92 protein-coding genes are annotated in these 115,343 nt (G+C 72.5%); 50 read left to right on the top strand and 42 right to left on the bottom strand.

Annotation, left to right across the window (positions count from 1 at the left end; genetic code table 11):
* Positions 1-101: 101 nt before the first annotated feature.
* Positions 102-587 carry a GNAT family N-acetyltransferase gene (locus ACZ6S4_RS17545; protein ID WP_465475928.1) on the bottom strand — a complete coding sequence of 162 codons (486 nt, stop codon included), beginning with the start codon at positions 585-587 and terminating at the stop codon, positions 102-104.
* Between the two features lie 115 nt (positions 588-702).
* Here ACZ6S4_RS17545 and ACZ6S4_RS17550 point away from each other — a divergent pair, with 115 nt between their 5' ends.
* Complete coding sequence (locus tag ACZ6S4_RS17550; protein WP_465475929.1) at positions 703-1,047, top strand: helix-turn-helix domain-containing protein; 345 nt, start codon at positions 703-705, stop codon at positions 1,045-1,047.
* Positions 1,048-1,056: 9 nt separating this feature from the next.
* On the opposite strand, the gene ACZ6S4_RS17555 is transcribed toward ACZ6S4_RS17550, so the two are convergent.
* A complete protein-coding gene (locus tag ACZ6S4_RS17555) occupies positions 1,057-3,033 on the bottom strand; it encodes a purple acid phosphatase family protein (RefSeq protein ID WP_465475930.1) in 1,977 nt (658 codons plus the stop codon).
* A 235-nt stretch (positions 3,034-3,268) separates the two neighbouring features.
* On the opposite strand from ACZ6S4_RS17555, the gene ACZ6S4_RS17560 reads away from it, so the two are divergent.
* The 10 genes from ACZ6S4_RS17560 (at position 3,269) to ACZ6S4_RS17605 (ending at position 14,003) form a co-directional block, all read left to right on the top strand.
* Entirely contained in the window at positions 3,269-4,600 is a 1,332-nt protein-coding gene (locus tag ACZ6S4_RS17560) for an MSMEG_0569 family flavin-dependent oxidoreductase (RefSeq protein WP_465475931.1), read from the top strand.
* Positions 4,597-5,397 (top strand): amidohydrolase family protein, encoded by an 801-nt coding sequence (locus ACZ6S4_RS17565; protein ID WP_465475932.1) that lies wholly within the window; start codon positions 4,597-4,599, stop codon positions 5,395-5,397. The genes ACZ6S4_RS17560 and ACZ6S4_RS17565 overlap by 4 nt, the downstream gene beginning before the upstream one ends.
* Before the next feature lie 11 nt (positions 5,398-5,408).
* Positions 5,409-5,921 (top strand): MSMEG_0572/Sll0783 family nitrogen starvation response protein, encoded by a 513-nt coding sequence (locus ACZ6S4_RS17570; protein WP_465475933.1) that lies wholly within the window; start codon positions 5,409-5,411, stop codon positions 5,919-5,921.
* Positions 5,921-6,973: an MSMEG_0568 family radical SAM protein gene (locus ACZ6S4_RS17575; RefSeq protein ID WP_465475934.1), complete on the top strand. Its 1,053-nt coding sequence runs from the start codon at positions 5,921-5,923 to the stop codon at positions 6,971-6,973. Before ACZ6S4_RS17570 ends, ACZ6S4_RS17575 begins: the two co-directional genes overlap by 1 nt.
* Positions 6,970-8,322, top strand: a complete 1,353-nt coding sequence (locus ACZ6S4_RS17580) for an MSMEG_0567/sll0787 family protein (RefSeq protein ID WP_465475935.1) — start codon at positions 6,970-6,972, stop codon at positions 8,320-8,322. Before ACZ6S4_RS17575 ends, ACZ6S4_RS17580 begins: the two co-directional genes overlap by 4 nt.
* Positions 8,322-9,161, top strand: coding sequence for a carbon-nitrogen hydrolase family protein (locus tag ACZ6S4_RS17585; protein WP_465475936.1), 840 nt, complete (start codon positions 8,322-8,324; stop codon positions 9,159-9,161). The genes ACZ6S4_RS17580 and ACZ6S4_RS17585 overlap by 1 nt, the downstream gene beginning before the upstream one ends.
* 47 nt (positions 9,162-9,208) lie before the next feature.
* Positions 9,209-10,045, top strand: a complete 837-nt coding sequence (locus ACZ6S4_RS17590; protein WP_465475937.1) for a carbon-nitrogen hydrolase family protein — start codon at positions 9,209-9,211, stop codon at positions 10,043-10,045.
* Complete coding sequence (locus ACZ6S4_RS17595) at positions 10,042-11,088, top strand: MSMEG_0565 family glycosyltransferase (protein WP_465475938.1); 1,047 nt, start codon at positions 10,042-10,044, stop codon at positions 11,086-11,088. The genes ACZ6S4_RS17590 and ACZ6S4_RS17595 overlap by 4 nt, the downstream gene beginning before the upstream one ends.
* A 519-nt stretch (positions 11,089-11,607) precedes the next feature.
* On the top strand, positions 11,608-12,492 hold the full coding sequence (locus ACZ6S4_RS17600; protein ID WP_465475939.1) for a hypothetical protein: 885 nt from the start codon (positions 11,608-11,610) through the stop codon (positions 12,490-12,492).
* 53 nt (positions 12,493-12,545) lie between these two features.
* Positions 12,546-14,003 carry an ATP-binding protein gene (locus tag ACZ6S4_RS17605; protein ID WP_465475940.1) on the top strand — a complete coding sequence of 486 codons (1,458 nt, stop codon included), beginning with the start codon at positions 12,546-12,548 and terminating at the stop codon, positions 14,001-14,003.
* Here the strand turns inward: ACZ6S4_RS17605 and ACZ6S4_RS17610 are convergent.
* The 5 genes from ACZ6S4_RS17610 to ACZ6S4_RS17630 form a co-directional block, all read right to left on the bottom strand.
* Entirely contained in the window at positions 13,978-14,451 is a 474-nt protein-coding gene (locus tag ACZ6S4_RS17610) for a GNAT family N-acetyltransferase (protein ID WP_465475941.1), read from the bottom strand. The two genes, ACZ6S4_RS17605 and ACZ6S4_RS17610, sit on opposite strands and share 26 nt — an antisense overlap.
* A 40-nt stretch (positions 14,452-14,491) precedes the next feature.
* Entirely contained in the window at positions 14,492-16,732 is a 2,241-nt protein-coding gene (locus tag ACZ6S4_RS17615; protein WP_465475942.1) for a putative bifunctional diguanylate cyclase/phosphodiesterase, read from the bottom strand.
* Between the two features lie 47 nt (positions 16,733-16,779).
* Entirely contained in the window at positions 16,780-19,023 is a 2,244-nt protein-coding gene (locus tag ACZ6S4_RS17620) for a putative bifunctional diguanylate cyclase/phosphodiesterase (protein ID WP_465475943.1), read from the bottom strand.
* Positions 19,024-19,093: 70 nt separating this feature from the next.
* Complete coding sequence (locus tag ACZ6S4_RS17625; RefSeq protein ID WP_465475944.1) at positions 19,094-20,722, bottom strand: acyl-CoA dehydrogenase family protein; 1,629 nt, start codon at positions 20,720-20,722, stop codon at positions 19,094-19,096.
* Positions 20,723-20,731: 9 nt separating this feature from the next.
* Positions 20,732-21,460 (bottom strand): alpha/beta hydrolase, encoded by a 729-nt coding sequence (locus tag ACZ6S4_RS17630; protein WP_465475945.1) that lies wholly within the window; start codon positions 21,458-21,460, stop codon positions 20,732-20,734.
* 288 nt (positions 21,461-21,748) lie between these two features.
* On the opposite strand from ACZ6S4_RS17630, the gene ACZ6S4_RS17635 reads away from it, so the two are divergent.
* Complete coding sequence (locus ACZ6S4_RS17635) at positions 21,749-23,674, top strand: S8 family serine peptidase (protein ID WP_465475946.1); 1,926 nt, start codon at positions 21,749-21,751, stop codon at positions 23,672-23,674.
* 87 nt (positions 23,675-23,761) lie between these two features.
* Here ACZ6S4_RS17635 and ACZ6S4_RS17640 read toward each other — a convergent pair whose 3' ends face one another.
* From ACZ6S4_RS17640 to ACZ6S4_RS17650, 3 genes are all read right to left on the bottom strand, one after another.
* Positions 23,762-25,255, bottom strand: a complete 1,494-nt coding sequence (locus ACZ6S4_RS17640) for a helix-hairpin-helix domain-containing protein (protein WP_465475947.1) — start codon at positions 25,253-25,255, stop codon at positions 23,762-23,764.
* 119 nt (positions 25,256-25,374) lie between these two features.
* Entirely contained in the window at positions 25,375-28,326 is a 2,952-nt protein-coding gene (locus ACZ6S4_RS17645; protein ID WP_465475948.1) for an Ig-like domain-containing protein, read from the bottom strand.
* Positions 28,327-28,626: 300 nt separating this feature from the next.
* A complete protein-coding gene (locus tag ACZ6S4_RS17650) occupies positions 28,627-29,529 on the bottom strand; it encodes a LysR family transcriptional regulator (protein ID WP_465475949.1) in 903 nt (300 codons plus the stop codon).
* 11 nt (positions 29,530-29,540) lie between these two features.
* On the opposite strand from ACZ6S4_RS17650, the gene ACZ6S4_RS17655 reads away from it, so the two are divergent.
* Genes ACZ6S4_RS17655 through ACZ6S4_RS17665 form a run of 3 tightly spaced genes read left to right on the top strand, consistent with a single transcriptional unit; the run spans position 29,541 to position 33,880 of the window.
* Positions 29,541-30,668: a TDT family transporter gene (locus ACZ6S4_RS17655; protein WP_465475950.1), complete on the top strand. Its 1,128-nt coding sequence runs from the start codon at positions 29,541-29,543 to the stop codon at positions 30,666-30,668.
* A gap of 27 nt (positions 30,669-30,695) precedes the next feature.
* A complete protein-coding gene (locus ACZ6S4_RS17660; protein ID WP_465475951.1) occupies positions 30,696-32,459 on the top strand; it encodes a dynamin family protein in 1,764 nt (587 codons plus the stop codon).
* Positions 32,456-33,880 (top strand): dynamin family protein, encoded by a 1,425-nt coding sequence (locus ACZ6S4_RS17665; protein WP_465475952.1) that lies wholly within the window; start codon positions 32,456-32,458, stop codon positions 33,878-33,880. The genes ACZ6S4_RS17660 and ACZ6S4_RS17665 overlap by 4 nt, the downstream gene beginning before the upstream one ends.
* A 6-nt stretch (positions 33,881-33,886) precedes the next feature.
* Here ACZ6S4_RS17665 and ACZ6S4_RS17670 read toward each other — a convergent pair whose 3' ends face one another.
* On the bottom strand, positions 33,887-36,646 hold the full coding sequence (locus ACZ6S4_RS17670; RefSeq protein WP_465475953.1) for an AfsR/SARP family transcriptional regulator: 2,760 nt from the start codon (positions 36,644-36,646) through the stop codon (positions 33,887-33,889).
* A gap of 211 nt (positions 36,647-36,857) precedes the next feature.
* On the opposite strand from ACZ6S4_RS17670, the gene ACZ6S4_RS17675 reads away from it, so the two are divergent.
* On the top strand, positions 36,858-37,247 hold the full coding sequence (locus tag ACZ6S4_RS17675) for a YccF domain-containing protein (protein ID WP_465475954.1): 390 nt from the start codon (positions 36,858-36,860) through the stop codon (positions 37,245-37,247).
* 7 nt (positions 37,248-37,254) lie between these two features.
* Here ACZ6S4_RS17675 and ACZ6S4_RS17680 read toward each other — a convergent pair whose 3' ends face one another.
* On the bottom strand, positions 37,255-38,052 hold the full coding sequence (locus ACZ6S4_RS17680; protein WP_465475955.1) for a hypothetical protein: 798 nt from the start codon (positions 38,050-38,052) through the stop codon (positions 37,255-37,257).
* Between the two features lie 132 nt (positions 38,053-38,184).
* Here ACZ6S4_RS17680 and ACZ6S4_RS17685 point away from each other — a divergent pair, with 132 nt between their 5' ends.
* A complete protein-coding gene (locus ACZ6S4_RS17685) occupies positions 38,185-38,760 on the top strand; it encodes a GNAT family N-acetyltransferase (RefSeq protein WP_465475956.1) in 576 nt (191 codons plus the stop codon).
* Here ACZ6S4_RS17685 and ACZ6S4_RS17690 read toward each other — a convergent pair.
* Both ACZ6S4_RS17690 and ACZ6S4_RS17695 read right to left on the bottom strand, forming a co-directional pair.
* The gene (locus tag ACZ6S4_RS17690; protein WP_465475957.1) at positions 38,742-41,534 is read right to left on the bottom strand and encodes an Hsp70 family protein; all 2,793 of its coding nucleotides are present in this window, start codon (positions 41,532-41,534) and stop codon (positions 38,742-38,744) included. The genes ACZ6S4_RS17685 and ACZ6S4_RS17690 overlap by 19 nt on opposite strands.
* A gap of 106 nt (positions 41,535-41,640) precedes the next feature.
* On the bottom strand, positions 41,641-42,093 hold the full coding sequence (locus ACZ6S4_RS17695) for a GNAT family N-acetyltransferase (RefSeq protein ID WP_465475958.1): 453 nt from the start codon (positions 42,091-42,093) through the stop codon (positions 41,641-41,643).
* A 106-nt stretch (positions 42,094-42,199) separates the two neighbouring features.
* Here ACZ6S4_RS17695 and ACZ6S4_RS17700 point away from each other — a divergent pair, with 106 nt between their 5' ends.
* Complete coding sequence (locus tag ACZ6S4_RS17700; protein WP_465475959.1) at positions 42,200-44,446, top strand: glycoside hydrolase family 9 protein; 2,247 nt, start codon at positions 42,200-42,202, stop codon at positions 44,444-44,446.
* Positions 44,447-44,466: 20 nt separating this feature from the next.
* Positions 44,467-45,027 (top strand): HAD domain-containing protein, encoded by a 561-nt coding sequence (locus ACZ6S4_RS17705; protein WP_465475960.1) that lies wholly within the window; start codon positions 44,467-44,469, stop codon positions 45,025-45,027.
* 10 nt (positions 45,028-45,037) lie between these two features.
* Here ACZ6S4_RS17705 and ACZ6S4_RS17710 read toward each other — a convergent pair whose 3' ends face one another.
* Genes ACZ6S4_RS17710 through ACZ6S4_RS17720 form a run of 3 tightly spaced genes read right to left on the bottom strand, consistent with a single transcriptional unit; the run spans position 45,038 to position 47,587 of the window.
* Positions 45,038-46,264 carry an alpha/beta hydrolase gene (locus tag ACZ6S4_RS17710; protein WP_465475961.1) on the bottom strand — a complete coding sequence of 409 codons (1,227 nt, stop codon included), beginning with the start codon at positions 46,262-46,264 and terminating at the stop codon, positions 45,038-45,040.
* Between the two features lies 1 nt (position 46,265).
* Entirely contained in the window at positions 46,266-47,069 is an 804-nt protein-coding gene (locus ACZ6S4_RS17715) for an alpha/beta fold hydrolase (protein ID WP_465475962.1), read from the bottom strand.
* A complete protein-coding gene (locus ACZ6S4_RS17720) occupies positions 47,066-47,587 on the bottom strand; it encodes a hypothetical protein (RefSeq protein WP_465475963.1) in 522 nt (173 codons plus the stop codon). Before ACZ6S4_RS17720 ends, ACZ6S4_RS17715 begins: the two co-directional genes overlap by 4 nt.
* A 185-nt stretch (positions 47,588-47,772) precedes the next feature.
* On the opposite strand from ACZ6S4_RS17720, the gene ACZ6S4_RS17725 reads away from it, so the two are divergent.
* The 3 genes from ACZ6S4_RS17725 to ACZ6S4_RS17735 are packed head-to-tail and all read left to right on the top strand — an operon-like array spanning position 47,773 to position 52,432.
* A complete protein-coding gene (locus ACZ6S4_RS17725) occupies positions 47,773-48,423 on the top strand; it encodes a hypothetical protein (protein WP_465475964.1) in 651 nt (216 codons plus the stop codon).
* Positions 48,420-49,646: an FAD-dependent oxidoreductase gene (locus ACZ6S4_RS17730; RefSeq protein WP_465475965.1), complete on the top strand. Its 1,227-nt coding sequence runs from the start codon at positions 48,420-48,422 to the stop codon at positions 49,644-49,646. The genes ACZ6S4_RS17725 and ACZ6S4_RS17730 overlap by 4 nt, the downstream gene beginning before the upstream one ends.
* 29 nt (positions 49,647-49,675) lie before the next feature.
* Positions 49,676-52,432 carry a helix-turn-helix transcriptional regulator gene (locus tag ACZ6S4_RS17735; RefSeq protein ID WP_465475966.1) on the top strand — a complete coding sequence of 919 codons (2,757 nt, stop codon included), beginning with the start codon at positions 49,676-49,678 and terminating at the stop codon, positions 52,430-52,432.
* A 64-nt stretch (positions 52,433-52,496) separates the two neighbouring features.
* On the opposite strand, the gene ACZ6S4_RS17740 is transcribed toward ACZ6S4_RS17735, so the two are convergent.
* Both ACZ6S4_RS17740 and ACZ6S4_RS17745 read right to left on the bottom strand, forming a co-directional pair.
* The gene (locus ACZ6S4_RS17740) at positions 52,497-54,797 is read right to left on the bottom strand and encodes a non-reducing end alpha-L-arabinofuranosidase family hydrolase (protein WP_465475967.1); all 2,301 of its coding nucleotides are present in this window, start codon (positions 54,795-54,797) and stop codon (positions 52,497-52,499) included.
* A gap of 298 nt (positions 54,798-55,095) precedes the next feature.
* Positions 55,096-55,911 carry a pectate lyase gene (locus tag ACZ6S4_RS17745; protein ID WP_465475968.1) on the bottom strand — a complete coding sequence of 272 codons (816 nt, stop codon included), beginning with the start codon at positions 55,909-55,911 and terminating at the stop codon, positions 55,096-55,098.
* A gap of 82 nt (positions 55,912-55,993) precedes the next feature.
* Here ACZ6S4_RS17745 and ACZ6S4_RS17750 point away from each other — a divergent pair, with 82 nt between their 5' ends.
* Positions 55,994-57,178: an MFS transporter gene (locus tag ACZ6S4_RS17750; RefSeq protein ID WP_465475969.1), complete on the top strand. Its 1,185-nt coding sequence runs from the start codon at positions 55,994-55,996 to the stop codon at positions 57,176-57,178.
* Here the strand turns inward: ACZ6S4_RS17750 and ACZ6S4_RS17755 are convergent.
* The 3 genes from ACZ6S4_RS17755 to aceA all read right to left on the bottom strand — a co-directional run bounded on the left by ACZ6S4_RS17755 (position 57,132) and on the right by aceA (position 61,697).
* Positions 57,132-58,610: a mannitol dehydrogenase family protein gene (locus tag ACZ6S4_RS17755; RefSeq protein ID WP_465475970.1), complete on the bottom strand. Its 1,479-nt coding sequence runs from the start codon at positions 58,608-58,610 to the stop codon at positions 57,132-57,134. The genes ACZ6S4_RS17750 and ACZ6S4_RS17755 overlap by 47 nt on opposite strands.
* 181 nt (positions 58,611-58,791) lie before the next feature.
* Positions 58,792-60,393, bottom strand: a complete 1,602-nt coding sequence (gene aceB / locus ACZ6S4_RS17760; protein ID WP_465475971.1) for a malate synthase A — start codon at positions 60,391-60,393, stop codon at positions 58,792-58,794.
* A complete protein-coding gene (aceA, locus tag ACZ6S4_RS17765) occupies positions 60,393-61,697 on the bottom strand; it encodes an isocitrate lyase (protein WP_465475972.1) in 1,305 nt (434 codons plus the stop codon). The genes aceB and aceA overlap by 1 nt, the downstream gene beginning before the upstream one ends.
* A 110-nt stretch (positions 61,698-61,807) precedes the next feature.
* Between aceA and ACZ6S4_RS17770 the strand changes: the two genes are divergently transcribed.
* Both ACZ6S4_RS17770 and ACZ6S4_RS17775 read left to right on the top strand, forming a co-directional pair.
* Positions 61,808-63,259, top strand: a complete 1,452-nt coding sequence (locus tag ACZ6S4_RS17770; protein ID WP_465475973.1) for a helix-turn-helix domain-containing protein — start codon at positions 61,808-61,810, stop codon at positions 63,257-63,259.
* A gap of 130 nt (positions 63,260-63,389) precedes the next feature.
* Entirely contained in the window at positions 63,390-63,566 is a 177-nt protein-coding gene (locus ACZ6S4_RS17775) for a hypothetical protein (RefSeq protein WP_465475974.1), read from the top strand.
* A gap of 23 nt (positions 63,567-63,589) precedes the next feature.
* Here the strand turns inward: ACZ6S4_RS17775 and ACZ6S4_RS17780 are convergent, their stop codons facing one another.
* Positions 63,590-64,066, bottom strand: coding sequence for an RrF2 family transcriptional regulator (locus ACZ6S4_RS17780; protein WP_465475975.1), 477 nt, complete (start codon positions 64,064-64,066; stop codon positions 63,590-63,592).
* Between the two features lie 72 nt (positions 64,067-64,138).
* On the opposite strand from ACZ6S4_RS17780, the gene ACZ6S4_RS17785 reads away from it, so the two are divergent.
* Both ACZ6S4_RS17785 and ACZ6S4_RS17790 read left to right on the top strand, forming a co-directional pair.
* The gene (locus tag ACZ6S4_RS17785; RefSeq protein ID WP_465475976.1) at positions 64,139-64,618 is read left to right on the top strand and encodes a cupin domain-containing protein; all 480 of its coding nucleotides are present in this window, start codon (positions 64,139-64,141) and stop codon (positions 64,616-64,618) included.
* The gene (locus ACZ6S4_RS17790) at positions 64,615-65,985 is read left to right on the top strand and encodes an MFS transporter (protein WP_465475977.1); all 1,371 of its coding nucleotides are present in this window, start codon (positions 64,615-64,617) and stop codon (positions 65,983-65,985) included. Before ACZ6S4_RS17785 ends, ACZ6S4_RS17790 begins: the two co-directional genes overlap by 4 nt.
* 13 nt (positions 65,986-65,998) lie before the next feature.
* Here the strand turns inward: ACZ6S4_RS17790 and ACZ6S4_RS17795 are convergent, their stop codons facing one another.
* The 4 genes from ACZ6S4_RS17795 to ACZ6S4_RS17810 form a co-directional block, all read right to left on the bottom strand.
* Positions 65,999-66,610, bottom strand: a complete 612-nt coding sequence (locus tag ACZ6S4_RS17795) for a hypothetical protein (RefSeq protein WP_465475978.1) — start codon at positions 66,608-66,610, stop codon at positions 65,999-66,001.
* Positions 66,607-66,792, bottom strand: a complete 186-nt coding sequence (locus ACZ6S4_RS17800; RefSeq protein WP_465475979.1) for a hypothetical protein — start codon at positions 66,790-66,792, stop codon at positions 66,607-66,609. Before ACZ6S4_RS17800 ends, ACZ6S4_RS17795 begins: the two co-directional genes overlap by 4 nt.
* A 76-nt stretch (positions 66,793-66,868) precedes the next feature.
* Positions 66,869-67,687, bottom strand: a complete 819-nt coding sequence (locus tag ACZ6S4_RS17805) for a polysaccharide deacetylase family protein (protein ID WP_465475980.1) — start codon at positions 67,685-67,687, stop codon at positions 66,869-66,871.
* Positions 67,688-67,770: 83 nt separating this feature from the next.
* On the bottom strand, positions 67,771-69,030 hold the full coding sequence (locus tag ACZ6S4_RS17810) for a sensor domain-containing phosphodiesterase (protein ID WP_465475981.1): 1,260 nt from the start codon (positions 69,028-69,030) through the stop codon (positions 67,771-67,773).
* 114 nt (positions 69,031-69,144) lie between these two features.
* Between ACZ6S4_RS17810 and ACZ6S4_RS17815 the strand changes: the two genes are divergently transcribed.
* From ACZ6S4_RS17815 to ACZ6S4_RS17835, 5 genes are all read left to right on the top strand, one after another.
* Complete coding sequence (locus ACZ6S4_RS17815) at positions 69,145-70,098, top strand: hypothetical protein (protein WP_465475982.1); 954 nt, start codon at positions 69,145-69,147, stop codon at positions 70,096-70,098.
* A 220-nt stretch (positions 70,099-70,318) separates the two neighbouring features.
* Entirely contained in the window at positions 70,319-71,065 is a 747-nt protein-coding gene (locus ACZ6S4_RS17820; protein WP_465475983.1) for a lytic polysaccharide monooxygenase, read from the top strand.
* A gap of 71 nt (positions 71,066-71,136) precedes the next feature.
* Positions 71,137-71,679 carry a DUF305 domain-containing protein gene (locus tag ACZ6S4_RS17825; protein WP_465475984.1) on the top strand — a complete coding sequence of 181 codons (543 nt, stop codon included), beginning with the start codon at positions 71,137-71,139 and terminating at the stop codon, positions 71,677-71,679.
* Between the two features lie 47 nt (positions 71,680-71,726).
* Positions 71,727-72,215: a MarR family winged helix-turn-helix transcriptional regulator gene (locus tag ACZ6S4_RS17830; RefSeq protein WP_465475985.1), complete on the top strand. Its 489-nt coding sequence runs from the start codon at positions 71,727-71,729 to the stop codon at positions 72,213-72,215.
* A 26-nt stretch (positions 72,216-72,241) separates the two neighbouring features.
* Positions 72,242-72,775, top strand: a complete 534-nt coding sequence (locus ACZ6S4_RS17835) for a GNAT family N-acetyltransferase (protein WP_465475986.1) — start codon at positions 72,242-72,244, stop codon at positions 72,773-72,775.
* On the opposite strand, the gene ACZ6S4_RS17840 is transcribed toward ACZ6S4_RS17835, so the two are convergent.
* Positions 72,756-73,400, bottom strand: coding sequence for an O-methyltransferase (locus ACZ6S4_RS17840; protein WP_465475987.1), 645 nt, complete (start codon positions 73,398-73,400; stop codon positions 72,756-72,758). The two genes, ACZ6S4_RS17835 and ACZ6S4_RS17840, sit on opposite strands and share 20 nt — an antisense overlap.
* A 61-nt stretch (positions 73,401-73,461) precedes the next feature.
* Between ACZ6S4_RS17840 and ACZ6S4_RS17845 the strand changes: the two genes are divergently transcribed.
* The gene (locus tag ACZ6S4_RS17845) at positions 73,462-74,031 is read left to right on the top strand and encodes a TetR/AcrR family transcriptional regulator (RefSeq protein ID WP_465475988.1); all 570 of its coding nucleotides are present in this window, start codon (positions 73,462-73,464) and stop codon (positions 74,029-74,031) included.
* Positions 74,032-74,037: 6 nt separating this feature from the next.
* On the opposite strand, the gene ACZ6S4_RS17850 is transcribed toward ACZ6S4_RS17845, so the two are convergent.
* Positions 74,038-74,676: a response regulator gene (locus ACZ6S4_RS17850; protein WP_465475989.1), complete on the bottom strand. Its 639-nt coding sequence runs from the start codon at positions 74,674-74,676 to the stop codon at positions 74,038-74,040.
* Positions 74,673-75,848 carry a sensor histidine kinase gene (locus ACZ6S4_RS17855; RefSeq protein WP_465475990.1) on the bottom strand — a complete coding sequence of 392 codons (1,176 nt, stop codon included), beginning with the start codon at positions 75,846-75,848 and terminating at the stop codon, positions 74,673-74,675. The genes ACZ6S4_RS17850 and ACZ6S4_RS17855 overlap by 4 nt, the downstream gene beginning before the upstream one ends.
* Before the next feature lie 149 nt (positions 75,849-75,997).
* Here ACZ6S4_RS17855 and ACZ6S4_RS17860 point away from each other — a divergent pair, with 149 nt between their 5' ends.
* The 3 genes from ACZ6S4_RS17860 to ACZ6S4_RS17870 all read left to right on the top strand — a co-directional run bounded on the left by ACZ6S4_RS17860 (position 75,998) and on the right by ACZ6S4_RS17870 (position 80,614).
* Positions 75,998-76,786, top strand: a complete 789-nt coding sequence (locus ACZ6S4_RS17860; RefSeq protein WP_465475991.1) for an ABC transporter ATP-binding protein — start codon at positions 75,998-76,000, stop codon at positions 76,784-76,786.
* Positions 76,783-79,344 (top strand): ABC transporter permease, encoded by a 2,562-nt coding sequence (locus ACZ6S4_RS17865; protein WP_465475992.1) that lies wholly within the window; start codon positions 76,783-76,785, stop codon positions 79,342-79,344. Before ACZ6S4_RS17860 ends, ACZ6S4_RS17865 begins: the two co-directional genes overlap by 4 nt.
* Before the next feature lie 268 nt (positions 79,345-79,612).
* Positions 79,613-80,614, top strand: coding sequence for an alpha/beta hydrolase (locus ACZ6S4_RS17870; protein WP_465475993.1), 1,002 nt, complete (start codon positions 79,613-79,615; stop codon positions 80,612-80,614).
* On the opposite strand, the gene ACZ6S4_RS17875 is transcribed toward ACZ6S4_RS17870, so the two are convergent.
* Positions 80,599-80,898 (bottom strand): antibiotic biosynthesis monooxygenase family protein, encoded by a 300-nt coding sequence (locus ACZ6S4_RS17875; RefSeq protein WP_465475994.1) that lies wholly within the window; start codon positions 80,896-80,898, stop codon positions 80,599-80,601. The two genes, ACZ6S4_RS17870 and ACZ6S4_RS17875, sit on opposite strands and share 16 nt — an antisense overlap.
* Positions 80,895-81,449 (bottom strand): TetR/AcrR family transcriptional regulator, encoded by a 555-nt coding sequence (locus tag ACZ6S4_RS17880; protein WP_465475995.1) that lies wholly within the window; start codon positions 81,447-81,449, stop codon positions 80,895-80,897. Before ACZ6S4_RS17880 ends, ACZ6S4_RS17875 begins: the two co-directional genes overlap by 4 nt.
* 54 nt (positions 81,450-81,503) lie before the next feature.
* Here ACZ6S4_RS17880 and ACZ6S4_RS17885 point away from each other — a divergent pair, with 54 nt between their 5' ends.
* The gene (locus ACZ6S4_RS17885) at positions 81,504-81,995 is read left to right on the top strand and encodes a P-loop nucleotide/nucleoside kinase family protein (RefSeq protein ID WP_465475996.1); all 492 of its coding nucleotides are present in this window, start codon (positions 81,504-81,506) and stop codon (positions 81,993-81,995) included.
* A 747-nt stretch (positions 81,996-82,742) separates the two neighbouring features.
* Positions 82,743-83,381: a GNAT family N-acetyltransferase gene (locus ACZ6S4_RS17890; RefSeq protein ID WP_465475997.1), complete on the top strand. Its 639-nt coding sequence runs from the start codon at positions 82,743-82,745 to the stop codon at positions 83,379-83,381.
* A gap of 2 nt (positions 83,382-83,383) precedes the next feature.
* Here the strand turns inward: ACZ6S4_RS17890 and ACZ6S4_RS17895 are convergent, their stop codons facing one another.
* The 7 genes from ACZ6S4_RS17895 to ACZ6S4_RS17925 form a co-directional block, all read right to left on the bottom strand.
* Positions 83,384-85,468 (bottom strand): response regulator, encoded by a 2,085-nt coding sequence (locus ACZ6S4_RS17895; protein ID WP_465475998.1) that lies wholly within the window; start codon positions 85,466-85,468, stop codon positions 83,384-83,386.
* Positions 85,465-86,547, bottom strand: a complete 1,083-nt coding sequence (gene cheB / locus ACZ6S4_RS17900; RefSeq protein ID WP_465475999.1) for a chemotaxis-specific protein-glutamate methyltransferase CheB — start codon at positions 86,545-86,547, stop codon at positions 85,465-85,467. Before cheB ends, ACZ6S4_RS17895 begins: the two co-directional genes overlap by 4 nt.
* A gap of 88 nt (positions 86,548-86,635) precedes the next feature.
* Entirely contained in the window at positions 86,636-89,455 is a 2,820-nt protein-coding gene (locus tag ACZ6S4_RS17905) for an ATP-binding response regulator (RefSeq protein WP_465476000.1), read from the bottom strand.
* On the bottom strand, positions 89,455-90,921 hold the full coding sequence (locus tag ACZ6S4_RS17910; protein ID WP_465476001.1) for a methyl-accepting chemotaxis protein: 1,467 nt from the start codon (positions 90,919-90,921) through the stop codon (positions 89,455-89,457). Before ACZ6S4_RS17910 ends, ACZ6S4_RS17905 begins: the two co-directional genes overlap by 1 nt.
* A 5-nt stretch (positions 90,922-90,926) precedes the next feature.
* Positions 90,927-91,466, bottom strand: coding sequence for a chemotaxis protein CheW (locus ACZ6S4_RS17915; RefSeq protein ID WP_465476002.1), 540 nt, complete (start codon positions 91,464-91,466; stop codon positions 90,927-90,929).
* Positions 91,463-92,863, bottom strand: a complete 1,401-nt coding sequence (locus tag ACZ6S4_RS17920; protein ID WP_465476003.1) for a CheR family methyltransferase — start codon at positions 92,861-92,863, stop codon at positions 91,463-91,465. The genes ACZ6S4_RS17915 and ACZ6S4_RS17920 overlap by 4 nt, the downstream gene beginning before the upstream one ends.
* The gene (locus ACZ6S4_RS17925) at positions 92,860-93,351 is read right to left on the bottom strand and encodes a chemotaxis protein CheW (RefSeq protein ID WP_465476004.1); all 492 of its coding nucleotides are present in this window, start codon (positions 93,349-93,351) and stop codon (positions 92,860-92,862) included. The genes ACZ6S4_RS17920 and ACZ6S4_RS17925 overlap by 4 nt, the downstream gene beginning before the upstream one ends.
* A 317-nt stretch (positions 93,352-93,668) precedes the next feature.
* On the opposite strand from ACZ6S4_RS17925, the gene ACZ6S4_RS17930 reads away from it, so the two are divergent.
* The 5 genes from ACZ6S4_RS17930 to ACZ6S4_RS17950 all read left to right on the top strand — a co-directional run bounded on the left by ACZ6S4_RS17930 (position 93,669) and on the right by ACZ6S4_RS17950 (position 99,940).
* Complete coding sequence (locus ACZ6S4_RS17930) at positions 93,669-94,400, top strand: ABC transporter ATP-binding protein (RefSeq protein ID WP_465476005.1); 732 nt, start codon at positions 93,669-93,671, stop codon at positions 94,398-94,400.
* A 1-nt stretch (position 94,401) separates the two neighbouring features.
* Positions 94,402-96,861, top strand: a complete 2,460-nt coding sequence (locus ACZ6S4_RS17935; protein ID WP_465476006.1) for an ABC transporter permease — start codon at positions 94,402-94,404, stop codon at positions 96,859-96,861.
* 11 nt (positions 96,862-96,872) lie between these two features.
* Entirely contained in the window at positions 96,873-98,198 is a 1,326-nt protein-coding gene (locus tag ACZ6S4_RS17940; protein ID WP_465476007.1) for a sensor histidine kinase, read from the top strand.
* Between the two features lie 67 nt (positions 98,199-98,265).
* On the top strand, positions 98,266-98,916 hold the full coding sequence (locus ACZ6S4_RS17945) for a response regulator (RefSeq protein ID WP_465476008.1): 651 nt from the start codon (positions 98,266-98,268) through the stop codon (positions 98,914-98,916).
* A gap of 85 nt (positions 98,917-99,001) precedes the next feature.
* Positions 99,002-99,940, top strand: coding sequence for a M64 family metallopeptidase (locus ACZ6S4_RS17950; protein WP_465476009.1), 939 nt, complete (start codon positions 99,002-99,004; stop codon positions 99,938-99,940).
* A 297-nt stretch (positions 99,941-100,237) separates the two neighbouring features.
* Here ACZ6S4_RS17950 and ACZ6S4_RS17955 read toward each other — a convergent pair whose 3' ends face one another.
* The gene (locus ACZ6S4_RS17955) at positions 100,238-102,301 is read right to left on the bottom strand and encodes an acyltransferase family protein (RefSeq protein WP_465476010.1); all 2,064 of its coding nucleotides are present in this window, start codon (positions 102,299-102,301) and stop codon (positions 100,238-100,240) included.
* A gap of 290 nt (positions 102,302-102,591) precedes the next feature.
* On the opposite strand from ACZ6S4_RS17955, the gene ACZ6S4_RS17960 reads away from it, so the two are divergent.
* Positions 102,592-103,497, top strand: a complete 906-nt coding sequence (locus ACZ6S4_RS17960; protein WP_465476011.1) for a CAP domain-containing protein — start codon at positions 102,592-102,594, stop codon at positions 103,495-103,497.
* Between the two features lie 135 nt (positions 103,498-103,632).
* Positions 103,633-104,388, top strand: coding sequence for a L,D-transpeptidase family protein (locus ACZ6S4_RS17965; protein ID WP_465476012.1), 756 nt, complete (start codon positions 103,633-103,635; stop codon positions 104,386-104,388).
* A 70-nt stretch (positions 104,389-104,458) separates the two neighbouring features.
* On the opposite strand, the gene ACZ6S4_RS17970 is transcribed toward ACZ6S4_RS17965, so the two are convergent.
* The gene (locus ACZ6S4_RS17970) at positions 104,459-104,647 is read right to left on the bottom strand and encodes a hypothetical protein (RefSeq protein WP_465476013.1); all 189 of its coding nucleotides are present in this window, start codon (positions 104,645-104,647) and stop codon (positions 104,459-104,461) included.
* 279 nt (positions 104,648-104,926) lie between these two features.
* On the opposite strand from ACZ6S4_RS17970, the gene ACZ6S4_RS17975 reads away from it, so the two are divergent.
* From ACZ6S4_RS17975 to ACZ6S4_RS17995, 5 genes are read left to right on the top strand one after another with little or no spacing between them, the layout of a single operon-like run.
* Positions 104,927-106,270: an efflux RND transporter periplasmic adaptor subunit gene (locus tag ACZ6S4_RS17975; protein ID WP_465476014.1), complete on the top strand. Its 1,344-nt coding sequence runs from the start codon at positions 104,927-104,929 to the stop codon at positions 106,268-106,270.
* Positions 106,271-106,275: 5 nt separating this feature from the next.
* Complete coding sequence (locus ACZ6S4_RS17980) at positions 106,276-106,983, top strand: ABC transporter ATP-binding protein (protein ID WP_465476095.1); 708 nt, start codon at positions 106,276-106,278, stop codon at positions 106,981-106,983.
* Entirely contained in the window at positions 106,980-108,164 is a 1,185-nt protein-coding gene (locus ACZ6S4_RS17985) for an ABC transporter permease (protein ID WP_465476015.1), read from the top strand. The genes ACZ6S4_RS17980 and ACZ6S4_RS17985 overlap by 4 nt, the downstream gene beginning before the upstream one ends.
* Positions 108,161-109,042, top strand: coding sequence for an EamA family transporter (locus tag ACZ6S4_RS17990; RefSeq protein WP_465476016.1), 882 nt, complete (start codon positions 108,161-108,163; stop codon positions 109,040-109,042). The genes ACZ6S4_RS17985 and ACZ6S4_RS17990 overlap by 4 nt, the downstream gene beginning before the upstream one ends.
* Positions 109,043-109,092: 50 nt before the next feature.
* Entirely contained in the window at positions 109,093-110,166 is a 1,074-nt protein-coding gene (locus ACZ6S4_RS17995; protein ID WP_465476017.1) for a GGDEF domain-containing protein, read from the top strand.
* Here the strand turns inward: ACZ6S4_RS17995 and ACZ6S4_RS18000 are convergent.
* The gene (locus tag ACZ6S4_RS18000) at positions 110,138-114,964 is read right to left on the bottom strand and encodes a hypothetical protein (protein ID WP_465476018.1); all 4,827 of its coding nucleotides are present in this window, start codon (positions 114,962-114,964) and stop codon (positions 110,138-110,140) included. The genes ACZ6S4_RS17995 and ACZ6S4_RS18000 overlap by 29 nt on opposite strands.
* Between the last annotated feature and the right edge of the window lie 379 nt (positions 114,965-115,343).

Consider the following 115,343-nt stretch of genomic DNA (forward strand, 5'->3'; position numbering starts at 1 on the left):
AACCTCTTCTGGCGTAATCCCCCCCCCTCTTTCCCCCCCCCCCCCCCCCCCCTGCCTCCCCCCCCCCCCCCCCCCCCCCCACCCCGGGTGACCGGGACACCTCAGAGCTCGAACCAGTACCGCCGGGCGGGACCGAACGGGGTCTCCCCGATGCCCTCGAAGACGCCGCCGCCCCGCTCGATCGTGCGCATCGAGGCGACATTGCCGGGCGCGCAGACGGCCAGCACCCGTTGCAGGCCCAGCCCGCGCGCCTCGTCGAGCATCCGGCCCAGCGCCCAGGCACCCAGCCCGCGCCCGCGAGCCGACGGCCGGATGCCGTACCCGAGGTGGCCGGCCCACCGTACGTAGTCGTCGTCGCCGTGGCGCAGCGCGATCCCGCCGAGCACACGATCACTCTCGATGATCCAGCGGTACGTGCACCGGTGCTCCGAGAGCCGGGTCAGCCAGGCCGCGAAGCCGGCCGGTGTGCCGACCTCGTCGGCGGGGCCCAGCCCGAACCCGTCCTCGTGCGCTCCCGGGCCCCACTCCGCGTGCGCCTCCAGCCAGGCCTGGTGCAGGTGGACGGCGGGCGTGATCAGCTCGGGCACGCGACGACGATACCGGCCACCACCGGCAACTCGTACGCAACTGCGTTCTTGTTCGGGGCAGGGGCCCCCACCACGATCGGCGGTGTCCGGACGGTCCAGACGAGGGCGAGGATTGATGAACGCCACCACCACGACGGCGGTACCGCCGGATCCCACCGGCGCCGCCACACCGGTCGAGTTCGCAGGACGCCTGCGCGCGTTGATGGCCCTGCGCAGACGCTCGCTGGACAGTGTCGCCAAGCGGAGCCGCGACGCGGGGACCCCTATCTCCCGCGCCACGGTCCACAATCTGATCACTGCCGCGAGCACTCCCCGGCAGGACTCCCTGGTGGGTTTCCTGCGCGGCTGCGGAGTGCCGCCCCGGGAGCAGATCCGCTGGCTCATCACGTTCCACAAGGTCTACCCGGAGGGCCAGCGCACGGTCAGGCCCCGGCCGGCCGCCGATCCCCGCGCGTGCTGAGGTGCGCGGTCACGGCTGCGTGGCCGCGTCGATCAGCACGGCCGCGTGGCCGGCGGTGCGGGCCAGCGTGATGCGGTCGATCTCGGTGTAGGGCTGCTTGCTGCCCGGCAGGGCGTCGGCGAGGCTGCGCACGGTCATCGTGGTGCGCGCGCCGCGAGCAGCCGGCACGACGTCGACCGCGATGAAGGCGTAGTCGTCGTAGCGGACCTGTGACCAGTCGACCACCTCGGGAACCCGGCTGCCGCCCAGGTGCCCGGCCGCCTTGATCTTGCTGTCCTGCTTGGACCACACGTAGCTGTTGACGATGTTCTCGGTGTTGTTCTCCACCTCGTTCGGGCCGCCGGGCGGCTGGTAGCCGCGGTAACGCTGACCGGCCGGCAGCTTCTGCGGCCCGGTCGGGGTGATCCCCGGGGGCGGTGGCGCGGCGGGGCTGGGCGCCTGCCGGAAGGGATAGCGCGGCCGGCCGCCGGAACCGACACATAGGTACGTGACGCCGTCCTTGGCCGGATGGATCGTCGAGCCGTCCGGCGCGGACCGGGTGCGCTTGCCGAACCGGATCGGGTCGGTGCGTTCGAGCAGGTGGTTGTGGCCCTGCACGACCAGGTCGACCTGGTACCGGCTGAACAGCGGGTCGAGCGCGTCGCGGACGCCGCCGTCGGAGGCGTGGTTGTTGGTCGTCGAGTACGCGCAGTGGTGCAGGAACGCGACCACGAAGTCGATGTCCCCGGCCAGCTCGGTCCGCCATTTGCGCAACGTGTGCTTGAGCCAGCTCAGCTGGGCTCCGCCGGAGTAGCCGGTGTTGGTCTGGAGCTCGGCCGAGAGCTCGTTGGCGTCGATGGAGATCACGCCCACGTTGGCGTAGACGTAGCGGTAGACCGACGGGCAGCTCTTCGGGCCGTTGGCCGGGAAGTCCAGCCGCGACACCAGGCCGCCGTAACCGTGGGTGGGGCTGTCGCCGAGGAACCTGGTGTTGCCGTACAGCGGTTCCATGTCGTGGTTGCCGGTGGTGAACATCCACGGCGTGTACGCGGCCAGCGGCTCGATCTGGTTGAGGAAGACGTCCCAGACGTACGGGTTGTAGAGGTTGCGGCCCTTCGGAGCGACGCCGGTCAGCGCCGTCGTGTCGTCGGCGGGCAGGCCGGAGCCGGACGGGTTGGCGTAGCAGATGTCGCCGGCCAGCAGCGTGAAGACCGGCTGCTGGGTGGCCATGAGCATGGTCTGGGTCAGCGCGGGACGTTTGTCGGTGCCGTGCGGCCCGGCCACCGGATCGTCCGGCAGGTACGAGTTGTCGTCGAAGATCCCGGACGGCCACTTCCCGCCGGCCGCGGTGACGGCCGCCGGGTTCTGGCCCCAGGCGTACTTCGGGTCTCTGGGCGCGGTGTTGGTGCCGACGTCGGCGAAGGCGGTGAAGGTGAACGGTGCCGCCACCGCGGACTTCCGGGCCGGAGCCGTGCTGAAGTGTGCGTCGCCGCTGACCGTGCCGTCGGACAGCCGGATCCGGTAGTGGTACACCGTGTCGGCGCGCAGCCCGTCCACGGTGGCCTTGAGATAGAACTGGCTCCCGATCGGACCGCCGGGGATCGCGTACTGGCCGACCAGGTGCTGGATCTCCGCCTCGGTCCGGTGGCCGTACCGGCCGGGCTCGGCGCCGACGTCGACGAACGCCCGCAGCTTGGACGGCAGCTTGCCGGTCTGGCTGACCAGCTGCGCGGTCACGGCCATCGCCGGGCGCAGCAGGCCGTCGGACGCCGGTACGAACGACAGGTGCCGGCCGGAGACCACCACCCCGGCCTTGCCCGCCTTGCCCCCACCGGCCGCGAAGGCCGCGTCGGCCAGCTGGAACTGGGCGTACGCGTACCCGCCGGCGCCCGCCATGACGGCCTTCAGCATCGAGCGGCGGCTGACCCGCTGCCGGGTCAGCTCCTGGGCGTTCCACTCGGTGCACTCGTCCACCGTGACGGGACGGCTACTCTTCGACAACTTCACGCGGCCATCCTGTCCGGCCCGGTCGGTTCGCGGGTCGTACACGCCCGGGCCGGCCGGAAAACCCGACGAAAGAGGTCCTCCGCAGCACGCCCGAAACCGGCCCGACACGGCCTCTGGCAAGTGAGGACTATCTAACGCGCGGTTGTTCCGGATGAAACTCCCGGGAAACCCCGCCTGCCTTGACTGACTCCCGTCACCAGCCGCCCGATCACGGCGAAAGTGCAGGTGGGAGGTCATGTCCATGCTCGCGGAGCAGCACTACCCGGTAGCGGTCATCGGCGCCGGCCAGGCCGGCCTGTCGACGAGCTGGTACCTGCGGCAGCGCGGCGTCGACCACGTCGTCATCGAACGCGACCGGGTCGCTCACGAGTGGCGCGAGCGGCGCTGGGACTCCTTCTGCCTGGTCACCCCGAACTGGCAGTGCCGGCTGCCCGGGATGCCGTACGACGGGGACGACCCGGACGGTTTCATGCCCGGTGCGGAGGTGGTCGGCTATCTCGAGAAGTACGCCGCGTCCTTCGACCCGCCGCTCGTCGAAGGTGTCGCGGTGACGCGGTTGCGCCGTACCCCGGCCGGGGTCTTCGCCCTGGCCACGACGGCCGGGAACTGCACCGCCGACCAGGTCGTCGTGGCGACCGGGCCCTATCACGCGCCTGCCGTGCCGCGGATCGCCGAGCGGCTGCCCGGCGGGGTCGCCCCGCTGCACTCCTCGCAGTACCGCAACCCGGAACGGCTGCCCGAGGGCGCGGTCCTGGTGGTCGGCACCGGCCAGTCCGGCTGCCAGATCGCCGAGGACCTGCACCTGGCCGGGCGGCGCGTGCACCTCGCGGTGGGCAGCGCGCCGCGGGCGGCCCGCCGTTACCGGGGCCGCGACACCCTGGCCTGGCTGGACGAGATGGGCCACTACGCCAGGGGGATCGACGAGTTCGGCGACGCGGACGAGGTGCGGCTGCGGGCCAACCACTACATGACCGGCCGTGACGGGGGCCGCGACATCGATCTGCGGGCCTTCGCCCGCGACGGCATGCGACTGTACGGGCGCCTGCGCACGCTGGACGGCCCGGCGGTGACCTTCGGCGCCGACCTGGCGGCCAACCTGGACCACGCGGACGCGGTCGCCGACGGCATCAAGGACGCCATCGACCGTTACATCGACGCGGCCGGCATCGACGCCCCGGCCGAGCAGCGGTACCGGCCCGTGTGGCGCCCCGACGCCGGCGAGCAGGCGATCGACCTGCACGCCGAGGGCATCAACACGGTCGTCTGGGCCACCGGCTACCACCGTGACCACCGCTGGATCGAGGTGCCGGTCTTCGACGGGCGCGGCTACCCGACCCACGAGCGCGGCGTCACCAGCTGCCCCGGCCTCTACTTCGTCGGCCTGCCCTGGCAGTACACCTGGGGCTCGGGCCGCTTCGCCGGGGTGGCCCGCGATGCCGGGTATCTCGTCGACCGGATCACCGCCGTCCGCCGGCACCGGGTCACCGAGGAGGTGAGCTGGCTCGCCGGCACACCCACCGAGACCTTCCCGGATCTCGAGTGGTTCACCCCGAGGGCCGCCGCATGAGAGACGCCCACCGGCACCTCGGCGTGCTCCCCGCGTACCCCTTCTACGGCGGACCGCCGGTCCGGCCGGACGTCACCGCCCGGGCGACCATCGACCAGCTGCTGGCCGACCTCGACGCCGAGGGCACCGACCGCGCGCTGATCCTGCCCAACTACGGCGTGCCCGACCCGGACGTGGCCTTCGGCTTCAACGAGCTGGTGGTCGAGGCGGCCCAGCGCGACGACCGGATCCGGTGCGGGCTCTGGGTCTCGGCCCGTGAGCAGGACGCCGAGCGCACCGCGAAGGCCCTCAAGCTCGCCGGTGAGAACGGCGTGCGGGCCCTCAAGCTCAGCTTCCTGCTCGGCGGCGGCGTCGACGACCCGGGCCTGGAGCCCATCTTCGCGGCCGCCCGGGAACACGACCTGGTCGTCCACGTGCACACCTCACCCGGCGCCGCCTCCGACATCGACCGCGTCGGACAGCTGGTCGAGCGCTACGGCGACGACGTCAAGGTGCACCTCGTGCACTTCGGCGGCGGGATGAGCGGCCACATCAAGCTGATCGGCGGCCGCTTCTTCGACTGGGTGGCCGCCGGCAAGCAGGTCTACACCGACCTGTCCTGGGCCATCGGCTTCGCACCCCGCTGGCTGGCCACCGAGATCGACCGGCGCGGCCTGGGCCACGACCGGGTGCTGTTCGCCAGCGACGAGCCGTGGGGCGACCACGCCGGCGAGCTGGCCCGGCTGCGCGCCGCCGTCACGGGCCGCGAGCTCGCCGGGGCCGTCTTCGAGACCACCTTCGACACGCTCTACCGATGAAGGAGAAGCCCATGACCGACCTCACCGACCTCGAGCAGAAGAGCCTGGAAGAGATCCCGCACCCGGCGCTGGCCGAGGGATCCAGCATCTACGGCGGCACCAAGGTCTTCCCCGACTACAAGGCCGAGGAGGGCGAGAGCTACTTCACGCTGGTGCACGGCATCGCGCACGAGTCCTCGGTCAGCTTCGTCGCCGTCCTGCAGGCCACCCGGGCGCTGCGCAAGGGCTTCGAGTCGGCCATCTACTTCTACGGGCCCGGCTCGCTGAACTGCCTGGCCACCCGCGGCTTCCCGACCACCGGCGCCTCCGCGTTCCCGGGCGAGCACAACATCAACAACTCGCTGAAGACGTTCATGGCCGAGGGCGGCAAGGTCTACTGCTGCCGCTTCGGGCTCTCACTGCACGGTGCCCGCGAGGAGGACCTCATCGCCGGCGTCATCCCCACCCACCCGCTCGACGTGCAGGACGCACTGATCCACTACGCGCGCAAAGGCGCGATCATCAACTCGACCTACATGTTCTAGTGACCGTCCAGATTCGCGCCGATCTCGCTGTCCGGGGCGTACGGGTGGCGACACCCGTACGCCGCCCGGCCGGGGCCGGCCCCAGCGACGACGGGCACCTGGTGATCGACGGCGGCAACGCGGCCCTGCCGATCAACCCGGACAGCCCGTACGAGGTCCGCGACGACAAGCTGTGGCTGGGCGAGGCTGACACCGGACTGTCGTTGCAGGTCGTGCGCCGCCCCCGGTTCTACGACCTGAGCACCGCCGACGGGGTGCGCTACGAACAGATCGCCCGGCTGCACGGCCGGGACGTGCTGGCCACCACCGTCGTGCAGACCTGCATCCGGTACGCCGAGGAGCAGCGCTGCCGGTTCTGCACCATCGAGGAGTCGCTGCGCTCCGGCGCCACGATCGCCGCCAAGACGCCCGCCCAGCTCGCCGAGGTGGCCGAGGCGGCGGTCCGGCTGGACGGCGTCCGGCAGATGGTGATGACCACCGGCACCACCACGGGAGCCGACCGTGGCGCCCGCAACCTGGTGCGCTCGGTGCGGGCGGTGCTTGAGGCCGTACCGGGCCTGCCGATCCAGGTCCAGATCGAACCACCGGGCGACCTGCGGGTCATCGACGAGCTGCGCGCGGCCGGGGCGGCGTCGATCGGCATCCACGTGGAGGCGCTCGACGACGAGGTGCGCCGCCGCTGGATGCCCGGCAAGGGCGCCGTGCCGATGGCCGAGTACGAGGCCGCCTGGGACCGGGCCGTGCGGGTCTTCGGCCGCAACCAGGTGTCCACCTATCTGCTCGTCGGGCTGGGCGAGGACCCGGACGAGCTGGTCGCCGGGGCGGGGCGGCTGATCGAGCGCGGGGTGTACCCGTTCGTCGTGCCGTTCCGGCCGATGCCCGGCACCCTGGCCCGCCGCGACGGCGTTCCCGGCCCGCCGCCGTCGCTGGTCCGCGAGATCAGCGAACGGGTCGCCGCGCTGCTGCGGGCCGCCGGCATGCTCGGCGCCGACCAGCGGGCCGGCTGCGCGGCGTGCGGCGCGTGCGGGGTGCTGCAGGCGGCCGGCGGATGACCGACCTCGTGCCCGTACTGCTCGGGTCGGCGCCCTGGGCGATCGAGCAGGCCGATGACCGCCGGGACTACCACCGGCTGCGCCACCGGGTGTTTGTCGAGGAACAGGGCCTGTTCGCCGGCTCCGACCGCGACGACCGGGACGACGACCCGCGCACGGTGGTGCTGCTGGCCCGGGCGGCCGACGGCACAGTGCTGGGCGGTGTGCGGGTCGGCCCGGCCACGGCCGGGGAGGACCTCGGCTGGTGGGCGGGCGGCCGGCTGGTCGTCGACGCCGGGGTCCGCGGCGCCCAGGGCATCGGACCGGCACTGGTACGGGCCGCCTGCGCGTACGCGGAGAACGCCGGCGCCCTGCGCTTCGACGCCACCGTGCAACCCCGCTGGGAGCGCATGTTCCGCCGCCACGGCTGGCAGACCGTCCGCCCGGTGACCCTCGCCGGCCACGCCCACCTGCTGATGCGCTGGCCCATCGGCCGGATCGCCGCGCTGGCCGCCGCCACCAAGAATGCGCTCGGCGACCTGGTCCGGGGGCTGGCCCCCGCGGGCTTCGCCGGTGACGACGGCGCACCCGTGCCCGGCTCCGACCTCATCGCCGCCTGCGACGCGATCCTGCCGTCCATGGTGGAGCGCGACCCGGACTGGGCCGGCTGGTGCGCCGTCCTGGTCAACGCGAACGACCTGGCGGCCATGGGCGCCGAACCGGTCGGACTGCTCAACGCGGTGGGCGCCCGCGACGCCGCGTTCGCCGCGCGGATCCTGGGCGGGCTGCGCCGGGCTGCCGACGCGTACGGGATGCCGGTGCTCGGCGGTCACACCCAGCTCGGCGTACCGGCGTCGCTGTCCGCCACCGCGCTCGGCCGCACCCCGCACCCGGTCCCCGGCGGCGGGGGACGGCCCGGGCACCGGGTCCGGCTCACCGCCGACCTCGGCGGGCGCTGGCGTCCCGGCCACCACGGCCGGCAATGGGACTCCACCAGCCACCGCACGCCCGCCGACCTGCGCACGATGCTGTCGTTCGTGGGTGCCGCCCGCCCGGCCGCGGCCAAGGACGTCTCGATGGCCGGCATCGCGGGCACCCTGGGCATGCTGGCCGAGGCGAGCGGCTGCGGCGCGGTCCTCGACGTGGCCGCGGTGCCACGGCCCGTGTCCGCGACGATCGGGGACTGGCTGACCTGCTTCCCCGGCTTCGCCATGCTCACCGCGGGCGAACTGCACACCGCCGACCCGGGACCCGCGGTCACCGCCGCCTGCGGGGACCTCGTGGCCGGCCGGGGCGTCCGGCTGCGCTGGCCGGACGGAGAACTGACCGAGGCGATCACCGCCGGGGTCACGGGATTGGGGACGGCTTGATGACCAGCATCAGGATGGCGGCGGTGGCCGAGGCCTTCGACCGCGACCTCGAGGGCGACTTCGCCCGCGTCGAGAAGCTGATCGCCGCGGCCCGCGCCGACGGGGTACGGCTGCTCGCCCTGCCGGAGGCGGCCCTCGGCGGCTACCTGGCCCACCTCGACGGCGACGCCGACCAGCCACCGGCGTTGCGCCTGGACGGCCCGGAGATCAACCGGCTGGTCACGCTGGCCGGGGACATGGTGGTCTGCGCCGGGTTCTGCGAGGCCGACGGTGACCGCCGCTACAACAGCGTGGTCTGCGTCGGCGACGGCCGGATCCTCGGCCGGCACCGCAAGGTGCACCAGCCCCTGCGGGAGAGCGCCAGCTACGACTCCGGGGACTCCTTCGTCGCCTTCGACACCCCGGTCGGCCGGCTCGGCCTGCTGATCTGCTACGACAAGGCGTTCCCGGAGTCGGCCCGGTCGCTGGCCCTGGACGGCGCCGAGATCATCGTGTGCGTGTCGGCCTGGCCGGGCAGCCGTACGGGGGCGCCCGCGGACCTGGCCGACGACCGGTGGACCCGGCGCTTCGACCTGTTCGACCGGGCCCGCGCGCTGGAGAACCAGGTGGTCTGGCTGTCGGCCAACCAGTCCGGCACCTTCGGCTCGCTGCGTTTCGTGTGCAGCGCCAAGGTCGTCGACCCGGGCGGGGACGTGCTGGCCACCACCGGCACCGCACCCGGCATGGCGGTCGCCGACGTCGCCGTCACCGAGGCGCTGGCCACCGCCCGGCGCTCGATGGCCCACCTGCGGGACCGGCGGCCGGACGCGTACCCGATGCTCGCCCCGTCGATGAGCTGATGCCGTCCGACCGCCCCGCCCACCACCCGAAAGCGGACTGAACACAATTGACTGTCATCCGGATCGCTGCCGCCGCGGCCCACTTCGGCCGCGACCTCGACCACGCCCTCGGCCGCATCGGCAAGCTCATCGCCGACGCCCGCGCGGCCGGGGCCGGGCTGCTCGTGCTGCCCGACGCGGCGATCGGCGGCTACCTGGCCGACCTCCGGCGCCCCGACCCGGACGCGCTGCCACCCGCGCTGCGGCCCGACGACCCCATCCTGGACAAGGTCGCGGGCCTGGCCCGGGAGATGGTCGTCTGCGTCGGCTACTGCGAGGCCGACGGCGAGCAGCGCTACAACGCCGCGATCTGCCTCACCGGCGACGGCATCCTGGGCCGCCACCGCAAGGTCCACCTGCCCGCCGCCGAGATCACCGCGTACGCGGCCGGGGACACGTTCGCCGCGTTCGACACCCCGGTGGGCCGGCTCGGCATGCTGATCGACTACGACAAGACGTTCCCCGAATCGGCCCGCACCCTGGCCCTGGACGGCGCCCAGATCGTCGCCTGCCTGTCGGCCTGGCCGGCCAGCATCACCAACCAGGCCCCGAAACTCTCCCAGGACCGCCAGTCCCGCCTGTTCGATCTCTACGACTGCGCCCGCGCGGCGGAGAACCAGATCGTCGTCGTCTCGTCCAACCAGACCGGCGCGGTCGGCGGCATGCGCTTCCTCGGGCAGGCCAAAGTGGTCGGCCCGGCCGGCAACATCCTGGCCCGCACCTGGGCCAAAGCCGGGCTGGCCGTGGCCGAGCTGGACGTGGCGGCCGAGATCACCGCCGCCCGCCGGGTGCTGCGCCACCTCGACGAACTCCGCCCGGCGACCTACCGCACCGGGCCGTCGTGAGGATCGCGCTGCTCAGCTACTCGACCCGGCCCCGCGGCGGGGTGGTGCACACCCTCGCGCTGGCCGAGGCCCTGGCCACGCTCGGTCACGACGTGACGGTGTGGACGCTGGGCCGCGGCGGCGGCTTCTTCCGGCCGGTCGACCCGGCGGTCCGGCTGCGGATCGTGCCGTTCCCGGACCGGCCCGGCGAAAGCGTGGGGGAGCGGATCCTGCGCTCGATCGCGCTGCTGCGGGAGGCGTTCGACCCCTCCGGGTACGACGTGGTGCACGCCCAGGACTGCATCAGCGCCAACGCGGCCGGCCGGTGTGTGCGCACGATCCACCACCTCGACCAGTTCACCACCCCGGAGCTGGCCGCCTGCCACGAGCGGGCGATCGTTGTGCCGTACGCCCACCTCTGCGTCTCGGCCGCGGTCGCCGCCGAGGTCCGGGCCGGCTGGGGGCCGGCACCGACAGTGATCCCGAACGGGGTGGACGCGGCCCGGTTCGCGGCCGCGGTGCCGGATCGGCGGCACGGGTCGTACGTGCTCGCGGTGGGCGGCATCGAACCACGCAAGGGGTCGATCGACTTGCTGGAGGCGTACGCGCTGCTGCGCCGGGATCTGCCGGAGGTGCGGCTGGTCATCGCGGGCGGAGAGACCTTGTTCGACTACCGCGATTATCGGGCGGCCTGGGAGGCCCGGGCTCGCGACCTCGGCATCAACCCGGTTGTGCTCGGCCCGGTCGCCCACGACGAGCTGCCGGGTCTGGTCGCCGGTGCTGCCGCCTTCGCCTTCCCGTCCACCAAGGAGGGCTTCGGCCTGGCGGCGATGGAGGCACTGGCCGCCGGGGTGCCGGTGGTCGTCCGCGACCTGCCGGTGCTCCGGGAGGTCTTCGGATCGGCGGTCGGTTACGGCACGGACCCGGGGTCGCTGGCTGCGGCACTGCTGGCGGCGGTCAAGGAGCCCGACCCGGAACGCGCGGCGGCCGGCCGGACCCTCGCCTTCGCCCACACCTGGGCGGACGCCGCCCGCCGGCACGTGGACTTCTACCGCTCCCTGTAACCGGCCGCTTCGCGAAGCGTCCATACCCGACGCGAGCCGGCGCACATCAGCCGAGGCGGCACCGAAGCAGGAACGGAGTGGACGGTCCGATGACCGCTTCGTCATGACGGTCGATATTCGGTGCCTGACCCCTGCATGATCGTCGGGCTCGCGATCCGATCGCTCGGTTGCCCCGCTGCACCGGCCACGCGATCGTCAGTGCCGTGACCCACGCAGATCGACGACGGTTCCTCGGCACCCCCGGATGAGTCCCGGCCGCAAGAAGACGACGACCTCGCGCAGCCGCAGCGCGCCCGCGCAATGGGTGCGCACCGGGCGGATCCTGGGCAAGCCCTGGTGGCAGGGAGTGAGCGCCCTGCTGGCGGTCGTCGCGATCGTGATCACCCTGCTCGTGTCGTGCGGTGCTGACGAGCCCGGCCCGGCCACGCCGACGAATCGGATCTCGGGCAATTGCAACGCCCAGGGCTCGGGAAACACCGTTTCGTGTCCAGGCGTCGCTGCTCGGAAGGGACCTCGACCGTGAAACAGGGTGTACGGGACAAGAGCGTCATGGTCTGGGTCGCAGTCGGCGCCGGTATCGCTGTCGGTCTCCTCGCGGTCGCCGCGATCGCCATCGTGGGTTTCTCCTTCCTGCTGGACCGGGGAAAGGCGGACGGCGCTGCTGCGGTGTCGGGCAGCGTCACCGGCAACTGCAACGCCAACGGCGTCAACAACCAGATCAGGTGTGGACCGCTGGGCCCGTCGATGGCCGGCATCGCGGTGCGGGAACGGCTCGACGAGATGGAACTCTGGTTCGACGGGCTGCCGGGAAACCTGCCCGCACCGCCCGCCGAACTTCGCGGAGCCGGCCTGAGTTGCACCGACGAGACGCTCATCGCCTGGTTCCGGACGATCGACGGGCTCTACTTCCACGACACCAGCAAGATCGTCGCTCTGAACGCCGGCGAACCCGATCTGGTCACGGTGACCGCGGCGAGCGTGGGCATCACCGCCCGCAAAGAGGTCCGGCCCGGCGAGGGCACCTGGATCGTGTGTCAGTGGGGCGGCGGCGGATGGGTCGAGAACCACATCATCGACATCGACACGCAGACTTTGCGGGCGGCACTCTCGGACGTGCCGGAGGGCGGGCCACCCGGTGACGCACGGGCCATGCCGCCCGCGTCGCTGTCGCTCGGCGACAAGTCCCAGGCGTTGGTGTCCCTGCAGCTGACCTCCAAGCCCGGCCACGTCTACAGCGGGGTCGTCTCGGTGACGACCTCCACGAACGGCAAGGCGTCCCGGCTGGACATCGGTGACGCGCAGACCCCGCTGCGGTGGATGGAGCTGCCCGGGCTCGAAGAAGGTGGTGACTACTACGCCCTGGACGACACGGGTACCTGGGTGAAGAACTGGCGACCGTACTGAGCGGGCGGAATGTCGGGGGGTCGTGTCACTCTTGGTCGGGAGAGGGGGCCGTCATGTCCTTCGAGTATGCGGGCGCCACGGTTGAGATTGTTGATGCCGCCACCATTCTGGCTGCTGCCCGGGTCAACCCGGTCGAGCTGCTGCGCCGAGCCACTTTCCCCGCCCCGGTGCGCCGGGCCACCCTGACCGTGACCAGCGCGGACACCGCCTCCGGGCCGGTGCACGTGTTCGTCGCGGAGATCCGCACCAACGATGACGACGTGCCCCAGCGGGAGCGCATCCGGGCGGTCGTGCTGGGCAACGACCCCGTCGGGACGCTGCTCGCGAAGCGGATCGCCGCCGGGGACCCGGTGACCACCAAGATCGTGGACGGGGTGGGGGCGGCGGCCGTCGCGGCGTACAAGAAGCTCGGTCTGGATCGGCCCTCCGGGCCGGCGGCGGAGCGGGAGCCGGGCGCCGCGGTCCTGGCCGACGCGGCCGCCGGGCTGCAGGCCGCGGTGACCTACGACCAGGAAGGCAGTGTCGTGCGGCTGCGGGCCGAGGTCGCCCGCGACGAGGTCCAGCCCGCCCACCTGGAGGCCATGGTCAAGCTGACCCTGCAGGCCGTGGTCGAGCTGATCGGTCCGGAGGCGGGGGAGCAGCCGCTGGCCGGCCGGCGGTTCGTGGTCAGCCGCGAGACCATCCCGCGGGTCGCCCCCACCACCCGGACGGTCACCCTCGACCAGGTCGGCGGCCTGGCCGACGTGGTCGCCGAGCTGCGCCAGATCGCGGTGTCGTTCCGGCATCCGGAGGCGATGGCCCGGTGGGGCGCGCGCCGGCCGCAGGGCATCCTGATGTACGGCCCGCCGGGCACCGGCAAGACCATGCTGTCGCGGGCGCTGGCCAACGAGATCGGCGCCGATTTCCGCGAGATCCGCACGCCGGAGATCCTGGACAAGTGGCTGGGCGGCTCGGAGCGCAACATCAAGCAGATCTTCCGCGACGCCCGCCGCTACCGGGTGCCGACCCTGATCCTGTTCGACGAGTTCGACTCGATCATCAGCTACGCGGGCTCCGGCGGCGACGCGGCCAGCCAGGCGATCAACGCGGTGGCCGGCATCTTCAAGCAGGAGATGAACGACCTGATCGAGGCCAACCCGAACGTCATCGTGGTGGCGACGACCAACTTCCCGCACCGGGTCGACGACTCGCTGATCCGTTCCGGACGGTTCGACGTCAAGATCTCCGTGCCCAAGCCGGACGAGGTCAGCCGGGCGGAGATCTTCCGCAAGATGATCGCCCAGCTGGCGGCCGTGCACGAGGAGCCCGGTTTCACGATGTTCGCCGACGGGATCGACCTGGCCGAGCTGGGCCGGCTCAGCCACGGCATGACCGGCGCCGACATCAAGGAGATCCTGCGCCGGGTCCAGCTGGCCAAGGCGATGCAGGACGCCCGCACCGGCGGCCTGGTCGACCCGATCAGCCAGCAGGACCTGATCACCAGCATCAACGACCTGCTCGGCCCCCGCTGACCGTGGCTGAGCGCAGGACGTACTCCACGCTCGTCTCCTGGATCCGTACCCGTTCGAAGCCGCAGCGTTCCATCAGGCGCTGGGACGCGGTGTTGACGATGTCGGTGTCGGCGTAGAGGGGGCGGATCGGCTCCCGGGCCAGGAACAACCGCAGGGCCCGGCCACCGGCCCCGCGCCCCCAGAAGTCCTGGCTGAACCAGCCGCCGAGATAGCGACGGTCGTCCCGCCACCACGCCAGCAGGTTGCCCGCGACCTCGCCGTCCACGAGCACCGTCTGCACGAGGACGGTGTCGTCACCGAGCACATGCTCGGCCCAGTAGCCCAGGTAGACGTCGCGGTCCGGAGCGGCGATGTTCGCCCGTCGCGCCGCCTCCGGCTGCTGCCGGTGGGTGTAGAAGATCTCCACGTCCGCCGGCGTGGTGTCGCGCAGCCGCACGTCGCCGGTCATGCCCGCGAGTCTGGCAGATGCGGGCGCCGGTGTGGCCTCCCTACGGCCGGGAGGCCGGTTCGCGCACGGCGTACGCCGCGAAGTCGGGCTCGGCCTCGGGCTTGCCGAAGTGGTAGCCCTGAGCCAGCTGGTAGCCCAGGCGGTACAGCTCCTCGGCCTGTTCCGCCGTCTCCACACCTTCCGCGACCGCGGTCAGGCCGAGGCCCTCGCTGACCCGGATCAGCGCCGTGGCGATGACGGCGTGCCGGCCGGCCATCGTGATGTTGTCGACGAAGGACTTGTCGACCTTGAGCACGTCCACCGGCACGGTCTGCAGCAGGCCGAGCGACGAGTGCCCGGTGCCGAAGTCGTCCAGGGCGATCCGTACGCCCAGCTCGTGCAGCTCGTTGAGGGCCTGCACGGCCTGGCCGCCGCCGAACACCGCGGTCTCGGTGACCTCGACGGTGAGCTTGCCGACCGGCAGCCCGGTGTCCGCGAGGGCGCGGGCCACCACGGCGGTGAACCCGGGCTGGGCCAGCTGCCTGGCCGAGACGTTGACGCTGATCCGCTGCGGCGCGCGGGGACCCCAGTCGGCCTGCCACTCGACGGCCTGGGCACACGCGGTCCGCAGGATCCATTCGCCCAGCTCGACGATGAGCCCGTTGTGCTCGGCGGCCGGGATGAACCGGTCGGGGGAGATCATGCCGCGTTCCGGGTGGTCCCAGCGGACCAGCGCCTCGACCGCCCGCAGCCGCCCGTACGGCAGCTCGACGATGGGCTGGTAGACCATCCGGAACTGGCCGGTGTCCAGCGCGGTGCGCAGCTCGGCACCCAGCCGGGCCTGCTCGTCCGCGGTGTCGTCGAGGTCGGCGGTGTGGCGGCGGTGGGTGTCGCCGACGGACTTGGCCGCGTACATGGCGACGTCGGCGCGGCGCAGCACCTCGACGGGGTCGGTGGTGCCCGTACCGTCGGCGACGCCGATGCTGACGCCGATCAGCAGCTCGTGGCCGCCGGCGTGCACGGGCGAGCGCAGCGAGCCGGCGAGCCGGGTGACGGCGGCGTCGGCCGTCGCGGCGTCCGCACCGGTGAGCAGGACCGCGAACTCGTCGCCGCCCATCCGGGCCACCAGGGCGCCGGGTCCGGCGGCCCGGGACAGGCGCTCGGCCACACCGACCAGCAGCCGGTCCCCGACGGCATGCCCGAGCGCGTCGTTGACCTCCTTGAAGTCGTCCAGGTCGAGCAGGGCCACCTGCAGCGGCCCGGCGGCCAGCCCCTCGGTCAGGCCCTGCTCCAGCCGGCGGCGGTTGGCCAGCCCGGTCAGGTCGTCGGCCATCGCCAGGTCCTCCAGCTGATCGGCCTGCTGCTGGACCTGCGCGACGAAGCCGGACATGCGCAGGACCACGAGGACGAACAGCAGCACGGCACCGACGGCGATCGCCAGCCGGTCCACCGGGTCGCCGCCGATGCCGGGCACGAACAGCAGCGCGGGGGCCAGCAGCGAGCAGACCGCCAGCAGCACCAGCCGGGACCGGCCCACCCGCGCGTCGCTGGGCCGGTTCGCCGTCGTGCCGGTCCAGCGCATCGAGGGGTGCAGCGCGGCCGCCGCCCAGGCGACGTAGGAGAGCAGCCAGCCGGCGTCGAGCAGGCTGCCGCCCTCGGAGTCCGAGTACAGCGAGACCAGCGAGTAGGCGACGTCCGCGAAGAGCAGCAGCAGTGCGGCCACGCTCAGCAGCCGGGCGCTGGCCGAGCGCCGCCCCGAGCTGGTGAAGAACCGGGCCAGGATGGCCAGCAGCAGAGCATCGGCGGCGGGATAGGCCACCCCGATGACCCGCTCCAGCGTCGAGGCGGTCGAGCCGGCCGCGATCGGGTGCATCACGAAAACCCAGAAGACCAGGCCGATGCCGATCGCCACGATCGCCGGGTCGACCAGACCGGCGAGATCACTGCCGCGGCGGCGGCCGCGGCTCAGCAGCACCAGACCGACAACCAGCATCGGGTACGCGCTCAGGTAGAAGAAGTCGGCCGCCGACGGGTACGGCTCCTGGTGCAGGATGTACTTGTAGTACTCCCAGACCAGGTCACCGCACACCCAGGTGGTCTGCCCGGCGGCGAACCAGTACCACATCGCCCGCCGCAGCGGCCGGTGCAGGCGTACCGCCAGCGGGATGACCAGGCAGGACAGCAGCCCGATGATGTTGTAGACCACATTCGCGGCGAGGCCGTCGTGCGGCAGCAGGTAGTAACCGCCCACGGCCAGCACGCCGAGGGTCAGCCACCACCGCCAGAGTCGTTTCTGTCGCACGGTGGGCAATCGGTCGCCGGCGTATTCATCTGAGGATTCCACCGGGGTCACACCGCCACTGTCTCGGTGCCGGTGACGGCGTCGTGGAAGTCGGGCTGGGCCACGGGCCGGCCGAAGTGGTAGCCCTGGGCCAGCCGGTAGCCGAGGCGGTGCAGTTCGGTGGCTTGTTCGGCGGTTTCGACGCCTTCGGCGACGGCGGTGAGGCCGAGGCCGTCGGCGACCTGGATGAGGGCGGTGGCGATGACGGCGTGCCGGCCGGCCATGGTGATGGTGTCGACGAAGCTCTTGTCGACTTTGAGGGTGTCGACGGGCACGGTCTGCAGCAGGCCGAGGGAGGAGTGGCCGGTGCCGAAGTCGTCGAGGGCGATGCGTACGCCGAGCTGGTGCAGGTCCTTGACGGTCTGCACGCTCTGCCCGCCCCGGAAGACGGCGGTCTCGGTGACTTCGATGATCAGATTGTGCGCACTCAGGCCCGTCCAGGCCAGTACTTCCGCCACCAGATCGGCGAAATCCGGCTCGGCGAGCTGGCGCGCGGAGACATTGACGCTCACGCGTGCCGGCGCGGCCGTACCGTGCGTGGCGTGCCAGGCGACGGCCTGGGCGCAGGCGGTCCGCAGGATCCAGGCGCCGAGCTCGACGATCAGGCCGTTCTGCTCGGCGACCGGGATGAAGTCCACCGGGTTGACGAGGCCGCGCTCGGGGTGGTGCCAGCGGATGAGGGCCTCCACGGACACGACCCGGGCGTCGGGCAGCGAGACGATGGGCTGGTAGACGAGGCGGAACTGGCCGGTGTCCAGCGCCGTACGCATCTCCGCCCCGAGCCGGGCCTCCGCGCGGGCCCGTTCGTCGAGCTCCACGGCGTAGCGGCGGACGTGGCTGCCGCCCTGCTCCTTGGCCGCGTACATGGCGGTGTCCGCCCGGCGCAGCACCTCGTACGGGTCGTCGGTGCCCTCAGCGTCGGCGATGCCGACGCTGGCCCCCACCAGCAGCTCCTGGCCCGCCACCTCCACCGGCCGGCGCAGGACGGCGGTGAGCCGGTCGACGATGCCGGCCATGGCCTCGGCCGACGCGCCGGTGACCAGGACGGCGAACTCGTCACCGCCCATCCGGGCCACGAGGTCGTCGCCGCGGAGGCGGTCCGCGAGGCGTTGCGCCACGACCGCCAGCAGCCGGTCCCCGACGGCGTGACCGAAGCGGTCGTTGACGTCCTTGAAGCCGTTGAGGTCGAGCATCGCCACCTGGGCCGGGCCGGCGGCCACGGCGGCCGCGAGCCGCTCCTCGAAGAAGCGGCGGTTGGGCAGGCCGGTCAGGTCGTCCCGCATGGCGAGGTCCTGCAACTGCCGGGCCTGCCGCTGAACCTGCGTGACGAAACCGGACATCCGCAGCAGGACCAGGACGAACAGCAGCACCGCGCCGACGCCGATGGACAGCCAGCTCAGGTGCGGGAAGCCCAGAGCGCCCTGGACGAACAGCAGGGTCGGCACGAGCAGCGTGCTGCCGGTCAGCAGGACCAGCCGGCCCGGTCCCACGCGGGGCCCGCCGGTGCGGACCGGGGCCGGGGCGGCGGCCGACGGATGCAGGGCCGCGGCGCCCCAGACGACGTTGGAGAGCAGCCAGCCGACCGAGATGATCCCCTCGAGCTCCGGGCGGTAGGCGGTGACGAACTGGAACCCGACGTCGGCGGCGAGCAGCGTGCCGGTGCCCGTGATCAGCAGGGCCACGCCGGCCGTCGGACGTCCCGAGCGGGTCAGCACGCGGGCCACGAGCGCCAGCAGCACGAGGTCGCAGCCGGGGTACGCGGCGCCGAGCAGCCGTTCCAGCAGCGGGATGGAGCTGTCACCGGCGATCGGGCCGATGGCCAGGACCCACCAGACCAGGCCCAGCCCGGTGGCGATGATCGCGGCGTCGAGCAGGCCGGCCAGGTCGCGGCCGACCCGGCCCCGGGCCAGCAGCAGCGTGCCGGCGACCAGCAGCGGGCAGCTGCCCAGGTAGAAGACGTCGGCCAGGGAGGGGAACGGCGACTGGTGCAGGACCTGCCGGTAGATCTCGTAGGTGACATCGCCGGTCAGCCGGAACCCGATGGCGGCGGCGAAGACGTACCAGCCCAGCCGGTCCTCGGGCCGGTTGCGCCGGGCCTGGACCAGCACCACCACGAGTGTCAGCAGCTCGAACAGGTCGTACAGCACCGCCCCGGCCAGGGTGCCGTCGCCCAGGAGCGGGTACGCGACGCAGATCAGCAGCCCGGCCGCCGTCCACGCCGTGACTCTCCGGTCGACCGCATTTGTCCGCACGACGGGCCATCGGCATCGGCGCCCGGCACTTGAGACTTCGGCCCACGGCGGGCAGCCGCCGGGCGGGAGGTCAGGCCGGCAGGGCCCGGTCGAGCAGCGCCGCGGTGTCCACGCCCCGGGGCAGCGTGCCGAACGAGTGGCCCCAGTCGCCGCCCAGCCGGCTCGCGCAGAAGGCGTCGGCCACGGCCGCCGGCGCGTGCCGCACGAGCAGGGAGCCTTGCAGCACCAGGGCCATCCGCTCCACGACACGTCGGGCCTCCGACTCCAGGTCATCGCCATCGCTGAGCAGCGCGGTCAGCTCGGCCGTGGCGGCGTCGAGGCGGGAGTCGGCGCCCGCGGCCGCGCCCACCTCGGCCCGGAACGCGTCCAGCCCGGCCGGGTCGCGGCGCAGGGCCCGCAGCACGTCCAGCGCCTGGACGTTGCCGGAGCCCTCCCAGATCGAGTTCAGCGGGGCGTCGCGGTAGAGCCGGGGCAGGCCCGACTCCTCGACGTAGCCGTTGCCGCCCAGGCACTCCAGGGCCTCGCCGACGACGGCCGGCTGGCGCTTGCACACCCAGAACTTGCCGACCGCGATGGCCAGGCGGCTGAACGCGCGCTCGCCGGCGTCACCGCGTACCCCCCGGTCGACGGCCCCGGCCAGCCGCAGAGCCAGCGCCGTCGCGGCCTCCGACTCCACCGCCAGGTCCGCCAGGACGTTGCGCATCAGCGGCTTGCCGATCAGCGGCCCGCCGAAGGCGGCGCGGTGCCGCGCGTGGTGCACGGCCTGGACCAGCGCGGCGCGCATCCCCGAGGCCGAGCCGGTCACGCAGTCCAGCCGGGTCATCGCGACCATCTCGATGATGGTCCGCACCCCGCGGCCCTCCTCACCGACCAGCCAGGCCACCGTCTCGTCGAACTCCGGCTCGCTGCTGGCGTTGCTGCGGTTGCCGAGCTTGTCCTTGAGCCGCTGGATCCGGAACGGGTTGCGCGCGCCGTCCGGCAGCACCCGCGGCACCAGGAAGCAGGAGAGCCCGCCCGGGGCCTGGGCCAGCACCAGGAACAGGTCACACATGGGCGCGCTGGTGAACCACTTGTGGCCGCGCAACCGGTACGTGCCGTCGGCGGCCGCGGTGGCCGTGGTCGAATTGGCCCGCACGTCCGAGCCGCCCTGCTTCTCGGTCATGCCCATGCCGGCGAGCAGCCCCCGCTTGGCCGCCGGCGTACGCAGCCCCGGGTCGTACACCCGCGCGGTCAGCAGCGGCTCGTAGACGGCGGCCAGCTCGGGTGCGTTGCGCAGGGCCGGGACGACCGCGTACGTCATCGAGATCGGGCAGGAGTGGCCCGCCTCGACCTGGCTCCACACGAACGTGCCGGCGGCCCGCGCGACGTGCGCCCCGGCCCGGCCGTCCGACCACGGTGCCCCCGCGAGCCCGGCCCCCACGGCGACGTCCATGAGGCTGTGCCAGGCCGGGTGGAACTCGACCTCGTCGATGCGGTTGCCGTACCGGTCGTGGGTGAGCAGGCGGGGCTCGTACCGGTTGGCGTCGGAGGCCCAGCGCTGAGCCTCCGGCTGCCCGCCCAGCTTGCCCAGCCGGTGCAGATCCTCGGTGGCCCAGCCGGCGCCCTCCCGGGCGAGGCCTTCGAGCAGGGCGGCGTCGGCGGCGATGTCGTGACCGGCCAGGGGTGGCGGCTGGTTGACGACCTCGTGGGTGGGTGGCATCCCCCGAATCTAGGCCGCCGCACCCGCCGGTGACGAGGGCGGGGACCAGGTGGCCGCCATCGCGGCGATCCGCCCGGCGACCCCGGCCGGGTCCACCACCTGGTGCAGGTGGCGCCCGGCGATCCGCTCCACGGCCCAGCCCCGGGCGGCGGCCTCGTTGGCGACCTGCTCGTACGGCGGCCCGAACAGCAGATAGCCGCACGGCTGCGCGTCCCAGCCCGCCGGCACGGGGATCTGCTGCTCGTAGTAGCTCAGCGGCAACCGCGGCTGCTCGGCCTCGACGGCCGCGCGGACGCCGGGGTCCGGCAGCATGGGGGCCACCTCGGTCTCGTCGAACCAGGTGGTCCAGGGCGGCAGGATGCCGTCGACGGCCTTGGCCCGCAGGAACGCCAGGGCCTCCGGCGGGACGACGGGGGTGGGCCCTTGCCGGGCCGGCACCGTCGCGTCCACGAACAGGCAGCCGACGACCGGCCGGGTGGCGGCCGCGACGATGACCGGCACGAACAGCCCGGCGTTGCTGTGCGCCACCAGCACCACCGACCGGTCCGCCGGGAGCCCGGCGATGGCCGCACCGACCAGCTCCACGACCCGGGGCCAGAACGGCGGTCCCGCGTCGCCCACCCCGGCCAGCGACGGCACGACGACGGTGGCTCCCCGGGCGCTCAGCTCATCGGCGACCGGGTGCCACGTCCCGGGCCCGACCGACGGGCTGTGCACCAGTACGAAAACGGCGTCCATGACGCTCACGCTTCCGGAAACGGGCCGCCGTGGCCAGGGCGGCGCGTGACGCCCATAGCGAAACCGGCTCCGCCGGCGGTATCGGCGGGCGCACTTTTTGACCGTAGCGTGCGCCGGCGACTACCCGCCGTCGAGACAGCCGGAGCGTTCGTCGCCCGAGCCGGAACTCGCCCGATCTTTAAGGTCTAATCGCGGGTGTTGGTCCGAAATGCCGCCCCACGGCACGTGTGCCGTCCTCTTAGGATGACCCGGCCCGCGCGCACATGCGGGCCGAAATGGGGGAGGCACGTGTTCAGACAACGGAAAGTGCGCGGCGCTGCGGCCGGGCTCGCTTGCGTGGCCATGGTCGCGACGGCGGGAATCCTGGCGAGCTCCGCGTCGGCGGATGACACGGGCACCGACGTGGCATCCCGCAAGCGGGCCGCGGCCGACGGGAAAGCTCCCGCCGGTGACAAGAAGTTGCTGGCGGCGGCCAAGGCCGCCGCGGAGAAGTCCGCAGCCCGCAAGAAGGCGGACGCCGGTGACGGCGCCGTGCACCTGGTGGTCGGTTTCAAGCCGGGGGTCGAGGCCTCCGCGGCCACCCAGTCCCTCGGTGCGGCCGGCCTGCGGGCCAAGACGGACGCCACCCTGGCGTCCCTCGGTGCTCGTCGCGTGACTGTCCCGGCCGCAGCCAGCGCCGGGACGATCGCGAAGCTGCGGGCCGACCCGGACGTGGCGTACGTGGAGAAGGACGGCATCGTCCGGGCCACGGCGGTCACGCCGAACGACGAGTACTGGTCGTACCAGACCGAGCTGCCCCAGATCACCGTGCCGGGTGCCTGGGACCTGACCACCGGATCGGCCGCGGTGAAGGTGGCCGTGGTTGACACCGGCGTGACGAACCTCGGTGGTGAGCTCGGCGACGCGTTGCTGCCGGGCTGGGACTACGTCAACGGCGACAGCAACCCGGCCGACGACGAGGGGCACGGCAGCGCGGTTGCCGCCCTCATCGCCGGGCGGGGCAACAACGGCACCGGTACGGCCGGGGTCTGCTGGCAGTGCCAGATTCTGCCGGTCAAGGTGCTGGACTCCGCGGGCAACGGCTCGATGGCCAACGTGGCGGCCGGCATCAAGTACGCGGCCGACAGCGGCGTGCAGATCATCAACGTGTCGCTCGGTGGTTACTCGAGCAGCACGGTGCTGCAGGACGCGGTCACGTACGCCCGCGGCAAGGGCATCCTGGTCGTGGCATCCGCGGGCAACGACGCGCTGAGCGACCGGCTGTACCCGGCCGCGTACGCGGACTCGCTTGCTGTCGGTGGCACGGACATCAACGGTGACTGGTTCCTCGACTACGACCCGGCGCTGGGCTACTACGGCTCGAACACCGGCGCCGACTGGGTCGACGTGGCCGCACCCTGGTGCACGGTCGCGCCGAACCTGGCCGGCTTCGCCAACGACAGCGGCGGCGGAGACGTCGGCGAGGACAACTACGGGTACTTCTGTGGCACCTCGGCGTCCGCACCCCTGGTGTCGGGCATCGCGGCGCTGGTGAAGTCGCGCTACCCGGGGGCGACCGTGTGGTCGCTGCAGAACAGCCTCACCAAGACCGCCAAGCAGACCGTCACGACGAACTTCACGGCGTTCGGCGAGGTGCGCGCGGCAACGGCGGTGACCACTGTGGACACCACCGCGCCGAAGATCACCGGGGCGACGCCGGCGCAGTCGGCCAAGTTCCGCGGCACGGTGACGGTGGGCGCGACCGGCGTCTCCGACACCGGCGGCGCGGGCATGTCGTACGGTGCGCTCTACGCCGACGGCAAGTACGTCGGCCGGGACACCACGACGCCGTACGCGGTCAAGTACAACAGCGGCCGGCTCAACCGTGCGGTGAAGTTCCAGTGGAAGGTGTACGACCGGGCGGGCAACTCGGCCGTCTACAACCGCACCCTGATCGCCGACAACAAGGTGCCGACGGTGAAGATCACCAGCGGCCCCAAGAACGGCGCGAAGGTCAAGGGCACGGTGACGCTCAAGGCCTCGGCCAGTGACTCGTCGGGCATCGCCCGCGTCGAGCTGCTGATCAACGGCAAGGTGGTCGCCAAGGACACCACGTCGGGCTACTCGTTCAAGATCAAGGTGTCGAAGTACGGCAAGAAGATCAAGGTGCAGGTCCGCTCGGTCGACAAGGCGGGCAACTCCGCCACGACCTCGGCCCGTACCTGGAAGCGCTGACAGCCGGTCCGCGCTCCTGGCACTGACGACGAAGGCCCAACCCCCGGCACGGGGTTGGGCCTTCGTTGTTGTCCCGGTCCGTTCGGGTCAGCTCCGCACGACGCTGCGGTCGGCCAGCAGCTTCGCCTGCTGCGGCCAGGTCACCAGGCTGGGTGAGAACCGCATGCCGGCGGCCGCGATCGCGGCCCGCAACCCGGCCTCGTCCGTGGCGGCCAGCTGCGCGTAGCTGGTGATGCCGGCGGCGACGAGCGCGCCGGCCATCTTCGGGCCGATGCCCTCGATCCGGGTGAGATCGTCCGGCGCGGTGGTCTCGGCACTGCGCTGCGCCGGTACGGCGTCAGCGGCGGAACCGGCGGGCACGGTCTCGTCGGCCGTCGTGCCGCCGAGCGCCGGAGCCGTCTCGTCCAGGGCAGCGTCGGGGCTCACTGCTGAATCCGGACCGGCCGGGCTGGTGGCGGCGGGCACGGCCTCGGCTGCGGACGCGGCCTCGGTGGCGGTGATGGGCTCGACGCCCGGTTCGCGGTCGGCGGCCAGGTCGTCGGCGAGGGCGGTGAAGGCGCGCTGGTCGCCCTCGGCCAGCAGGCGGGCCTGCTCCGGCCACGTCGCCAGGTTCGGCGAGAGGCGCAGCTTGGCGGCCTTGATCGTGGCCCGCAGCGAGGCGAGATCGGCGTCGGCGAGGTCGCGGTAGGTGCTGATGCCGGCGGCGGCGAGGGTGGCGGCGATCTTCGGGCCGATGCCCTCGATCCGGGTCAGCTTGTCGGCCGGGCGAGCGGCCCCGACCGGCGCGGCCGGCGTCGGCTCGGCCGGCGTCGATCCGGTGGCGACCGGCGTCGGCTCGGCGGCGACCGGCGTCGGCTCGGCGGCGACCGGCGTCGGCTCGGCGGCGACCGGCGTTGCGAGGACGGGCTCAGGCTCTGCCACGGGCTCGGCTGCGGCAATCGGCTCAGGCGCTGCGATCGGCTCGGGTGCGGCGACGGGCTGCGCCTCAGCGACGGGCTCCGTCGCGGTGGGCGCGGCGACGGGCTTCGTCTCGACCGGCTCGACATCCGGCGTGCCGACGGTGACCGGCTCCGCCTCAGGCGTGCCCGCGGCGACCGGCTCGACATCCGGCGTGGCGGTGGCGATCGGCTCGACATCCGGCGTGGCGGTGGCGATCGGCTCGACATCCGGCGTGCCGACGGCGATCGGCTCCGCCTCAGGCGTGCCCGCGGCGACCGGCTCGACATCCGGCGTGCCCGCGGCGGACGACCCGCCGTCGGCGACGGAGACGGTCTCGGCGGTGACGACCGGCTCGGCCGGCTCGACGGTCTCGGTCTTGGGCGTGGCCGTGACAACCGGCTCGGCCGGAGTGACAGCCTCGGTCACCGGCCGGCCCTCCACGATGGGCTCAGCGGCAGCCGAATCCACCTCGGCCGGCACCGCGGCCTCTGGTGCGGTTGTCCCGACGGGTGCGGCGACGGCAGCCGCCGGGGCGGCCTCCGCGGCCGCGGACCGCCGGGAAACGAGGATCCGGCCCCAGATCAGCCAGCCCGCGAGCAGGCCGACCAGGAGGGCGGCAACGATGGACAGGAGCGATGCCACGGCATGCCTCCGAAGACGAGGGTCGAGATGTAGGCGCGCAGCTTCGCACATCTCGATACCGGTCAGGTTGCGGCGTGCCGTTTTCGTGACCCCGGAAGGGTGATTTCCCCACGAGCCGGTCAGGCACGGGGCTTGAGCAGCGTGATCCGGCTCGCGCCGAGCTCGGTCACGTACAGGTTGCCGGTGCTCACGTCCTGCGTCACGTCCAGTGGCTGGCTGAATCCGGTCAGTCCGGTGATGCCGGTCGTGCGGTTGCTCAGCGTGCCGTTCGCCGCCACGTCGAATGTCTCGATGTCCTGGCCCGCCGAGTAGCGGACCACGAGCAGCTTGCCGTCGAGCGCCCCACCGCGGTACTCGATCGCGCCGTTCGCCGAGGCGTGCAGGCCCGCGTCGTACGTTCCGGCGAGGTCGAAGTTCGGGTCCGGCAGGGTGCCGGCCGGGTACGCGCCCACCTGGAACGGATCCGTGCCCGCGGTCGGGTTGCCGCCGGCCAGCACCCATTCGCAGCGTTGCGGGTTCGGGTGCCCGTAATAGCGGCCCGCCTTCACGTCGAACACGTAGTCCGTCTCCGCGGTCGGCACCGACGTCAGCGCCGGCACGGTCGGGCCGGTGTAGCCGCGGCGGGCGCAGGACGCGGGCAGCGGTGCCGGGGTCGCCGGAGTGTTGCCGCCGGCCGCCGAACCGTTGGTCGGGGCGTACAGGTGGCCGTTGCGGTGCCACACCAGGTCGTAGGCGTTCCGGACGCCGGTCGCGTGCAGGGTCACCGGAGCCCCGGCCGCGTAAGGGTTGTAGCTGCCACCGTCCGCGGTCTTCACGTTGATCGGCGTACCGGTGAACGCCGCCGGGTCGAAACGCAGCACGGCCGCGCTGAGCAGTTGCTCGGGGCGGTTGCCCCAGGTCGAGTCGGGTGCGCCCATCGCATTGTTCGCGCCCTGCGACACGTACAGCGCGCCGTCGGGTCCGAAGGCGAGCGAGTTGGTCTCGTGGTCCTTCACCGAGCGGGGCAGGTTCACCACCACCGGCGTGTAGGTGCCCAGGTCGGTGCCGCTGAGCCGGCCGATGCGGCCGGACCAGTCGGGCACGTTCAGCGGGCCGGTGAACTCGTAGTTGTCGGTGACCCAGAGGTTGCCCGCCGGGTCGAAGGCCATGCCGATCACCGTGCGGGCGGGCGCGCCGGGCAGCCCCAGGGCCGCCGCGTTGTCCCGGACCGCGGTGATGATCGTGGCGGTGCCCAGGGTGCCGTCCGCGTTGATCGGGAAGCGGAAGATGCGTCCGTCGAGAGTGCCCGCGTACAGGCGGTTGCCGGGGCCCTCGACCACCGTCGTGAAGGACGCGCCGGTCGCGACGCCGACCACCTTGTCGAAGGCGGCCGGGCCGCCCGGTCCGGTGCCGGACCCGGTGGTGAAGACGATGGAGTACGGCGTGAAGGCCCGCCCGCTCACGTCCTTCACCCCGGCGGTCAAGGTGAACCGGTACGCGGTGTTCGCCGTCAGCGCCGCGGTCGGGGAGAGGTTGACGACGTCTCCGCCGCCGCTGGTGATGGCATTGGCCGGCACCGCCACACCGTCGCTGACCCGGGTCAACGTCACGGTCGCCGACGTCAGCGTGGCCTGGTCGACGCCGCCGTTGGGCAGCACCAGATCCTCGACGACACTGCCGGTCGGCGACACCCCGGTGGCCCCGTTGGCCGGGGTGCTGGTGCGTACGCCGGGGATCGCCCCCGCGCCCGGCACGCTGGCGACGTCCACGTAGTTGAGCTTGGTGTTGGTGCCGCCGGCCGGGCTGAGCGTGAGCCGTCCGTCGGTGACGGTGACCGTCCGGGTCGCGGTGGCGTGCTTGACGGACGCGGTCGCGGTGAACGCGGCGACGGCGTTCTGGTCCTCGATGCTGAGCCAGTGCACGCTGTTCACGGCCGTACCCGCGTCACCGACCGCGGCCGTCACCGTGTAGGTCCCGTTCGGCACGACGGCCTCCCACGATCCGGGCGTGGTGACTCCGGTGGAGCCGGCCGGCAGCTGGGCGTGGATGAGCGTGGCGAGTCGTACGTCGGGCTGGGCGGCGGCCGGGTTCCGGTTGCGGCCGTTGCCGGCCAGGCTCAGCGGCGTCGTGGTGCCCAGCTGCACCCAGCCGTAGCCGCGAGCGGTGGCGAACGCGTCGCCGGAGTCGCGCACGTAGCCGGTGGGCGGGGCGGTGGCGGCGTCGGAGAAGTTCACCTTGAGCGCGAACGCCGCCGGGGTCGCGGTGACGGTGGCCGACGGCGGTGACTCGGTGCCGGTGCTGTCCACGGCGGTGACGGTGTAGCCGTACGCCGTGCCGTTGCGGGCGGTGGTGTCCAGCCACGCCGCGCGGGTCAGCGGGGCCGGGCCGGAGATCAGCGTGCCGCCGCGGTAGACCCGGTAGCCGGCCAGATCCGCGGCGGCCGACGCTGTCCAGGCCAATGCCACCTGGGCGTCGCCGGGTCTGGCGGTAACTCCGGTGGGTGCGGCCGGTGGACCGACCCGCGCGATCTCCAGGTAGTTGAGCTTGGTGTTGGTGCCGCCGGTCGCGTCGACGGTCAGCCGCCCGTCGCCCACCGGCACGGTCACGGTGGCGGTACGGAACTCGGCCGCCGTGGTGGAGACGAAGCCGGACACCGCGGTCACGCCCTCGACCCGGATCGTGTGCGCGCTGTCGTACGCGGGCTGGTCACCCACCGACACGGTCACCTGGTACGAGCCCGGGGACAGCGCGAACTCCCAGGCGCCGGGGGTCAGCACGCCGCTGGTGCCGCCGACGTCGCCGTACTGGAGGTGGATCACGGTGTTGAGCCGCGCGTCGATCCCGGCGCGAGCCCGATCGCGGGTGTTGCGGCTCAGGTCCAGCGGGTCGTGCGTGCCGGCCGCCACCCAGCCCGACCCGCGCGCCACGTCGAAGCCGAGCCCGGTGTCGGCGGTGTACCCGGCCGGGACCGCCGCGGCGGCCGGCTGGAAATTGACCTTCGCGACCGGGGTGACGGCCGCGTGCGCGGGTGCCACGAAGGCGAACGGCGCGACGAGTGCCGCCACGGCGACTGTCCACAGACGACGGCGCATGTTGGTCCCCCAGACCGGCCCCCCAGCAGGCCTGGCGGCAGCCTGGCACGGCGGCGGCGCGGCGCCCGCTGTCAGCAATCTGTCTGCGGTGTTCGCGCAGGTGAGGGGCCGGACCGAATGGTCGCGCTCCGACCGCTGGGCGTGAACGGATAGAGCGCCCGTAAGCGCCGATCATCGAGCGGATCCGCCGCACCCGGTACAGATCGGCGCGGCCGGCCCGCGAACGGCCGCGGTGGCCGGCCCGGCCCGCGAACGGCCGCGGCAGCCGGCCCGGCTCGCGGACCGCCGGAAAGGCCCGGCTCAGCGGTGGCGGCGGCGGGCGATCGCGTACAGGTCGCGGGCCGGGCCGATCAGCTGTCCCGAGGCCGGCCACACCGCCCGCAACTGCCGCTGCAGCGGCATCGCCGTCGGCACCGCGACCAGCGTGCCCGCCGCCAGCTCGGCGGTGACCGCGAGCGAGCTGAGCACCGCCGCCCCGCTGCCGGCCGCCACCGCGTGCTTGATCGCCGTCGTCGACGACAGTTCGAGCAGCGGGGCCGCCGCGGTCAGCGGGGCCAGGGCCTGTTCGAACGCCCGCCGGGTGCCCGAGCCGGCCTCCCGCGACACCAGCGGGGTCCCGGCCAGCTCGGCCGGGGTCACGCCGCGCCGCCGTTTCGACCACGGGTGCCCGGGGGCCACGACGACCGCCAGCCGGTCGGTGGCGACGGTCTCGGCGTGCAGGCCGGCCGGCGCTTCCGGGCCTTCGACGAAGCCGAGATCGACCTCGTTCGCCAGCACCGCGGCCGCCACGTCGGCCGAGTTGGCCGCGCGCAGGGTCACGCTGAGCCCGGGGTGGCCGGTGCGCAGGGCCACCAGCCACGCCGGCAGCAGGTATTCCGCGATGGTCTGGCTGGCGGCCACCGCGAGCCGGCTCTCGTGGGTCTCGCGCAGCGCGGCGACCCCCGTGGCCAGGGCGTCGGCCGCGTCCACGGCGGCGCGGGCCCAGTCGGCGACCAGGGCGCCGGTCGTGGTCAGGGTCGAGCCGCGCGGGGAGCGGTGCAGCAGCGTCAGCCCGAGGCGGCGTTCCAGCTCGCGCAGGCGGGCGCTGGCGGCCGGCTGGGAGATGTGGTGTGCGGTGGCCGCGCGGCCCACGCTGCCCAGCCGGGCGACGCTGAGCAGCAGGTCGAAGCCGGTCAGGTCGGCGAACGCCGGCGGCAGAGGCATAAGGCGAGCTTATGACCCCACAGGCGGGCGGCGGCTACCGGGGAGCCGCGCACGGCCGGAGAGTGGAGATCATGACCGTCCTGCTCGAACGTCCCGTGCGCCCGGCCCCGATCGTGATCGGCCCCAACTGGTTCGCCAGTGTCATGGGCACGGGCATCGTCGCCACGGCCGCGGCTTCGCTGCCGCTGCACGTGCCGGGGCTGCGGGCGCTCGCCACCGTCGTCTGGGCGCTGGCGTCGGTCCTGCTGGTCGTCCTGGTCGCCGCCGCGGTCCGGCACCGGCGGGCGTACACGGGGGACGTCGTCTCGGAACAGTTCTGGGGCGCGCCGCCGATGGCCCTGCTGACCGTCGGCGCGGGGACGTTGCTGCTGGGCCGGGACTGGATCGGGGAGCCCGCCGCCGTCGCGGTGGACGTGGTGCTCTGGACGGCCGGGACCCTGCTCGGGCTGGCGGTCGCTGTCGTGATCCCGTACCGGATGGTCACCCGGCACCGGCCGGGACCGGGCACGGCCTTCGGCGGCCGGCTGATGCCGGTCGTGTCGCCGATGGTGTCCGCGGCGACCGGCGCGCTGCTCGTGCCGCACGTTCCCTGGCCCGTCGAGCTGCTGGCGGCCTGCTACGCGATGGCCGGTCTCAGCCTCGTCGCGGCGGCGCTGGTGTTCGCCCGGCTGTGGCGCAGGCTCGTCTCGTACGGCCCCGGCGCGGCCCGGATGGTGCCGACGTGGTGGATCGTGCTCGGCCCGGTCGGCCAGTCGGTCACCGCCGTGCACCTGCTGGGCCGGGCCGCCGACGGTGTGCTGAGCGAGCCGTACGCCACCGCCGCGCAGCTGCTGGTGCTGCTCTACGGCGTACCGGCGCTCTGTTTTGCCGTTTGCTGGGCGGCCCTGGCCGCCGTGATCACCGTGCGCACCGCCCGGGCCGGGCTGCCCTTCTCGCTCACCTGGTGGAGCTTCACCTTCCCGGTCGGCACGGTCGTGACCGGCGCGAGTGGGCTCGCCACCCGCATCCCGTCGGCCCTGCCGGCCGCCCTCGCCGTGGCGCTCTATGCGATGCTGCTGGCCGCCTGGTCGGTCGTCGCCGTCCGCACGCTGCGCGCGGTGCGCCGGGGCGACCTCATCCGGCCGGCACCGCCCGCGTAGCCTCTGAGCAGGGCTGCGTCGAGATGAGTGAGGGAGTCGTTGGCCACGGACCTGCTCGCCGAGCTGGCCGGCGCACGCCGCCTGGCCGTCGCCCACGACCGGCCCGACCTCGCCGAACGGCTGGACCGCGCGACCGCCCAGCTGCACCGCGGCGATGTCACCGTGGCGGTGGTGGGCGAGTTCAAGCAGGGCAAGAGCACGCTGGTCAACGCCCTGCTGCGCACCGATGTGTGCCCGGTGGACCCGGACGTCGTCACCGCCGTGCCGACCGTCCTGCGCTACGGCACCGAGCCCTCGGTCACCCTGCACGTGCCCGCCGAGGACGGCTCGGTGGATCCCGTCACCGTGTCGTTCGACCAGCTCAGCGGGCATGTCACCGGCGCCGCTCCGGAGGCCGGGGCACGGGCGCCACGCAGCGTGGAGGTCCGCCTCGACCGGCGGCTGCTCGGCGCCGGGCTGTCCTTCGTCGACACGCCGGGCGTCGGCGGCCTCGACTCCGCGCACGGCAACCTGACCCTCGGCGCGCTGACCGGGGCCGCGGCGGCGCTGTTCGTCACCGACGCGTCCCAGGAGCTGACCGCCGCGGAGGTCGACTTCCTGCGCCGGGTGCTGGAGCGCTGCCCGGCCGCGTACTGCGTGGTCACCAAGACCGACCTGTACGGCGAGTGGCGGCGCATCGTCGAGCTCGACGCCGGGCACCTCGCCGCCGCCGGTCTCGACGTGCCGGTCGTGGCCGTCTCGTCGTTCCTGCGGCTGCGCGCCCAGGCCCGCGACAGCCCCGAGCTCAACACCGAGTCCGGCTATCCGCTGCTGGTCGAGCTGCTGCGCCGGGACGTGCTCGACGCCGCCCGCGCGGGGGCCCGCTCGGCCGCGCGCGCCGAGCTGGCGTTCGTCGTGGCCCAGCTGCGCGAGCGGGTGGTGGCCGAGCAGGCCGCGGCGAGCTCACCCGCGGCGGCGGAGACGCTGGTCCAGCGGTACGCCGAGAAGCAACGCCGCACCCGCACCCTGGGCTCCTGGCAGACCGTGCTCGGCGACGGCATCCAGGACCTCACCGCGGACGTCGACCACGACCTGCGCGAGCGCCTGCGGACCATGCTGCGCGCCGGGGAGGAGCTGCTCAACGAGTCCGACCCGCGTGACACCTGGCAGGAATTCCAGGCCTGGGCGGCCCGTGAGGCGTCCGCCGCCGCGGTGGACAACCTGATGCTGCTGGCCCAGCGCAGCGACCAGCTCGCCCAGGAGGTGGCCACCCGCTTCGACCTGGAGTACGAGGGCCTCGACCTGGACCTGCCCTCACCCGAGCAGGGGCTGGGCAAAGTCGGCGGCCTCGACGTGGACTTCCACCGCTCCGGCATGCAGCAGTTCCTCGGCGCGTTCACCGCCGCCCGGATCACCTACGGCGGCTTCTACATGCTCGGTGCCATCGGCGCGATGTTCAACGTGTTCATCGCCGCGCCGATCGGCCTGATCGCCGGCCTCACCCTGGGCCGGCGGCTGGTCAAGCAGGAACGCGAACGGCAGATCCAGCAGCGCCGCCAGCAGGCCCGCACCGAGCTGCGCCGCTACGTCGACGACGTCTCCTTCCACGTGGGCCGCGACTCCCGCGAGGCGGTCCGGCGCACCCAGCGGCTGCTGCGCGACGAGTTCACCGCCCGGGCCGCCGCCGTGGAGCGCTCGACGGCCGAGGCGGCGTCCGCGGTCCGCGAGATGGCCGCGCTGCCGGCGGACCAGCGCGCGGCCCGGGCCCGGCAGCTCGCCGCCCAGCGCGCGGAACTGGACCGGCTGGCATGACTCTGCTGCCGGAGGTGCGGGCGCTGCTGGACCGGGCGCTGGCCGAGACGGGCGACCCGGCCGTGCGGGCGGCGATCGGCGCTGCCCGGCGCCGGCTGGGCGAGCCGCTGCGGGTGGCCATCGCCGGCAAGGTCAAGGCCGGCAAGTCCACCCTGCTCAACGCGCTGGTCGGCGAGGGCCTGGCGCCCACCGACGCGGGGGAGTGCACCCGCATCGTGACCTGGTACGCCGACGGCCCGACGTACGCCGTCACGGCCCACCTGCGTGACGGCAGCGCCCGGCCGTTGCCGTTCCACCGGGCCGCCGGCGCCGTCCGGATCACCCTCGACCGGCCCGCCGAGCAGATCGACCACCTCGAGGTCCGCGTCCCCAGCGCCCGCCTGCGCCGGCACACCCTGATCGACACGCCCGGCATCGCGTCGCTGTCCACCGAGGTGTCCCTGCGGACCACCGCGTTCCTCGATGCCGAGGCCGACCGGCCCGCGCAGACCGACGCGGTCATCTACCTGCTGCGCCACATGCATGCCGACGACGTCCGCTTCCTGGAGTCCTTCCACGGCGACGACCTGGCCAGCGGCACCCCGGTCAACACCGTCGGGGTGCTCTCGCGGGCCGACGAGATCGGTGGCGCCCGGCTGGACGCGATGGAGGCCGCCGCCCGGGTCGCCGCCCGCTACGCCGCCGACGACCGGCTGCGCCGGCTCTGCCCCGTCGTCGTGCCGGTGGCCGGCCTGCTCGGCGCGGCCGGGGCGACCCTGCGCGAGGACGAGTTCCGCACCCTGGCCGCGGTGGCGGCGCTGCCGATGGCCGACGTGGTGGAGCTGCTGCTGACCGCCGACCGCTTCGCCGGCTCGGCGCCCGGGCGGCGGGAGGCGCTGGGCCGGTTGGGCCTGTTCGGTGTGCGGCTGTCGGTGCGGCTCATCCGCGAGCAGAAGGTGCACGACTCCGCCGACCTGGCCGCCGCGCTGACCGCGCACAGCGGCATCGACCGGCTCCGGGAGGTCTTCGCGGCCCAGTTCGTCGGGCGCAGCGAGGTGCTCAAGGCCCGGTCCGCGCTGGCGGTGCTGGACGAGTTCATCGACCCCGGCTCGGCGCTGGCGGCGCAGGCCGAGCGGATCCGGGCCAGCGCCCACGAGTTCGTCGAGCTGCGGCTGCTGCACCTGCTGCGGTCGGGCCGGCTGCCGGGCACGCAGGCGCAGCTGGCCGAGATGGATCTGCTGCTCGGCGGGGCGGGCGGGGCCGCGTACCTGCGGCTGGGCCTGCCGGCCGACGCGTCGCCGGAGGAGATCGCCGCGGCGGCCCGCGAAGCCCTGGCTCGCTGGCAGGCGCTGGCCGAGCACCCGTTCTCGGCCCGGGAGCTGCGCACCGCGGCGCGCGCGGTCACTCGTAGCTGTGAAGGGCTGCTGGCCGGCGTCGCCTGACCCCCGTCACCCGTCACCCGGCAGGGCGGCGAGCTTGCGGCGGACGGCCTCCGCGTCGGGGTGGTCCAGCTCGGTCAGGATGGCGAGGGCCTCGGTCCAGGCCCGCTCGGCCCGCGGTACGCGCCCGGCCGCCAGTTGCGCGTCGCCGAGGTGGGTGAGGGCCTGCGTCTGGTTGAACCGGTCACCGAGATCATGGGCGAGCCGCAGGGCGTGGCCGTAACACTCGATCGCCTCGTCGTGGCGGCCCAGGTGGTGGTGGGCGTAGCCGAGGCTGTCCCAGACGTGCGCCTGTCCGGCCCGGTTGCCGAGCCGCTCGTGCAGCGCCAGCGACTGCCGGCAGCACTCCAGCGCCTCGTCGTGCTCGCCCAGCATCGCGTGGTACCAGCCGACCTGGTTCAGCGCGTCGGCCTGGCCCCGCTCGTCGGCCGCGTCGCGGTACAGCGCGAGTGCCTGCCGGGCGTGGTCGACCGCGGCGTCGTAGCGGCCCTGATGGCCCCAGAGGTGGGCGAAGTTGCGGTGGGTGTGCGCCTGACCGATCCGGTGACCGGTCGCGGTGTACAGGTCGAGCGCCTGCTGCAGGGAGGCGATGCTGTCCGCGTAGTTGCCGCGAAGCGTGTGGGTGCGGGCGATGCTGGTGTGCGCCCGCGCCTGGGCGGTGCGGTCACCGAGCCGCTCGGCGGCCCGCAGCGCCGTCTGCCAGGCGGCGGCCCGCCCGGCCCAGTCGCCCTGCCGGTCCAGATAGGTGCTCAACGACCAGGTCAACTGCCAGGTGTACGCGTCATTCCCGGTCTCCGCGGTGTACGTGACCGTGGCCAGCAGCACCGGGTGCTCGGTGGCCAGCCAAGCCGTCGCGGCCTGCCGGTCGGCGAGCTGCTCCGGACGGGCGTCGGCCGCCGGAGGAGCCAGGGGCAGCTCGATGGCGCCCCGGGCCGGGTCGAGCAACCGGTCGGCGGCGTACGCGGTGTGCAGGTAGTGGTCGAGCAGCCGGCGCACAGCGGCGTCCCGGTCGGCAGCCGGGTCAAGATCGGCGGTGAGGCCGGCGGCGTACGACCGCAGCAGGTCGTGGCAGACGTACCGGCCCGGGAGCTGCTCGGTCAGCAGGCTGGCCCGGGTCAGCTCACCCAGCAGCCGGCGGGTCCCGGACGGCAGCAGCCCGGTCAGGCTCGCCACCGCCGCGGTCGCCGCGCTCGGCCCCGGATGCAGGGAGAACAGCCGGAACACCCGCTGCGCCGGGGCACTCAGCGCGTCGTACGACCAGGAGAACACCGACCGCACCCGCCCGGCCACGTCCCCGGTGTCCAGCGCGTCCAGCCGGTGGCCCTCCTCGGCCAGCTCGGCGGCCAGCGCGGCCAGCGGGAAACGCGACTGCCGGGCCCGGGCGGCGGTGATCGCCAGCGCCAGCGGCAGGCCGGCGCAGGCGGCGACGATCTCCTCGGCCGCGGCCGGCTCGGCGACCACCCGGTCTCGGCCGAGCCGGCGGACCAGCAGCTCCCGCGCCTCGTCGTCGGTGAGGATGTCCAGCGGCAGGGCCTGGGCGTCGGCGGTGGCCAGCAGGCCGGTGAGCTGATGCCGGCTGGTCACCAGGGCCAGCGAGCCCGGGGCGGCCGGCAGCAGCGGGCGGACCTGCTCGGCGTCGCGGGCGTTGTCCAGCACCACCAGCACGCGCCGGTCCGCGAGCAGGGTGCGGTAGCGGCCGAGCTGGGCGTCGCGGCCCGGTGGCAGCTGATCGGCCGGCACCCCGAGCGCGTCCAGGAAACCCCGGACCGCGTCGGCCGGGGCCAGGACCGCCTCGTCCTGGTCGAAGCCGCGCAGGTTCACGTACAGCTGGCCGTCGGGGAACCGCGGCGCCACGGTGTGCGCCCAGTGCACGGCCAGGGCGGTCTTGCCCACGCCGGCCATCCCGGACACCACCACGGCCCGCGCGGACTCCCGGTCGTGCAGGGCGTCCAGCAGGGCCAGGTGTGCCGCCCGGCCCGCGAACCCGGCGATGTCCGCGGGCAGCTGCGCCGGGCCGGAGCGGACGCCACCGGATGCCTCCCCGCGCAGCACCGAGCGGTGCACGTCCTGCAGGTCCGCGCCCGGCTCGGTGCCGAGCTCCTCGATCAGATACCGGCGGACGGCCGCGTAGTGGGCCAGCGCCTCGGCCGGGCGTCCCGCCGCCACCAGGGCCCGCATCAGCACCGCGGCCAGCGACTCGTGCAGCGGGAACTGGGCGGCCAGGTCAGCGAGGACCCGGATGACCTCGCCCGGGTTGGCGACCGCCAGTTCGGCCCGGGCCCAGGCGACGGCGGTGTCCGCGTACCGCCGGCGCCAGAGCTGCCGGGTCTGCGCGACCCACTCTCCGCCGAGGCCCGCCAGGGGCTCCCCGCGCCACAGCGCCATGCCCTGCCGCAGCAGGGCCACCCGCTGCTCGGCGGTGTGCTCCGGCCGCAGTGACCGGGCGGTCAGCTCGCCCAGCCGGTGCACGTCCACGGTGGCCGGGTCGACCTCGAGACGGTACGAGTCAGACGTGAGCACCAGAGGGCCTGGCACACCGGCGCGCTGCACGACCTGCCGGACCCGGGTCAGGTGCGCGTGCAGCGACTGCCGCGCGGACCGTGGCGGGGCCTGCCCCCAGACCCGGTCGATGAGCGTGGCGACCGGCACGGACCGCCCGGCGTCGGCGAGCAGAGCCGCCAGCACGGTCCGCTGCCGCGGGTGCCCGACGTCGACGCGCTCGGCGCCGTTCCACACCTCGACCGGACCCAGTAACCGGAAATCCCCCACGCCCGACCTCTCGTAGCCCGAGCCGTCGATCGAACCACAAGAATCCCGCAAGCGCCGTCTGGCAATGTCCTCATCGGAGGCCACCGCCATCGCCTCCGAGCGTCGGGCCCGGCCCTTCGGTGATCGGCAACCCGCCGATTCGGGGGCGCCGAATGGCCGAGTCCGAGCCCGCCGGGACAGGCCGCTGGCGCGCCCGCGTCATGCTGATCAGGTGCGCTTCATCCTGAACGTCCTCTGGTTCATCTTCGGCAGCGGCTTCATCCTGGCCCTGGGCTACGGGCTGGCCGCGCTGCTCTGCTTCGTCCTCGTGGTGACCATCCCGTTCGGGGTCGCGTCGCTGCGGCTGGCGTCGTACTCGCTGTGGCCGTTCGGCCGTACCCTGGTCACCCGGCCCTCCGCGGGCGTCGCCTCGGGCGTGGCCAACGTGCTGTGGGTCGTCATCGCCGGCTGGTGGCTGGCGCTGGGTCACGTGGTGGCGGGCGTCGCCCAGTGCGTGACGATCATCGGCATCCCGTTCGGCATCGCGAACTTCAAGCTGGTCCCGGCGGCGTTCTGGCCGCTGGGCCGCGAGGTCGTCGACCTCGACGAAGCCGCCGGCTGAGCGCGGGTCAGAGGCGGCTGTAGGCGGCCCGCAGCGCGGCGTGCCGCTTCTTGTCGGCCTGCTGGCGCCGTTGCTCGATCACCTCGGTGGTGGCGCGCAGCTGCCGTTGCAGGTTGCCGAGCGGGACGAGGCTCTCCGCCAGCCGCAACCGGGCCCCGGCACTCGCCAAGGTCCCCGGCACCTCGTTCAGCAGGGCAAGATCCGGCGTCCGGGCGGGCGGCACGGTGGTCCCGGTCAGCTCGGCCACTCTGCGTTCGGCGTACGCGATCTGGTCCGGCAGGGCCCGCAGGCCCGCAACGGCGTCGCGGATGTGGTTGTCATAGTCGCGGGCCGACCACTCCGCCCGGAACTGGTCGGTGGAACCCATGGTCCTGCCCATCACGGCCCGCATCACCGTGCCCGCCGCCCCGACGGCCGCGCCGAGGTGCCGGCCGGCCTCCTCGCAATGTCCCAGCGCCCGGGTGAAGAGCAGCGTCGCCACGACCAGTCGCTGATAGTGGCCGTCGTTGAGCCGCAGCGCGGGTTCGACCAGGCCGTCGATCTGCTCAGCCAGATGCTCCGCCCGGGCCTGCTGCTGGTCGATGCGGACGGTGAGTTCCTGCTGGCTGCGCCGTAGCTCCCGGATCCGTTTGACCGTGGCTATGTGCTTGCCGAGCGAACCGCCGAACCGGCCGGGAGCCGGTCGGCCGGCCAGCTCGGCCGTGGTCTGCTCGAGCCGCAGCTGATCGGCGTCGAGGGCGCCGGTCACGCTGCGGAAGACTGCCAGATGGGGGGCGAGCAACAGGCGTGCCTCGGCGTCGAGCATCGGCTGAGGATAGACACCGGCACACCCCGCGGGCTACCTCTCGTGATCGATCGGTCGCCGGGTGCGACTTTCGACAGTCCCCATCGGGCGAATGTGCTTGCCCGGGCCGGGCGGTTCGTCGATCATCGCCCGATGGCCGCCGATTTCTCCGTCAAGCCCACCCTCGTCGGCCCCCGCGTCGTGCTGCGCCCGTTCCGGGCCGCTGACTTCCCGGCCGTCCGGGACGCGCTGCGCGATCCCGAGGTCGTCCGGCTCACCGGCAGCCAGCCGATCGTCTGGGACGAGGCCGCCGAGCAGCGGCTGCGTCAGTGGTACGGCACCCGCGCCGACCGGCCCGACCGTCTCGACCTCGCCGTGGAGGAGCGGGCCACCGGCGCCTGGGTCGGTGAGGTCGTCCTCAACGAGTGGGATCCACCCAACCGCAGCTGCAACTTCCGGACCATGTTCGGACCCCAGGGGCGGGACCGGGGGCTGGGCACCGAGGCAGCCCGGCTGCTCGTCGGCTACGGCCTGGAACAGCTCGGCCTGCACCGCATCGCCCTCGAGGTGTACTCGTTCAACCCGCGGGCCCGCCGTGCGTACGAGAAGGTGGGTTTTGTCGCCGAGGGCGTCCTGCGGGACGCGTTGCGCACGCCGCAGGGCTGGGTGGACGCCACGGTCATGGCGATCCTGGCCGACGATTGGAAAGGTCAGGACCAGCAGGGATGACCCTCGCGGGCGCCCTCTGCGGTGAGGATCCGCTCCGCGGAGCCGTCCGCCTTGGCGATCACGATCTTCGGCTGGTTGACCGGCCCGCGGGTGAAGGCCAGCCAGCTGCCGTCCGGCGCCCAGGACGGGTCCATCTCGCGGTCCTCGTGCTCGGTCAGCTGCTTCGGATCCTTGCCGTTGGGGCTGATGGTCCAGATGTCCGCCGCGTCGCCCGGGTTACGGGTGTAGGCGATCCGCATCCCGTCCGGTGACCAGTTCGGGTCGACACCGGGACCACTGTCTCCCTCGGTCACCTGCAGGCCGGGCTCCTCCGGATCGTTGGCGTTCAGGATGAAGATCTGCCGCTCGCCCTTCACCAGCTTCCAGTAGGCGATCGCTCCGCCGCCGGGCGACCAGGCCGGATCATCCTTCATGCCGTCCGCCCAGGTCAGCTGGGTGGGCTTCGAGTCACCGATCTTGATGGTGAAGATCTGCGGGCTGCCGTCGACCTTGCGCAGGAACGCCAGCCTGCTGCCGTCGGGATTCCAGGACACCCGGCCGCCGGTGGCGTTCTCCACGACCTTCTGCGGTTCGCTGCCGTCGGCGGCCATCACCCAGATCGCGTTGCTGCCGTCCGACTCGTACCGGATCACCGCGACCTTCTTGCGGTCGCGGGACCACTCGGGCAGCACGTCGCCGCCGGTGTCCGCGACAGCCGTGCGGCCGGGCTTGCCGGGAGTGAGCAGGTAGGCGCTGGACTTGAGCTCGGGCCGCTGGTCACCGCCGGCGTCGACCTGGATGAGCATCCCGGCGGTGGGGAAGGTCAGCGGCGCGCTGACCGACGGGGAGCCCGTCGGCGGCGCGGCCGTGTCCCGGTCCTTGTCGCCGCGCCGGACCAGGGCGACCAGGACGGTGGTTCCGGCGATCATCGCGAGGGTGAGGGCACCGACCAGGATCAGCAGCTTGCCGTTGCGCCTGGCCGGCGGCCGGTCGCCGCCGGCCGGCGCCGGCGGGTAGTGCATCGGCGGGGGACCGGGCGGCGGCGGGGCAGGGCTCGTCGGCTGCGGGAAGGTGCGGGTCGGGGTCGCGAAGGGCTGCCCGTTCGAGGGTACGGAGGCAGCGCCGCGCGAGTAGGCCACCGGGCCTTGCGCCGCCCCGCCGCTGACCGGCCGGTCGGCCCGCACCGCGTCGCCGGGCAGGATCCGTGTCGCTGCTGCGCCCCCGTTGCCGTTGCCGCTGCCCGGCAGGATCTGCGTGGATCCGGCGTGGTCGGGGGTTCCCGGCGCGGTCTGCGGGCCGTTGCCCGTCAGGAGCTGGGTGGATCCGTCGTCGTCGTCGTCGTCGTCGTCGTGCGGGCCGGTGCCGATGCCCGTCACCGCGTGCGTCGATGCGGCAGCATCGTGCGGTGCCGTGCCCTTGGCCGGGCTGGCGAGGGTCGATGCGCCGGCGCCGGCGTGCGGTGCCGTGCCATTGGCCGGCGTGGCGTGCGTCGAAGGGCCGGCGCCGGCGTGCGGTGCCGTGCCGGTTGCCGGCGTGGATTCGGTGGTGTGGGGTGCGGCCGCCCAGGTGGCCTGGGCGACCCCCGCGGTAGCCGGCGCTTGGAGCAGGGTGTCGTTCCCGGCTTCCGGGTCCTGCCAGGCCGCCGTCGCGTCGGTGCCGACCGGCTCCGGACCGGCCGCGGCGACCGGGCTCGGCGGCGGCGCCACCGCGTCGTCGAACGGCGACACCCCGCCGGTGACCAGCGCCGTGGCCACCGCCGCGCCCATCGCGATGCTGTGCTCCGGATGCGGGTCGGCCACCACCGGCCGGTCGAACGCCGTCGCCAGCAGCTGCCCGATCAACGGGATCCGGGACGACCCGCCCGCCAGCAGCACCGCGTCCAGCTCGGCCGGCGCCACCCGCGCCGCGCGCAACGCCCGGTGCATCGCCGCGACCGTGTCGGCCAGCGCCGGCGCGATCATCGACTCCAGTTCGGAGCGGTTCAGCCGGACCCGGGTGTGCACGCCGGGCAGCGCCACCGGGATCATCACCTCGGTGTCGAAGGACAGCGCCTCCTTGGCCTCCACGCAGTCGCGGCGCAGCCGGGCCAGGGCGGTGACCACGTCGGGCTCGTTCGGGTCCAGGCTCTCGACCCGGTCGCCGAGCACGCCCAGGACGTGCCCGAAGACCGCCTCGTCGAAGTCCGCACCGCCGAGCTGCTCGATGCCCTCCGGCTCGCCGAGCACCTGGAAGCCCTCGCCCTCACGGCGCAGCACCGCCGCGTCGAAGGTGCCGCCACCCAGGTCGTACACGGCCACTGTCTCGCCCGGACCGATCCGGCGGGCGGTCGCGTGCTGGAGCGCCGCGGCCTCCGGCTCGGTGCGCAGCAGCGCCGGCCCGGTGTCGGCCAGCCGCAGCGCCTGGTCGAGCTGCTCCCGTTTGTACGGTCCCCAGTTCGCCGGGTGCGTCACGGTCAGCACCGCGGGCGGGCCGTCCTGCAGACGGATGACCGTGTCCAGTACGTGCCGCAGCAGCTTGGCGGTCAGCGCGTGCGCCGAGAACGGCACGCCACCGGCCAGGATCGGCACCGGGTCGCCGATGCGGCGCTTGAACTCGCGGGCCAGCCGGGCCGGCTCGGCCTGACCGCGGCGCTCGGCCGCCTCACCGATCAGCAGGCCGCCGTCGGGGCGCACGAACACCAGTGACGGGATCTCGGCCCGGCGTCCGCCCAGCCGGACCACCTCGGTGCGCCCGTCGACGCGGACCGCCGCCGCCGTCTGGGTCGTACCGAGATCGATCCCCAAGCCGTACTGCATCGCCACAGCTAGAGACCTTAAGGGCAACGCGCCAGCCCCGGCACCGCCGGACGGGCGGTGTCGCGGGTGGTTCTCCCGGCGCCGCCATCCGTACGAGGGACGGTGGTCAGCCCGGCTGCCGCCGCATGATGTGGCCGGTCGCGGTGAAGCGTTCGTTGCCGACCAGCGGGCCGGTCCGGGTCTCCCGCACGACGAAGCCCTCGCTGCGGTACAGCGCCAGCGCGTGCGGGTTGCCGTCGAGGACCGTGACCTCCGCGTGGTCGCCGGTGTGGGCGAGCGCGTGGCGCAGCAGGGCCCGGCCGATGCCGTGGCGGTAGTACGCCGGGTCGACGTAGAGCCAGGTGATCTCGTTGCCGTCGAGGGCCACGAAACCGGTCACCACGCCGTCGGTCTCGGCGACCCAGAGGAGGCCGACGAAGAGGCCCTCGCCCTCGGCGGTCTGTTCCAGGGTCAGAAAGGCGTCGAGGCCGGTGGAGTCGCGCAGCTCGTCGAGCCGGGCGGCGTCGTGGATGCGGCAGAGGGCGGCCCAGTCACTGTCGTCATACGCGCGGATCAGCACAGCGGACATCGTGCCGACAGCGCCCAGCTCACGCAGCTGAATTACTGAACGTTTCAGCCGTGTTGACAGGTCGTTACCCAGGGGATCAACATATCTGAACTGACTGATGGAAGCGCTCCCAAGGAGACCCTTTGTGATCCGAACCCTCGGCGCCGCCGTCCTGCTCGTGGCCGGCCTCACCGCCGTACCGGCCGGTCCGGCCGCTGCCGCCGACGAGGTCGAGCAGGTCGTCAACGGCGGCTTCACCACCGGCACCGACCCGTGGTGGGGCAATCCCGGGCCGCTGACCCTGACCGACGGCAAAGCCTGTATGGACGTGCCGGGCGGCACCAGCAACCGATGGGACGTCGCCGTCGGTCAGAACGACATCGATCTCGTCGCGGGCGAGACCTACCGGTACTCGTTCACAGCCAGCGGCGATCCCGATGGGCATGTCGCCCGGGCGATCGTGGGGCTGGCCGTCTCGCCGTACGACACGTACTTCGAGGCGTCGCCGGCGTTGACCGTCTCGGGCGACACGTACTCGTACACCTTCACCTCGGCCGTGACCACCGCCCAGGCGCAGGTCGCGCTCCAGGTCGGCGGCAGCGCCGACCCCTGGCGGCTCTGCCTGGACGACGTCTCGCTGGTCGGCGGCGTGCCGCCGGAGGTCTACGTGCCCGACACCGGGCCGCGGGTGCGGGTCAACCAGGTCGCCTACCTGCCGCGCGGGCCGAAGAAGGCCACCCTGGTCACCGAGACCACCACCAAGCTGCCCTGGCAGCTGAAGAACGCGGCCGGCACCACCGTCGCGCGGGGCACCACCGTGCCGCGCGGGGTCGACGTGTCGTCCGGGCAGAACGTGCAGACGATCGACTTCAGCCGCTACCACAAGCGCGGCACCGGCTACACGCTGGTCGCCGACGGTGAGACCAGCCGGCCGTTCGACATCGACGCCGCGGTCTACGAGCAGCTGCGCGCCGACGCGCTGAAGTTCTACTACACCCAGCGCAGCGGCATCGAGATCCGCGAGGACCTGCGGCCCGGGTACGGCCGCCCGGCCGGCCACGTCGACGTCCCGCCGAACCTGGGCGACGGCTCCGTGCCGTGCCAGGCCGGCGTCTGCGACTACAAGCTGGACGTGACCGGCGGCTGGTACGACGCCGGCGACCACGGCAAGTACGTCGTCAACGGCGGCATCTCCACCTGGCAGCTGCTCAACCAGTACGAGCGCACCGCCGAGCCGCGCAAGCTGGGCGACGGCACGCTGGCCATCCCGGAGAGCGGCAACAAGGTCCCGGACCTGCTCGACGAGGTCCGCTGGGAGCTGGACTTCCTGCTCAAGATGCAGGTGCCGGCCGGGCAGCCGCTCGCCGGCATGGTGCACCACAAGATCCACGACGCCAACTGGACCGGGCTGCCGCTGCTGCCGCACCTCGACCCCCAGCAGCGTGAACTGCACCCGGTCTCGACCGCGGCGACGCTGAACCTGGCCGCCACCGCCGCCCAGGCCGCCCGCATCTACCGCCGCTACGACAAGGCCTTCGCGGCCAAGGCGCTCGCCGCCGCCCGCACCGCCTACACCGCCGCTCTGGCCGAGCCGGCCCGCTACGCCTCCGCGGCCGACGGCACCGGCGGTGGCGCGTACAACGACGACAAGGTCGACGACGACTTCTACTGGGCCGCCGCCGAGCTGTACCTGAGCACGGGGGAGAAGAAGTACGCCGCCGACATCCTGGCCTCCCCGGTGCACACCGCCGACATCTTCGGCGGCGCGGCCGCCTTCGACTGGGCCAGCACGGCCGTGGCCGGCCGGCTGGACCTGGCCCTGGTGCCGAACAAGCTGCCCGGGCGCAACCAGGTCCGCGCGTCGATCGTCGCGGCGGCCGAGAAGTACCTGAAGATCCAGGCCGCGCACCCGTACGGCATCCCGTACGCCCCGGCGAACAACATGTGGGACTGGGGCTCCAACAGCCAGATCCTGAACAATCTGGTGGTGGTGGCGTCCGCGCACGAGATCACCGGCCGGGACAGGTTCCGTCAGGCGGTCTACGAGGGCATGGACTTCATGCTCGGCCGCAACGCCCTCAACCAGTCCTACGTGACCGGTTACGGCGAGGTCAGCTCGCAGAACCAGCACAGCCGCTGGTACGCCCACCAGCTCGACCCGAACCTGCCCAACCCGCCGCGGGGCACGCTGGCCGGCGGCGCCAACTCCTCGATCCAGGACCCGTACGCCCAGAGCAAGCTGACCGGCTGCGTGGGCCAGTTCTGCTACATCGACGACATTCAGTCCTGGTCGACGAACGAGCTGACCATCAACTGGAACGCACCGCTGGCCTGGATCGCGTCCTACATCGCGGACCAGAACTAGCCGGAACTAGAATCCATGGCGTGATCGACGTCGAGAAGCCCGTGTGGCTTCTCGACGTCGACGGCGTCATCAACACGATCAAGCCCGGCTGGGGCGCCGCACCGCGCAAGTCTCTGGTGTGGTCGGGGGCGGACAACACGTCGTACCTGTTGCGCTGGTCCCCGCTGCTGGTGGACCGGATCCGGGCCCTGCACACCGACGGCCGGGTCGAGGTCCGCTGGTGCACGACCTGGTGCCTCGAGGCCGAACGCCTGGAAACGCTGTGGCACCTGCCCGCGCTGATCCGGGCCCTGGACGCCGACCCGATGCCCCGCGGCGCGCTGTGCTGGCCGCTGAAGCTGGCGGCGGCCCGGGAGGTGCTGGCCGAGGGCCGACGGCTCATCTGGACCGACGACGAGGCTCTGCCCCCGCGGGGCCCGGCGCGGGACGAGCTGACCGCGGACGGCCGGGCACTGCTGATCGCGCCGCGGGCCAACCGCGGCCTGCAACCGGGCGATCTGCACCTGATCGAGAAGTTCGCCGAGGGACGGCGCCTGCCGACGCGCCGGGTGGCGGGCCGCCACCGCCATGCGGGCGACTGACCACGGCACGTCATCCACCCGCTCGGAGCAGCGCCCGGTCGAAGAAGTCGGTCACCCGCCGTTCGTACTCCTCGGGCTGGGCGGACAGCCCGCCGACATGGGCGCTGCCCGAGACCTGCCACCGTTCGGCGCCGGGACCGGCCGCGGCGGCGTAGCGGGGGCTGAGTTCCTCGCCGCCGATCCCGGCGTCGGCTTGGATGAGCAGGACCGGGCGTGGCGAGATCCGTTCCACCTGGCCGATCAGATCCGGTGGCGGCAGCCGGTCGGCGAATACCGCGGTGCCCAGCGTGGCGACACACACCAGCGGGAGGGTGAACCAGCGCCCGCCGGCAACGTGCCGGAACTCGTTGATCGATCGGAACCCGGCGCCCTCGGCGACCACCGCCCGGAGGCCGGGCGTGTGCGCTGCGGTCTCCAGTAACACCTCCCCGCCCACCGAGAACCCGATGGCTCCGATCCGGTCCGGGTCGACGTCCGCCCGGCTCCGCAGGACCGCCACCGCTGCGGCGACGTCGCGGTGCTCGCCCCAACCGTAGGAGTTGGGATCGCCCTCACTTCCCCCTTGGCCGCGCCGGTCCATGAGCAGTACGCCGTAGCCGTGCCGGGCCAGGAAGCGGGCGTACCGTTGCGCTCCGCGACGGCCGGGATAGGTGATCACCGCGGCCCGGTTGCGGGAGGGCACGTACCAGGCCTGGATGCCGGCACCGTCGGCGGCTCGGATCTGGAACACCTCGTGGGCGAGTCCGAGGCCGGCCGGATCGGGTGGCGGCGCCGACCGGTGGGTTCCCGCGTACGCCACCGCCAAGGGGTAGACCACCTGCAGCAGCAGGAGCAGGCCGGCCACCGTCAGCAGGCTCCGGCGCAGATACCGGCGCGGCACGGACTCGTCGCGCCGCCGGGCCCGCCACTGATCGACGCTCGTGACGACCACCAGGGCGACGCCACCGACCAGTGCGGCCAGCCCGGTGTAGTCGTCCCGGACCGGGGCGCCGTCGAGCAGCGCGAATCCACCTTCGAGTCCGGCGATCATCCCGGACAGGCCCACGGCCGTCGCCACCACGGCACGACCGCCCCGGCCCAGGCGATGTGCGGCCGCCACGGCCAGGCACAGCACGGCGAGCGGGACCAGACCGCTGACGAGGTGATCGCTCGCGACGGTGCCCGACTCCGGCTGGAGAAAGCTGTCGTCCACGAGATGGATGATCACCAAGGCGGTGACGAGCAGTATTCGTCGCATGTCACACCCTCCCGAGGAAAGCCGTCGTTTCTTCCTGGAGCCACCTGCTGTGGTGCTTGGGCACGCCGTGACCACCGGCATGAACCTTGAGGAGCGCATCCGGTATCTCGGCCGCGGTGGCACGCAGCACCGGTTCGGGAAAGAACGGGTCGTCCCTGCCGCCGACAATCAGTGTGGGTACGGGCATCGCGTGCAGCGCCCCGGTCGTGTCGTGCCGCAGGACCGCTGCCACCGTGGCCGCGAAGTCGGCCACGTCCCTGGGATCGGGATCGGCGCCGGATCCACCGAGCAGGTGGGCCAGCCGGTTCGCCACCCGCCCGTCCACTGCGGACGCCGTCAGCGCGCCGCGCAGCGAGCGCCAGTCCTTGCGCCGGCAGAGCGCCGCCCATGTCTCACACATCTGCCGGCCGGCCGGCGCCAACCGGGCACCGCTGACGACCAGCACCAGCTGGGACACGACCGCGGGGTGCCGCAGCGCCAGGTGCTGGGCGATCAGGCCACCGGTGGACAGCGCCATGACGTCGGCCTGTCCGAACTCGTCCCGCAGCACGGGCGCGTAGAGATCCGCCAGGTCCTCGGTCTGCAGCGCCGTCCCGTGGCCGATCCCGCGGGGGCGTTGCAGGACCGTGATGGTGCGCCCTACGGCGAGCCGGCGCATGGCATAGGCGTACGCCCGGGCGCGCGCGTTTCCCGGAGCGGGATTGTCGAAGGCCATCCCGGGCAGCACCACGAGTGGCTGCGGTCCGGTGCCGAATCGCGCGTAGGAGAATCGCCCCCGCAGGGCACCGGTGACGACGGCGGTCATGACATCACCGCCGCGCGGCGCCGCAGCCACCACACCGCCCCCAGCGCCGCGACGTTGATCAGCAGCAGGCCGCTCACCGCGGGTACGAGGTGCGCGAGCGCGCCGGCGGTGCCGCTGTTCCAGAACGTCCATGCGATCTTGAACAGGATCGCCGCGTTGACGACCGTGAGCGCCCACGCCGGGGAACGCCGCCACATCGCCAGCGCCAGTGCGGTGAAGAGCAGCGGCACGAGCAGGGCGATGGCGACCTTGCCCGGTGTCCACGGGCCGAGCAGGTAGGCGCGCTCGGCGTCGAGCATCTCGACGACCGCCGCGGAGGGTCGTTCCGGTGCGGGGAACCACGTCATGCTGGTCGCCAGCGCCACCAGGGTGAGGACGATGCCCACCCGGCTGCGCCGGTACGCGAACCAGCAATACGGGATCAGGAACAGCGGGCGGACGTACCAGCTCAGGATGTTGTGGTGCCGGTCCCAGGACCAGGCGGCCAGGTCGGTCAGCCAGGCCGTAACGGTGCTCATCTCGGGCCTCCGATGGTGTGCAGGTGATGAGGAGACCGTCGCCTCCGGCGCCACGGTGCCGCATCCGTAGACCTACGGGACCTGTAAGCCCGGGTGCCACCAGTACCTCTACGGATGCGGCCGGCAGGTCCCGTCGCGCACGGTGGTCCGGACAGCACCGCACCACCGTCAATCAGGAGGAACCCATGTCCCTGCATCCCGATCCCGTCCGAGCGCCGGCGCCCGCCGCGTCGACGTCGCCCCTCGTCCGCCTCGCCGGCCCGGCCGCGCTGCTCGCCGGGGCCGGGCTGGTCGTCACGCAGCTCGTCCAGACTGTCACCAGGAATCCCGACAAGGCGGCGATGATCGCCGATCCGCTGTACGCGTGGAACGGCGTCGCCCAGTTCGCGGTGATGTGCATACTCGTCGTCGCCGCGATGGGCGTCTACGAGCGGCAGTCGCAGCGGGCCGGCGCATTCGGCGTGGTCGGGGTCGTGGCGGCCGTCGTCGGGACGGTCAACGTGGCGGGCAACTACTGGTTCGAAGCGTTCGTCACGCCTTGGCTGGCGGGCGAGCTGCTGGGCTACCTGAGCACCGAACCCACCGGGATGGTGCTGCTCGGCGGGATCACCAGTTACGTCTTCTTCGCCGTGGGCTGGGTGCTGTTCGGCGTGGCGAGCCTGCGGGCGCGGGTCGTCCCGGCCACCCTCAGCATCAGCGTCGCCGTGGCCGGTGCGGCCGCACTCCTGGTTCTGCAACCGCCCATGGGTGTGCCGCTCGGCCTCGCCGTCGGTGCGCTCGGCCTCTGGATCGTGCGGCACCCCGACGTCGGCCGGGCCGGCCGGGAGACGTCATGAGCATCGCGGGTCGCGATGTCACCGTGGTCGGCGCCGGCATCGGCGGCGCCGCCGCGAGCCTGCTCCTCGCCCGGGCCGGGGCGGCGGTCACGTTGCTGGAACGCCGGGCCGACCCCGGCCCGGCCGGCGCCGGGATCCTGCTGCACCCGAACGGCTTGGCCGTGCTGACCGGACTGGGCCTCGGCGAGCCACTGCACGCCGCCGGGCGGGTGCTGAGCGACACAGTGGTGCACGCCGGGGGCCGAACCCCGATCGTGTCGATCGCGAGTCCCGACTTCGGCGGCGGCCTCGATCACCTGCTGGCCGTCCGGCGCAGCGACCTGCACGCCGTGCTGCTCGCGGCCGTGGCTGCCGAGCAAGGTGTCGACCGCCGGTACGGCGCCGAGGTGACCGCCGCGGACCAGACCGGCAGTGTGGAGCTGACCTGGCAGGGGCGCGCCGTGACCCTCACCGCCGACCTCGTGGTGGGCGCCGACGGCGTGCACTCGGTGATCCGCCGCGCCGGTGAGTTCGGTGTGACCGAGCGCGCCACCGGCGACCGCTACCTGCGTGGGCTCGTGCGCCGCCCGGAGGGCGTACGGCTGGCCGGCGAGTACTGGACCCGCCTGGGAGTGTTCGGCGGTGCGCCGGTGGACGCCGACATGCTGTACTTCTACGCCGACGCGGGTGCCGCGCCCGTCGCCGACGCCTTGGCCGCCGAAGACCTACCGGCGCTGCGCCGGGCCTGGGACCGGGAACTACCGAAGGCCGGCCGGATCCTCGACGCAGTCACGTCGCTCGACCAGCTGCTGGTCAACGACGTCGTGCGGGTCGACTGCCGGCGGTGGCACGACGGCCGGACCGTCCTGCTGGGCGATGCCGCTCACGCCATGGCGCCGACCTCGGGTCAGGGCGCGAACAGTGCCCTGGTCGACGCAGCCGTCCTGGCCGCCGAGCTGACCGGTCACGACCTGCTGTACCGGGCGCTGGAGCGGTACGCCCGGCGTCGCCGGCCTGCGGTGACCCGGGTGCAGGACCGGGCGCAGAGCCTCGCCCGCATCGCCGGTTTGTCGTCTCCTGTGCTGCGCGGAGTCCGCAACGCCGTGCTGCGTGGCCTCGGCAACGTGCCCGGCGCGGGCACCCGGATGGTCCGGGAGGCGCAGCAGGAGGATCCGGCGGCGTTGCTGCAGACGGTTCGGTTGCTCGATCGGCGTGGGTCGACCCTTTCACCGGAGGCCGACTGAGACGGGGCCGACGGCCGTACCATCCAAGGATGTTGATCGGACGGGAGGGTGAGTGCGCGCAGCTCGACCTGCTGATCGCCCGGGCCCGGTCCGGCCGGAGCGCCTCCCTGGTGCTGCACGGCGTGCCCGGAGCGGGAAAGTCGGCCTTGCTGGACCATGCGCGGCGGGCCGCCGGTGAGCTCAGAGTGCTGCACACGGCGGGCGTGCCGGCGGAGCAGGAGCTGCCCTTCGCCGGCCTGCACCAGCTGCTGCGGCCCGTGATGCATCAGGTCGAGGCACTCCCGCCACCGCAACGCCGGGCGCTCGCGGCGGCGCTGGCGCTGGCGGAGGGCGATGGCGCCGACCGGTTCCTGGTGGCGGCCGCCGTGCTGACCCTCCTGGCCGAGACCGCCGGCCGGGGCGGGCTGCTGTGCCTGGTGGACGACGCACACTGGCTCGACCGGGCCTCCCTGGACGCGTTGCTGTTCACTGCCCGCCGGCTCGACGCCGACGCGGTGGCGTTGCTGTTCGCGACCCGCTCCGACGAGGGTGCCGAACTGCTGAGCGCGGACCTGCCCGTCATGGAGGTGACCGCACTCGATCCGGCGTCCGCCTCGTCGTTGCTGAGCACCCGCACGGGCGCCGCGATAGCCCCGTCCGTGGCCGCCGAATTGACCGCCGCGACCGAGGGTAACCCGCTGGCACTGATCGAGCTGGCCGGCTCGTTGACCTACGACCAGTTGCGGGGCCGGGCACCCCTGCCGGATCCGCTGCCGATCAGCGCGGGCATGGAGCAGGCGTTCCTCACCCGGGTGCGGGCGCTGCCCGAGCAGGGCCGGACGTTGCTGCTGGTCGCGGCGGCCGAGGGCACCGGCGACCTGGCCGCCGTGCTCAGTGGTGCGGCCACGCTGGGCGCCGGCGCGGCAGAGGTGGAGGCGGCCGAGGCCGCCGGCCTGATGCGGGTGCGCGACGGTCGACTGGAGTTCTCCCACCCGTTGGTCCGGTCGGCCGTCTACGGCGCTGCCGGCGATGCCCGCCGACGGGAGGTGCACCGAGTCCTGGCCGATACGCTCGGCGCTGCCGCAGTCGACCGCCGGGCCTGGCACCTGGCCGCCGCGACCCTCGGCCCTGACGACCGGGTCGCCGACGATGTGGCGGCCTGTGCCGAGCGGGCCCGCTCGCGCGGCGGGTACGCCGTCGCGGCCACCCTGTCGCGCAGGTCCGCCCAGCTGGCGACCGACGCGCTGACCGGCGCCCGCCGCCTCGTGGACAGCGGCGAGGCCGCCTGGCTGGCCGGGCAGCCCGAGGCGGCGTACGCCCGGCTGCGGGAGTCGCAGCTGCTGGCCAGCGACCCGGCGCTCGACGATCGGATCGCCCTCCTGCGCGGCCGCTTCGAGTTGCGGCGCGGTATCGCCACGGACGCGTACCGGATCCTGTTCGAACGAGCGGGTTCGGCGGCGCGGCGGGCACCCGGTACGGCCCTGCGGATGCTGGCCGAGGCGGCCGACGCGGCGTCGATGATCGGTGACATCCCGGGCCTGGCCGCCGCGGGTGAGCGGGCGCGCGACGTGGCACCCAGCGGCGCCGAGGAGACCGAGTTCTGGCGCCATCTGATCATCGGCGTCGCCGACACGTACGCGGGCCGGCACGAGTCCGCGGCGGCGCACCTGACCGCCGCGATCTCCGCGCGTGACCGGCTCACCGATCCGTTCCAGCTCGCCCAGGCGGGCACCGCCGCGATCTACCTGGGCGACATGGGCGCGGCCCGCGATCTGCTGGAGGACGCGGTGCGGGTGGCGCGCGTCGGCGGCATGACGGGTGACCTTCCGTACGTGCTGGTGTCGGTGGCCGCGCTGGAGCAGAGCCGGGGGCGTTACGCCACCGCCCGGGCGATCTCCGAGGAGGGCCTGCGACTGGCCGAGGAGACCGGGCAGGACAGCGCCCGGTGTATGCACCTGTCGACCCTGGCGATCGGGGCGGCGATCCAGGGCGACGAGCAGGGTTGCCGGCGGCTGGTGGAGGAATCGCTGCGGCTGGCCCAGCCGCGCGCCCTGGGGCTGCCTGTCGGCCGGGCGGGGCTGGCGCTGGCCCTGCTGGACCTGGGCGCCGGCCGCTACGCCCAGGCCTCGGCCCGGTTCGCCGAGCTGGCCGAGGCGCCCGCGGGCGCGGGCCATCCCGGCGTCGTGCTGGTCGTCCTGTCGCAGTGGATCGAGGCTGCGGTCCGCGCCGCCGACCTGCCGCAGGCGAAGCGCACCTTGGCGCTGATGGAGGCGTTGAACGCCAACGCCGACGCGTCCGCGCGAGCAGGTGTGTTGTGTTCCCGGGCGCTGCTCGCCGACGACGAACACGCCGGCGCGTTGTACGAGGCGTCGTTGGCGGGGCACGCATCGGCCGGCACGCCGCTGCCGCACATGGCGCGCACCCACCTCCTGTACGGCGAATGGCTCCGGCGCACCCGGCAACGCACCCGCTCCCGCGAGCACCTGCGCGCGGCCATGGAAATGTACGAACGCCTCGGCGCCACGCCGTGGGTCACCCGGGCCAGGACGGAGCTGCGTGCCTCCGGCGAGACGTTGCAGCGCCGCGATGACGACGCCCGTGACCCGCTGACCCCGCAGGAACTGCGGATCGCCCAGTTCGTCGCGCAGGGACGGGCGACCCGGGACATCGCGGCCGCCCTCTTCCTGAGTCCCCGCACGGTGGAGTACCACTTGTACAAGCTGTTCCCGAAGCTGGGCGTGACCACCCGGGCCCAGCTGATCCAGGTGGTGACCGAGCAACCGGAGCTGGTCGACAGCGCCGTGTGAGACGACGCGCTGACGCCACGGCGGGCCCGGCACAGAGGCCGAGCCCGCCGATGGCGTCTCTTTGTCAGCGTCGCAGCGTCAGCAGACCCGGCCGGTACGGCAGCAGCCCGTAGTCGCCGCCGGAGCTCGGCGAGCGGCCCTGGTAGAGCAGCTGCAGGTTGCAGGGGTCGACCGTCATCGTCTGGTCGGCGTTGGTGCGGATCAGCTCACCGTGGCTGATGTCGTTGGTCCACGTCGCACCGCTGTTGGCCTTGCCCGCGAACGGGTTGCTCTCGGTCGCGGCCTGCGGTGTCCACGAGCCGTTCAGGCTGCTGGCCGTGAAGGACCGGAAGTAGCGGCCGTTCGCGCCGATGGCTTCGACGATCATCAGGTACTGGTTCTGGCCCTGGAGCTTGTAGACCTGGGGCGCTTCGAACAGGTTGTTCTTCGTGTCGCTCATGACCACGGTCGACGTCGAGCCGAAGCTGCCGGGGAAGTTCCCGATCGGCATGCTGGCCCGGTAGATCTTGCCGTTGTCGCCGGCGAAGAACAGGTACATGTTCGTGCCGTCACCGATCAGGGTCTGGTCGATCGGCCCGGTGTCGGAGCCGGTGATGGAACCGGTGAACAGCGGCTGTGCCGCCGACCAGCTGTTGGCGTTGGCCGGGTCGGTCGACGTGCGGTACGAGAACGCGGTCGGGCCCCACTGGTGGGCCAGGACCCAGATGTTCTTGGGTGCGAAGTAGAACAGCGACGGCGCGACGGTGCCGGCGTTCATCGTGTTCTGAGCGGCCGAACCCAGCTCGGAGAAGTTGTTGACCAGGCCGAAGTTCATCGAGCCCCACGAGGTGCCGGTGTCGTGGGTGGTGGCGTACACGAGCTGCTTGCCGTTGTAGGGCACGGTGGTGAAGTCCTTGAGCGACACCCAGCCCGACTTCGGGTTGGCCAGCTGACCGGTCGAGTTCCACCGGTACGACGACGGGAGCGCGCAGGCGGCCGGGGTCGTCGTGGGCGTGGTGGTTCCGCCGCCGGAGCCGGTGCACGAGGTGATCCGGGGGCGGGCGGTGGTGTTGCCGTTGAACATGGTGGTGAAGCCGAACGCGTTGCCGGAGCCGTTGGACTTGATCGTCATGACGGTGCCGCCGGCGTCCCAGGTCGCGGTGCCGTTCCAGACGGAGGAGACCTTCTGCGGCGCCGTGAGGGTCACGACGACACTCCAGTCGCTGGCTCCGGTCACGGTGACCGTGGAGTTGTACCGGTCGCCCCAGGCGGTGCCCGCGGTCAGCGTCGCGGTGCAGCTGCCTGAGCCGGAGGCCGGCGGAGTGGTCGGGGAGGTCGTCGGGGTCGTCGTGCCGCCGGCGTTGAGGGCGTTCAGCACCGAGGTGTAGGCGGCCTTCTTGTTGCCCGAGCCGTCGAACAGCAGCGGGTTCTCACCCGGACGCCAGGAGTCGCTGTCGCGGATGCCCCAGGCGGTGATGCCGGTGCACCGGGCCACCGCAAGGCACGCCTTGGTGACGGTGGCGTAGATGGTGGCCTGGTTGCCGCCCTGCGCGATGTCCAGCTCAGTGATCTGCACGTCGACGCCGAGGTCGGCGAAGCGTTGCAGGTTGGCCTGGTAGGTCGAGTCGATGCCGGTGCCGAGGTGGGACTGGAAGCCGACGCAGTCGATGGGCACGCCGCGGGACTTGAAGTCGCGGACCATGTTGTAGATGCCGGTCGACTTGGCGTTGATGCCGTCGGTGTTGTAGTCGTTGTAGCAGAGTTTGGCGTTGGGGTCGGCGGCGCGGGCGGCCCGGAAGGCGGCTTCGATCCAGTCGTTGCCGGTGCGCTGCAGGTTGGAGTCACGCCGGGCGCCGCTGCCGCCGTCGGCGAAGGCCTCGTTGACCACGTCCCAGGCGTAGATCTTGCCCTTGTAGTGGGTGGCGACCTGGGTGACGTGGTTGATCGCGGCGTTGCGCAGGGCGCTGCCGGACAGCGACTGGGCCCAGCCGGGCTGCTGGGCGTGCCAGAGCAGGGCGTGGCCGCGGACCTTGGCGCCCATGGCGACACCTTGGTTGAGGATGCGGTCGCCGTTGGTGTACGTGAACCGGCCCTGCGACGGTTCGGTGGCGTCCCACTTCATCTCGTTCTCGGGCGTGACCGAATTGAACTCACTGGTCAGGATCCGGGTGTAGGTCGCATCACCCAACCGGCCGGCCGCGATCGCCGCACCGAAGTAACGGCCCTTCTGGGCGGCCGAGGCGCCCAGCGTCGTGGCCGCGTCGGCGGACTGGGTGTAGACGACGCTCAGCCCGGCGGCGACCAGGCCGGCGACGCCTGCCGCCACCAGCACGATCCGCCGTCGCGGGGCTCGACGATGGGCGGGTGGATGAACAGACGCAGTCATGACGTGCCTCTCGGGAAAGGGAAGTCGCGCGAAAAAGGAGAGGATCGCGCGCCGAGAATGCTGCCACGGCAATCCGCGAACATCAACCGGAGAGCAATTTTCAATAACGAAAAGAATGACTTTCCCGAAGCCGTCGACGAAACGCATTTAAGGAAAATCAAAGGTGGGTAGCCGCAGGTGAGGGTTGTTCTGAGGCGACGAAAAAGCCGTCTGCCGATAATGCGGCAGACGGCTGCGAAAAGCCAGGGCCGGGCCGGCGCGGGGAGGCGCCGACCCGGCTGATCCGGTGCGGGGGTGGTTACTTGTAGGTGATGTCCGAGGCGCTGAAGAAACAATTCTTGCCGTCCGCGCCGGAACCGGTCTTCGGCGGCTCCGCGCCGGTGTTGTTGCCGGTGAAGCGGTCGCAGATCGCGATCTTCTTCTTGCTATCCCCGACGATCGTGATGCCGGAGAACGTCGCCGTGTCCCCGAAGTTGGTGTTGATGCCGGCCAGGGACTTGCCCGGCGCGCTCGCGGTGATGTTCTGCAGCACCACGGTCCGCTTGTACTGCGTCTTGCAGTTGCCGCACGAGCGGTAGAGCTTGCCGAAGTCGCTGACCTGGAAGTTGCGGACGGTCAGCGTGCCGCCGCCGTTGTGCTGGAAGACCTTGTCCGAGGCCGAGCGGGCGCCGCCACCGTCGACGGTGTAACGGGCCGAGGTGCCGCCCTTGAACGTGGCGGCGTCCTCGCCGACGTCCTCCCACCAGACGTTGACCAGGGTGCACGAGCCGCTGCAGTGCACGCCGTCACCGGCCGGGGCGCCGATGATGACGTTCTTGAGGGTGGCGCCGTCGGCCAGTTTGAACATCGGGTCCTGGCTCTCGCTCTGACCGCCGTCGCCGATGCCGAAATACCGCTTGAGGCCGCCGTCGAAGGTGCCCGAGACGTTGGTCGTCGCGCTGACCTTGACCAGGCCCTTGGCGGACGGCCAGGCCGTGGCGGCCGAGGCGTTCTGGGTGAAGGCGACCGCGGCGACGCCGAGACCGCAGGCCAGGACGGCCGCGATGGCAGTGCCCCGCCAGCGCCGGACCCGGCCGGGAGAACTCTCGGGAGATGTGGGGGACGACGTATCCATACCCGTCCAGTGGCCGGTGGCACCCGGGAGGTTGCCGCGCGTCGCAAGATTTCTTCGCCGGTTCCGCGGGTAGGCCGAGGACATGGCTGCGCCCGGCGTCCTCACCCGATACACGACCGCGGCCGCCCTGGCGCGGCTCGCCGACGAGGGCAGCCGGGTGGCGCTGCTGCTGCATGTGCTCGCGGTCGGGCGGGGCGCGGCGTTCGGCGGCCTGCTGATCGGTGCGCTGATGGTGCCCCATGTGCTGGCGGCGCCGCTGGTGGGGGCACTCGCCGACGCTGTCCGCCGGCGCCGGTTGCTGTACGTCGGAGGGCTGCTCGGATTCGCGGCCGGCGTCACCGGTGCGGCGCTGCTCGCCGACCCGGCCCCGGCCGCGGCGTTCGTGGCGGCGGTGCTGGCCGGCTGCTGCGCGCCGCTGCTGATCGGTGGTCTGTCCAGTCTGCTCGGCGAGCTCGCCGGCGATCGGCTGCCGCGGGCGTTCGGTCTCGACGCGACCTCCTACAGCCTGGCCGGCATCGTCGGCCCGGCCCTGGCCGCGGTCGTCGCCGGCTGGGCTGGGGCGCTGTGGGCGGTGGCCGTGCTCGCGGTCTCGTGTGCGCTCGCCGCGGCCATCGTGGTGACGCTGCCGGTGCCCGACCGGACCCGGCCGAGCGCCCCGCGAAACCGGGGGCAGGCGCTCAAGGCGCTGTGGCGGGAGCCTCCGCTGGCCGCTGTCACCGCGGCCAGCACCGTCAGCCAGCTGGGCTTCGGCGCGCTGCCGATCGTGGCCGCGCTGCTCGCCGCGGGCCTGCACGATCCGGCGATGACCGGCCTGACGCTGTCCGCGTTCGCGGCCGGCAACCTGGTCAGCTCGCTGGCCTACGCCCGGCTGCCGGTGCGCCGGCTGCGTCCCGAGCGGCTCATGCTGGCCGGGCTGGTCGCCATGAGCGTGCCGTTCGCGGTGCTGCCGCTGGTCGGCGGGCGCTGGCCGACCCTGGCCCTGTTCGTGGTCGCGGGCCTGATCAACGGGCCGTTGTTCGCGTCGTTGCTGGTCGTCCGCGACCGGGAGGCGCCGCCGGAGGCGCGGACCCAGGTCTTCACCATCGGGGCCGGGCTCAAGGTGACCGCCGCCGCGGCCGGGGTCGCCCTCGCGGGCCTGGCCACCGGCCACGGCACGACCGTCCTGCTGCTGGCCGTCGCGGCCAGCCAGCTGCTGGCCGGCGGCCTCGGCGCCGCGCTGCTCAGGAGGCGCCGGCCAGCTCCTCGAGTGTCGCCCGCGCTCCCTTGAGGTGCAGCGAGGACAACACCGAGCGGTACGCCGAGACGAACCGCTCGTTGTCGATCAGGTCCCCGAACAGGTCCCGGTCGGCGATGAAGGCCAGCGGGTCCGCACTCTGGCGCTGGGCCGCCGCGGTCAGGGTGTCCTTGAGCCGGTCCACCACCTCGATCGGGTTGCCCTGCTCGTCGACGCCCTCGGCGTACCGGGCCCAGCTGGCCACCACGGCGGTGGACCGCAGGATCTCGCCGCCGGTCTCGAGGTTGTGCCGGATCACCGGCAGCAGCCACTTGGGGATGCGGTCGGAGCTCTCCGCGCAGAGCCGGGCCACGGTGTCCCGCACCTGGGCGTTGGAGAAGCGGTCGATGAGCTGGTGCTTGTACTCGTCCAGGTCGATGCCGGGCACCGGCTCCAGGGTCGGCGTGGCCTCGCGGTCCATGTACGCCAGCAGGAAGTCGGCGAACAGCGGATCCTGGGCCACGTCGTGCACGAGCCGGTAGCCGGCCAGGTAGCCGAAGTAGCAGAGCGCCTGGTGGCTGGCGTTGAGCAGGCGCAGCTTCATCAGTTCGTACGGCTCGACGTCGGCGACCACCTGCACGCCGGAGTCCTCGAACGGGGGCCGGCCCAGCGGGAACACGTCCTCGAGGGCCCACTGGGTGAACGGCTCGCACACCACCGGCCAGGCGTCGTCCACGCCGAACCGCTTGCGGACCTCCGCGCGGTCGTCGTCCGTGGTCACCGGGGTGATCCGGTCGACCATGCTGTTGGGGAAGGCGACGTGCTGCTGCACCCACGCGCCGAGCTCCGGGTCCCGCAGGGTGGCGAAGGCGACGAAGCTGCGCCGGGCGGCGTGCCCGTTGCCCTGGATGTTGTCGCAGCTCATGATCGTGAATGGCGGCACCCCGCGCTCGCGCCGCCGGGCCAGCGCCGCCGTGATCAGCCCGAAGGTGGTGCGCGGCGGGTTGCCGGGCGTCAGGTCGTGCCGCACGTCCGGGTTGTCGGCGACGAAGTCACCGGTGACGGCGTTGAAGTTGTAGCCGCCCTCCGTGATGGTCAGCGAGACGATGCGCACCTCGGGTTCGGCCATCTTCTCGATGACGGCCTCGGGGTCGTCCGGCGCGAACAGGTACTCCTTGATCGAGCCGACGACCCGGGCCTCGAGGGTGCCGTCCGGCGCCTTGACGACCAGCGTGTAGAGGCCGTCCTGGGCGTGCATCACCTCGGCCATGCGCCGGTCGGCCGGCATCACGCCCACCCCGCAGATCGCCCAGTCCAGCGCCCGGCCCGCGCTCATCAGCCGGTCGAGGTACATCGCCTCGTGCGCCCGGTGGAAGCCGCCGACGCCGAAGTGCACGATCCCGGTCCGCAGCGCGCCGCGGTCGTAGGACGGGACCGGCAGCCCGGCGGGCAGGGACGACAAGTTCTGGGCATTGAGGGGCAGCATCGGCATGTCCTCCCAGCGCTGCTCTGACGGGCTCGGAGCCCCAGCATGGCATCCCGGGAGGCCCGTTGCCGGGCCCGGCGCGGCAGCACCTTTCTCACCGTCCGTCAACACGGGCACACGCGCCGCGCAAACGGGCACGGCCCGGTGGCGGATCGCCACCGGGCCGTCCCAATGCTCCCGGTCAGACCGGCAGAACCGCCGCCGGCTTGAGGCTGCCACCGGTCATGTGCCGCAGGTACGCGGGCAGAGTGAAGAATTCCGGGCAGGTCCGCTCGGAGAGCAGCACGGTCAGCAGGGTCCGGGCCTGACCGAAGCACCGGGCCGACTCCTCGTCCAGCGCCCCGGTCTCGGCGAGCACGTCGAGCTCCTCGCGCAGCATCCGGGTCACCAGGCCCGCGGTCACCGGCACGCCGTAGTCGGTCGGGGTGCCCGTCGAGATCCACTGCCACAGCTGGGTCCGGCAGATCTCCGCGGTCGCCGCGTCCTCCATCAGCCCGCCCAGCGCCACCGCGCCGCGCCCGCCCAGCCACGCCGCGACGTACCGCAGCGCCACGCTGACGTTGGTGCGCAGCGCGACCTCGCTGACCGTGACGGCGCTCGACTTGACGTCCAGCAGCTCCTTGGCGGTGACCCGCACGTCCTCGCGCCTGCGCACGATCTGGTGCGGCTCGAAGCCGAGCCACTGGTCGAAGACCTCCCGGCAGGTCTGCACCAGGCCGGGGTGGGCCACCCAGGAGCCGTCGAAGCCGTCGCCGACCTCGCGCCGCTTGTCCTGGCGGACCTGGTTGAGGGCCCGCTTGGCGGCCACCGGGTCCCGGCTGGGCACGACGGCGGCCATGCCGCCGATCGCGTGGGCGCCGCGCCGGTGACAGGTCTTGACCAGCAATTCCGTGTACGCCCGCATGAACGGCGCCGTCATCGTCACCTGCGAGCGCTCCGGCAGCACCACGTCCGGCCGGTTCTTGATCATGCTGAACAGGTAGTCCCAGCGGCCGGCGTTGAGTCCCGCCGAGTGCTCGCGCAGCTCGTACAGGATCTCCTCCATCTCGAAGGCCGCTGTGATCGTCTCGATCAGCACCGTCGCGCGGATCGTGCCGCGGGGGATGCCCAGCAGGTTCTGCGCGAAGACGAAGACGTCGTTCCACAGCCGGGCCTCGAGGTGGCTCTCCAGCTTGGGCAGGTAGAAGTACGGGCCGCTGCCGCGCTCGATCTGCTTGCGCCCACAGTGGAACAGGTACAGGCCGAAGTCGAACAGCGACGCCGAGACCGCCCGCCCGCCGATGCGCACGTGGCACTCGGGCAGGTGCCAGCCGCGGGGCCGGACCATGATGGTCGGCAGCTCGGTGCCGATCCGGTACTCCCGGCCGTCCGGCGCGGTGAAGTCCAGCGTGCCGTCCAGCGCGGCCCGCAGGTTGCGCTGGCCTGAGACGACGTTTTCCCAGGTCGGCGCGGTGGCGTCCTCGAAGTCGGCCATCCAGACCTTGGCGCCGGAGTTCAGCGCGTTGATCGTCATCTTGCGTTCCGGCGGGCCGGTGATCTCCACCCGGCGGTCCATCAGGTCCTCGGCCGGGGGCGCCACGGTCCAGGTGTCGTCGATCCGGACCTGCCGGGTCGACTCCAGGAAATCCAGCTCGGTGGTCCGGGTGGCCCGGCGGCGCCGGCGGCGGTCCAGCAGCTGGACCCGGCGCGCGCCGAACTCACGGTCCAGCGCCACCACGAACTCGATCGCCTCGGGGGTCAGGATCTCCGGGTACTCGGAGGGGGCGACGGTGACTTCTTCCATCAGAACTGCTCCGCTTCGGTCGAGCCGGACAGCGCGGTGGTGGAGCTGTCGGGGTTCAGGGCCGTGGAGACGGCGTCGAAGTAGCCGGTGCCGACCTCGGCCTGGTGCTTGGTTGCCGTGTAACCGTTGGCCTCGGCCGCGAACTCGGCCTCCTGCAGCCGCACGTACGCGCTCATGCCCTCGGTGGCGTAGCCCTGGGACAGCTCGAACATCGAGTGGTTCAGCGCATGGAAGCCGGCCAGTGTGACGAACTGGAACTTGTAGCCCATCGCCCCGAGCTCCTTCTGGAACCGGGCGATCGTGGCGTCGTCGAGGTTGCGCTTCCAGTTGAACGACGGCGAGCAGTTGTACGCCAGCATCTTGTCCGGGTGCACCTTGTGCACGGCCTCGGCGAACGAGCGGGCGAACTCCAGGTCGGGCTTGCCGGTCTCGCACCAGATGAGGTCGGCGTAGTCGGCGTACGCGACCCCGCGGGCGATGGCCGCCTCCGGACCGCTGCGCACCCGGAAGAAACCCTCGGCGGTCCGCTCGCCGGTGAGGAACGGCTTGTCACGCTCGTCCACGTCGGTGGTGAGCAGGTCGGCGGCCAGCGCGTCGGTGCGGGCGATGATCAGGCTGGGCACCCCGGCCACGTCGGCGGCCAGCCGGGCCGCGTTGAGCGTGCGGATGTGCTGGGCGGTCGGGATGAGCACCTTGCCGCCGAGGTGGCCGCACTTCTTCTCCGAGGCGAGCTGGTCCTCCCAGTGCACGCCGGCCGCGCCCGCGGCGATCATGGCCTTCATCAGCTCGAACGCGTTCAGCGGCCCGCCGAAGCCGGCCTCGGCGTCGGCGACGATGGGCGCCAGCCAGTCGCGATCGTGCTTGCCCGCCGCGGTGTCGATCTGGTCGGCCCGCAGCAGCGCGTTGTTGATCCGGCGCACCACCGCCGGCACCGAGTTCGCCGGGTAGAGGCTCTGGTCCGGGTACGTGTGCCCGGACAGGTTGGCGTCGGCGGCGACCTGCCAGCCGGACAGGTAGATGGCCTTGAGCCCGGCCCGCACCTGCTGCACGGCCTGGCCGCCGGTCATGGCGCCGAGCGCGTTGATGTACTCCTCGTCGTGCAGCAGGTCCCACAGCCGGCGGGCGCCCCGCTCGGCCAGGGTGTGCTGCTCACTCACGCTGCCGCGCAGCTTGACGACGTCGTGCGCCGTGTAGCTGCGGGTCACGCCCAGCCAACGGGGATCGCCGGCCCACGCCCGAGTAAGTTCCACGGCGGTGCTGCGCCCGCTGTACTTGGCCCTGACTTCGGTCAGCTGATCAGTCATGTCTGAAGCCCTTCCGTTACGGCAGAACTTCACTCTGATCGAGCGCACAACCCCTCCTGAAGGTGTTTGTGAGGAGAAGAAGTGCAGAAATTCTGCTAGCGTCAAAACGCATGACGGCTTCACCGACCGACGCGACCGTTGACCTCGTGACTCTGGGGCAGCGGCTGCGGCACCAGCGGCGGGCCAAGGGCATGACCCTCGACCAGCTCAGCGCCGCCGTCGGCCGGGCGCCCTCGCAGCTCTCGCTGATCGAGAACGGCAAGCGGGAGCCGAAACTCAGCGTGCTGCAGGCGATCGCGGGCGCTCTGGGCGTACCGATGCAGGAGCTGCTCCGGCCGGAAGCGCCGAGCCGGCGCGCCGGGCTGGAGATCGAGCTGGCCCATTTTCAGCGGGAACCGGCTTACACGGCCCTGGGTCTGCCGGTCGTGCGCGGCGGCCGGCGGCTGCCCGCCGACGCCCTGGAATCGCTGATCGGCCTGCACCGCGAGCTGACCCGGCTGCTGACCGAGCAGAGCGCCACCCCGGAGGTGGCCCGCCGCGCCAACCAGCAGCTGCGCGTCGAGATGCGCGAGCGCGACAACTACTTCGACTACATCGAGCAGGCCGCGGCCAAGGTGCTGGAGTCGGTGCGGCACACCACCGGCCCGCTGTCCCAGCGCGGCATCCTCGACATCGCCGCCCACCTCGGCTTCTCGTTGCACTACGTGAACGACCTGCCCGGCTCCGCGCGCTCCGTGACCGACCTGCTCAATCACAAGATCTATCTGCCGCAGGTGGCCAGCGGCAAGGGCCACGATCCGCGCGCGGTGGTGCTGCAGACGCTCGGGCACTTCGTGCTCGGCCATCACGACCCGGCGGACTACGGCGACTTCCTGCGCCAGCGGGTCGAGGTCAACTACTTCGCCGCGGCGCTGCTGATGCCGGAGAAGTTCGCCACCGACTTTCTGCGCGAGGCCAAGGCCGACCGGGCGCTCGCGATCGACGACTTCCGCGACGCGTTCGGGGTCTCCTACGAGACCGCGGCGCACCGCTTCACCAACCTGGTCACCCACCACTTCGGCATCCCGGTGCACTTCGCCCGGGTGCACGAGAGCGGCACGGTCTACAAGGCGTACGAGAACGACGACGTGCGCTTCCCGACCGACGTGACCGGTGCGATCGAGGGCCAGCCGGTGTGCCGCAAATGGGCGTCACGCACGGTGTTCGCGGCCGAGGACCCGTACTCGTCGTTCTACCAGTTCACCGACACCGGCAAGGGCACGTACTGGTGCACGGTGCACGTGGAGTCGACCCGCTCGGGGGAGTTCTCGGTCACGGTCGGGACGCCGTACCAGCATGCCCGCTGGTTCCGCGGCGGTGACACCACCCGCCGTACCGTGTCGGCCTGCCCGGACCCGACCTGCTGCCGCCGGCCGCCCGCGGAGCTGGTGGACCGCTGGGCCGGGCAGGCCTGGCCCAGTGCCCGGGTGCACTCGCACCTGCTGGCCGCCCTGCCGCCCGGCACCTTCCCGGGCGTCGACGCCCAGGACGTCTACGAGTTCCTGCAGCGCCGCGCCCAGTGACGGCGGCCCGGCCCGGCATTCGTGCGCGTTGTGTGGAGATCCTGTGCGGAGTCGGCCCGGGCGGTCACCGACGGGCCGTGCCGGTGATGAGATCGCATCGTCGGCACTCGCCGCCCCGGAGGGAGACTCCATGACATACGCCCTGGCCGTCGTCGCCGTTCTGCTCGGCGTCGCCGCATTCGTGTACGGCGGAGCCGACGACTCCCCAGGTCTGCAGCTGCTGGGCGCCCTGCTCGTGATCGGCGCGATCGTCCTCGTGGTGCGGACGGTGCGGCGCAGTCAGGGCAGGTCGAACGGCTTGCGGTAGACGCGGAAGTCCACGGGGGCAGCTCAGCGCAGCTCGGCGATCCTTGCCCGGGTGTCCGCCGGGGAGTCGGGGTGCAGGCGCTCGACGTCGGCCCGGATGTCGGCCAAGGTCCGGCCGGCCAGTTCCCGCCGCCAGGCCAGTTCGGCACCGCGCATCGCCTGGGCCAGGGTGCACGACTGCCGATAGTCGACGCCTGTGTGTACGCCCGGGCCTCTGCGCAGGATCTGGTCGCAGCGGAACAGCTCCTCCGGCCCCTCGATCGCGGCCACGATGTCCAGCAGCGAGACCGCGGCCGGGTCCCGGGCCAGCCGGAAGCCGCCGCGCGGGCCGGAGACCGACGTCAGGATCCCGGCCCGGACCAGAGCCTGCAGCTGCTTGTTCAGGTAGGCCGGCGGGAGCTCGTAGAAGGCCGCGAGGGTGCCGGTCGGCACCGGGGCGTCGACCCAGCTCAGGTTGAGGCACGTGTGGAGGGACCATTCGACGCCCTGACTCATCCGCATGGTCCTGGACTTTACATGTCCAGGATTCCGTGCCTATCCTGGACCCCCAACATCCAGGAACGGGGAACGACCATGACACTGGTACGCGCGGCGCAGGCAGAGGTCCTCGACAGCGACCCGGCCGGCGTGATCACCCTGCTGCTCGACCCCGAGCACACCGGCGGCGCCCTGACCAGCAACCGCACGCTGCTCAAGCAGGGCACCGACGGGGCTCCGCCGCACCGGCACACCCGCTCCGGCGAGCTGTTCTTCGTGCTCGGCGGCGCCCTCGAGGTGCTCGTCGGCACGGAGCTGCAGACCCTGCACGAGGGCGACGCCCTGTTCGTCCCGCCGGGCACCCCGCACGCCTTCGCCCCCGCCGACGGGCACGACGCCGACTTCCTCGTGGTCATCACGCCCGGCAAGCCGCGGTTCGACTACTACCGGCTGCTCGACGAGGTGCACCGCGGTGAGGCGACCTGGTCGCAGGTCGGCGAGACGCAGGACCGCTTCGACAATCACTACGTGGACAGCCCGGTATGGGCGGCCCGCCGGCAACAGGTCCGGCGATGACCGGCCCGGGGCGTCGCCGGGCCGCCCTGGCGCTGCTGGCGTTCGCCATGCTGATCGTCTCGCTGGACCAGTACATCGTGGTGGTCGCGCTCCCGGACATCCGGCGTGACCTGGGCTTCTCCGCTCAGACCCTGCAGGCCGTGGTCACCGCCTACGCCGTCGCGTCCAGCGGCTTCCTGCTGCTCGGTGGCAGGGCCGCCGACCTGCTCGGCCGCCGCCGGGTCCTGGTCACCGGGCTCGCGCTGTACGCGGCCTCGGCCCTGGCCGGCGGCCTCGCCCGCAGCCCGGAGATGCTGCTGAGCGCCCGCGCGGTCCAGGGTCTGGGCGGTGCCTTGGTCTTCCCGACGACGCTGGCGCTGGTCAACGTCACCTTTCCGGAGGGCCGGGCCCGCAACCGCGCGCTGGGCGTGTGGGGCGGTGCGGGCGCGGCCGGCCTGGTCCTCGGCGTCCTGCTCGGCGGTGTCCTCACGCGCGCGTTCGGGTGGCCGGCGGTGTTCCTGATCAACGCACCCTTGGCGGCCGCGGCGTTGTTGCTGGCGTTCCCGCTGCTGCCGGCCGATGCCCGGCGCGCCGAGGGGCGGTCGTTCGACCTGCTGGGCGCGCTCAGTGCCACCGGCGGCATCACGCTGCTGGTGTTCGCGCTGGTGAGGGGGCCGGAGACCGGCTGGGCCTCGCCGGTCGTGCTCGGTCCGGCGTCAGCCGGGCTGGCGTTGCTCGCCGCGCTGGTCGTGATCGAGCGGCGGGCCGCCGACCCGCTGGTGCCGCCAGGGCTGCTGCGCCGCAACGTCGTCGCGGCGGTCGGGCTCGCGGCGATGTTCGCGGCGACCTTCGGCTCGGTGCTGTACTTCCTGTCGATCTACTTCCAGGACGTGCGCGGCTACGACTCCCTGCGGACCGGCCTGGCCTTCCTGGTTCCCACTGCCGTGGTCGTGACCGGCTCCACGGTGGCGGGTCAGGTGGTGACCCGCTTCGGCCTGCGGCGCACCCTCGTCGCGGCGCTGGTGGTGGGCGCGGCGGGTGCCGCGGCGCTGGGTCCGGCGATGACCGAGGACAGCTCGTACGCCGCACTGCTGCCTGGACTGGTCGCACTCAGCCTCGGCGACGGGGTGGTCTTCACCGCCATGTTCATCGCCGCCGCCACCGGTGTCAGCGACCGCGAGCAGGGCATCGCATCGGGGCTTGCCTCCACCGGATCCGGGGTCGGCGCCGCGCTCGGCCTGGCCGTCCTGGTCCTCGTCGCCCAGCACGGCATCCGGGCGGCGGTCCTGACGGTCGCGGCCGGGATCGTGCTCACGGTGCTGATCGCCTCGGCCCTGCGACCGGCGACCACCGAGTCCCGGCCACCGATCCTCATGCGACCCTGCTGAGCCCGACCCGGGTTCAGGCGCGGCGCTGGGCGACGCGGGCAGTGCCGCGCGCCTGGCCCGGGACGACGGCCTGGGGCACCGGTATCCCGGCGCCGAGCCGGATCACCAGGGGAGCGTCGAGGAGGTCGCTGTGCTCCAGCAGGGTGTGCTCCTCCCACGACAGCCGGACGTCGGCCGAGCAGCGCGCCACCCGCACATGCGCGAGGCGGCCGGCCCGTACGGTCGCCGCCAGCCCCTGCACGGTGAACGTCACGGACAGGCACAGCCGCAGCTCGTACACGCGTTCCTGGTCGACGAGCACGTCGAGGTGCGGGTCGTAGGTCAGCCGGACCAGGTGGTCGTCCAGCGTGACCAGCCGGGTGACGTCGGCGTCGGCGGCCGTCTCCCGCGCGGCGGCGACCAGGCAGTGGTAGCCCATCAGCCCGGAGAGCAGGATCGAGCCGAGGTCCTCCTCGAGCAGGCCGCCGGCTGCGGCGGAGAGCTCCGCGCCCAGCGCTGCCCGGGCCGGGCCGGAGAGATGGCCGGGGATCGCACCGAGCGCGGCCTCGACCGGACCGCCCTCGGTGAGCTTGCGGGTCAGCGTCGCGTCGTCGGCGCCGAGGAAGTCGCGCAGGTGGCCGGTCACGATCCCGCCTCCTCGATCGTCGTCCGGCCCACCGCGGCGTGCCGGACCACGGAGATGGCGATCTCCGGAGCTGCGGTCCGCGCGGTCACCACCGCCGTACGGCTGCCCGGCTCGGCGGCCACCGTCACGTGCTGTCGCAGCCACCGCCGGCCCCTGGGCAGACGGATCACACCGGACCTCATAGCGACCATCTCCTCGTGATCACTATGCGCACGTCCGGCAAGGTTCCCGCGCGTTGAGTCGTTGATCCGCTCGTGTTCAGCCGTGGATGTAATCCTCCAGGAGGGCCGGCGTCAGTCCGGCCTTGTGGATCGCGCGCAGCGCCGCCAGGAAATCCCGCACGAAGGCCGGCCGGAAGTGCATCAGGATGATGTCGCCCGGCTGGACCCGGTGACCCTCCTGGTAGCGCACCTTGCCCTTGTGGACCGTCTCCTTCCACATGAACGCGGCCTTGATCCCGCAGTCGCGCGCCGCCCGCAGTGTGGTGGCGTCCTTGGTGCCGAACGGTGGCCGGAACAGCACCGGCCGGCGCTGGTAGCGGTGACCCAGCCGGTCCGCCGAGCCGCAGATCTCGCGGTGCTGGAAGGCGTACGACTTGCCGCGCAGCTCGGTGTGGGTGATCGTGTGCGCCTCGATGACCGCGCCGTGCTCCTGCAGGCGCGCGAAGTACGCCTCGTCGTCGTGGATGGCGTCGGTGGTCAGGAACAGCGTGACCGGGACGCCGGCGGCCGCCAGCAACGCCGGCGCCTCCGGCACCTTCAGGTAGCCGTCGTCGATGGTGATGAAGGCGACCGGCTGCTGCGTCGGGATCCGCGACAGGTACGGCACACTGCCCGACGCCGGCAGGGTGATCGGCACGGGCGGCGGTGCCGGTGGAAAGACAGGTATGTCGGCGGAGGTCCAGCCCTTGCCCCCGGTCGGCGCCGCGGGCGCCGTCACGAGCTGTTCGATCGGCGGCGGCGAGGGCGAGGCACTGGCCGAGGGCACCACCTCTGGCGCGCCGGAGCCGGCCGAGCAGGCAGCCAGGGGCAACCCCAGCAGGCAGACGACGGCGGTGGCGAGGGCTCGGCGGGGCATCGGCAAGATCACATGGGCAAGCTAGAGAACGCCCGCAACCGCACTCGGTGACCCCGGCGTCGCGGACACCGCAACCGATCTGGTCAGACCGTCAGCAGGTGCGGGATCCGGCCCGGGTCGGTCGGGGCCAGCAGATGCAGCAGCGAGCGGGCCGCCGCGATCACCAGCGCCCGGTCGTACGTGGTGGCGAACACGAACCGCCGTTCCGCCTCCGGCCCGGTGTCGCCGAGGTCGCGGGCGACCAGCGCCGCCGCCTGGTGCGGGCCCACCACCAGCACGTTCCACTCGCCGCGCAACGCGTCACCGGCGGTGAAGTGGGCGCCGCGGACGCCGGGCGCCGGTTCGTCGCTCAGGCCGGTGCCCAGCGCCGCCACCATCGGGCTGCGCTCGGCGATCGCGGCGTACCGGCGGGCGGTCGCGCGGGTGAAGTGCCGGGCCTCCTGGAAGCAGGCGAGCAGCACGGGCGGCTGGTGGCTGTCGCGGGCCAGTGCCTCCAGGTGCTTGCTGATCGGCATCAGCGTCGACTTGGTCGTGACCACCGTGGGGCGCCGGGCCGCGACGATCTCGAACGGCGTCCCGCCGGCCGGGCCGCCCATCGCCGGCCGCAGCAACGGCAGGTGGGCACCCGGCGGCGCGGGAACGGGCGGCAGGGGACCGGGGCGCCCGTACAGCCAGCCCTGGCCCACGGTCGCGCCCATCGTGCGGGCGATCGCCTCGTGTTCCGCCGTCTCCACCCCCTCGGCGAGGATGGTGGCCCCGCTGGTCTCGGCGTACGCCGCGACGGCAGCCACCACGTGCGAGGTGTGCGGATCCTGCGGGGCGTGCAGCAGGCTCATGTCCAGCTTGACGACGTCCGGATGCACGAACGGCATCAGCGCCAGCGACATCGGGTCGGCGCCCACGTCGTCCAGGGCCACGCCCCAGCCCGCCGCCCGGCAGCTCGCCGTCGCCGACAGCAGCCCGGCCGGGTCCGCCGCGATCGCCCGCTCGGTCATCTCGGTGACCACGCGCAGCCGGCTCTGCGCCCGGGCCACGACCGGAGCCAGGTCCTCGGGGCAGGGCGTGTGCCACGCCGTCGGCTCCATGTTGACGAACAGGGTCTGCTCCAGGCCGGCGTCCAGCGCGGCCCGGTACGCCGACGCCCGGCACACCCAGTCGAGCTCGTTGTCGCGTCCGGCCGCGCGGGCCGCGGCGAACAGCGTCACCGGCGACTCCCAGGGGCTGCCGGCCGGGCCGCGGCTGAGCGCCTCGTAGCCGAGCACGCGCCGGGTGGCGATGTCCACCAGCGGCTGGAAGACGGAGGTCACGGCGCGGCCGTCGATGACGTCATGGATGTTCCGCACGTCTTCGACATCGGCAGCCCGGGCGGAGGTCTGAGGAGTTGGATCGAGGTTAATACGAATTACCTTACTATCAGTGGTTCTATTAGCAGCCGGCGGCCGCTTAGCGTCACGGACATGAATCGACGCACCCTGTTGAAAGGTGCCGCTGCCGGGCTGGCGGGCACCGCCGTCGCCCCCGCCGCGGCTCAGGCCGCTCTGCCGGCCGGCATGCCCACCTACACCTACCTCCGTGACGCGCTGACGCTGCCGCTGAACTACAACCCGACCGGGGAGTTCATCTTCCCCTGCATCCGCGGCGTCTACGACAAGATCAGCGGCGCCCGGGCGCGGTACTACCTCTACTACGCGCCGCACGAGAAGCCGGGCGGCATCTGTGTCGCGTACGCGAACTCGCTCGCCGGGCCGTTCACCGAATACTCCGCCAACCCGTTGATCGACAATGTCCTGCCCAGTACGACGGTCAGCCATGTGTCGTCCCCGCACGTCATCTGGGACGCCGCCACCCGGCAGTTCTTCTGCTACTTCCACGGCGAGAACACAACCACCCGCGTGGCCCGTTCCGCGGACGGCATCAATTTCCGGGACGAGACGCCGATCCTCAGCACCCGGCTGGTGCCGGGCACGTCGGAGACCTCGTACGCCCGGGTCTTCGAGCACACCCTGCCCGGGCGCGGCAACAAGTACGTCATGGTCTTCATGGGCGTGAAGAGCGGGCGGCGGATCTTCTACGGCTGGTCACCCAACGGCTGGGACCAGTGGCAGTTCAGTCCCACCCCGCTGGTCAACCCGGAGGGCGACGGCCTCACCGACATCGCCGCGCCGGCGCTGGTCAAGCGCAACAACACGACGTACGTGGCGTACCACGGCAACGACGGCAGGATGCGGATCACCGAGGTCGGCAACGCCTTCGACCGGGAGAACCATCTGGGTGTCTTCTACAGCCCGACCGCCTCCGACAACGGCCGCGCCGCCGCGCCGTCGTTCGGCACCGACGGCGGGACGCCGTACATGTTCTATGAGGCCGGGCCGCGCCTGCAGGCCCGGATCTGCATCGCGCGCGCCGGCTGACGCCCAGAGAGCGCTCCCTTTCCCGGTGGTATCGAAAAACTTCGTTGGCTCTCTTTACTGTTAACAAGCTTTAACTTACGTTGGGCGTATCGCCGACGGAGCTTCCATCCATCGGGCAATGTCGATACCGACCGGGTTCTCCGGCGCGGTGCCGGCGTGCCCGCGGCAGGCCGGGTTCCCCCAAACTCCGGCCTGCCGCCCCCATGAAGAGGAGCGCTTCATGAGAAGAAGAACCACTCTGCCGCTGCTGACCGTTGCCACGGTCGGCGCCTCACTGTTCGTCGCCGTCGCGCCGGCCTCGGCACACGGCTACATCTCCTCACCGCCCAGCCGGCAGGCCAACTGCGCCCGCGGCGCGGTGGCCAATTGCGGTGACATCATCTACGAGCCGCAGAGCGTCGAGGCGCCCAAGGGCTCGACGCAGTGCAACGGCGGTGGCAGCCGCTTCGCCGTCCTCAACGACAACAGCCGCAACTGGCCGGCCGCCAGCGTCGGTTCGTCCGTGACGTTCAACTGGGTGCTCACCGCCCGGCACTCCACCAGCACGTGGGAGTACTTCATCGGCGGTACCCGGCTGGCCTCCTTCAACGACGGCGGCGCGCAGCCCGGGGCCACCAAGTCGCACACCGTCAGCATGGGCGGCTTCACCGGCCGGCAGACCGTGCTGGCCCGGTGGAACATCGCCGACACGATCAACGCGTTCTACTCCTGTGTGGACGTGAACATCGGTGGCGGTGGCGGCAACCCGCCGCCCACCACGCCGCCGCCGACCACCCCGCCCACCCAGCCCACGACGCCGCCGCCGACGACCCAGCCGCCGGCCGGTGGCACCTGGCGGGCCGGCACCGCGTACTCGCCCGGCAACGTCGTCACCTACGGCGGGGCCTCGTACAGCTGCCGGCAGGCGCACACCGCGCTGGCCGGCTGGGAGCCGCCGAACGTACCGGCTCTCTGGTCCCGCATCTGATCCACGCCCCGCGGACGGGTCCACGGCCACCGGCGTGGACCCGTCCGTCCGGCACCGGAGGAGGTGTCACCGTGCGTCGTCTGGCCACCGCCCTGCTGATGCTGATCACGCTGGCCGGCTGTGCCGCCGATCCGGCGCAGCCGCCACCACCGGCGTACAACAACACCGACGTGATGTTCCTGCAGATGAGCCTCGACTACATCCGCCAGGGTGAGCAGGTCGTCGCGCTGGCCGGGCGGCGGGCCACCAACCCGCGGGTGCGCACGCTGATCAACGAGCTGGGCGGGCAGTGGCAGAGCGAGGCGGCCACCATGGGACGCTGGCTGACCGGCTGGCAGCAGCCGCCGTCGGCCGACCCGGCCGCCGGCGCCCACGCCGGACACGGCGACCTGCATTCGCTGCGGCCCGCCGACATCGCCGAGCTCGAGGCCGCCCGCGGCGCCGACTTCGACCGTACGGCGGTCAGCCTGCTCCTGGGCCACCTGCACAACTGTGTCGAGGTGACCCGGATGGAGGTGACCGGTGGGCAGTACCCGCCCGCCAAGGCCCTCGCCGAGACGATGACCGCCCAGCGGCAGTCGCAGATCCAGGCCATGCTCGCCCTGGCCGCCTAGGCCGTCCGGCCCATATTGAAGCTTCAAACCAGCAGTACGATGGACGGGTGACCGCCGAACCGCCGCGCTGGCTCAGCCCCGACGAGTTGCGGGCCTGGCTGCCCGTGGGTGGCCTGCTGCTGAAACTGCCCGCCGCCCTGGACGCCCAGATGCAACGCGACTCGGGCCTGAGCCACTTCGAATATCTCGTGCTGGCCAACCTCTCCGAGGCCCCCGAGCGGACCCGCCGGATGAGCGCCCTGGCCGCGCTGGCCAACGGCTCGCTGTCCCGGCTCTCGCACGTGGTCAAGCGCCTGGAGGCGCGCGGCTGGATCGAGCGCAAGGCCTGCCCGTCCGACGGCCGCTACACCAACGCGGTGCTCACCGACGCCGGCTGGGAGAAGGTGCTGGCCAGCGCGCCCGGACACGTGGAAGCCGTCCGCACGCTGGTGCTCGACGCGCTGTCCCCGGCCGAGCTCGACCAGTTCGGCGCCATGGCCCGGCGCCTGCTGGAGCGCCTGGAGCCGGGCGACGCCCGTAATGCCTTTCCCGGCTGATCAACCGGCCCGATAATGTCGCGGGCATGGCCGAGCTCATCGCCCCTACCGCCCGCCTGCACAAAGCCTGGCTGCGCTCCCGCGACGACTGGAGTCGCGGCGTGCACCAGGACGGTGCGGGGTTGCGGCCGGGGGACGACGTGGACAGCCCGGACGGCTTCGCCGCCTGGGTGCGCCGGCTGCTGCGCGAGGCGGACCCGGCCGTGCCGGTCCCGGAGGGCCTGGTCCACTGCACGTACTGGTGGATCGTCGAGGACGACGAGGTGCTCGGCGCGATCGCGCTGCGCCACGAGCTCAACGACTTCCTGCTGCGGGCCGGCGGGCACATCGGTTACGGCGTACGGCCGTCGGCGCGCCGCCGCGGCCTGGCGTCGTTCGGCCTGGGTGCGGTCCTGCCGTACGCGGCCGAGCTCGGCCTGACCCGCGTCCTGGTCACCTGCAACGTGGCCAACGAGGGCTCCCGCCGCACGATCGAGCGCAACGGCGGCGAACTGGAGGACATCCGCGACACCGAGATCGGCCGGCTGCGCCGCTACTGGATCACCACGTCCGGCAGCTGAGTTCCATTCCGTCCTCGACCGGGAAGTCTACAGTGGTGTAGCCGTTGGCCGGGTCGCGGACGTAGGCCAGGTAGGGCGCCATGCTCGTCATGCCGGTGTCGTCGGCGACCACCAGGGCGCCCGGAGCGAGCCGCGGCTCCAGCAACCGCAGCACCGGCAGGCAGAGGTCCTTCCAGCCGTCCAGCAGCAGGAAGTCGACCTGACCGGGCACCGCGGCCAGCGTCTGGAGGGCGTCGCCGCGCAGGATCGTCACGGCCCGGTCGAGCCCGGCCTCGGCCAGGTTGGCCCGGGCCGCCGCCACCTTGGTGACGCTCAGCTCGGTGCTGAAGACGTGCCCGCTGCCGTTGTCGGTGACCCCGGCGGCCAGGTAGATCGTCGACACGCCGTAGGAGGTGCCGAACTCGACCACCGTGGCGGGGCGGGTCGCGCGTACCAGGGTGTAGAGCAGGTCGCCGCCGCGGGCCGAGATCGGCATGTAGACCTGATCCAGTGTGTCCGCGCGCTCCTGCGGCGGCGCGGTCACGAAGGGACGGTCGGCGGGCCACAGATCGGGGTCGCGCGCTGCCGCGTCGAAGAGGCGCTCCAGGAGCGCGGGAACGGGGGCGCGGGTCAGTGTGTTGGGCATGGCGGTAGACTAGACGCAACGTTGCGTCCAGGCAAGGTGCGCGGCAGTCCGAGGAGACAACATGAACCATCGCGGGAACCGGCACGGACGCAGCGAGCAGGCCCGGCTGAGTGTGTTGCAGGCAGCCGACGACCTGCTCGCCGAGAAGGGCTTCGCCCAGCTCACGATCGAGGGCATCGCGGCCCGCGCGGGGGTCGCCAAACAGACCATCTACCGCTGGTGGCCCTCGAAGACCGACGTGCTGTTCGACGCGTTCGCCGCCGACGCCGCGCAGGACCTGGAACCGGCGGACACCGGCGGCCTGGCCGGTGACCTGCGCGCACACCTGGAGAACCTCGCGCAGTACCTGACCCACTCGGACGCCGGCGCGGTCTTCCGCGCGCTCACCGGGCAGGCGATGCACGACCCCGAACTGGCGGCCCGGCTGCGCGCCGAGCACCTCACCCACCAGCGGGCACGCGACCGCCGCCCGCTGGAACGCGCGGTCGCCCGCGGTGACCTGCCCGCGGACACGGACCTCGACGCGGCCGTCGACCAGCTGGTCGGCCCGGTCTACTACCGCGTGCTGGTCACCGGGCAGCCGGTCACCCCGGACTTCGTCGAGACCCTGGTCCGGCAGGTGGTGCCGTAGGGCCGCTCAGCCGACCAGGCGGCGTTCCCAGGCCCAGGCGGCGATCTCCACCCGGTTGCGGGCCCCGAGCTTGGTCTGCACGCTGCCCAGGTGCGTCTTGACGGTGCCGACCGAGATGAACAACTGCGTCGCGATCTCCGCGTTGGTCAACCCGCGGGCGGCCAGCTTGACCACGTCCAGCTCGCGCGGGGACAGACCGCCGTCGTCGCCGGTCGGGGCCGGCGGGGACAGATGCTCCAGCAGCCGTACGGTGATCGACGGGCTGATCAGCGCATCCCCGGACACCGCCGCGCGGACCGCCTCCACCAGCAGCGCCGGTCCCGAGTCCTTCAGCAGGAAGCCGGCCGCGCCGTTGCGCAGCGCCTGGTGCACGTACTCGTCGAGGTCGAAGGTCGTCACGACGACCACCTTGATCGGATCCGCGACGCCCGGGCCGGCCAGCAGCCGCAGGGCCTCCAGGCCGTCCATCCGGGGCATCCGGATGTCGAAGAGCGCCACGTCGGGCTTGAGCTTGCGGGCCATCGCCACCGCCTCGACGCCGTCCGCGGCCTCGCCGACCAGCTCCATGTCGGGCTGCGCGCCGATGATCATGCCGAAGCCGGTCCGTACCATCGCCTGGTCGTCGGCGATCATCACGCGGATCACCGCGTCACCTCCTGGTCGAGCGGCAGGGCGGCGTCGACGACCCAGCCGCCGTCGATGCCCGGCCCGGCGGTGATGCGACCGCCGACCGCGCGGACCCGTTCGGTCAGGCCCACGAGACCGTACCCCGGCGCCTCGCGCGGCATCGCGGCGCGCGGCGCCGCGCCGTCGTTCGCCACCCGGACGAGCAACCAATCGGCGGTACGGCGCACCCACACGTCCGCGACCCGCGCGTCCTTGGCGTGCCGGCGGATGTTGGTCAGCGCCTCCATCACCACCCGGTACGCCGACGTGGACACCTCCACCGGGAGCCCCGCCGTGCTGCCGTCCACGTGCAACCGGGCGAGCACCTCGCCGGCGTTGCTGAACTGCTCCAGCAGCGGGGCCAGCTCGTCCACCCCGGCCAGCGGCGCGAGCGGCGCGTCCGGCCGGGCGTTCGGGTCACGCAGCACCCCGACCATCCGGCGCATCGAGGCCATCGTCTCGGCGCCGGCCGCCTCGATCTGCTCCAGCGCCAGCAGCACCCGCTTGGGATCCTGCTCGGCGATGAACCGCGCGCCCTGCGCCTGCACGACGATGCCGGTGACGTGGTGGGCGATGAAGTCGTGCAGGTCCCGGGCGAACTCGGCGCGCTGCTCGGCCCGGACCGAGTCCATCGCGCGTACCCGGGTCGACTCGATGATGCGCAGGTAGACCGCCAGGGCGATGACCGCCGTCGCGACCAGCCCCAGGGCCAGGCCGGCGATGACGTAGTCGTCGCTGGTGCCGGCCCGCAACGGCATGAACCCGATCGCCATGCCGAGCAGCAGCACGGCGCCGACCGCCCACCGGCTGTCGCCCCGCCGGCACACCACGAACAGGACCGCGAGCAGCCCGACCGACTCGGCCAGGCCGAAGCTGCCGCCGACGCCGCTCGACGCACCGCCGATCCCGATGGTCAGCAGCAGGGAGAACCCCGCCAGCAGCATGGCCGCCTTGGGCAGCCGGGCCGAACCCTGCCGGTGGGCGGGCAGCCAGACGGCGGCCGTCGACAGGGCGCCGATGAACAGCGCGAAGGCCAGCGGCAATCCGCCCGCGGACACGGCGGAGGCCAGGTCGATCAGCCCCAGCATGGCCATCACCAGCAGGGTGGCCAGCTGAGCGCCACGGCGGATCAGGTTCGGTCGCGTCAACATCGTGACCCAGCGTAACCGCTGCTCAACGCGCCTCCATCGGCCGAAAGACAGATCCGCCGCGGCTGCCGATCCCCGCTGCGGGCTGATGTGCGCAGTGTCCCCCGACCATCAGGCTGCTCCCAGTTTCACCGACTAATGGAGGACCCCTGATGAGAACGCAGTCCCCGGCCGCCGCGCCGACGACATTCACGGCCGGTCCGGATGACGGCATGACCGCCGTCGCCGCCGTGGACCTGGTCAAGGTGTACGGCAGCGGGGAGACCGCCGTCCGCGCCCTCGACGGCGTGACGGTCGGCTTCGCGCGCGCCCAGTTCACCGCCATCATGGGACCGTCCGGCTCCGGCAAGTCCACGCTGATGCACTGCCTGGCCGGGCTCGACACGGCCACCTCGGGCCGGGCACTGCTGGGCGGCACCGACCTCACCACGCTCAGCGACAAGGTCCTCACCCGGGTCCGCCGCGAGCGGATCGGCTTCGTCTTCCAGTCGTTCAACCTGCTCCCGCAGCTCACCGCCGAGCAGAACATCACCCTGCCGCTGGACCTGGCCGGCCGGCGGGCCGAATCCGGGCTGTTCGCCCACCTCGCCGACGTGCTGGGCCTCAACGGGCGGCTCACCCACCGGCCCAGCGAGCTCTCCGGCGGCCAGCAGCAGCGGGTCGCGCTGGCCCGGGCGCTGGTCTCGCGCCCCGAGGTCGTCTTCGCCGACGAGCCGACCGGCAACCTGGACTCCCGCTCCGGCGCCGAGGTGCTGTCGTTCCTGCGCGACTCCGTGCGCGAACTCGGCCAGACCATCGTCATGGTCACCCACGATCCGGGTGCCGCCGCGTACGCCGACCGGGTCGTGCTGCTCGCCGACGGCAAGGTGGCCGGTGAACTGGACCGTCCTGACCGCGCGTCGATCGCCGACGCCCTGCAGCACCTGGGGACGTACCGATGAACGTGCTCCGTACCCAGCTGGCCGGCGTCTCCCGGCGTCCGGCCCGGCTGCTGCTCACCGGGCTGGCCATGCTGGTGGCGTCCTTCGTGGTCTACGCCACCGTGCTGGCCCAGCAGATCACCGAGCGCACCATGCTCGACGGCCTCAGCGGCACGCCCGCCGCCGTCGACCTGGTCGTCGGCGGGGAATCGGACACCGGCAACGTGCCGGCCATCACCCGCGCCGAGCTGGCCCGGCTCCAGGCGGTGCCCGGCGTCGCCGAGGCGGCCGGGCGGACGGAGTTCGGCGGCCAGACCGGCAGCGACTACCTCAACATCACGGCCGACCCGGGCAGCGGCCCGCTGGCCGTCGCCCACGTCACCCAGGGCCGGTACCCGTCCGCGCCGGGCGAGATCGCGGTGACCCCGCGCACGGCGGACCGGATGGGCCTGCCCGTGGGCAGCACCGTCTCACTGATCACCAGCTGGGACGACGACGGCAAGCCCGGGAAGCCCGTGCGGCTCACGGTCACCGGTGTGGCCGACGCCCGCGACGACTACGGCTTCACCGCGTACGCCCCGACGGCCGCCGTCCTGGCGCTGAGCCCCGACACCACCCTGTACAAGGTGGACGTGCGCCTGGCCCCGGGAGCCGACGCCACCGCCGTCCGCGCGGAGCTCGACCGGATCGTGCAGAGCATGCCGGCCCCGGCCGAGGGCGCCGAACGCGCGCTGATCCGGGCCGGCGCGGACGTGCGCACCACCGAGGCGAACCGCGCGGCGTCCGAACTCAACGAGCTGTTCGCCGTCGTCGGCATGTTCGTGGCCATCGCCGTGGTCGCCGCCGGGCTGGTCGCCACCTCCACGTTCCGCATCGTGTTCGCCCAGCGGATGCGCCAGCTGGCGCTGCTGCGGGCGGTCGGCGCGGGACGCGGCTCGATCAGCCGGGCGCTGGCCGCCGAGGGCGCACTGACCGGATTCGTCGCCGGCCTGGTCGGCGTGCTGGGGGCCCTGGCCGTCGGCCACGTCCTGCCGCCGGTGCTGCGCGCCTTCGACGTCGCGGTGTCCTCGCCCGGCGTCCCGGTGCTGCCCGCGGCCGGGGTGATCCTGCTGTCCGTGCTGATCACCGTGCTGGCCGTGCTGGCTCCGGCGTTCTCGGCCGCGAAGGTGGCCCCGCTGGAGGCGCTGCGCTCGGCCAGCACCACCGGCGGCCGGCGCGACATCGGCAAGCTGCGCTGGGCGTTCGGGCTGCTGCTCACGCTGATGGCGGCCGGCGCGGCCGCGTACGTGATCGCCAACCTGCCGGACCGCGACGCGAAGAACTACACGCCCGCACCGATGCTGCTCACGGTGGTCATCTCCGGAGCGCTGGCCTTCTTCGCCCTGATGGCGCTGGGCCCGGTCCTGGTCCGCCCGGTACTGGCCACGGTGGGCTGGCCGCTGCGCCGGCTCGGCGCCGTCGGCCGGCTCGCGGTGGGAGGAGTGGGCGGAGCGCCCCGGCGGGCCGCAGCGGTGTCGGTCGTGGTGGCGCTCGGCGTCACGCTGATCGCCGGCGTCGTGGTGACCGGAGCCTCGGTCCGGGTGCTCGCCGACCGCGAGATGGCCTCGGCCGTACCCGCCGACTACGAACTCGCCGCCAACGCCGACGAGCGGGTCCCGGCCGCCCTGGTCGACCAGGCGAAAGCCAGCCCCGACCTGGCCCACGTGACGCCGTACCGGCGCCTCGACGCGGTCACGATCGGCGGCAACGAGTCGCAGCTGCAGGCCACCGACCTCGACATGGACGCGCTGCCGACCATGAAGAACATCGACGTGTCGGCCGGCACGCTGGCCGGCATCAAACCCGGCGCGGTGGCGATCTCCGGCTTCGCCACGGACCTGTCGGGGCTGGCGGTCGGCGACACCACGACGCTGACCAGCGGCAAGAAGAAGCTCCAGGTCACAGTCGCGGCGGTCCTGCCCGACACCGGGCCGCTGCAGTCGTCCCTGCTGCTGGACCCGAACGACCTGAGCAAGCTCGGAGCGCCGGCGACCTACTCCGGGCTGCTGGCGGACGCGGCGAAGTCGGGCGAGGACGGGCGTACCGCCGGGCAGAAGGCCATGCAGCAGCTGGTCCAGGGGCGGACGGGCCTGGGCGTCACGGTCCTGGCCGACCAGCGGGACCAGTTCAACCTGATCCTGAACGGCGTCCTGGCCGTGGCGATCGGCCTGGTCGGGCTGACGGTGCTGATCGCAGTGGTCGGCGTGGGCACGACAACAGCGCTGTCGGTGGTGGAACGAGTCCGCGAATCGGGTCTGCTGCGAGCGGTGGGCCTGTCCCGCGGCGGGCTGAGGGCGATGCTGACCGCGGAATCGAGCCTGTACGGGGTGATCGGCGCGACGATCGGCCTGGTCCTGGGAGTCCCGTACGCCTGGCTGTCGATCAAGGCTCTGGGGGTGAACGCTCCGCTGGCCTTGCCGGTGTGGCAGCTGGCGGCGGTGTTCCTGACGCTGGTTGTCTTCACGGCGCTGGCGGGGGTGTTGCCGGCTCGGCGGGCTTCGCGGGTCAGTCCGGTGGCTGCGCTGGCTACTGACGGCTGATTCGGTGGGATGAGGGGTCGCCCTCGGCGGTTGGTGACGCCGGGGGTGGCTCCTGTTCTGGGGTCGTTCCTGGCTTGTTGCGGGGTTCGTGCTTGGCCGCTCTTCCCTCCGGTTCCTCGCGCCGGTTCCTCCGGCCTTCTGTGCCGGTCTGGCTGCGTTTCTCCCTCCACTCCCTCTGCGCTGGCTGGGTTTTACCGGCCGATGTCCGCATCGACTTCGGGGCGTTCGCGGCCTCGTTCTTGTCGTACCCGGCGGATAGATTCCTGGGGTGACCGATCAGCCCGCAGAGCTTCCCGCCGAGACCGTGCCGCTTGATCGCGCGGATCTCGCGGCGGTGGATCCCGAGCTGCGCGAGCCGTTGCCGACGATCATGGCGGCGACTCCGCGGCCGTTGACCCTCGACGTGTTGCCGGCCCGGCGGGCGCTCGGCGCCGAGCTGCGGCCCACCGACGAGTTGTTGTCGCGGGACGGCCGGATCACGCTGGAGACCCGGCAAGCGGGGGAGACCAACGTCCTGATCGCCCGGCCCGCCGGGGTGGAGAGGCCCCTGCCCGGGGTCTTTTACCTTCACGGCGGCGGGATGATCGCCGGAGACGAGCGGAGTGACCTGCCCGGAGTCCTCGACTGGGTCGAGCGGGTCGGTGTCGTGCTCGTCTCGGTCGCGTATCGGCTGGCGCCCGAGCACCCGTACCCGGCGGGTGTTGAGGATTGTCACGCCGCGCTCACCTGGACCCTGGCTCACCGGGACGAGCTGGGCATCGACGGCCGGGTGGTGCTGGCCGGCACCAGCGCCGGTGGTGGACTCGCGGCCGGGACAGCGCTGCTGCACCGCGACCGCGGCGGTGCGGATCTGGCTGGGCTGCTGCTGATGTGCCCGATGCTGGACGACCGGAGGGTGGACGCGCCGGTGCGCCCGTACGACACGTGGAGCTCGGTCTCGAACCTGACCGGCTGGACCGCCCTGCTCGGGGCCGCCCGCGGCGGCCCGGACGTCTCGCCCTACGCCGCGCCGGCGCGCGCCACCGACCTGTCGGGCCTGCCTCCGACCTTCATCGACGTGGGCACGGCCGACATCTTCCTGGACGAGGACGTGACCTTCGCCCAGCGGATCTGGGCGGCCGGAGGCCGGGCCGACCTGCACGTGTGGGCGGGCGGATTCCACGCGTTCGACCACCTGGTCCCGGAGGCGCAGCTCTCCCGCGAGGCCCGGGCCGCACGGGTCGGATGGCTTAAGCGCATCTTCCGGCCCGGGCCCTACGTCACCGTGTAGTGCGCGACCGTTTCCTCGCGGCCGATCAGGAACTCGTCGTCCTCGGGATAGAAGACAGCCCGGGAGATGTCCGAGCCCGCGAAGCCCTGGATCACCTCGATCGACTCCCACCAGCTCAGCGTGACCACCTCGGTGCGGCCGTCACCCAGGTCCCGGGTCCACATCTGCGCGTCGATGTTGCCCGGCGTGCCGCGGTAGGCGGCCATGCCGGTGTCCTCGATGTAGGCGACGTATTCGGCGGCCCGGTCGGTGGCGACCCAGCCACGCCACATGCGTGCGATCACCCGTTCGACACTAGGCCGTGCACCATCCGCCGGACCAGCCCCGCGGCCTGCACCGGATCGTCACCCACCACCCCGAGCGCGTCGTACGCCGGGAACGACGTCGCCGCCACCACCCCGGCCAGCACCGCCTCGCTCTGCCCGGGCAGCAACCGCCGGAACTGCTCGCGCCGCCGCTCCTCGCGCCCGGCGAGATGCGCGGCGATGCCGGCGTCGACCGCGGCCAGCCCGAAGAGCGGCCGCAGCACCGGGCGCTCGCCGTGCCAGAAGCGACAGGTCTGCTCCACGACGAAGGCCAGCGCCTCGCCGGGGCCCAGCTCTCGCGACGCCGTCAGCAGCTGATCCATGCCGGCCCGGCCGGTCAGCTCGGTGAGCACCGCGTCGAGCAGCCCGGCCTTGTTGCGCACCTGGTTGTAGACGGTGACCCGGGTGACCCCGGCCCGGGTGGCGACGGCTTCGAGGGTGAACTCCCGCCACGGCACGGTGGCAAGCAACTCCCGTGCGGCGGCGATGACCGCCTGCCGGGTCGCTGCGGTGGCGTCGGCTCGTCGCATGGTCGATCCCCCGAAAGCTTGACGCCGTGTATAGCGAGTCACTATACACGCTGTATGACGAATGGAACTTTGATCGAGTTCGGTGGACTCCCGGGCACCGGCAAGTCCACACTGGCCGCTCATCTCGCGAACTGCAGCGGCGCGGTGTGGCTGCGCATCGACGAGATCGAGGGCGCGATGCGACGCAACGGGCTGACGGCGGGCCAGACCGGGGTGGCGGCGTACTCGATCGCCCACGACGTGGCGGCGAGCCACCTCCGGCGCGGGCTCACAGTGATCGCGGACGCGGTGAACCCGGTGGACGCGGCCCGCCTCGGCTGGCGGGACCTGGCCCGGTCGGTGCAGGCCCGGCACGTCGTGATCGAGACCTCGTGCCCGGACGCGGCCCGGCTCGACCGGATCGCCGAGCGGGAGCCGGACCTGCTCATCCCGCTGACGGCGGACGGCTATGAGCCGCGCACCGACGAGCGGCTGATCGTCGACACGACTCGGCCGTTGAGGGAGTGCCAGGCCGATGTGGCCCGCCACACCGGATTCACGCCGTAACTGACGCGTCGTGCCGAGTCCTGGGCCGATCCCAGACCGTCGCTCGTCGTCGTTGCCGGTCCTCGTTGTCGCTCGTCGCCGCCACCGATCCGCGACCGTCGCCGCCGATCCGCGACCGTCGCCGCCGCTCCGCGACCGTCGCCGCCGCTCCGCGACCGTCGCCGCCGCTCCGCGACCGTCGCCGCCGCTCCGAGACCGTCGCCGCCGCTCCGCGACCGTCGCCGCCGCTCCGCGACCGTCGCCGCCACCGCTCCGCGACCGTCGCCGCCACCGCTCCGCGACCGTCGCCGCCGCTCCGCGACCGTCGCTCCTCGCCGCCGATTCGGGACCGCCGATTCGGGACCGCCCATTCGGGACCGCCTGTCCGCGGCCGTCGCCCATCGCCGCGGAGCTGCGCGGAGCGCAGAGGCGCGGCGGGTCGCAGGTGCTCGTCCTCTGGCCGCCCGGCCACGGCCCGTAGCGGGATGCGTCGACTGATCCGGTGCCGCTCCTGCGGGCGGTAGGACGGGCCAACGACGGCGCGTACTAACCTGGACGCGTCCGCGCACGGCATCCCTGCCCGGGCTCGCCGCGACGCCGGACCACGTTGTGGCCGGGCCGTGACGCCCAGGGCCGGCCGGATGCCGAAAGCTCGGCCGGATGCCGAAAGCTCGGCCGGATGCCGAAAGCTCGGCCGGAAGACGCTGCTCGGCCGGGACCCCGCCGAGGGGCGGCGACTGGTCGCCTGACGAGGGGAGCTGGATCGGCGTGAACGACTGGCCACTTGCCGAGCTGCGGCTGAGCTGCCGCGAGGTCTCCCTACGACCTGTCCGCGAGCCAGACCTCCCGGCGCTCGCCGCGATCCTCCCCGGCGACTTCGAGCAGGACCCGCGCCTCGAACTCTTCCCGGGCCTGAGTGCCGATGCGAACCAGCGCCGACTCTTCTACCAGGGCTACTGGAAGTCGCTCGGCACGTGGTCACCCTCGGCGTGGGTGCTGCACTTCGCGGTCACGTACCGGAACGAGCTCGTCGGGGTGCAGACGCTGGAGGCCGACAACTTCCCCGTGCTGAAGACCGTGGATTCAGCGTCCTGGCTGGTGCCGGGCGTGCGCGGCCGCGGCCTCGGGGTGGCGATGCGAACGGCGGTGCTCGGCCTCGCCTTCGACCACCTGGGCGCGATCGCGGCGGTGTCGTCGGCCGTGGCCGGCAACGCGGCGTCGCTCGGGGTGTCGCGCCGCATCGGTTACGCCGACAACGGGGTCGGCCTGATCGTCGTCCCCGGTGGTGAAGTGGCCGAGCTGCAAAACCTCCGGCTCACCGTGGACGACTGGCGGTCCGCGGGGCACGGTAGCGATGTGACCGTCGGCGGGCTCACGCCGTGCCTGCCGTGGTTCGGGCTGCACTGACCTCATCGGTGCGCCGGTGGCAGGGTGAACCAGAAAGTCGCGCCCCGCCCGTCCTCGCCCTCGGCGTGGATCTCGCCGCCGTGGCGTTCCACGGCCCGGTGCACGGTCGTCAGGCCGATGCCGGTGCCCGGGAAGTCGGCCGCCTTGTGCAGCCGGGCGAACGGCCGGAACAGCTCGATCGCCTTGCCCGCCGGGAAGCCCGCCCCGTTGTCACGGATGTGGTACCTCGGGCTCTCGCCCGGCCCGCTCCAGCCCACCTCGACAACGGGCTCGGTCACCCGCCGGGTGAACTTGCACGCGTTGTTGATCAAATTTTCCAGGATGACCCGTACCAGGCCCTCGTCCCCGTCGGCGGTCATGCCGTCGGTGACCGTGAACCGGATCTCCCGGCCCGGTTCCCGAGCCGTGACCTCGCCGATCACCTGCCAGGCCGTCGCGGTCAGGTCGAAGCGTTCCCGGCGCAGCTCACCCCGGCTGGCCCGGGCCAGGATCAGCAGCGACTCGACCAGATCCGCCATCCGCCCGGCCGCCGCGTGGATGCGCTGCACCCGATGGCGGACCTGGTCGCTGAGCGGCTCGTCGTCCTCGTCCAGGATGGTCTCCGCGAAACTGCTGATCACCTGCAACGGGCCGCGCAGGTCGTGTGAGACCGAACCGCTGAACGCCTCCAGCTCGCGGTTGCGCCACTCCAGCTCCTCGACCAGCGCCGCCCGGGTCTCGGCGAGCTGCCGCGCCGCCCGTTCACCGGCCGCGTCGAGCTCGCGGCGCATCAGCTCCTCGCGGATGCGCCGGCTCTCGTCGAGGGACTGCTTGCGGCGGATCTGCCCGCGTACGTGGGCCCGCAGCGTCTCCGGCCCGTCGGCGGACCGCACGTAGTCGTCCGCCCCCGCGGCCAGGCAGTCCAGCATGGCGTCGTCGTGGTCCCCGATCATGATGACCGGGGTGTCGCCGATCTGCGGGACCTCTTTGATCCGGCGGCAGATCTCCCGGGCGTCGGCACCGGCGCCGTCGAGACCCAGCACGATGCAGTCGACCGGTTGCGCCGCCAGCAGATCCAGGGCGTCATCGGCGGTGCCGGCGGGCACCACGTCGTACCCGTCGTCGCGCAGGGCATCGCCCAGCGCGAGCAGCCGCTGCCGGTCCGACGTCACGGTGAGGACCTTGCCCGGCCCGTGCAGGCTCCCGGTGACCTCGATGGGCAGCTGCTCGGCGCTGGTCCGCAGCACGGCGGCGAGCTTGGCGAGCACGACGGCGAGGTCCTGCTGCTTGCGGACGAACGCGTCGGCGCCCGCCTCCAGCATCTGCACCTCGGTCGCGTAGTCGTCCGAGGCCGTCATCAACAGGCACGGAATGTCCCGCAGCGCCGGATCGAGCCGCAGCCGCCGGATCACAGTCGCGCCGTCGATGCCCGGCATGACCCCGTCCACGATGACGGCCTGCGGCCTGCGGTCAGCCGCCGTGCGCAGGCCCTCCTCACCGGAGTTGGCGGTGATGACGGCGTACCCCTCAGGTTCCAGCAGCTCCCGCAGCTTCTCCCGGAAGGTGATGCTGTCGTCGATGACCAGCACCGTGGTGCGGTCGTCGATGCGGAACGGGTCCTCGCCGAGCAACTGCCGCGCCCGCGCCACGACATAACCGGCGTCGTAGGGCTTGCCGACGTACTCGTCAGCCCCGGTCCGCAGCCCGTGCAGCCGATCGGCGACCTCCGCCTCGCTGGAGAGCAGCACGGTGACCGTGCCTTCCCGGCCGGGATGGGCCCGCAACTCCCGCAGCAGCTCGACCCCGTCGGCATCCGGCAGCAGCACGTCGAGCACCGCGACATCAAAATGCGCCCCGGCGAACGCCGCCCGCGCCTCAGCGCCGTTGGCGCACAAAATAGACCGGAAGCCGTCGGCCTCAAAAGCCTCGTGCAGATCCATCCGTACGGTGAGACTGTCATCGACGATCAGCACCGTGTGCTTGTCGACCGGCGGCCCGATGCCGGTCTCGCGGCGCCCTTCAGTGCCGCGATCGGCCTGATGAACGGTGGTCGCGGACGTGGACGGCTGGGCGAGCCGGCCGACCGCCTCGTGGGTCGGATGGCTCATCGCCGCACCCCCACGTCGGACGACAACTCGCCGAGGCGCCCGGCTATCCGTGAGGGCGGCATGATGGAGCCGGCCGCGCCGAGCAGCGCCGCCTCCCGCGGCATGCCGTAGACGACACAGCTCCCCTCGTCCTGGGCGAACGTGTGCCCGCCCCGCGCACGCATCTGCAGGAGGCCGAGGGCACCGTCCCGGCCCATGCCGGTGAGCAGGCATCCGGCTGCCGTCGGGCCGTATTCGGCGGCAACGGACTCGAAGAGCACGTCGACGGACGGCCGGCAGGAATGCCGGGGCGGTCCCTCACTGAGCCGCAAGTGACCATCGCGGACCAGCAGGTGACGATCCGGCGGCGCCAGCAGGATCCGGCCGTTGAGCGCCCGCATGGACATCCCGTCCACGGCGTAGCTGACGTTGCGCCCGGTCTGCCCGGCGAGCCAGTCGGAGAAGGCCACGGCGAACGGCTCACTGGCCGCGATGTGCTGCACGCAGAGCACAGGCGGCGCGAAACCGGTCGGCAGCGCGCGAAGCAACTCGGTCAGCGCCCCGGGCCCACCGGTCGACGCCCCGAGAGCGACCACCTTGATCCGCGGCTCATCGGTGGTGAGCAGCGGGGGAGCGGCCGGCGGACGCACGGCCGGCTCAGGTGTCGTACGGCTGCGACCGTCGAGGCGCGCCCGCGGGTGCGTGATGACGCGGATCCGCGACACCAGCCGTACGGTCGAGCACAGCCGGCGTGCCCACCCAGCGTCGGAATCGTCCCCGCGCGGCTTCTCCAGCACATCCACCGCGCCGGCGGCGAGCGCGTTGTAGGTGCTGAACAGCTCCTGCCGATCGGCTGAGGAGACGACCAGGATCGGCGTGGGGAACTCGGCCATGATGTGCTCGGTGGCGACGAGGCCGCTCATCGTGGGCAGCATCATGTCCATGGTGACCACGTCGGGCCGCAGCCGCCCGACCAGCTCGACGGCCTGTCCGCCGTCGAGTGCCTCACCGACCACCTGCAGTTCGGGGTCGGTCGCGAGCGCCTCGCGCAGGGCGTGGCGCATGGTCGCCGAGTCCTCGACCACCAGAACGCGGATCATGCGTGGCTCCCCTTTGGCACGGCCCGCCGACGAATGTCGCTGCGCCCGGTGCGGCGGACGAGGCTATCCGCGCGCCGGGTGTTCGCGCTCACGCCGGCACCAACCGGCGGATGTGAGCGAGCAGCTCTTCCTGGTTGAACTCACCCTTGACCACGTACGCGCTGGCCCCGACGGCGACGCCGTGCTGCCGGTCCTCGGCGCTGGCCCGGGAACTCACCAGGATCGCGGGCACCTCGGACAGCTCCGGATCAGCGCGCGTCTCGGCGACGAAGGTGAACCCGTCGATGCCCGGCATGTCGATGTCGGTGAGGTAGAGCCCGTAACGACGGGACCGGGCCATGTCCAGGCCCTCCTCGCCGGAGGCGGCGAGATCGACCTCGTACCCGGCGGACTCGAGAATGCTGCGCTCAAGCATGCGAGTGGTGAGCGAGTCGTCGACGACAAGAATCGGCAGCCGCCGGGGCGGCTCGGCAGGTGCGGTGCCGCCCGCGCCGAGCCGGTAGGTCTCCGCGATGAGCCCCTGAGCGTCCAGCACGAGCCGCGGATTGCCGTCGAGATCCATCGACACACCGCCGATCACCGGTGCCGCCGGGGCGAGATCGGGCAGCGGCCGCACGACCAGCGTGGAGGTGCCCGCGAGCCGGTCGACGCCGACGGCCACGGCCTGATCGTCGGTGCCCACGATGACGGCGACGGTGGGCCCGCCACCCTCCGGCACTGTCGTGCCTGCGTACAGCGCCCGGGCCAGGGGTAGGAACGGCACGGCCTCGCCGTCGTGCGCCATCTTCCCGGTGACGGCCGCGGCCGTGGCCTGCTCGGGCAACAGCCGTACGCACGTGCGTACGGAGTCGAGCGGCACAGTGGCGATGGTCCCGGCCGCCTCGAGAATAAGCCCGTGCATCGACATCAGCGCAAGCGGCAGCACCAACTCCACAGCGGCGCCCCGGCCCGCTTCCGTCCGCACTGATACATCGCCCCCGAGCTGGTCGGCGACGTCGCGGGCGACATCGAGCCCGATGCCCCGGCCGGCCACCTCGGTCACCGTCGGAGAAGTGCTGATGCCGCCACGCAGCACCAGCTCAACCAGAGTGTGCTCGTCGGGCGGCGTCCCACCGGGCATCAGCAGTCCACGGGCCTCCGCGGTGCGCCTGACCGCGGCGAGATCAAAGCCCCGCCCGTCGTCCGTGCACCGGAAAGCCACGTACCGTCCGCGCCGCTCGACCTCCACGACCACCCGGCCCTCGACGGGCTTGCCGGCCGCCAGGCGGTCCGCGTCAGGCTCGATGCCGTGCGCGACCGAGTTGCGAACGACGTGCAGCAAAGCGTTGTTGGCAAGGGTCAGCACCTGCGGATCCAGTCGCAGGTCGCCACCCCGGCCCTCGAACCGGACCCGCTTGCCCTGAGCGTCAGCGGCGTCGCGAACCGCGCGATGCAGGCCGGTGAAGATGCTCGAGGCGGACACCAGCCGCAGCCGCTCGGCCCGGCCCCGCACCTCGTCCAGCTCCCGCTCGACCTGCTCGACGGTGTCGGTGATCCGCCTGCCCAGCGCACCGAGGTCCGCGGCGAGACGGGCGGCGACAACCCGGGCAGCATCGCTGTGCGCGGCGGTACGCCCGACGCGGAGCTGGTCGGCGAGGGCCTCCGCCGAACGGGTCAACTGATCGAGCGCATACCCCCCGGTACGCAGCGGAGCGAAGCGAGCGTGGGCCTCACCGACGGCATCAAGAAGCTCATCGACATCGGCCGTCGCACCGCGCGCGGCGGGCGCGGCGTCGGGATGCGAGGGGGTCTTGGCGGCTTCCTCGCTCTTCGCCATTGCTTCGGCTCCGGCACCGCCAGGAACGCCTGCCGCGGACCGAGCCTCTTCGGACAGGGTGGTGCCATCGCCTGCTGCCAGCCGGGGATCGTCGGGTCCGTGGACCGGTGCGGGCTGAGATGCGGACGCCGCAGCCGTGTTGATCCCGCCGCTGCCACCGGCTGCGGACGGATCGGCCGCCTGGCGCCGCTCGGTTTCGAATCTGTCGGCACCTGCTTGCCCGCTATCGGCCTGCGGTCCGGTGCCTTGCGACTGGGCGCTCGGCTGGCGATGTCCATGGTGGACGCCCGGGTCCTCGTTGGTCCGACGTTCGCCGTCGTGTCGTGACCCGCTGAGCGCTCCGACGGCCTCATCGGGCTGGTGCCCGCTGATGGCCGGTGTGCCGTCAGCCCGGACCCCAATCGGTCGCCTTGGATCGCCCTCATCGTGTTGCGCGCTAGGGCTTCCTGGCTCTGGTCCGCCGGCTTGCCCCGGTCCACCGGCTTGCCGTGGGCCGCTGGGCTGTCGTCCCCTTCCGGTCTGTGGCTCGCCTTCGGCCTGTCGGGTGCCGGCTGCCGTCAGCTCTGACGCTGTCTTGGCTGTCCCGGTTGTCCCGGCGGACGCCGGTTGGCGATCCTGCGGATCGTGGACACCAGCCTTCCTCCGAAGCTCCACCTCCTGCTCCGCGGCGCGCCCTGGTCCCGTACCCCGATCGCCGGGTGCCTGCAGGCCGGGGGAGGGGCTTGCTCCCCCCGGAGTCATTCCCGGCGGGAACCGCAAGGGTGGCTGCGCCTGTGGTCGCGGCGGCTCGAGCGCGGCGACCCGTTCCTCGATCTCGTCGTTGAGGCGCAACAACTCCCGCATCTGGTCCGCGGGCACTGGCTCGCCGGCGCTGCGGTGCGGCACGAGCACTTCCTCGAAGGCGTGCGCCCGGTCGGCGATCTCCTGCTGGCGTACCACCCGGGCGGCGCCCTTCAGGGTGTGCGCGAAGCGCAGCAACCGTGCGACCAGGTCCGGCCCGGGCTGCTGGTCCAGGTCGAGGACGCCCGCGCTGATCTGGTCGATCAGTTCGCGCGCTTCGACCCGGAAGTAACGCAGCGGATCCTGGCTCATCAGCGCCGACCGGTGCCGACCAGGTCGAGCAGGTCGCCGGACAGACTCGACAGGTGCGCGGCGGTCTGCTTCGTCTGCACGGCACTCGCCTCCGTCTCCCGGGTCACCCGTGCGGTGTCCGAGGCGGCCACATTCACCTGCTCGACCGCCGTGGTCTGCTGCTTCGTCGACAGCTCGATCTCGCGGGTGGCGTCGTTGGTCGTGGCGACGAGCTGGGCGATGCGCCGGAACGAACTGGTCGCGTCATCGAACTGCCGCGAACCCGCATCCACGCTCTTGGCGCCGATCTCAGTGGCCATCACGGTGGTGTTCACCGCCCCGCGGACGTCATCGATCAGCGCGCGGATCTCCTTGGCCGACCCGGCGGTACGGTCCGCCAGTTTGCGGATCTCCTCAGCCACCACGGCGAACCGTCGCCCCCACTCGCCGGCGCCGCTGGCCTCGATGGTCGCGTTGATGGCCAGGATGTTGGTCTGCTCGGCGAGCTCGGACACCAGGTCGACGACGCCGCCGATCTGCTGGGATTTCTCACCCAGCGCCAGCATGTGCTGCACGATCTGGTCCACCTGGGAGCGGATGGCGGAGATCGAGGCCCGGGTCTGGTCGATCGTGGCGTCGCCGGTCTGGGCCGCCTCCGCCGTGTCCTCCGCGATCTTCGACACCCGCTGGGCGCTCTCCGCGATCTGCCGCGACGTGATCAGCAGTTCGCTGATGGTCGTGGTGATCTCACTCATCGCGCTGGCCTGGTCGCGCCCGCCGGTCGCCTGCTGGGCCGCGGCGGCCTCGAGCTCGGCCGACGAACTCTGGATGTGCCCGACGGCGGCGCCGACCTCACGACGCAGGTCGCGATTGAGCCGCCAGGCGATGTAGCCACCGCAGGCCATCGCGAGCAGGCCGAGCACGATGATCAGGACGATGCCCTGGGTGGCCCGGGCCGACGAGTCGCGCCGGGCGGTCTCCACGTCGGCGCGGACCTTGGCCGTCAGGGCGGAGATCGACTCCTGCAGTGCCCGGCGGGCCGGCCCGACCTCGGTGGCGTTGAGCTGGCTGATGTTCTGCAGGTTGGTGATCGTCTTGCGCTTCTCGATGACCGGCTGCAGCACCGCTGCATGCTGCGCCTCGGCGGTGGCGACGGCCTCCAGCAGGGAGATCGCGGCGCGATCGGTGAGCGTGCCACGCAACTTCACCACCAGGCCCAGGAACTCCTGCCGGTCCTGCGTGGTGAGGTTCAGATATTCCTCGTTGCCGTTGAGCAGGTACGCCCGATAGTCGCTGATCCGGCTCTCCGCCTTGGTCTTCAGGTGCTCGGCGCTACCCAGATCGTCGACGGCTTCCCGGATCGCATCGTCCTTCGCGTCGACGACGATGGACAGCGCCGCCACCGAGGACGCGCCCATGATCAGGGTCAGGGCCACGGTCAGCCCGAATCCGAGCCCGAGCTTGTTGCCGAATGTACGTTTGGCCATGCCCGTCACCGCTCCTCGGTGTTGTACGTGGTGTGTCCGGTCAGCTGATGGACGACCGCGCGCGCCGACAGCAGGTCCACGATCGGCCGCATGCCACCCGGCAGCGGGACCATGCCGCGCAACACGTCGCGTCCGGTGTTGCCGTCGGCCTCGTCGACGATGATCGAGGTCGGCACCCGGACGTGACCGTCGAGATCGTGGAACGCCAGCGCGAGCGGCGGAGCGCCCGCGGCGACCACGAGCCAGCGCGGACGGTCCGGCACGGGATGGCCGAGTAATGCCGCCAGGTCGTAGACGGGCACGATCGCGCCACTGAACCCGGCGACGCCCAGCAGCGCCGCCTGCGGTCCGGGCAACGGCGTGACCGGGCGGTCGGAGTGCACTCCCGAGGCCTGCGAGAGGCGCAACGCGTACGGGCGGCCGCCGGCCCGGACAGCCAGCAGCTCGGCGTACTCGGCGTCGTGCTGGCGCGCCGGCTCCGTGAAGGAACGATCGAAGTCGTCGCGCAGCTCGGCGAGGCGGTTCTTCACGTCACTGGGGCTCATCGATATGCCCCGCAAGCGTTGAGCTCCGCACGGCAGAGCGTGGTCAGGGCGATCCGGCCGAAGCCGCCGCCGAACAGTGCGATCCGCTCGTCGCGTTCCCGCCGGAGCAGCCCCAGCGCCCGATCCAGCTCGGGCACGGCGATCCGGTTCTCGCCCCGGCGCCGGGCGAGCAGGCCGAGCCGCAGCCGGGGCATGGCGAAGTCCGGATCCAGGTATGCGGCGAGCCGGTAGTGCCCGATCGCCACATCCACAGCAGCCCCGCCCTCCAGGCACACCGCGAGCTGGTGGTGGGCGTCGGCGTAGAGCCCGTCGACGTCGAGCAGGCGCCGGCACAACATCTCGGCTTCTTCGAGGCGGCCGGCGTGCGCCAGGAGCACGACGTGCAGCAGGACGTCACGCCGAGCGCGCCCGTCTGTCGGCTCGGCCTCCATCAGGCGCAGCGCCTCGGTGAAGCGCTCATCCAGCAGCAGCCGCATCGCACGGTCATGGACGCTGGACTCGACCGGCCCGGGCGGCACGGGTACGTGACCGCGAGCCGGCGCGGAGAAGGCAGGCACAGCGCCGGCTGAGGGAACCGAGTGCTGCTGCCGACGGTAGTAGAACGTGTGGTGCGTGTGCTGCGGTTCGAGCCCGTCCGGACGGCTGCCGAGCGAGTCGGTGTGCCCGAGGAACAGGTATCCACCCAGCGAGAGCGCCCTGGTCATCCGCTGGATCAGGGACTCCCGCACCTGCGGTGTCAGATACATCAGCAGGTTGCGGCAGAACACCACGTCGTACTGATCCGGGCGCCACAGCACCTCGTCGTCGGTCGCGACGTTGTACTGCTGGAAGCGCACCGCCGACCGGATGCCGGCGTCGAGCTCGAAGTCGCCGTCGTTCGGGTGGAAGTAGCGTTGCCGCACCGCGTCCGGGGTCTCCCGCAACGACCAGGCCGAATACCGGCCGGTCCTGGCCCGGTGGAGCACGGCGGGGTTCGCGTCGAGCCCCTGCACCGAGATGATCCAGTCCGGGCCTGGCTGCGTCTCGCGCGCCACGATCGCCATCGTGTACGCCTCTTCGCCGGAGGAGCAGCCCACCGACAACATGCGCAGCACCCGCTGGGTCGAGCGGGCCTCGATCCGTTCGGGCAGAGCGACCTCGGCGAGGACCCGGAACTGCTCACCGTGGCGATAGAAGTAGGTCTCGTTGATCGTCAGGTCTTCGGCCAGCGTCGTCAGCTCGTCGTCCCAGTCCTCCCGGGCCAGCCGGCCCAGATATCGGGAGCGGCTGAGTCCGTGCGTCTCGGACCGCTTGCCGAGCACCTCGGCCAGCTGAGCCGTGTCGTTGTCGTCGAACGTCCAGCCCAGCTTCGTGGCGAGCAGGCCACGGAACATCGTGACCTCGGCGGAGGCGGTCATGAGGTCACCGCCAGGGAGGCTGCGGCAGCCCAGACCTCATCGGGTACGAGCCGCATGCTCTGCAGAAGCAGCACCGGCGCGGCGTCGATCGTGCCGACGGCGGCGATGAGACGGGCAGGCGCGTCCCCGAGCAGAGCCTCATGGCGCCCTTCGGTGCCCGTGCTGACCGGCCGCACGCCGTGGATCTCACCGGTCGCGAACGCCACCGGGCCACGTTCCGTCCGCACCGCGACGAAGCGTGACACCGCGGCGTCGGCCCCGCCGAGCAGCCGCGCCACGTCGATCACCAGTGTGGGAATGCCCCGCATGATGCAGATGCCCTTCACGAACGCGGGAGTGCCGGCGAGGGGATGGGTCGCCAGAGGCCGCATGGTCTCGATGACCTCGTCGAGGCGAAGGGCACAGAGCAGCGGCCCGGCTCGGAAGACGAGCGAGCTGTCCCCCGCAGGCTCCTCTGCAGGTGGCGCCATTTGTCCGGGCTGCACCATTCGCTCAGGCTAGCGGTCATTTCTCCCTCATTAGCGAGAATGTTTCAGTCTGCTGGGTCCCATGCGGCACAGATGTCACTTCGGGACGGCGGACGACCGACCCTCCGGCAGCCGACCGCGGCAACTGCACCCGCTCAGCTTCGACTCGTACGCGTCCCGTGTCGTCCGCCCGCGCGACGATCTCGGCGTGGACTTCAGGAGGACGCCCAGCGCTCGTGTCCTACTTGAGGAGTACGCCAAGACCGTTCCTGCTGACGACGCGGCCGACGCCCGTTCCTCCATAGATTCGCCTCCGACCACAGGAACAGGAGGCCGAGATGACCACCACGCACGCCGTGCGGGCGGACGAGCTCGTCAAGGTGTACGGCGAGGGCGAGACAGCGGTGACAGCCGTCGACCGGGTGAGCGTCACGTTCCCCGCCGGGCAGTTCACCGCGATCGTGGGCCCGTCCGGCTCTGGCAAGTCCACGCTGATGCACCTGCTGGCCGGCCTCGACACGGCGACGTCGGGCTCGATCCTGGTCGGCGGCGTCGAGCTGACCGGCCTGGCCGACCGCGACCTCACGGTGCTCCGCCGCGACCGCATCGGGTTCGTCTTCCAGGCGTTCAATCTGCTGCCGACGCTCACCGCGGAGCAGAACATTCTGCTGCCCAGCGAGCTCGCCGGGCGTCGCCCGGACCGTCAGCGCCTTGCGCAGGTCGCGGCCGATCTCGGTCTGGCCGACCGGCTGCACCACTACCCGGCCCAGCTCTCCGGTGGCCAGCAGCAGCGGGTCGCCTGTGCGCGGGCGCTGATGAACCGTCCGGACGTGGTGTTCGCCGACGAGCCGACCGGCAGTCTGGACACCCGGACCGGCGCCGGTGTGCTCGACCTGTTGCGACGCAGCGTCCGGGAGTGGGGTCAGACCGTCGTGATGGTGACCCATGATCCGGTGGCCGCCGGATACGCGGACCGTGTCGTCGTGCTGGCGGACGGGCGCATCGTCGACGACCTCCGGGCGCCCACCCCGGACGGTGTCGCCGACCGCCTCCAGCGGCTGGGGGCCTGACGTGAGACGGACCGGACTGCGCCCACGCCGCCTGGTGCCGACCGGGTTGGCGATCGTGCTCGCCGTCGCCTTCGTGGCCGGCACGATGATCTTCAGTGACAGCGCCAAGAATGCGCTGGTCGACCAATTCGCCCGGGCGGCGCGCAACGTCGACGTGGTGGTCTCCGCCGCGCCGGGCGGCCGGCTCACCCCGGCCGATCTGGATGCCGTGCGTCGCACGGACGGCGTCGCGTCGGCCACCGGCCGCATGCGCGAGCGGCTACCACTGCTGGACCGCAACGGCCGCCTCGTGGCGACCTTCGGCACTCCCGGCTACGGCGTCGACGTCGGCGACGACCCGGCACTGCGGTCGTACGACCTCACCGAGGGTTCCTTGCCCGCCTCCGACGGTGAGGCGGCGATAGACAGCAAGACAGCGGAAACCACGGGGTACCGGATCGGTGACTTCGCCACTGTCGTGGACGCCTCGGAGCAGCGCCGCACGCTGCGCATCGTCGGCATCGTCGCGATCACCGGAGACGTCTCCACCACCGTGGTCACCCGTGCCGCCCTCACTCAGCTCACCGACGCCATCGGCTACCGGAACGTGGTGGCCACCGTCAGCGCCGGAGCCGATGCGGAGGCAGTTCGCGATCGCCTGCCGGTGCCGGCCGCGGCATCGGCCCGCACCGGCGATCAATTCCGGCACGATCTCGCCCAGCAAGCGTTCGCGCAGATCAACGGGTTGGCGATCGGCTTGTACCTGTTCGCCGCGGTGGCGGTGCTGGTGGCCGGATTTGTCATCGCGAACACGTTCGGAATCCTGGTCGCCCAGCGGCAACGGGAGACGGCGTTGCTCCGCTGTGTCGGCGCGCGGCGAGGTCAGATCCTGCGTTCTCTGCTCGCCGACTCCGCTCTGGTGGGCACCGCCGGTGCGATCCTGGGCATCCTGCTCGGATACGCCGTCGCGTGGGGGCTGCTGGAGGGCTCGGCGGCCCTGGGGGTCCGGCTGCCGGCCGGCGGCCTCGTCCTCACGCCCTACCCTCTGCTCGTGTCACTCCTCCTCGGGCCGCTGGTGACCATGGTCTCCGCTGTGGTGCCCGCGGCCCGGGCAACCCGCGTCCCGCCGGTCGCCGCCTTCCGGATGGTGGTGCCCGCCACGGGCAGATCGCGACACGTGCTGATCGTCGCCGCGACTGTGGTCGCGCTGGCAGGCACGCTGACGACGGTGGCGGGGCTGCGATTGGACCAGCCCGAAGCGGCGATGATTTTGGTGGTGGCCGGCGGCATCGGCAACTTCCTGGCCTTGCTGCTGATCTCACCCCTCGTCATCGGCAGGCTGGTCGCCGCGCTGGGGTGGCTGCCGGGTCGCCTGTTCGGGGTGCCCGCACGGCTGGCGGTCGCCAACGCCCGGCGCAATCCCGGGCGTACGGCCGCCACGACAGCCGCGTTGCTCGTGGGTGTGGGACTGATGGCCGGCGGTAGCACCATCGCCGCCACGGTGGACCGCACGGCGGAGGCTCAGCTCAACGAGGCGTACCCGGTCGACTATCTGCTCACCCCGGCCGACGGGCAGCGGGGCATCTCGCCGGCGGTCGGTGCGGGCCTCACCGGTGACCGGACGTTCGACCTGGTCGCCGAGGTCAAACAGGCTGACGGGCGGGTGGCCGGCGACACGGTGACAGTCGCCGGCATGGACAGCGCAGCGATCGGTACGGCGTACCGGCCTGAGGTGACAGCCGGACGACTGGCTGACTTCGGACCCGGCTCGGCGCTCGTGGCGGCAGGCCAGGGCAAGGTCGGTGACGAGCTGTCGGTTTCGGCGGCAGGTCGGAAGCAGACGGTGCGCATCGCCGCGGTGGTGCAGGCCGCAAGCCTCGTCGGCGACGTGATCCTGTGGCCCAGCGACTTCGTGGCGCTCTACCCGTCACAGCGGGACGACAGTCTGATCCTGGTCCGGTCGGCGCCCGGCATCGACACCTCAGCGGCACGGCAACGCGTTGATGCCGCCCTGGCCGCGCATCCGCTGGTGCGGGTCGACGACCTCGCTTCCGTCCGTGCCGAGCGCGGCGCTGCGATCCGGCAGATCCTCGGAGTCATCGCGGTCCTACTGGGCTTCGCGCTGGTCATCGCCTTGGTCGGCATCACCAACACGCTGTCCCTCTCCGTCCTTGAAAGAACCAGGGAGTCGGCTCTCGTCCGGGCACTCGGCCTGACCCGGGGTCAGCTGCGCGCCACCCTGCTCGTCGAGGGTTTGCTGATGGCTGCAGCCGGCGCCGTCGTCGGGGTGGCGTTCGGTGTGCTCTACGGCTGGCTGGCGTCGGAAGCGGCCTTCGGCCCCACCGATGCGCTGCTGACCGTTCCGGGCGGGCAACTCCTGAGCTTCGTGATCATCGCAGCGGTGGCCGGAGCCGGTGCGGCGGTGCTGCCCTCACGCCGAGCGGCCCGTGCTTCTGTCGTCGGCGCCATGGCGGACGCATGAAGCCTTCTATCGTGGTGGTCGTGTGGCGCATCGGCGCGTGGGTCCGACCCTGGCTTTTCGACGGAGCCGTGGCGGCGCTCGTCGCTGCTCTGGCCCTCTTCGAGTACCGCCTGCCGTGGCCCGTCAAGATCTGCGGTCTGGCCATGGCACTTGCGCTGATCTGGCGGCGGCATCTGCCGATGGTCGTGGTGGCCGTGGTCTATCTGCTGGCCCCACTGCACCTGTTGATGAGCAGCTACGTGCGGATGTTCGACATCGCTGTTCTGATCGCCATGTACGCCGCGGTGCTGTACAAGCCTGAGCTCCGCTGGGGAGTGGTCGCCGGGGCCGGGGCGGGTGTCGCGGTGCTGGTCGCCGCGCTCGTGGAGAACCACCGTTCCGGCAACTTCTGGGTGGTGTTCTGGGTTGTGGGCGCGGTGACGGTGGCGACGTGGGTCACCGCCTACGGGGTACGCACCCGGCGGCTGTACGTGCAGACGCTCGAGGAACGTGCCGCCACCCTCGAACGCGAGCGCGACCACTTGGCCCTGCTCGCCGTTGCCGAGGAACGGGCAGCCATCGCCCGGGAGATTCACGACGTCGTGGCGCACAGCCTCAGCGTGATGATCGTCCAGGCCGATGCCGCCGGCTTCACGCTCGAAGAAGCCGAAACGCCCGCCCGGGAAGCCCTGGAGGCGATCGCCTCGACCGGCCGCGAAGCGCTCGACGACATGGGCCGGGTGATCCAGCTGTTACGAGGCGCGGCGCTGCCGGCACCCGAAGCAGTGGTCGAGCCTGTGGTGCATTCGAGTGATCGATCCTGGGCTGCCGTGGCTCGAAGGCTGGAGCGTCGGGAAGATACCGCAGGTCCTGGTGCCGCATTCGACGGTTTGCTGGCCGAGGCGGACCGGGAGAATGGCGACGGGACAGAGCGCAGAGCGATCGGTCTCAGGGAGATCGACGGACTGGTGGCACGGTCCGGGCTACGCGTGGTGCGCGAGACCACAGGCGCGCCGGGTCGCCTCAGCAGGGCGCAGGAGATCGCGGCGTACCGGATCATCCAGGAGTCTCTGACCAACACCTTGCGGCACGCCGGATCGGACGCCGCGGTGACCCTGCGTCTCGCCTTCACGCCGAACTCCCTGCGTGTCGAGGTCAGCGACGACGGAGGCGGGAAGCGGCGGGTCACGACGGCGGTCACGGCTCGGCCGGGTCACGGCCTGGCCGGGATGCGCGAACGGGCCGCCATGCACGGTGGCAGCTTGGAGGCGGGACCGCGAGAGGATGGCGGCTGGCGCGTGGTGGCGACCATCCCACGCACGTCGAGTGAAACGATGACGGCGAGGAGCACAGCATGAACGGGGGCGACACGGTGGACGGCGCAGCCAGTGCCCGGGGCGGTGGCGGGTGATCAGAGTTGTCGTCGTGGACGACCAGGAGCTCGTGCGGCGCGGTTTCCGGTCGATTCTGTCCGCGCAGGACGACATGGAGGTCGTCGGTGAGGCCGCCGACGGGGCTGAGGCCCTGCGGATCCTGCGAGACGTCGACGCGGACGTCGTGGTGATGGACATCTGGATGCCCGTCATGGACGGCGTTGCTGCCACCGAGGAGCTGGTGGCGTCGGGAAACCGAGCCCGGGTGCTCGCGCTCACCACGTTCGACACCGACGAGAACGCCTTCGCGGCGCTGCAGGCCGGGGCCGGCGGCTTCCTGCTCAAGAACGCTCCGCCCGCCGAGCTGCTCTCAGCGATCCGGTCCATCGCCGCCGGCGATGCCATCGTTGCGCCCCGGGTCACCCGGCGGCTGCTCGATCGCTTCGCCGGGCAACTGGTGCCCGCGGTCCCGGCGGTGCACAGCTCCGCCAAGCGGCTGGCGACCCTCACCGACCGTGAACGCGAAGTGTTTCTGCTGGTCGCTCAGGGCCGGTCGAACGCCGATATCGCTGAGCGGTTGCATGTCGCCGAGACCACCGTGAAAACGCACGTCGGCCGGATTCTCGGGAAGCTGGAGCTGCGGGACCGCGTACAGGCGGTCGTGCTCGCCTACGAAAGTGGTCTGGTCCGGCCCAAGGCATAGATAAAGGTAGATGTAGCCTGGTTCCTCCATTGCCGAGATCGAGGAGGCGCCCGTGATACGAGTGCGAAGCCGAAGGGCGGCTTTGGTGGCGGCAGCCGTCGCGATGACCGCGGTGATCTACGGGCTGGTGCAGCTACCGGCGTCCGCGGACACCAGGACGGAAGTGCGGGAGGTGTTCTCGCCGGACGGCTCGATCCGGAAGGAGAACGTCCGGGTGGCCGATCTCCCGCGGACCACCAAGTCCGTCGACGTCACGGCCGAGGTGGTGACGATTCAACAGACCGGCGCGCCGGCCAGCCGCTACGACCTCGTCTTCGTCGGTGACGGCTACACGGCCGCGGAGCAGGAGCTGTTCCACAGCCAGGTCCTCGCCCGCTGGGCCCAGCTCAGTGCGGTGGAGCCGTTCCGGACGCTGAAGAACAACTTCAACGTGTGGCAGGTCAATGCGATCTCCGCCCAGTCCGGATCGGACAACGATCCGACCCTCGGCGTCGAGAAGGACACCGCCCTCGACGGCGAGTTCTGGTGCGGAGGCCTGGACCGGCTGGTCTGCGTCGACGAAACGGTGGCCGAGCAGTACGCCGAACTGGCGCCGGGCGCAGACCAGGCCCTCGTTCTGGTGAACAGCACCACCTACGGCGGCTCGGGCGGCAGCGTGACGGTGTCCAGCGGCGGCAACGCACTCTCCGGCGACATCGTGGTGCACGAACTCGGCCACTCGATCGGCGGCCTGGCAGACGAGTACGGCGGCGACCCGACCGTCTACCCCGGCGGCGAACCGGCCGACCCCAACACCTCAGTGGCCAACGAGGCGACGATGCGCGCCCAGCGACTGAAATGGTTCAGCTACCTGGGCAAACCCACCCCGGACGGCGGCGTGATCGGCACCTTCGAGGGTGCCGCCTATTACGACCGGGGCGTGTACAGGCCAAGCGAGAATTCGATGATGCGATCGCTGGGCAACGAGTTCAACCTGATCGGGATCGATCAGCTGACCGCCGCGATCCTCGCCAAGACCGGCTGACCGGCTGACCGGCTGACCGGCTGGCCGGGTGACCGGGTGACCGGGTGACCGGGTGGCCGGGTGGCCGGGTGGCCGGCTGGCCGGGTGGCCGGCTGGCCGGGTGGCCGGGTGGCCGGGTGGCCGGCTGGCCGGGTGACCGGGTGGCCGGGTGGCCGGGTGGCCGGGTGACCGGTCCTCGGCGGCGTAGCAGCGGCCGATCCAAGCGGATGCGAGGTGAGCGGACGAAGGGATTCAAGGACGGCGGACGAGTGCGGCGCGGGCGGGCCTGGGAGAGCAGGCCCGCCCGCACGCACAGCCTCACTTCGGTTCGTCGTGCTCCCCGCCGAACCACGAGCCGGCTGGCGCATGGTCATCGTGCCTCCGCGCCTGCGCCGGCGCAGATGGCCCTGCCGCAGAAGGCCCCGGCGGCGTCGGTCCCGCAACAGGCGATGTCGGGGATACACCTGAGGGAGTCGGGCCGGCACCTGAGGGAGTCGGGCCGGCAGCAGGCGAGGGAGGAGAAGCGGAACGCGGAGGAGTAGCTGTCGCAGAAGACACGGCGGCATGCCGCCCTGCGTCCGTGGTCTCCTCCCGATCGCCGAACCCGCGCCCGACCTCCGGCAAGCCGAATGACACCTCAGCCTCAGGAAATTCGGCCACGGACTCCCGCCGCCGAGACCCGAACCCCGCGTCACCCACCACGACAGGTGCGGCTCCGGCCGGCCCCCACGGCACCTCACCTCCGCCAAGCCCAGAAGCAGGACGAGACACCGACAACCCCGAACCGGCCTGGCCCGGCATCGAAAGATCACCCGTAGGCCGCGAAGCGAACTCCGAATCCGAAACGGCAGACCGAGACCCGGACTCCAGCTCGGACCCGTATCCCAGCCCGGACCCCGACCCGAGCCCCAAGCCGGACCCCGACCCGAGCCCGGACCCGGACCCGTGCCCCAAGCCGGACCCCGACCCGAGCCCGGACCCGGACCCGTGCCCCAAGCCGGACCCCGACCCCAGCCCGGATTCGGATCTGAACCCGGAACCAGACCCAGAGCCAGACCCCACTTCAGACCCAGACCTAACCTCAGACCCAGACCGCTGCTCGAATTCGGACCCGGACCGAAGGCCCAGCCCGGACCCGGACCCGGCCGCCAGCTCAGCCGCTGGTCCCGAGCCAGTCCCAGACCGCAGCTCAGGCCCGGACAGCAGCTCAGACCCAGACTGCTCCTGAGACCCGGACCCGGACCCGGACCCCCGCCCAAACCCAGACCCAGTCGTCAGCCCAGACCCAGGCGCCAGCCCGGCCCCGGCCCCGGCCTCCGGCCCATCCCCGCCAGCCACCCGCCGCGAATCCCCCACAGGCCACAACCGAGGCCGCCGCCGAGCCGCCAAATCCTCAACCCACCCGAACGCCACCACCGCCACCAAAGTCAACGCCAGCGAAGCAACCAGATCCGTAGGCCCGTCCAAATCCCCAAGATCATCCAGCGCCAGCACCGTCAGAACCGGCCAGATAGCCGCGATCGCAATGTTGTGCCACAGGTAGATCGTCACCGCCCGCGCATTCAACAGATTGACCGCCCCGTCCACCCGCGGCCGACGCTCGAGCCACGACATGTCCGGCTGCCACCGCAACGCCAGCAGCACGAAAGCCAGCGACCACAACGCCTGCGACTCCGACACCTCGTTGAGGTCCCAGCCCGACTCCGACGCGTGCCCCCGTAGCCAGTACAACGCCGCCAACCCCATGACAGCCGAGGCCGCGACCACCAGGCCAGGACGGATCCGGGCCAACCGGCCGTCGTGATGCGCGAAGCCGGCGATCCAACAGGCGCCATACGTAGCGAAGTCCCACATAGCCGCATCGGCCCGCCCGAACGGCAGCGAGAACCCGGTCTTGTCCAGCACCGCGATCAGCACGATCGGCGCCGCCACCGCCGCCCAGCCGATCTTCTTGTACGCCAGGTACAACAACGGCGACAGCAAAACGAACCACAGGTACGCCCGGATGTACCAGAGCGGCTCCCAGACGTCGATGCCCTTCTCGCTGCCCGGCGGGTCTCCGATCGGCAGCAGCCACAGGCCGAGTTTCCAGCTCAGCGGTTCGTCGCCGCCGTCCTCGTCGGTCCAGCCCAGGTACAGCATCGCGGGCACCGCGATCACCGCCAGCAGCCACAGCGGGGGCAGCAGCCGGCGTAGTCGGGAGGTGATCACCGCGCCCGCCGAGCGCCGGTCCAGGGACGCTGCCGTCAGCGATCCGGCCAGGGCGAACATGATGCCCATCGCGGGCAGCAGGATCGACAGCCACGGCCAGCCGAACAGGTGGTAGACGATCACCCGGACGATGGCGGCGGCCCGGAGCAGGTCCAGATAGCGGTTGCGCACCGGAGCACGCTAGCGATGCCCACCTCCCTTCCAGCACCTCCGGAGCGGCTCACAAGTACGCCCGGGCGGGTTACCCCGAAGGGGTGAAGTGTCCGGATTGTCAGTGCGATTGTGCGTCGCCGGTGATCCGGATGGGGCCAGGAAAGCGCAGTTCAGAGCGCCTGTCGCCGGGTTGTGGGGGAGAACTGGCCGAAACCTGCGGTAGTCACCGTTGGGTGGTGCCGGCGTTGGTTCACCTCGAGGGCGGCGTGCACGGGCGCGGCGCAGCGAGGCAAAGGGAGACACACGGGATGCGCAAGCCTGCTGTCGTAGTGACCGCCGCGGTCTCGGCGGTGCTGGCCGGCGGGATCATGGTGGCCACCACCGCGGGTGCGGAGGAGACTCCGGCCACGCCGGCGGCGCCGTCGATGGTTCTGCCCGACCTCCCGGCCATCCCGCAACTTCCGGTCGATGGCGGCGTGCCCGCGACTGCCGGGCTGCCCGCCGTACCCGGGGATCCGGCTGCTCCCGCCGGTCAGCTGACGCCCACCACCGGCGCTCATGCCCCCGCCCGGCCCGGGGGTGCTGTCGATCCGGCGAAGCCGGCGGCGGACCAGCCGGCCGCTCCCGGCGCAGCGACCACAGCTGCACGCCCGCCGGCGGATGCGGCGACCCGACCGGCGGCCGGCTCGCCGACGGCGGCCAAGGTCGACGACCGGGCCGACGAGAAGCCGGCGGCCGACAAGCCCACCCGTGGCGGCAAGCCGAACGCCTTCTCGGCCGCCCAGCGGGACGTGACCACCAGCCAGGCCCTCTCCACCGACCCCGGCGGCAGCGTCCAGCAGCAGGCGCTGACGCTGGTCAACGAGAACCGGCGGCGTGGTGGCTGTGACAACCTCACCGTTGACCGGCGGCTGATCGTGGCGGCGAACCGGCATGCCGCCGAGATGGCGCGGCGTGGCTACTTCGCGCACGAGGACTCGCGGGGGCGGCGGGCCGGTGACCGGGTCGAGGACGCCGGCTACCAGTGGTCGCGCTACGGCGAGAACATCGCCCGGGGCCAGGACAGCGTCGCCGAGGTCGTCGACGGCTGGATGAAGAGCCCCGAGCACCGCGAGAACATCATGGACTGCGGTCTGCGCGAGGTGGGCGTCGGGCTGGCCTTCAGTGCCGACCGTACGCCGTACTGGGTCCAGGACTTCGCGACCCCGCAGTGACCGTGAGACAGCGCTGAGCGACGACCCCGGTTGGTGACGTCCCGGATTGATGCCACAGTCGTACGGCGGACCTTCCCAGGTGCACGGATGTGCTTCGATGTGCGGACACATCTCCTGGGGAGGACGATTTTGGGAGTGCAGCGGGTTTCCGCACGCCTCGCGACCGCCGTGCTGGCGGTGGCGGTCGGCGGTGGGCTCGGCGCTGTGGTGCTGTCCCCGGGCGCGGCCGGCGCCGCGACCCGGACGGTCAGCGCCACACCGATTACCGCCGTCGTCGTCACGAAGGCCGCCGCGGCTTCGTGCTCGACGGGCAAGTACCAGAAGCAGGTCGAGGGTTACCTCAAGAAGATCGGCGGCTACGGCACGGTCTCGGTCGACGGCAAGCAGTCGGCCAAGGACTGCGCCGCGATCAAGAAGTTCCAGGTCCGCTTCGGCATCAAGCCGGCCGCGGGCCTGGCCGGGCCGACGACGCACGGAGTGGCCAAGCGGCTCGCCGCCACGAAGACGTCGAAGTGCAAGGCCAAGAAGTCGGGCTACACGTTCTGCGTGGACCTGACGAACCAGACGACCTGGGTGATGAAGAACGGCAAGGTCTACGCCAAGCCGACGGTCACCCGGACCGGCATGAAGGGGTACCGCACGCCGTCGGGCTCCTTCAAGATCAACAAGCGCACCAAGAAGGAATGGTCCGACCCGTACGAGGTGTGGCTGCCGTACTGGCAGCGCTTCATCGGCGGCCGGGGCTTCCACCAGACGACCACGTACATCCACGATGCGTGGCGGGGCTCGCACGGCTGCGTCAACCTGCTGCCGGCGGACGCCAAGAAGTACTACAAGATCGGCAAGATCGGCATGACGGTCAAGGTCATCGGCCGTCGGTCGGGCACCTGATCAGGTAGGCAAGCACAGAGACGGCCCGCCGGCATGAGCCGGTGGGCCGTCTTTCTTTTCCGGTACGGGGTCAGGCCGCGAGCTCCCGGTGGCTCGTCCGGGCGTGCGTGGTGAGCACGTCGTGACCGGGGAACGCCTTCTCGTCGCCGGTGGCGGTGAACACCCGCAGGCCCTGCCGGGTCAGCGTGTACGTGACGTCGGTGAAGTGGCTCACCGTGTCGTCGTGGTGCACGATCGTCAGTTCGTCGGCGCGGAGCATGGTCCCGTCCTTCGCGTACGCAGATGGGGCACGTGACCTGGATTACGGCCGCTGTGGGGCCACCGGTTCAATCCGTCGGCCGATTGTGCCTTCCGGCAGGCCCATTGACCAGGCCTGCCACTGAGCTTCCCGCCTCGCGTTGACCTGCGCAGTCGCCCACAGGTCGGCCGTCGTGCGGATTGCCGACACCTACCTGGTATCAAATCGTTCCGACCGATATAGATCAGCTGTCCGATCGGCCCGGGTTTTTCGTCGGTACCCCGGCATAGAGTGGCGCTCGTGTCCCGCCCTCACCGCCGCGCCCGCACCCTCCTGGTCGCGTTCATCCTGCTGCCACCTCTGACCGCGGCCTCCTGCGGCGACGAGCCGTCCGGCCTCACGGTCGGCGCCGCCGCGATGGGCACGGTCGCCGAGATCGTCGAGGCCTCCGGCTCGGTGACCGCCCGCGCCGCCGCCACGGTCACCTCGCCGGCCGAGGGCACCCTCGCCGAGCTCCGCTTCGACGCCGGTGACCAGGTCCGCAAGGGCCAGGTGGTGGCCGTGGTCGACTCACCCGCCGCCGAGCGCCGCCTGGAGCAGGCCGCCCGGGCCCTCGACGCGGCCTCCTCGGGCGGCGTGCCGTCCACCGGTGGCACCGCGGCGGTCACCGCCGCCCAGCACCGCACCGACCAGCGCGCCGACAAGGCGTTCACCGACGCCCGCGACGCCGCCGACAAGGTCACCGACGCGCAGCTCAAGACCGCGCTGCTGGCCCAGGTGAAGGCCGCCCAGCAGCAATACGAGGCCGCCTCGGACGCCGCCGGTGCCGCTCTGCGCTCGGTGCAGCGCGGCGTCGCCGGCCTCGGCCAGGCGGTCAACGCGCTCGGCACGGCGCAGCGGCTCCAGGCTCAGCAGGCGTACGACCTGGCCGAGGCGGCCGTCGACGCGCTCACCCTGCGCGCCCCCGTCTCCGGCGTCGTCCAGCTCGGCGGCACCGCCTCGGGCGGCACATCCTCGCTCACCGATCTGCTCGCCGACCCGGCCTCGGCTGCCGCCGCCGGTGCGCCGGCGCAGGCGCCCGTGGCCGGGGTCGATCCGGCGGTGCCACAGGGCGCGACGGTCGGCGCGGGCACCCCGATCCTCACCATCGTCGACACCGGCAAGCTCGGCCTGGCCGCCGAGGTCGACGAGACCGACGTGCTGCTGGTGCAGGCCGGCGGCAAGGCGACCGCGGAGCTCGACGCTGCCACCGGGGCGACCTACGAGGCCAGCGTGCGCGCTGTCGACCTGCTGCCGACCACCTCCGCACGCGGCGGCGTCTCCTACCGCGTGCGGCTCACCCTGGGCAAGGGCCGCTATGCGGACGGCCGGCCCGCGCCCACGCCCCGGCCGGGCATGAGCGCCATCGTCCGGCTCCAGGTGCGCGAGGCCGACGACGCGGTGACCGTGCCGGCGTCCGCCGTGGTGTCCGCCGACGGCCGCGACAACATCTGGACCGTCCGCGGTGGCAAGGCCGAGCGGGTGCCGGTCACGCTCGGGGTGCAGGGCGAGGACGTCGTGCAGGTGGTCTCCGGCATCGGCGCCGGCCAGCAGATCATCGTGGGCGGTGCCGACCAGGTCAGTCCCGGGCAGACCGTGCCGTGAGCGACATCCCGGCCATCGTGGCCACGGACGTCTCGCGCACGTACGAGCTGGACGGCGTCTCCGTCACCGCCCTGCGTGGCGTCTCTCTGACCGTGACCGACGGCGACTACCTGGCCATCGTCGGCACTTCCGGCTCCGGCAAGTCCACCCTCATGCATCTGCTCGGCGGGCTCGACCGGCCCACCGGCGGCACCCTGCTCATCGGCGGCCGCGACGTCGCCACGCTGTCCCCGCCCGAGATGGCCCGGCTGCGCAACGAGACCATCGGCTTCGTCTTTCAGTCGTTCCACCTGCTCACCCGGACCACGGCCCGGGACAACGTGGCCCTGCCGCTGGTCTACCGCGGCATCGGCCGCCGGGAACGCCGGGCCCGGGCCGGCGAGATGCTGGAACGCGTCGGCCTGGCGCACCGGATGGACCACCGGCCCAACCAGATGTCCGGCGGCGAGCAGCAGCGCGTCGCCATCGCCCGCGCGCTGGTCACCGGCCCGTCGGTGCTGCTCGCCGACGAGCCCACCGGCAATCTCGACACGACCACCGGCCAGTCGGTGCTGGCCCTGCTCGAGTCGCTCAACGCCGACGGGGTGGCCGTCGTCCTGGTGACCCACGACCGGGAGGTCGCCGAGCGCGCCCACCGGCAGATCGTGATGCGCGACGGGCTGATCGTCGAGCCCGCCCCGGCCGCGCCGGACCCCGGGGACGGCACCGCGTGAGACTGGCCGAGGCCTGGCGGGTCGCTCTCGACGCGCTGCGCGCCAACCGGCTGCGCAGCGTGCTGACCATGCTCGGCGTGGTCATCGGCGTCGCCGCGGTGGTCGCGCTCGTGGCCATCGGCACCGGCACCAAGCAGCAGATCGAGCAGCAGGTCGAGGGCCTCGGCTCCAACCTGCTCATCGTCGTGCCGGGCCGGCTCGAGGCCGGCTCCGCGCCGTCGGTGTCGACGCTGTCGCTCGACGACGTCGACGCCGTCTCCCGGGTCGTCGGCGACCGCAACCGGGTCGCGGTGACGGTGGCCTCCGGCGAGACCGTACGCGCCGGCAGCCGCAGCTCGTTCGCCAGCATGCAGGGCGTGCTCGAGACCACCCCGAGCGTCTTCGTCCGCCGCCTCGACCGGGGCGCCTACCTGACCCGCTCGGACGTCAACACCGCCCGCCGGGTCGCGGTCCTGGGCGCGGGCGTGGCCACCCAGCTCTTCGGCGACCGGGATCCGATCGGCCGGCAGATCACCATCGGCGGCGTCCGCTTCCGCGTGATCGGCACCTTCGAGGCGCTCGGCCAGAGCCTCGGCGTGGACCGCGACAGCGAGGTGCACATCCCCGTCACGGCCGCCCAGCGGCTGCTCGGCACCGACCGCATCGACGCCCTGGCGATCCGCGCGCCTGACCGGGAACGCATCGACACCCTCGGCACCGACATCGTCGCGGCCCTCGGCAAGCGCCATCCCGAGAGCGACTTCAGCGCGGTCACCCAGGAGCAGATCCTCGGCGTGCTGGGCGACATCCTGGGCGTGCTCACCGGCGTCCTGGCCGCCATCGCCGGCATCAGCCTGCTGGTCGGCGGCGTCGGCGTCTCCAACATCATGCTGGTGTCGGTCCGGGAACGCACCAGGGAGATCGGCCTGCGCAAGGCGGTCGGCGCCCGGCCCCGCGACATCGGCGTGCAGTTCCTGCTCGAAGCCGTCCTGCTCACCACGATCGGCGGGGTCATCGGCATGGCCCTGGGCATCTCCGCCGCGCTGCTCGTCGACCGGCTGTCCCCGGTGCCGGCCGCCGTCACCTGGTGGTCGCTGGCCCTGGCGTTCGGGGTGTCGGCGCTGGTGGGCATCGTCTTCGGGGTCGTGCCCGCGCAGCGCGCCGGCCGCCTCGATCCCGTCGTCGCGCTGCGGACCGAATGACCACGACCGTCCGCGAGCGCCGCACCGTGCCGGCTCCACTGCTCGTCCTCACCGCCATCGCGTCCGTCCAGGTCGGCAGCGCCGTCGCCCGTACGCTGTTCGACGACCTCGGCGCGGCCGGCGTCACGCTGCTGCGCCTGTCGATCGCGGCCGTGATTCTCGGCGTCGCGTTCCGTCCCCGGATCGGTGGCTGGTCCGCCGCCGCGTGGCGGGCCGCCGTACTGCTCGGCGTGGCCATGGCGGGCATGAATCTGCTCTTCTACCTGGCCCTGCGCACGGTCCCGCTCGGCGTGGGCGTGACGGTCGAGTTCCTCGGGCCGCTGCTGCTCACGCTGGTGCAGACCCGCCGGCTGGTCGACCTGTTGTGGGCCCTGCTGGCCGCCGGGGGAGTCGCCCTGCTCGGCCTCGGGTCCGGTTTCACGGCACCGCTGGGTGGACTGCTGCTGGCGTTCGCCGCCGGGCTCTGCTGGGCCGGTTACATCCTGGCCAGCGCGCACCTGGGCACGCTGGTCCCGGGGACGGGTGGGCTGGCGGTGGCGCTCGCGGTTGCGGCGGTGCTCGTTCTGCCGTTCGGCGCGAGCGGTGCTTCCGCCGTACTGGATCATCCGTCTCTGCTCGCCGGCGCGGCCGCGGTCGCGCTGTTGTCGTCGGTCCTGTCCTACGGCCTGGAGATCAACGCGCTACGGCGCATGCCCACCCGGGTCTTCGGCATACTGATGAGCCTGGAGCCGGCTGCCGCGGCCGTCGCCGGGCTCGTGGTGCTGCACCAGCGGCTCGGCCTGCGCGAGGTCGTGGCGCTGCTGCTGGTGAGCCTGGCCAGCCTGGGCGTCACTCTGGCCCAGCGCGAACCGGCGCCCCCACCGACCTCACCGGCCTGACCGGCGCGGCCAAAACCTCATGTCCGGGCCCGGGAGGCCGAACAAAGAACGTGTCGCTCAGGGTCCACGCCCCCGCATACGAGCTACGCGACCTGCACGGAGCCTCTCGTGCGGTCGCGTACCTCACGCTGGCCGCGTCGCCTTACGTCCTCGTGACGTCGTACATCGACCCGGGCGTCAACCTGATCACTCTGGTCGTTGCCGCGGTGATCTCTGTCCTGATGGCGTTCACGGGCGTGCTCTGCTGGCGCCGGCCCACCGCCGTACCCCGGTCGGGCTGGTTCATCGCACCCATCCTGGCCACCGCGGTGGTGGCCGGGCTGAACTTCGCCACCCACGACGCGTCCACCGGCTCCCAGCTCTTCTACCTCTGGCCCATCCTGTACGCGGCGAACTTCCTCAGCCGCCGGGTCCTCTACCTCAACCTGCTCCTGGTGTACGCGGGCGACGCGGCCACCGTGTTCGCGGTCCTCGGACCCCAGCGCGGCGCCTCCGACTGGGTCGCCATGGTGCTGGCCATGACGATGGCCGCCACGGTGGTGCAGAGCCTGCGGGTCCGCGCCGACCGACTGCGCGACGTCCTGGAACGGCAGGCGAACGCCGACCACCTCACCGGCCTGGCCAACCGCCGCTACTTCGACGACGCGCTGGTCGCCGAGGGGGCCTGGGCCCGGCGCACCGACGGCGCCCTGGCCCTGCTCACGGTCGACCTGGACCACTTCAAGGCGATCAACGACACCTTCGGCCACGCCGAGGGCGACCGGGTGCTGCAGGCGGTCGCCGAAGCGATGCGCAAGGTCGTCGGCGAAACCGGCGTCGCGGCCCGGCTGGGCGGCGACGAGTTCGTCATGCTGCTACGGATGGGCCGCCGCGCCGCCGTCGGCGTCGCCGACGCCCTGCGTTCCGCGATCGCCGACCGCACCGACCTGCTGGGCGGCCCGCCCGGCGTGAGTATCGGCATCGCCGTGCTGCCCGGCGACGTCAGCACGGTCGAAGACCTGGTCGCGGCATCGGACGCGGCGCTCTACGAGGCGAAGTCGTCAGGTCGCGGCCGGGTGTCCGTGGCCGGCGAACGGCACAACGTCGACCAGGTGCCTAGCTTTGTTCCGGACCCGCGGCCTTGACCAGCCCGAGAATCTCCCGGCGCATCCGCGGGTAAGGCCCCCAGCCGTCCCGCAGCACATGGATGTAGATCGCCTCGAGCGCGACATCGATCCGCTGCGCCAGCTCCTGATCATCGGGCAGCCCGAGCCGCACCGCCCGGGCGAAGTGATCGAGCGCCTCCATGTGCCGCCCCTGATCAAAGGCGCTGCGACCGGCGTTCTCGTGCACCACGCTGCGCAGCAGTTCCGGCGCCTCCGAACTGGCGGCCTGCTCGAACAGCCGATCGGCCTCGGCGTAGTCCCCCCGCAACCGCAACACGTGCGCCAGCTCGGCCTGCGCGATGACGGTGGCCTGCACATCTCCGGCCGACTCGGCGTGAGCGAGCGCCAGCCGGCTGGCGGCCGCGGCCATACCGAGCTCGTCCAGCAGCCGGTACACCTCGGCCCGCACACTCAGTAGCCCGGCCCGGGCGACGTTGTCCTGCTCGTCGGCCAGCGGCCCGTCGAGCCGCTCACCGAGCTCCCGCAGCGCGTCCCGGTCGTCCACGACCTCGCGCAGCGTGGCACCGTCCAGCCGCCACCGGATCGCGGCCAGATCCTCCGGACCCAGGGGCTTGGGCCGGCCGGGGACGGCGGGCTTGATCTCGGCGGGCTCCGGCCCGGGTACGAGCAGCGCGTCGGCCTTATCGTCGAGTTTCGAGGGCTCACCAGGTGCCGGCCCGCCGCTGGTCGGCTCAGCGTCGCTCGGCTCGGGCTGATCCTGAGCGGCGACCTCCTCCGGTGACATCGTGGTCGCCTCGTCGGCGATCCCGTTCACCAGTCCGGTGATGTCCAGGTTCAGCACGACCCCGTCGGCCTTCGCCTCTTCCGTGTTCTCCTGAACCGGCGCCTCGGCCGCCTTGGGCTTGGCCCCGAACCACGTGGGCCCGAGATCCGAGTCGGCGTACTTGCGCGGCTCCGACGGCCCCGACGTGATCAGACGCCCGATCGGCGCGGCGTTCGCGGCGGGGTTCGGGCCGGGCCGGGTGGCCGGCGGAACCGGGGAGATCGGCGTGGCGCTGCCGGCACCGGGCTTCGGGCTGTGCTGCGGCTCGGCCTCCGCGGGTGCGGCACCGGCCTGCTGCGCGTCGGTGGGCCGCGTGATCGGCACTCCGCCGGTGCGGAAGGCGGCTTCGGCCAGTTGCTTCGCTTGGTCCTGGCGGGCGAGCTCCGCGGCGCGGCGGGCCTCTTCCGCCTGACGTGCTGCTTCGGCCTGCCGGGCCGCTTCGGCGTGCTGTTCGGCTTCGAGCTGGCGGGCTGCGATCGCCGCCTGGCGGGTCGCTTCGGCCTGGCGGTCGGCTTCCTCGGCCTGGCGGTCGGCTTCCTCGGCCTTGCGTGCGGCCTCGGCGCGGCGGGCGGCGTCGGCCTGACGTGCTGCTTCGGCTTGGCGGGCGGTTGCTTCGGCTTGGCGGGCTGCGATTTCCGCGCGGTGGGCGGCTTCGGCTCGGCGGGCGGCCGCTTCAGCCTCGCGGGCTGCGATCTCAGCCTGGCGCGCGGCTCCGGCCTGGCGTGCTGCTTCGGCTTGGCGTGCGGCGTCGGCCTTGCGTGCTGCTTCGGCTTGGCGTGCGGCGTCGGCCTGGCGGGCGGCCTCGGCCTGGCGTGCTGCCTCGGCTTGGCGTGCGGCTTCGGCCTGGCGTGCTGCCTCGGCTTGGCGGGCGGCTTCGGCTTGGCGTGCGGCTTCCGCCTGGCGTGCGGCCTCCGCTTGCTGCGCCGCGGCCCGCCGAGCTGCCTCTTCCGACCGGTGCTGTTCCGCCGGATCGCCGTGACGTGGCTGCGCGGGCACGCCCATCGGCCGTACCGGAGGCTCGGGCTCCGCCGGAACACCACCGTGCCGCGGCTGACCGGGCCGGGCCTGAACGCCGGGATCGGCGAGATAGCTCTGGGCAACCTGCCCTGAACCGTCGGCCTCGCCCGGCCGCTGAGCGGGCACCTGGATCGCGCGACCCACGGGCGGCTGCTGAGGGCTGCGGTGCTGCCCCGGTACGTCGGTGTAGGCCACCGGCTCGCCGTGGGACGTCTCGCCGCCGACGGGCGCGGGGGAGCCCGGCCCCTGAGGGCCGATGGGCGGAAGCTCGCCGGTGACCGGGCCATCGGTGCCGTGGCGGGCCGGAAGAACCTCGCCCTCGAGCGCGGCCGGCACGCCCGTAACGGGCCTGACCTGGGCGGGAATGTCGTACGCGGTGACCCCGGGCTGCGGCGAACCAACGGTCGGAGCGGTACGCGACGGCGGCCGCTGCGACGGCGGCACGGCGGTCGGCGTACCCGTGGAGAGAATCATCGCGGTCCGCGGCCCACCGACGATCGGCCGCTCAGCGGTCGATCCGTCGTCGAACGACGCCCGGCCGCGCGAAGCGTTGGCCGCGGGCGGGGCAGCCGGCCCGCCACGCCGACCGCGGGGTGCGGCAATGCGCGGATCGGTGGCCTGCGGCGACGAGAACCGCGGATCATGCACCGGCACACCACGCGGATCCGTGCCGGCCGCCCCAGCCGGAAACGCCTGCGGCGACGCGAGCCGCGCGTCACCACTCTGCGGCGGCTGAGCGACCTGGGCATCGGCACTCTGCGGCGGCGGAGCGAGCCGGGCGTCCTGCGCAGGCGATTGCTGAGCGGCCCAGGCGTCCTGCCCAGGCGATTGCTGAGCGGCCCAGGCGTCCTGCCCAGGCGATTGCTGAGCGGCCCAGGCGTCCTGCGCAGGCGGCTGAATGAGCCGCGGATCCTGTCCCGGCCCTGCACCCCGCGGGTCACCCGGCGCCGAGAACCGGGGATCGTGCACCGGAACGCCCCGCGGATCGGTCCCGGCCGGGAAGCCGTGCGCGGACGCGACACGAGGATCGTGCGCCTGATCATCATTGGCCCACGGCGTGAAAGCCGCGGGAGCCTGCGACGCCGCCGGGTTATGCGGCGACTCACCGACCGCAGGCCGCCGGATCGGCGTGGGCGCGGACGGCGGAACCGGCGGAGGCGCAGCGGCCGGCATGACGGGCGGCCGGTTCCGCGGCCCGGCAGGACTGACGGGCGGCGCCTCCGCAGCGCGCCGATCCGGCGGGGGCATCGCCCCGGGCCGGAAACCGTCGGCGCCAGGAACCGGCCCGGCCGGACTGACCGGAGCCCGCTCGGCGACACCCGGCGCGCCGTCGAATGCGGCCGGACTGACGGGAGCCTGCCCGGCGACACCCGGCGCGCCGTGGAATGCGGCCGGACTGACCGGAGCCCGCTCGGCGACACCCGGCGCGCCATCGAATGCGGCCGGACTGACGGGAGCCCGTCCTGCGACCCCCGGCGCGCCGTCGAACGCGGCTGGACTGACCGGAGCCTGCCGGGCGGCCCCCGGTGCGGAATCGAATGCGGCCGGACTGACGGGAGCCCGCCCGGTGACCCCCGGCGCGCCATCGAATGCGGCCGGACTGACGGGAGCCCGCCCGGTGACCCCCGGCGCGCCGTCGAACGCGGCCGGACTGACCGGAGCCCGCCCGGCAACACCCGGCGCGGAATCAAACGCAGCCGGACTCACCGGCGCCTCGTCCGTCACCCCGGACGGCGAGACAAATCCGACCCGCGGCTTCCGCGTACCCCCAGCCGGCGCCTGGTCGTAGCCCGCAGCCCGCCCCTGATCGAACGCAGCCGGCGCCGCACCCTGCCGCCGCGTCCCCGGCCCGGCAGCGGCCGGCGCCTTCGGCACGCTCGGCAGCGCCGGCGTCGCCACCCGAGGCGTAGCCGTCGACGGCGCCGCCTTCACCACCCGCGGCGTAGCCGGCGGGTCAGCCTTCTTGATCACCCGCGGCGGCGCCGGCGGCGTGGCCTTGCTGAGCACGCGCGGCGTCCCCGGCGGTGGTGCCTTGCTCAGCACCCGCGGGCCCTCGCCGTCGTCCGGTGTCTGCGGTTCGTCGGCCTTGGCCGCCGCAGCCGGCCGCGGCGCCTCGGCGGCGGGCCGGTCGGACCACGGCTCGGCCGGGGCGATCCGCGACTCCTCATCCGGTACGGACGCAGCCGGCAGATCCCACGTGGTCCGCGACGGCCGGCGGTCCCGCCCCGGGGCAGGACGACGCTCGTACGGGAGCAGGTCCTCCTCGCGCAGGTCGTCGACGAGCGGGTCGAAGTCCTGGTCACGCCGCGGCCGGTAGAGGTCCGCCACGACCTCTTCCGCGGGCTCGTCCGGCACCGGCGGTGACACCCGGGCGCGGCCGGTGACCGGCTGCGGCACGTCGTCCCGGCGGCCCCGGCGCACCGGCTCGTCGACCGGGGCGTCGTCCCAGCTCTCGATGACCCGGGAGCGGCGGGACGCGGTGTAGCGCTGCTGCTCCTCCCAGTCGCGTTCGTCGAAGTCGCGGTCGTCGTACTCGAGCTCGTCGAAGTCGAGGCTGCGTCGCTGCCAGCCCTCGGCGCCGGGGGGTGAGACGGGGGCGGCGTCGAGGTCGGCCGGGGCGAACGCGGGGTCGTCAAGCCAGCTGGGGCGCTCACTGTCGAAGGCCTGCTTGATGCGTTTGTCGCGGTTCGGTGACCGTTGGTAGCCGTCCTGGCGGCGCTGGCGGCGGCGTTCGGCCAGCTCGTCGATGCCCGGATCGAGGGGGATCACCGGCTTCTGCGGAGTTTCCGGATTGTCGTCGAATTCGTCTTCTTCGACGTATCGGGCGCGGGTCGGGGGACGGCGGGTATCAGCGCCCCAGCGGGCCGCGACTGCATCCGCGTACGGGTCCCGGGCGGTCGCGGTGGTGTCCGCGTACGGCCGTTTCGGGTCGTCGTCGTACTCCGATTCCCAGTATTCGTCGTCCTCGAAGCTCATCGGGTCACCCCGGCACGACCCGCGGAGGGGCGCGACAGTGGCTGCGCCGAGCCGGCCCGCTCTCGCATCCGTGCCCCCCGTCCTCGCCGCCGCGCACGCCCACCCGCGCCCGGTAGCCCTTCCCCGCCGTACGAGTTGGAAGGTTAACCACGGATTTGCGTAGCGCGCTACCGCCCGCGGGAGCGCTTCATCCGGCCCTGGGGTCCCCCTGAACCCCGGAGCCGTCCCGGCGCCGCGGCCCGCCGAGAGAGTTCCATCGACAGACAGTACGGACGCGGACGCCCAGCGGTTCATTCTCTCGCGTGGGCAAACGGAAGGTTTTTGACAATTGACGTTGAGTGACGACGGTGGCTGCGGCGGTACTCCATTCATGAACCGC

The sequence above is a fragment of the Actinoplanes sp. NPDC051405 genome, assembly GCF_055586185.1.

Coding starts and splice junctions, on each gene's coding strand:
- ACZ6S4_RS17550 (WP_465475929.1), top strand. CDS start 703: ATGAACGCCACCACCACGACGGCGGTACCGCCGGATCCCACCGGCGCC.
- ACZ6S4_RS17560 (WP_465475931.1), top strand. CDS start 3,269: ATGTCCATGCTCGCGGAGCAGCACTACCCGGTAGCGGTCATCGGCGCC.
- ACZ6S4_RS17565 (WP_465475932.1), top strand. CDS start 4,597: ATGAGAGACGCCCACCGGCACCTCGGCGTGCTCCCCGCGTACCCCTTC.
- ACZ6S4_RS17570 (WP_465475933.1), top strand. CDS start 5,409: ATGACCGACCTCACCGACCTCGAGCAGAAGAGCCTGGAAGAGATCCCG.
- ACZ6S4_RS17580 (WP_465475935.1), top strand. CDS start 6,970: ATGACCGACCTCGTGCCCGTACTGCTCGGGTCGGCGCCCTGGGCGATC.
- ACZ6S4_RS17585 (WP_465475936.1), top strand. CDS start 8,322: ATGACCAGCATCAGGATGGCGGCGGTGGCCGAGGCCTTCGACCGCGAC.
- ACZ6S4_RS17605 (WP_465475940.1), top strand. CDS start 12,546: ATGTCCTTCGAGTATGCGGGCGCCACGGTTGAGATTGTTGATGCCGCC.
- ACZ6S4_RS17610 (WP_465475941.1), bottom strand. CDS start 14,451: ATGACCGGCGACGTGCGGCTGCGCGACACCACGCCGGCGGACGTGGAG.
- ACZ6S4_RS17625 (WP_465475944.1), bottom strand. CDS start 20,722: ATGCCACCCACCCACGAGGTCGTCAACCAGCCGCCACCCCTGGCCGGT.
- ACZ6S4_RS17630 (WP_465475945.1), bottom strand. CDS start 21,460: ATGGACGCCGTTTTCGTACTGGTGCACAGCCCGTCGGTCGGGCCCGGG.
- ACZ6S4_RS17645 (WP_465475948.1), bottom strand. CDS start 28,326: ATGCGCCGTCGTCTGTGGACAGTCGCCGTGGCGGCACTCGTCGCGCCG.
- ACZ6S4_RS17650 (WP_465475949.1), bottom strand. CDS start 29,529: ATGCCTCTGCCGCCGGCGTTCGCCGACCTGACCGGCTTCGACCTGCTG.
- ACZ6S4_RS17655 (WP_465475950.1), top strand. CDS start 29,541: ATGACCCCACAGGCGGGCGGCGGCTACCGGGGAGCCGCGCACGGCCGG.
- ACZ6S4_RS17665 (WP_465475952.1), top strand. CDS start 32,456: ATGACTCTGCTGCCGGAGGTGCGGGCGCTGCTGGACCGGGCGCTGGCC.
- ACZ6S4_RS17680 (WP_465475955.1), bottom strand. CDS start 38,052: ATGCTCGACGCCGAGGCACGCCTGTTGCTCGCCCCCCATCTGGCAGTC.
- ACZ6S4_RS17685 (WP_465475956.1), top strand. CDS start 38,185: ATGGCCGCCGATTTCTCCGTCAAGCCCACCCTCGTCGGCCCCCGCGTC.
- ACZ6S4_RS17690 (WP_465475957.1), bottom strand. CDS start 41,534: ATGCAGTACGGCTTGGGGATCGATCTCGGTACGACCCAGACGGCGGCG.
- ACZ6S4_RS17700 (WP_465475959.1), top strand. CDS start 42,200: ATGGAAGCGCTCCCAAGGAGACCCTTTGTGATCCGAACCCTCGGCGCC.
- ACZ6S4_RS17710 (WP_465475961.1), bottom strand. CDS start 46,264: ATGCGACGAATACTGCTCGTCACCGCCTTGGTGATCATCCATCTCGTG.
- ACZ6S4_RS17715 (WP_465475962.1), bottom strand. CDS start 47,069: ATGACCGCCGTCGTCACCGGTGCCCTGCGGGGGCGATTCTCCTACGCG.
- ACZ6S4_RS17720 (WP_465475963.1), bottom strand. CDS start 47,587: ATGAGCACCGTTACGGCCTGGCTGACCGACCTGGCCGCCTGGTCCTGG.
- ACZ6S4_RS17725 (WP_465475964.1), top strand. CDS start 47,773: ATGTCCCTGCATCCCGATCCCGTCCGAGCGCCGGCGCCCGCCGCGTCG.
- ACZ6S4_RS17730 (WP_465475965.1), top strand. CDS start 48,420: ATGAGCATCGCGGGTCGCGATGTCACCGTGGTCGGCGCCGGCATCGGC.
- ACZ6S4_RS17735 (WP_465475966.1), top strand. CDS start 49,676: ATGTTGATCGGACGGGAGGGTGAGTGCGCGCAGCTCGACCTGCTGATC.
- ACZ6S4_RS17740 (WP_465475967.1), bottom strand. CDS start 54,797: ATGACTGCGTCTGTTCATCCACCCGCCCATCGTCGAGCCCCGCGACGG.
- ACZ6S4_RS17745 (WP_465475968.1), bottom strand. CDS start 55,911: ATGGATACGTCGTCCCCCACATCTCCCGAGAGTTCTCCCGGCCGGGTC.
- ACZ6S4_RS17750 (WP_465475969.1), top strand. CDS start 55,994: ATGGCTGCGCCCGGCGTCCTCACCCGATACACGACCGCGGCCGCCCTG.
- ACZ6S4_RS17755 (WP_465475970.1), bottom strand. CDS start 58,610: ATGCTGCCCCTCAATGCCCAGAACTTGTCGTCCCTGCCCGCCGGGCTG.
- aceB (WP_465475971.1), bottom strand. CDS start 60,393: ATGGAAGAAGTCACCGTCGCCCCCTCCGAGTACCCGGAGATCCTGACC.
- aceA (WP_465475972.1), bottom strand. CDS start 61,697: ATGACTGATCAGCTGACCGAAGTCAGGGCCAAGTACAGCGGGCGCAGC.
- ACZ6S4_RS17770 (WP_465475973.1), top strand. CDS start 61,808: ATGACGGCTTCACCGACCGACGCGACCGTTGACCTCGTGACTCTGGGG.
- ACZ6S4_RS17775 (WP_465475974.1), top strand. CDS start 63,390: ATGACATACGCCCTGGCCGTCGTCGCCGTTCTGCTCGGCGTCGCCGCA.
- ACZ6S4_RS17780 (WP_465475975.1), bottom strand. CDS start 64,066: ATGCGGATGAGTCAGGGCGTCGAATGGTCCCTCCACACGTGCCTCAAC.
- ACZ6S4_RS17785 (WP_465475976.1), top strand. CDS start 64,139: ATGACACTGGTACGCGCGGCGCAGGCAGAGGTCCTCGACAGCGACCCG.
- ACZ6S4_RS17790 (WP_465475977.1), top strand. CDS start 64,615: ATGACCGGCCCGGGGCGTCGCCGGGCCGCCCTGGCGCTGCTGGCGTTC.
- ACZ6S4_RS17800 (WP_465475979.1), bottom strand. CDS start 66,792: ATGAGGTCCGGTGTGATCCGTCTGCCCAGGGGCCGGCGGTGGCTGCGA.
- ACZ6S4_RS17805 (WP_465475980.1), bottom strand. CDS start 67,687: ATGCCCCGCCGAGCCCTCGCCACCGCCGTCGTCTGCCTGCTGGGGTTG.
- ACZ6S4_RS17815 (WP_465475982.1), top strand. CDS start 69,145: ATGAATCGACGCACCCTGTTGAAAGGTGCCGCTGCCGGGCTGGCGGGC.
- ACZ6S4_RS17820 (WP_465475983.1), top strand. CDS start 70,319: ATGAGAAGAAGAACCACTCTGCCGCTGCTGACCGTTGCCACGGTCGGC.
- ACZ6S4_RS17835 (WP_465475986.1), top strand. CDS start 72,242: ATGGCCGAGCTCATCGCCCCTACCGCCCGCCTGCACAAAGCCTGGCTG.
- ACZ6S4_RS17840 (WP_465475987.1), bottom strand. CDS start 73,400: ATGCCCAACACACTGACCCGCGCCCCCGTTCCCGCGCTCCTGGAGCGC.
- ACZ6S4_RS17845 (WP_465475988.1), top strand. CDS start 73,462: ATGAACCATCGCGGGAACCGGCACGGACGCAGCGAGCAGGCCCGGCTG.
- ACZ6S4_RS17855 (WP_465475990.1), bottom strand. CDS start 75,848: ATGTTGACGCGACCGAACCTGATCCGCCGTGGCGCTCAGCTGGCCACC.
- ACZ6S4_RS17860 (WP_465475991.1), top strand. CDS start 75,998: ATGAGAACGCAGTCCCCGGCCGCCGCGCCGACGACATTCACGGCCGGT.
- ACZ6S4_RS17865 (WP_465475992.1), top strand. CDS start 76,783: ATGAACGTGCTCCGTACCCAGCTGGCCGGCGTCTCCCGGCGTCCGGCC.
- ACZ6S4_RS17880 (WP_465475995.1), bottom strand. CDS start 81,449: ATGCGACGAGCCGACGCCACCGCAGCGACCCGGCAGGCGGTCATCGCC.
- ACZ6S4_RS17885 (WP_465475996.1), top strand. CDS start 81,504: ATGACGAATGGAACTTTGATCGAGTTCGGTGGACTCCCGGGCACCGGC.
- ACZ6S4_RS17895 (WP_465475998.1), bottom strand. CDS start 85,468: ATGAGCCATCCGACCCACGAGGCGGTCGGCCGGCTCGCCCAGCCGTCC.
- cheB (WP_465475999.1), bottom strand. CDS start 86,547: ATGATCCGCGTTCTGGTGGTCGAGGACTCGGCGACCATGCGCCACGCC.
- ACZ6S4_RS17905 (WP_465476000.1), bottom strand. CDS start 89,455: ATGAGCCAGGATCCGCTGCGTTACTTCCGGGTCGAAGCGCGCGAACTG.
- ACZ6S4_RS17910 (WP_465476001.1), bottom strand. CDS start 90,921: ATGGCCAAACGTACATTCGGCAACAAGCTCGGGCTCGGATTCGGGCTG.
- ACZ6S4_RS17915 (WP_465476002.1), bottom strand. CDS start 91,466: ATGAGCCCCAGTGACGTGAAGAACCGCCTCGCCGAGCTGCGCGACGAC.
- ACZ6S4_RS17920 (WP_465476003.1), bottom strand. CDS start 92,863: ATGACCGCCTCCGCCGAGGTCACGATGTTCCGTGGCCTGCTCGCCACG.
- ACZ6S4_RS17925 (WP_465476004.1), bottom strand. CDS start 93,351: ATGGTGCAGCCCGGACAAATGGCGCCACCTGCAGAGGAGCCTGCGGGG.
- ACZ6S4_RS17930 (WP_465476005.1), top strand. CDS start 93,669: ATGACCACCACGCACGCCGTGCGGGCGGACGAGCTCGTCAAGGTGTAC.
- ACZ6S4_RS17960 (WP_465476011.1), top strand. CDS start 102,592: ATGCGCAAGCCTGCTGTCGTAGTGACCGCCGCGGTCTCGGCGGTGCTG.
- ACZ6S4_RS17970 (WP_465476013.1), bottom strand. CDS start 104,647: ATGCTCCGCGCCGACGAACTGACGATCGTGCACCACGACGACACGGTG.
- ACZ6S4_RS17990 (WP_465476016.1), top strand. CDS start 108,161: ATGACCACGACCGTCCGCGAGCGCCGCACCGTGCCGGCTCCACTGCTC.
- ACZ6S4_RS18000 (WP_465476018.1), bottom strand. CDS start 114,964: ATGAGCTTCGAGGACGACGAATACTGGGAATCGGAGTACGACGACGAC.